80 protein-coding genes, 1 tRNA gene and 30 pseudogenes (2 of these 111 cut by a window edge) are annotated in these 112,398 nt (G+C 68.8%); 51 read left to right on the top strand and 60 right to left on the bottom strand.

What is annotated here, in order from left to right:
- The 8 genes from AV541_RS04635 to AV541_RS04600 form a co-directional block, all read left to right on the top strand.
- Window positions 1–28, top strand: the 3' end of a protein-coding gene (locus AV541_RS04635) for a prepilin-type N-terminal cleavage/methylation domain-containing protein (RefSeq protein WP_008631303.1). 683 nt of this gene lie to the left of the window's left edge; only the last 28 of its 711 coding nucleotides appear in the window; the start codon falls outside the window, past its left edge; its stop codon occupies window positions 26–28.
- 13 nt (window positions 29–41) lie between these two features.
- Window positions 42–1,532 (top strand): pilus assembly PilX family protein, encoded by a 1,491-nt coding sequence (locus AV541_RS04630; protein ID WP_008631305.1) that lies wholly within the window; start codon window positions 42–44, stop codon window positions 1,530–1,532.
- 271 nt (window positions 1,533–1,803) lie between these two features.
- Window positions 1,804–2,178, top strand: coding sequence for a prepilin-type N-terminal cleavage/methylation domain-containing protein (locus AV541_RS04625; protein WP_008631307.1), 375 nt, complete (start codon window positions 1,804–1,806; stop codon window positions 2,176–2,178).
- Between the two features lie 63 nt (window positions 2,179–2,241).
- Window positions 2,242–3,591, top strand: coding sequence for an O-antigen ligase family protein (locus tag AV541_RS04620; RefSeq protein WP_008631309.1), 1,350 nt, complete (start codon window positions 2,242–2,244; stop codon window positions 3,589–3,591).
- A gap of 208 nt (window positions 3,592–3,799) precedes the next feature.
- Complete coding sequence (locus AV541_RS04615) at window positions 3,800–4,180, top strand: DUF1640 domain-containing protein (protein WP_018461702.1); 381 nt, start codon at window positions 3,800–3,802, stop codon at window positions 4,178–4,180.
- Between the two features lie 76 nt (window positions 4,181–4,256).
- On the top strand, window positions 4,257–4,799 hold the full coding sequence (locus AV541_RS04610) for a Uma2 family endonuclease (RefSeq protein WP_026234201.1): 543 nt from the start codon (window positions 4,257–4,259) through the stop codon (window positions 4,797–4,799).
- A gap of 22 nt (window positions 4,800–4,821) precedes the next feature.
- Window positions 4,822–5,121, top strand: a complete 300-nt coding sequence (locus AV541_RS04605) for a nucleotidyltransferase family protein (RefSeq protein WP_060384346.1) — start codon at window positions 4,822–4,824, stop codon at window positions 5,119–5,121.
- Window positions 5,108–5,470 carry a HepT-like ribonuclease domain-containing protein gene (locus AV541_RS04600; protein ID WP_060384345.1) on the top strand — a complete coding sequence of 121 codons (363 nt, stop codon included), beginning with the start codon at window positions 5,108–5,110 and terminating at the stop codon, window positions 5,468–5,470. Before AV541_RS04605 ends, AV541_RS04600 begins: the two co-directional genes overlap by 14 nt.
- A 33-nt stretch (window positions 5,471–5,503) precedes the next feature.
- Here AV541_RS04600 and AV541_RS04595 read toward each other — a convergent pair.
- The 5 genes and pseudogenes from AV541_RS04595 to AV541_RS04580 all read right to left on the bottom strand — a co-directional run bounded on the left by AV541_RS04595 (window position 5,504) and on the right by AV541_RS04580 (window position 7,876).
- A pseudogene (locus AV541_RS04595) lies at window positions 5,504–6,060 on the bottom strand (Uma2 family endonuclease).
- Window positions 6,061–6,079: 19 nt separating this feature from the next.
- Window positions 6,080–6,736, bottom strand: coding sequence for a chromosome segregation protein ScpA (locus AV541_RS04590; RefSeq protein ID WP_008631320.1), 657 nt, complete (start codon window positions 6,734–6,736; stop codon window positions 6,080–6,082).
- Entirely contained in the window at window positions 6,733–6,912 is a 180-nt protein-coding gene (locus tag AV541_RS12210; protein ID WP_244880603.1) for a hypothetical protein, read from the bottom strand. Before AV541_RS12210 ends, AV541_RS04590 begins: the two co-directional genes overlap by 4 nt.
- A 23-nt stretch (window positions 6,913–6,935) precedes the next feature.
- Window positions 6,936–7,744, bottom strand: a pseudogene (gene trpS / locus AV541_RS04585) (tryptophan--tRNA ligase).
- A gap of 45 nt (window positions 7,745–7,789) precedes the next feature.
- Window positions 7,790–7,876 (bottom strand) — tRNA-Leu (locus AV541_RS04580).
- A 193-nt stretch (window positions 7,877–8,069) separates the two neighbouring features.
- Between AV541_RS04580 and leuC the strand changes: the two are divergent.
- The 7 genes and pseudogenes from leuC to ilvD all read left to right on the top strand — a co-directional run bounded on the left by leuC (window position 8,070) and on the right by ilvD (window position 14,596).
- Window positions 8,070–9,481: pseudogene (leuC, locus tag AV541_RS04575) on the top strand (3-isopropylmalate dehydratase large subunit).
- Between the two features lie 3 nt (window positions 9,482–9,484).
- Window positions 9,485–10,090 (top strand): 3-isopropylmalate dehydratase small subunit, encoded by a 606-nt coding sequence (leuD, locus tag AV541_RS04570; RefSeq protein WP_060384344.1) that lies wholly within the window; start codon window positions 9,485–9,487, stop codon window positions 10,088–10,090.
- Window positions 10,087–11,123 (top strand): annotated as a pseudogene (leuB, locus tag AV541_RS04565) (3-isopropylmalate dehydrogenase). The gene leuD and the pseudogene leuB overlap by 4 nt, the downstream one beginning before the upstream one ends.
- 9 nt (window positions 11,124–11,132) lie before the next feature.
- On the top strand, window positions 11,133–11,672 hold the full coding sequence (locus AV541_RS04560) for a Uma2 family endonuclease (protein ID WP_060384343.1): 540 nt from the start codon (window positions 11,133–11,135) through the stop codon (window positions 11,670–11,672).
- A complete protein-coding gene (locus AV541_RS04555; protein WP_060384342.1) occupies window positions 11,669–12,202 on the top strand; it encodes a Uma2 family endonuclease in 534 nt (177 codons plus the stop codon). The genes AV541_RS04560 and AV541_RS04555 overlap by 4 nt, the downstream gene beginning before the upstream one ends.
- Window positions 12,199–12,933: an SDR family NAD(P)-dependent oxidoreductase gene (locus AV541_RS04550; RefSeq protein WP_008631329.1), complete on the top strand. Its 735-nt coding sequence runs from the start codon at window positions 12,199–12,201 to the stop codon at window positions 12,931–12,933. The genes AV541_RS04555 and AV541_RS04550 overlap by 4 nt, the downstream gene beginning before the upstream one ends.
- Window positions 12,930–14,596 (top strand): annotated as a pseudogene (ilvD, locus tag AV541_RS04545) (dihydroxy-acid dehydratase). Before AV541_RS04550 ends, ilvD begins: the two are co-directional and overlap by 4 nt.
- On the opposite strand, the pseudogene AV541_RS04540 reads toward ilvD, so the two are convergent.
- The 9 genes and pseudogenes from AV541_RS04540 to AV541_RS04500 form a co-directional block, all read right to left on the bottom strand.
- Window positions 14,593–14,978 (bottom strand): annotated as a pseudogene (locus AV541_RS04540) (c-type cytochrome). The pseudogenes ilvD and AV541_RS04540 overlap by 4 nt on opposite strands.
- Before the next feature lie 35 nt (window positions 14,979–15,013).
- Window positions 15,014–16,066, bottom strand: a complete 1,053-nt coding sequence (locus tag AV541_RS04535) for an ABC transporter substrate-binding protein (RefSeq protein WP_060384341.1) — start codon at window positions 16,064–16,066, stop codon at window positions 15,014–15,016.
- Window positions 16,063–16,842 (bottom strand): ABC transporter permease, encoded by a 780-nt coding sequence (locus AV541_RS04530; protein WP_008631333.1) that lies wholly within the window; start codon window positions 16,840–16,842, stop codon window positions 16,063–16,065. The genes AV541_RS04535 and AV541_RS04530 overlap by 4 nt, the downstream gene beginning before the upstream one ends.
- Window positions 16,839–17,699 (bottom strand): ABC transporter permease, encoded by an 861-nt coding sequence (locus AV541_RS04525; RefSeq protein ID WP_060384340.1) that lies wholly within the window; start codon window positions 17,697–17,699, stop codon window positions 16,839–16,841. Before AV541_RS04525 ends, AV541_RS04530 begins: the two co-directional genes overlap by 4 nt.
- The gene (locus AV541_RS04520) at window positions 17,692–18,759 is read right to left on the bottom strand and encodes an ABC transporter ATP-binding protein (RefSeq protein ID WP_060384339.1); all 1,068 of its coding nucleotides are present in this window, start codon (window positions 18,757–18,759) and stop codon (window positions 17,692–17,694) included. The genes AV541_RS04525 and AV541_RS04520 overlap by 8 nt, the downstream gene beginning before the upstream one ends.
- Window positions 18,760–18,821: 62 nt before the next feature.
- Window positions 18,822–19,899, bottom strand: a pseudogene (rodA, locus tag AV541_RS04515) (rod shape-determining protein RodA).
- A gap of 11 nt (window positions 19,900–19,910) precedes the next feature.
- Window positions 19,911–20,132, bottom strand: coding sequence for a cell division topological specificity factor MinE (gene minE, locus AV541_RS04510; RefSeq protein WP_008631340.1), 222 nt, complete (start codon window positions 20,130–20,132; stop codon window positions 19,911–19,913).
- Window positions 20,132–20,935, bottom strand: a complete 804-nt coding sequence (gene minD, locus AV541_RS04505; protein ID WP_011173307.1) for a septum site-determining protein MinD — start codon at window positions 20,933–20,935, stop codon at window positions 20,132–20,134. The genes minE and minD overlap by 1 nt, the downstream gene beginning before the upstream one ends.
- On the bottom strand, window positions 20,932–21,237 hold the full coding sequence (locus AV541_RS04500) for a winged helix-turn-helix transcriptional regulator (RefSeq protein WP_008631344.1): 306 nt from the start codon (window positions 21,235–21,237) through the stop codon (window positions 20,932–20,934). The genes minD and AV541_RS04500 overlap by 4 nt, the downstream gene beginning before the upstream one ends.
- A gap of 81 nt (window positions 21,238–21,318) precedes the next feature.
- Here AV541_RS04500 and AV541_RS04495 point away from each other — a divergent pair, with 81 nt between their 5' ends.
- The 5 genes and pseudogenes from AV541_RS04495 to AV541_RS04475 all read left to right on the top strand — a co-directional run bounded on the left by AV541_RS04495 (window position 21,319) and on the right by AV541_RS04475 (window position 25,096).
- Window positions 21,319–21,456, top strand: a complete 138-nt coding sequence (locus tag AV541_RS04495) for a hypothetical protein (RefSeq protein ID WP_008631345.1) — start codon at window positions 21,319–21,321, stop codon at window positions 21,454–21,456.
- Window positions 21,457–21,465: 9 nt separating this feature from the next.
- Window positions 21,466–23,010, top strand: coding sequence for an acyl-CoA mutase large subunit family protein (locus AV541_RS04490; protein WP_060384338.1), 1,545 nt, complete (start codon window positions 21,466–21,468; stop codon window positions 23,008–23,010).
- A 3-nt stretch (window positions 23,011–23,013) separates the two neighbouring features.
- A pseudogene (locus tag AV541_RS04485) lies at window positions 23,014–23,402 on the top strand (nuclear transport factor 2 family protein).
- 77 nt (window positions 23,403–23,479) lie between these two features.
- The gene (locus tag AV541_RS04480) at window positions 23,480–24,751 is read left to right on the top strand and encodes an IS256 family transposase (RefSeq protein WP_060384337.1); all 1,272 of its coding nucleotides are present in this window, start codon (window positions 23,480–23,482) and stop codon (window positions 24,749–24,751) included.
- Window positions 24,752–24,796: 45 nt separating this feature from the next.
- Window positions 24,797–25,096 carry a hypothetical protein gene (locus AV541_RS04475; protein WP_008631348.1) on the top strand — a complete coding sequence of 100 codons (300 nt, stop codon included), beginning with the start codon at window positions 24,797–24,799 and terminating at the stop codon, window positions 25,094–25,096.
- 257 nt (window positions 25,097–25,353) lie between these two features.
- On the opposite strand, the pseudogene acs reads toward AV541_RS04475, so the two are convergent.
- Window positions 25,354–27,299 (bottom strand): annotated as a pseudogene (gene acs, locus AV541_RS04470) (acetate--CoA ligase).
- A gap of 132 nt (window positions 27,300–27,431) precedes the next feature.
- Between acs and AV541_RS04465 the strand changes: the two are divergent.
- A pseudogene (locus AV541_RS04465) lies at window positions 27,432–29,968 on the top strand (AMP-binding protein).
- A pseudogene (locus AV541_RS04460) lies at window positions 29,946–31,827 on the top strand (acetate--CoA ligase). The pseudogenes AV541_RS04465 and AV541_RS04460 overlap by 23 nt, the downstream one beginning before the upstream one ends.
- Window positions 31,828–31,890: 63 nt before the next feature.
- Here the strand turns inward: AV541_RS04460 and secA are convergent.
- Together secA and tsaD are read right to left on the bottom strand one after the other, a co-directional pair.
- A pseudogene (gene secA, locus AV541_RS04455) lies at window positions 31,891–34,883 on the bottom strand (preprotein translocase subunit SecA).
- Window positions 34,884–35,024: 141 nt separating this feature from the next.
- A pseudogene (gene tsaD / locus AV541_RS04450) lies at window positions 35,025–35,995 on the bottom strand (tRNA (adenosine(37)-N6)-threonylcarbamoyltransferase complex transferase subunit TsaD).
- A gap of 35 nt (window positions 35,996–36,030) precedes the next feature.
- On the opposite strand from tsaD, the pseudogene AV541_RS13350 reads away from it, so the two are divergent.
- The 3 genes and pseudogenes from AV541_RS13350 to AV541_RS04435 all read left to right on the top strand — a co-directional run bounded on the left by AV541_RS13350 (window position 36,031) and on the right by AV541_RS04435 (window position 37,994).
- Window positions 36,031–37,344: pseudogene (locus tag AV541_RS13350) on the top strand (vWA domain-containing protein).
- A gap of 7 nt (window positions 37,345–37,351) precedes the next feature.
- On the top strand, window positions 37,352–37,777 hold the full coding sequence (locus AV541_RS04440; protein WP_060384336.1) for a DUF1999 family protein: 426 nt from the start codon (window positions 37,352–37,354) through the stop codon (window positions 37,775–37,777).
- A 7-nt stretch (window positions 37,778–37,784) separates the two neighbouring features.
- Window positions 37,785–37,994: a heavy-metal-associated domain-containing protein gene (locus AV541_RS04435; protein ID WP_008632685.1), complete on the top strand. Its 210-nt coding sequence runs from the start codon at window positions 37,785–37,787 to the stop codon at window positions 37,992–37,994.
- On the opposite strand, the gene AV541_RS04430 is transcribed toward AV541_RS04435, so the two are convergent.
- Window positions 37,991–38,314 carry a heavy metal-binding domain-containing protein gene (locus tag AV541_RS04430; RefSeq protein WP_014629394.1) on the bottom strand — a complete coding sequence of 108 codons (324 nt, stop codon included), beginning with the start codon at window positions 38,312–38,314 and terminating at the stop codon, window positions 37,991–37,993. The two genes, AV541_RS04435 and AV541_RS04430, sit on opposite strands and share 4 nt — an antisense overlap.
- Window positions 38,315–38,331: 17 nt before the next feature.
- On the opposite strand from AV541_RS04430, the gene AV541_RS04425 reads away from it, so the two are divergent.
- Genes AV541_RS04425 through dnaG form a run of 4 tightly spaced genes read left to right on the top strand, consistent with a single transcriptional unit; the run spans window position 38,332 to window position 45,282 of the window.
- A complete protein-coding gene (locus AV541_RS04425; protein WP_060384335.1) occupies window positions 38,332–40,518 on the top strand; it encodes a DEAD/DEAH box helicase in 2,187 nt (728 codons plus the stop codon).
- A gap of 5 nt (window positions 40,519–40,523) precedes the next feature.
- Window positions 40,524–40,925, top strand: a complete 402-nt coding sequence (locus AV541_RS04420; RefSeq protein WP_060384334.1) for a hypothetical protein — start codon at window positions 40,524–40,526, stop codon at window positions 40,923–40,925.
- Window positions 40,922–43,537, top strand: coding sequence for an AAA family ATPase (locus tag AV541_RS04415; RefSeq protein WP_060384333.1), 2,616 nt, complete (start codon window positions 40,922–40,924; stop codon window positions 43,535–43,537). Before AV541_RS04420 ends, AV541_RS04415 begins: the two co-directional genes overlap by 4 nt.
- Complete coding sequence (gene dnaG / locus AV541_RS04410) at window positions 43,510–45,282, top strand: DNA primase (RefSeq protein WP_060384332.1); 1,773 nt, start codon at window positions 43,510–43,512, stop codon at window positions 45,280–45,282. Before AV541_RS04415 ends, dnaG begins: the two co-directional genes overlap by 28 nt.
- 50 nt (window positions 45,283–45,332) lie before the next feature.
- On the opposite strand, the gene malQ is transcribed toward dnaG, so the two are convergent.
- From malQ to AV541_RS04385, 5 genes and pseudogenes are all read right to left on the bottom strand, one after another.
- A complete protein-coding gene (malQ, locus tag AV541_RS04405) occupies window positions 45,333–46,835 on the bottom strand; it encodes a 4-alpha-glucanotransferase (protein ID WP_060384331.1) in 1,503 nt (500 codons plus the stop codon).
- Between the two features lie 87 nt (window positions 46,836–46,922).
- Complete coding sequence (locus tag AV541_RS04400) at window positions 46,923–47,795, bottom strand: 3-hydroxyacyl-CoA dehydrogenase family protein (RefSeq protein WP_060384826.1); 873 nt, start codon at window positions 47,793–47,795, stop codon at window positions 46,923–46,925.
- Between the two features lie 20 nt (window positions 47,796–47,815).
- Window positions 47,816–48,669: pseudogene (locus tag AV541_RS04395) on the bottom strand (DMT family transporter).
- Entirely contained in the window at window positions 48,659–49,879 is a 1,221-nt protein-coding gene (locus AV541_RS04390) for a M16 family metallopeptidase (protein WP_060384330.1), read from the bottom strand. Before AV541_RS04390 ends, AV541_RS04395 begins: the two are co-directional and overlap by 11 nt.
- Window positions 49,872–51,083: a M16 family metallopeptidase gene (locus tag AV541_RS04385; protein ID WP_060384329.1), complete on the bottom strand. Its 1,212-nt coding sequence runs from the start codon at window positions 51,081–51,083 to the stop codon at window positions 49,872–49,874. Before AV541_RS04385 ends, AV541_RS04390 begins: the two co-directional genes overlap by 8 nt.
- A gap of 15 nt (window positions 51,084–51,098) precedes the next feature.
- Here AV541_RS04385 and recG point away from each other — a divergent pair.
- Together recG and AV541_RS04375 are read left to right on the top strand one after the other, a co-directional pair.
- Window positions 51,099–53,400: pseudogene (recG, locus tag AV541_RS04380) on the top strand (ATP-dependent DNA helicase RecG).
- Window positions 53,400–54,170, top strand: coding sequence for a hypothetical protein (locus AV541_RS04375; protein WP_008632706.1), 771 nt, complete (start codon window positions 53,400–53,402; stop codon window positions 54,168–54,170). Before recG ends, AV541_RS04375 begins: the two are co-directional and overlap by 1 nt.
- On the opposite strand, the gene AV541_RS04370 is transcribed toward AV541_RS04375, so the two are convergent.
- The 10 genes from AV541_RS04370 to AV541_RS04325 all read right to left on the bottom strand — a co-directional run bounded on the left by AV541_RS04370 (window position 54,124) and on the right by AV541_RS04325 (window position 63,581).
- Complete coding sequence (locus tag AV541_RS04370; protein ID WP_060384328.1) at window positions 54,124–55,113, bottom strand: pectin acetylesterase-family hydrolase; 990 nt, start codon at window positions 55,111–55,113, stop codon at window positions 54,124–54,126. The genes AV541_RS04375 and AV541_RS04370 overlap by 47 nt on opposite strands.
- Before the next feature lie 89 nt (window positions 55,114–55,202).
- Window positions 55,203–55,874, bottom strand: coding sequence for a V-type ATP synthase subunit D (gene atpD / locus AV541_RS04365; RefSeq protein WP_008632712.1), 672 nt, complete (start codon window positions 55,872–55,874; stop codon window positions 55,203–55,205).
- 9 nt (window positions 55,875–55,883) lie between these two features.
- A complete protein-coding gene (locus AV541_RS04360; protein WP_060384327.1) occupies window positions 55,884–57,320 on the bottom strand; it encodes a V-type ATP synthase subunit B in 1,437 nt (478 codons plus the stop codon).
- Window positions 57,321–57,330: 10 nt separating this feature from the next.
- Entirely contained in the window at window positions 57,331–59,067 is a 1,737-nt protein-coding gene (locus AV541_RS04355) for a V-type ATP synthase subunit A (protein WP_060384326.1), read from the bottom strand.
- A 12-nt stretch (window positions 59,068–59,079) separates the two neighbouring features.
- Window positions 59,080–59,394 carry a V-type ATP synthase subunit F gene (atpF, locus tag AV541_RS04350; RefSeq protein WP_082709634.1) on the bottom strand — a complete coding sequence of 105 codons (315 nt, stop codon included), beginning with the start codon at window positions 59,392–59,394 and terminating at the stop codon, window positions 59,080–59,082.
- 2 nt (window positions 59,395–59,396) lie between these two features.
- Complete coding sequence (locus AV541_RS04345) at window positions 59,397–60,368, bottom strand: V-type ATPase subunit (RefSeq protein WP_060384325.1); 972 nt, start codon at window positions 60,366–60,368, stop codon at window positions 59,397–59,399.
- Between the two features lie 3 nt (window positions 60,369–60,371).
- The gene (locus tag AV541_RS04340) at window positions 60,372–60,938 is read right to left on the bottom strand and encodes a V-type ATP synthase subunit E (RefSeq protein ID WP_008632722.1); all 567 of its coding nucleotides are present in this window, start codon (window positions 60,936–60,938) and stop codon (window positions 60,372–60,374) included.
- Between the two features lie 59 nt (window positions 60,939–60,997).
- Window positions 60,998–61,297, bottom strand: coding sequence for a F0F1 ATP synthase subunit C (locus AV541_RS04335; RefSeq protein WP_008632723.1), 300 nt, complete (start codon window positions 61,295–61,297; stop codon window positions 60,998–61,000).
- Window positions 61,298–61,311: 14 nt separating this feature from the next.
- Window positions 61,312–63,270 carry a V-type ATP synthase subunit I gene (locus tag AV541_RS04330; protein WP_060384324.1) on the bottom strand — a complete coding sequence of 653 codons (1,959 nt, stop codon included), beginning with the start codon at window positions 63,268–63,270 and terminating at the stop codon, window positions 61,312–61,314.
- Entirely contained in the window at window positions 63,267–63,581 is a 315-nt protein-coding gene (locus AV541_RS04325; protein WP_060384323.1) for a V-type ATPase subunit subunit G family protein, read from the bottom strand. Before AV541_RS04325 ends, AV541_RS04330 begins: the two co-directional genes overlap by 4 nt.
- 102 nt (window positions 63,582–63,683) lie before the next feature.
- Here AV541_RS04325 and AV541_RS04320 point away from each other — a divergent pair, with 102 nt between their 5' ends.
- The 6 genes and pseudogenes from AV541_RS04320 (at window position 63,684) to AV541_RS04295 (ending at window position 68,773) form a co-directional block, all read left to right on the top strand.
- Window positions 63,684–64,832, top strand: coding sequence for a 23S rRNA (cytosine(1962)-C(5))-methyltransferase (locus tag AV541_RS04320; protein WP_060384322.1), 1,149 nt, complete (start codon window positions 63,684–63,686; stop codon window positions 64,830–64,832).
- Window positions 64,833–64,841: 9 nt separating this feature from the next.
- Complete coding sequence (locus tag AV541_RS04315; RefSeq protein WP_008632729.1) at window positions 64,842–65,051, top strand: DUF3248 domain-containing protein; 210 nt, start codon at window positions 64,842–64,844, stop codon at window positions 65,049–65,051.
- Window positions 65,048–65,401 (top strand): DUF3809 family protein, encoded by a 354-nt coding sequence (locus AV541_RS04310; RefSeq protein ID WP_008632731.1) that lies wholly within the window; start codon window positions 65,048–65,050, stop codon window positions 65,399–65,401. Before AV541_RS04315 ends, AV541_RS04310 begins: the two co-directional genes overlap by 4 nt.
- A gap of 27 nt (window positions 65,402–65,428) precedes the next feature.
- Window positions 65,429–66,103, top strand: coding sequence for a metal-dependent hydrolase (locus AV541_RS04305; protein WP_060384321.1), 675 nt, complete (start codon window positions 65,429–65,431; stop codon window positions 66,101–66,103).
- On the top strand, window positions 66,096–66,878 hold the full coding sequence (locus AV541_RS04300) for a serine/threonine-protein kinase (protein ID WP_156423364.1): 783 nt from the start codon (window positions 66,096–66,098) through the stop codon (window positions 66,876–66,878). Before AV541_RS04305 ends, AV541_RS04300 begins: the two co-directional genes overlap by 8 nt.
- A 3-nt stretch (window positions 66,879–66,881) precedes the next feature.
- Window positions 66,882–68,773, top strand: a pseudogene (locus AV541_RS04295) (AMP-binding protein).
- A 76-nt stretch (window positions 68,774–68,849) separates the two neighbouring features.
- On the opposite strand, the pseudogene murJ reads toward AV541_RS04295, so the two are convergent.
- The 5 pseudogenes from murJ to AV541_RS04270 all read right to left on the bottom strand — a co-directional run bounded on the left by murJ (window position 68,850) and on the right by AV541_RS04270 (window position 76,369).
- A pseudogene (gene murJ, locus AV541_RS04290) lies at window positions 68,850–70,312 on the bottom strand (murein biosynthesis integral membrane protein MurJ).
- Window positions 70,305–71,332 (bottom strand): annotated as a pseudogene (locus tag AV541_RS04285) (hypothetical protein). The pseudogenes murJ and AV541_RS04285 overlap by 8 nt, the downstream one beginning before the upstream one ends.
- Window positions 71,333–71,347: 15 nt before the next feature.
- Window positions 71,348–74,244: pseudogene (locus AV541_RS13345) on the bottom strand (AAA family ATPase).
- Window positions 74,225–75,340: pseudogene (locus AV541_RS04275) on the bottom strand (metallophosphoesterase family protein). The pseudogenes AV541_RS13345 and AV541_RS04275 overlap by 20 nt, the downstream one beginning before the upstream one ends.
- A 19-nt stretch (window positions 75,341–75,359) precedes the next feature.
- Window positions 75,360–76,369 (bottom strand): annotated as a pseudogene (locus tag AV541_RS04270) (YibE/F family protein).
- A 58-nt stretch (window positions 76,370–76,427) separates the two neighbouring features.
- On the opposite strand from AV541_RS04270, the pseudogene AV541_RS04265 reads away from it, so the two are divergent.
- Window positions 76,428–76,795, top strand: a pseudogene (locus AV541_RS04265) (zinc uptake transcriptional regulator).
- A gap of 16 nt (window positions 76,796–76,811) precedes the next feature.
- On the opposite strand, the gene AV541_RS04260 reads toward AV541_RS04265, so the two are convergent.
- The 3 genes and pseudogenes from AV541_RS04260 to ftsE all read right to left on the bottom strand — a co-directional run bounded on the left by AV541_RS04260 (window position 76,812) and on the right by ftsE (window position 78,553).
- A complete protein-coding gene (locus tag AV541_RS04260; RefSeq protein ID WP_008632741.1) occupies window positions 76,812–77,210 on the bottom strand; it encodes a DUF4258 domain-containing protein in 399 nt (132 codons plus the stop codon).
- Window positions 77,211–77,268: 58 nt separating this feature from the next.
- On the bottom strand, window positions 77,269–77,829 hold the full coding sequence (gene hpf, locus AV541_RS04255; RefSeq protein WP_008632742.1) for a ribosome hibernation-promoting factor, HPF/YfiA family: 561 nt from the start codon (window positions 77,827–77,829) through the stop codon (window positions 77,269–77,271).
- Window positions 77,826–78,553: pseudogene (gene ftsE / locus AV541_RS04250) on the bottom strand (cell division ATP-binding protein FtsE). Before ftsE ends, hpf begins: the two are co-directional and overlap by 4 nt.
- Before the next feature lie 65 nt (window positions 78,554–78,618).
- Between ftsE and AV541_RS04245 the strand changes: the two are divergent.
- Window positions 78,619–79,938 (top strand): S41 family peptidase, encoded by a 1,320-nt coding sequence (locus AV541_RS04245; protein WP_060384823.1) that lies wholly within the window; start codon window positions 78,619–78,621, stop codon window positions 79,936–79,938.
- A gap of 67 nt (window positions 79,939–80,005) precedes the next feature.
- Here the strand turns inward: AV541_RS04245 and metG are convergent, their stop codons facing one another.
- From metG to miaB, 11 genes and pseudogenes are all read right to left on the bottom strand, one after another.
- Window positions 80,006–81,862 (bottom strand): methionine--tRNA ligase, encoded by a 1,857-nt coding sequence (metG, locus tag AV541_RS04240; protein WP_060384319.1) that lies wholly within the window; start codon window positions 81,860–81,862, stop codon window positions 80,006–80,008.
- Window positions 81,863–81,953: 91 nt separating this feature from the next.
- Window positions 81,954–82,636 (bottom strand): annotated as a pseudogene (gene rpiA, locus AV541_RS04235) (ribose-5-phosphate isomerase RpiA).
- Window positions 82,636–83,112 (bottom strand): thioredoxin-dependent thiol peroxidase, encoded by a 477-nt coding sequence (bcp, locus tag AV541_RS04230; RefSeq protein WP_008632748.1) that lies wholly within the window; start codon window positions 83,110–83,112, stop codon window positions 82,636–82,638. The pseudogene rpiA and the gene bcp overlap by 1 nt, the downstream one beginning before the upstream one ends.
- Before the next feature lie 39 nt (window positions 83,113–83,151).
- Window positions 83,152–84,291 carry a BMP family ABC transporter substrate-binding protein gene (locus tag AV541_RS04225; RefSeq protein ID WP_060384318.1) on the bottom strand — a complete coding sequence of 380 codons (1,140 nt, stop codon included), beginning with the start codon at window positions 84,289–84,291 and terminating at the stop codon, window positions 83,152–83,154.
- 2 nt (window positions 84,292–84,293) lie between these two features.
- Entirely contained in the window at window positions 84,294–85,127 is an 834-nt protein-coding gene (locus AV541_RS04220; RefSeq protein WP_060384317.1) for an ABC transporter permease, read from the bottom strand.
- A pseudogene (locus tag AV541_RS04215) lies at window positions 85,127–86,174 on the bottom strand (ABC transporter permease). Before AV541_RS04215 ends, AV541_RS04220 begins: the two are co-directional and overlap by 1 nt.
- Window positions 86,171–87,640, bottom strand: a complete 1,470-nt coding sequence (locus AV541_RS04210; protein WP_060384316.1) for an ABC transporter ATP-binding protein — start codon at window positions 87,638–87,640, stop codon at window positions 86,171–86,173. The pseudogene AV541_RS04215 and the gene AV541_RS04210 overlap by 4 nt, the downstream one beginning before the upstream one ends.
- Window positions 87,641–87,665: 25 nt before the next feature.
- Entirely contained in the window at window positions 87,666–88,223 is a 558-nt protein-coding gene (locus AV541_RS04205) for a molybdenum cofactor guanylyltransferase (RefSeq protein WP_060384315.1), read from the bottom strand.
- Between the two features lie 9 nt (window positions 88,224–88,232).
- Window positions 88,233–89,102 carry an FAD-dependent oxidoreductase gene (locus AV541_RS04200; RefSeq protein WP_060384314.1) on the bottom strand — a complete coding sequence of 290 codons (870 nt, stop codon included), beginning with the start codon at window positions 89,100–89,102 and terminating at the stop codon, window positions 88,233–88,235.
- Between the two features lie 3 nt (window positions 89,103–89,105).
- On the bottom strand, window positions 89,106–89,438 hold the full coding sequence (locus AV541_RS04195; RefSeq protein WP_008632759.1) for a hypothetical protein: 333 nt from the start codon (window positions 89,436–89,438) through the stop codon (window positions 89,106–89,108).
- A gap of 3 nt (window positions 89,439–89,441) precedes the next feature.
- Window positions 89,442–90,770, bottom strand: coding sequence for a tRNA (N6-isopentenyl adenosine(37)-C2)-methylthiotransferase MiaB (gene miaB / locus AV541_RS04190; protein ID WP_060384313.1), 1,329 nt, complete (start codon window positions 90,768–90,770; stop codon window positions 89,442–89,444).
- A gap of 73 nt (window positions 90,771–90,843) precedes the next feature.
- Between miaB and AV541_RS04185 the strand changes: the two genes are divergently transcribed.
- On the top strand, window positions 90,844–91,050 hold the full coding sequence (locus tag AV541_RS04185; protein WP_008632762.1) for a CDGSH iron-sulfur domain-containing protein: 207 nt from the start codon (window positions 90,844–90,846) through the stop codon (window positions 91,048–91,050).
- On the opposite strand, the gene AV541_RS04180 is transcribed toward AV541_RS04185, so the two are convergent.
- On the bottom strand, window positions 91,044–92,117 hold the full coding sequence (locus AV541_RS04180; RefSeq protein ID WP_008632764.1) for a radical SAM protein: 1,074 nt from the start codon (window positions 92,115–92,117) through the stop codon (window positions 91,044–91,046). The two genes, AV541_RS04185 and AV541_RS04180, sit on opposite strands and share 7 nt — an antisense overlap.
- Before the next feature lie 18 nt (window positions 92,118–92,135).
- Here AV541_RS04180 and AV541_RS04175 point away from each other — a divergent pair.
- The 4 genes and pseudogenes from AV541_RS04175 (at window position 92,136) to wecB (ending at window position 95,813) form a co-directional block, all read left to right on the top strand.
- Window positions 92,136–92,974 (top strand): annotated as a pseudogene (locus AV541_RS04175) (phosphotransferase).
- Window positions 92,975–92,984: 10 nt separating this feature from the next.
- A complete protein-coding gene (upp, locus tag AV541_RS04170; protein WP_011173367.1) occupies window positions 92,985–93,611 on the top strand; it encodes a uracil phosphoribosyltransferase in 627 nt (208 codons plus the stop codon).
- Window positions 93,598–94,698 (top strand): MraY family glycosyltransferase, encoded by a 1,101-nt coding sequence (locus AV541_RS04165; protein WP_060384312.1) that lies wholly within the window; start codon window positions 93,598–93,600, stop codon window positions 94,696–94,698. The genes upp and AV541_RS04165 overlap by 14 nt, the downstream gene beginning before the upstream one ends.
- On the top strand, window positions 94,695–95,813 hold the full coding sequence (gene wecB / locus AV541_RS04160; RefSeq protein ID WP_060384311.1) for a non-hydrolyzing UDP-N-acetylglucosamine 2-epimerase: 1,119 nt from the start codon (window positions 94,695–94,697) through the stop codon (window positions 95,811–95,813). The genes AV541_RS04165 and wecB overlap by 4 nt, the downstream gene beginning before the upstream one ends.
- On the opposite strand, the pseudogene AV541_RS04155 reads toward wecB, so the two are convergent.
- Window positions 95,788–96,986: pseudogene (locus tag AV541_RS04155) on the bottom strand (MFS transporter). The gene wecB and the pseudogene AV541_RS04155 overlap by 26 nt on opposite strands.
- A 67-nt stretch (window positions 96,987–97,053) precedes the next feature.
- On the opposite strand from AV541_RS04155, the pseudogene AV541_RS04150 reads away from it, so the two are divergent.
- From AV541_RS04150 to AV541_RS04130, 5 genes and pseudogenes are all read left to right on the top strand, one after another.
- A pseudogene (locus tag AV541_RS04150) lies at window positions 97,054–98,165 on the top strand (site-2 protease family protein).
- 32 nt (window positions 98,166–98,197) lie between these two features.
- Window positions 98,198–99,187, top strand: coding sequence for a TAXI family TRAP transporter solute-binding subunit (locus AV541_RS04145; RefSeq protein ID WP_060384310.1), 990 nt, complete (start codon window positions 98,198–98,200; stop codon window positions 99,185–99,187).
- Window positions 99,188–99,248: 61 nt separating this feature from the next.
- Window positions 99,249–101,387, top strand: a complete 2,139-nt coding sequence (locus tag AV541_RS04140; protein ID WP_060384309.1) for a TRAP transporter permease — start codon at window positions 99,249–99,251, stop codon at window positions 101,385–101,387.
- A 25-nt stretch (window positions 101,388–101,412) separates the two neighbouring features.
- Complete coding sequence (locus tag AV541_RS04135; RefSeq protein WP_060384308.1) at window positions 101,413–102,390, top strand: TAXI family TRAP transporter solute-binding subunit; 978 nt, start codon at window positions 101,413–101,415, stop codon at window positions 102,388–102,390.
- Window positions 102,387–102,779 (top strand): hypothetical protein, encoded by a 393-nt coding sequence (locus AV541_RS04130; protein ID WP_008632775.1) that lies wholly within the window; start codon window positions 102,387–102,389, stop codon window positions 102,777–102,779. The genes AV541_RS04135 and AV541_RS04130 overlap by 4 nt, the downstream gene beginning before the upstream one ends.
- On the opposite strand, the gene AV541_RS04125 is transcribed toward AV541_RS04130, so the two are convergent.
- Genes AV541_RS04125 through purU form a run of 3 tightly spaced genes read right to left on the bottom strand, consistent with a single transcriptional unit; the run spans window position 102,751 to window position 105,451 of the window.
- Window positions 102,751–103,326 carry a GNAT family N-acetyltransferase gene (locus tag AV541_RS04125; protein WP_060384307.1) on the bottom strand — a complete coding sequence of 192 codons (576 nt, stop codon included), beginning with the start codon at window positions 103,324–103,326 and terminating at the stop codon, window positions 102,751–102,753. The two genes, AV541_RS04130 and AV541_RS04125, sit on opposite strands and share 29 nt — an antisense overlap.
- Complete coding sequence (locus AV541_RS04120) at window positions 103,327–104,547, bottom strand: S1C family serine protease (RefSeq protein ID WP_060384306.1); 1,221 nt, start codon at window positions 104,545–104,547, stop codon at window positions 103,327–103,329.
- 46 nt (window positions 104,548–104,593) lie between these two features.
- Window positions 104,594–105,451, bottom strand: a complete 858-nt coding sequence (gene purU / locus AV541_RS04115) for a formyltetrahydrofolate deformylase (protein WP_060384305.1) — start codon at window positions 105,449–105,451, stop codon at window positions 104,594–104,596.
- Between the two features lie 18 nt (window positions 105,452–105,469).
- Here purU and rraA point away from each other — a divergent pair, with 18 nt between their 5' ends.
- A complete protein-coding gene (gene rraA / locus AV541_RS04110; protein WP_060384304.1) occupies window positions 105,470–105,964 on the top strand; it encodes a ribonuclease E activity regulator RraA in 495 nt (164 codons plus the stop codon).
- Here rraA and mutL read toward each other — a convergent pair.
- From mutL to AV541_RS04095, 3 genes and pseudogenes are all read right to left on the bottom strand, one after another.
- Complete coding sequence (mutL, locus tag AV541_RS04105; protein ID WP_060384303.1) at window positions 105,858–107,495, bottom strand: DNA mismatch repair endonuclease MutL; 1,638 nt, start codon at window positions 107,493–107,495, stop codon at window positions 105,858–105,860. The two genes, rraA and mutL, sit on opposite strands and share 107 nt — an antisense overlap.
- Window positions 107,492–109,926, bottom strand: a pseudogene (gene mutS, locus AV541_RS04100) (DNA mismatch repair protein MutS). Before mutS ends, mutL begins: the two are co-directional and overlap by 4 nt.
- Before the next feature lie 143 nt (window positions 109,927–110,069).
- The gene (locus AV541_RS04095) at window positions 110,070–111,728 is read right to left on the bottom strand and encodes a bifunctional metallophosphatase/5'-nucleotidase (protein ID WP_060384302.1); all 1,659 of its coding nucleotides are present in this window, start codon (window positions 111,726–111,728) and stop codon (window positions 110,070–110,072) included.
- A gap of 179 nt (window positions 111,729–111,907) precedes the next feature.
- On the opposite strand from AV541_RS04095, the gene glnA reads away from it, so the two are divergent.
- A protein-coding gene (gene glnA, locus AV541_RS04090; RefSeq protein ID WP_060384301.1) for a type I glutamate--ammonia ligase crosses the window boundary here: on the top strand, window positions 111,908–112,398 show its 5' portion. The gene runs 850 nt beyond the window's last position; only the first 491 of its 1,341 coding nucleotides appear in the window; its start codon is at window positions 111,908–111,910; its stop codon lies beyond the right edge, outside the window.

Raw genomic sequence — 112,398 nt, 5'->3', positions numbered from 1 at the left:
CGTGCAGACGCCGAACCTGGCGCACTGAAAGGAGGTGTGGGATGAACGCAAAAGGCATAGCGCTGGTGGTGGCTCTCGTGGGAATGATGGCGGTCCTCGCCTTCTCCCTGGCCATGGTGCAAAGCGCCCTAGGCAACCTTAAGACCGGGGGTGACCTCCTAAACCGGGCCCAGGCCCGCCAGCGGGCGGAAGCGGGCGTGGACCACGCCCTGGCCTACCTCCACGGCAAAACGGCCTTAAGCGCACCCCAAACCCTCCCCGGCCAAGGCTACCAGGTTTCCCTGACCCCCCAGGGGGCCCAGGGGAACGAGATCCGGGTGGAAAGCCAGGGGCAGATGGGCCTCGCCCGGCACACCGCCGTGGCCGTGGTGCGCCTCCAGAGCGTTCCCACTCAGGCGCAAAACCCCCTGTTTGGCCAGGGATGGATTAGCGGCGGGCGCATCACTATCAACGGGGGGGTGGACCTCTGGGGAAGCCGGCTCCACGCCGACCAAGGCTACGCCAACCTCTCGGGCCAGATCCGGGTGTGCGACGAGGACGGAAGTAACTGCCGCGGGATTAACCAGGTCAACCCGCCGCCCATCACGGGGGGACAAGGGGTAACGGGCACCCAGTGCAATGCGAGCGGGAACAACAGGGTGGTCTGCAACGGCTCCACGCCCAGGTACCAGGTCTGCCCGGTGTACCAGACCCCCTCCGACCCCAACCTTACGTGCCTGGACGCCGTCACGGGCAGAGCCGTGCGCTGGGACCAGGCGACCCGCATCCAAAGACCCGACGTGGACGCGATCAGCCAAGGGAGCCTAGGGGTCCGCGTTACAAGCCCCTTTCAGGACGCCCAAACCAAAGGCTTTTGCCAGTACACCCTCACCTCTTTGGACCCCGGTCAGGCGGGCGAGCTGTTGGCCTTCCTCACCAGCAAGGGGATCACGCCCAACACCAGCAACGTCAACGCCCTTCTGGCCCAAGCCCTTCCCCTCTTCTCCGGAAGCAGGGTCTGCGTCCAGGGGAACGTCACCCTTCCCAACAACACCACGCTCCGCGACGTGACCTTCTACGTGGGGGGCACCTTCCAGGTGAACGGCGCCGCCACCCTGGAAAGGGTCAAGGTGGCGGCCCAGGGTGGGCTGAACCTGGGAAACGTGCAGGCCACGGACAGCAAGTTCTTCGCGAACGGCACCGTCAACCTCAACAACGACGCCACCTTCAAGGGGGACTCCACCCTCGCCTCCCGGCAGTCCCTCAACTTTAACGGCGGGGCCGACCTGCTGAACAACCGCGCCCTCCTAGTGGTGAGCGAGGGGGACATCACCTTCAACGGCCGGGCGGACACCCACGCCTTCATGTGGGCGGGGGGGACCATCACCTTCAACGGTACCGGAGCCTTTATCGGCGGAGCGGTGAGCCTCGGGGGCACCATCCGAAACGGCGGGGGGCAGTTCTACATCCAAAACTCCAACGCCCTCAACAGCGACCTGCCCAACACAGAGACTGGCACCCGGCCCCGGCCCGTGGTCCTGAGCCGGAGGTAATCCTTAGCCCAAGCCCGCTCCAGGCAGCGGGGTGGGTCCGGCTTTCACACCGCTTTCACACCCCTCCCCCATCCTGAAGTTGGCTCCCCCAAAAGGGGGAGTTGACAGCAGGGGGGCGAAGGGAAAGAATAGCCCTCGGAAGGAGGTGAGAAAGGGATAAGAAAGGCGCGGGAAGGCGGATAAGGCTAGGCGGAAAGAAGGCAAGTCGGCTTCAGGCACTCATGGCCGCGCGATACATATAGGCGCGGGAAACCTTAGGAGGAAAAGAAGTATGCGGAACGCGAAAGGCTTCACCCTGATTGAGCTTCTGATCGTCATCGTCATCATCGCCATCCTTGCGGCTGTGCTGATCCCCAACCTTCTTAACGCTAGGAAGCGGGCGAACGACACGGCTGCGGTGGCCTACACGCGCAACGTGGCTACTGAAATTGAGGCCACTCGGGACCCCGCTACGGGGCAAGTTACGGCCACAACGTGCCCTACCTCGGTTACCAAGCCTGCCGTAGTGCAAAACTGCACCGTAACGACTACTGACAACAACAACAATTTCCGAGTCACAGTCACCTACTCGGGTGGGTCAAAAACTACGGTGACTTACGACAGCTCCACCGGGCAACTAACCTTCGGCAGCGGCAGCGGCAGCTAGGCTAACCTCCTACGTGAAGGATTAGAAGGCCCCCGTCAAGCGGGGGCCTGAATTTCTCAGAGCATGTTGGGGTTCCTGGCTTTTCTCAGCTTGGCCCTCATCAACCCCCTCGGCACCCCCCGCGCGGGGATCTGGACCGAGCCTAAGACCTGGGCCCTGGTTCTCTGGACCGCCGCCACCTGGGTCTACCTCCTTCCTCTCCTCCCCCGGGCGCGCCCCCGCGTGCGCCCCCTTTGGCCCTTCCTTTTGGGGTTTGCGGTCTTCCTCGCCGCCGGGGCCCACGCCGCCCTCCGAAGCCCCTTCCCCTTTCGGGCCTGGTTCGGGCAGAGCACCATGGGGGACGGCTTCGCCTACTGGGTCACGGTGGGGGCCCTCGCCCTGGGCACGGCCCTCCTCCTCCACTTCCGCCCCGGCCTCTACCGTTCTCAGCTCTACGCAGTCCTCGCCGCCGGGGCCGTGCAGGCCCTCTCCGTGCTGCCCCAGGCCCTTTGGGACTGGCGCCTGGACTACACGGCCACCCTCGGCCAGACCTACCCCGGCGGCGACCCTCTCCTCTCCACCATCTGGCGCGGGCAGATGCCCATCGGCCTCACCTCGCACCGCGGGCACGTGGCGGCGGTCCTGGCCATGGCCGGGGTCCTCGCCGCGGCCACTTACCTCAGGCGAAGGTCAAAAGCCTTCCTCGGGCTCTTCGCCTTCCTCAGCTTCGCCCTCTGGTTCACCTACACCCGTGGCGCCTACTTGGCCCTCCTCGGCGGCCTCGCCGCCCTCTATCCCTGGCACCGGGACGGCCGGGCCTGGCTCGGGGTCTTCGCCGCCCTCTTGGCCAGCTACGGGGCCTTCCTCGGAGCGCGGACCCTGGACCTCGCCGCCGTGGACCGGGCCATGCCCGCCCTCACCCTGGAGGACCCGGACGCCTTCTCCTCGGGCCGCCTCCGCTTCTGGACCCTGAGCCTGGAGGCCATCGCCCGAAACCCCTGGGGCTACGGCTTTGACGGCTTCGGCCTCGCCTTTCCCTTCGTGGCCGATTTCTCCGGGAAAGAGAGGCGCTACCTTCAGGCGGACGCCCCTCCGCCCGTGGAGGTGGTGGAGGTCGGCGACTACGGCTTCCGCTACCGGGACCAGGAGGGGAAGGAGCACTGGGGCGCCCTCGCCAGCAACAAAGCCCACAACCTCCTCCTGGACCTCCTCCTCTCCGTGGGCCCCTTCGGGGCGCTCGGCTACCTCGCCGCCTTCCTCTCCCTCCTCTGGCTCGCCACAAAGGGGAGTGAACCCGGGCTCGCCGCCCTAGGGGTAGCGTACCTGGTCTACGGCCTCACCTGGTTTGAGTGCGCCCAGTTCAGCCACCTGGCCTGGTGGGCCCTGGCCGCAGGGGCGGGACTCTATCTACGCAAGGCGGCGGACGACCGCTGACCAAACCGGGGCCATGGCCCAGACGGAGTAGCCCCCGGGTCCGGCAGAACACCCGGCCCAGAAGCGGGAAGCCCAGGTAGAGCGCAGGCCGTGTGGGGGCCCCGGCCAGGGCGGGCGACCGGGCGGCGCTGAGCCTGGCCCCTCCGGGCCTCGGTGGGGTGCCCCCCTTCCCCACCCCCCGCCTCCAACCTGTGCTACCTTGAGGGCAATGACCACGGAGGAGCGCCTCTACAAGCTGGAGGGGATCGTGGAGGGGGTCATGGCCACCCTCCCGGGCCAGGTCACCTCCCTGGAGGGGCGGGTGGACCTCCTCCGCCAGGAGGTGAAGGCGGAGATTGGGGGCCTGCGCCGGGAGGTGGAGGAAAAGTTCAACGGCCTCCGCCAGGAAATCAAGGCAGAGATCCAAAGCCTGCGGCAGGAGATGAAGGCGGAGACCACCGAGCTGCGCGGGGAAATCCAAAGCCTGCGGCAGGAGATGGCGAGCCTCCGCCAGGAGGTGAAGGCGGAGATCAACACCGCCTTCAACAAGCTCATGCTCTACTTCACCGCCCTGGCGGCGGCCCTGGCCGTCCTCACCTTTCTCCGCTAAGCCACCGGGCGGCCCAGGGGGTGGCCGTCCCGCCATGAGGCGGCGTAGGCTTTCCGGCCTGCGCTACACTCTAGCCATGGGCGCGGCCAAACAGGTGCGGCCCCTGACCTTGGAAGAGTACCTCGCCTTGGAGCGGGAAGCCCCGGTGAAGCACGAGCTGGTGGAAGGCTTCCCCCACGCCATGGCCGGGGCCAGCGATCGGCACAACCGGGTGGTGGTGAACCTGGTCCTGGCCCTTGGCCCCCTGGCTCGGAAGCGGGGCTGCCGCCTCTATGCCAGCGGCATGCGGCTCAAGGTGGACGCGGCCACGGTCTACTACCCGGACCTCATGGTGGTCTGCCAGGAAGACCCCGGGGAATACTACAAGGAGAAGCCCTGCCTGGTGATAGAGGTGCTCTCGGACTCCACGGAGGCCACGGACCGGAGGGAAAAGCTCCGCAAGTACCTGAGCCTGCCCACCCTCCAAGCCTACCTCCTCCTGGACTCCCGTACCCCCCGGGCCTTCGGCTACTACCGAGAAGGAGAGGGCTGGGTGTACCGGGAGGCAGAGGCAGGCACGCTTCCCCTCCCCTGCCTAGGGGGGCACCTGGACCTCGCCGAGGTGTACCAGGGCCTCTAAGCCAGGCTAAAATGAAGGGGTCATGGCCTTGCCTACCCCCGTCTCCCCCCAAGCCCTGGCGGAGCTATGCCAGCGGTACGGGGTCCGGCGCCTCCTTCTCTTTGGTTCCTTCGCCCGGGGCGAGGCCGACGAGAAAAGCGACGTGGACCTCCTGGTGGAGTTCTTTCCCGGTCGCACCCCGGGCCTGGGCTTCGCCAGGCTTCAGGAGGAGCTGACCCGCCTCTTCGGGCGCAGGGTGGACCTCCATACCCTGGGGAGCCTGAGCCCTTACCTCCGGGAAGAGGTCCTAAGGGAGGCCCGCCCCATACATGAGGCGGCGTAGCCTTTCCGACCGCATCCGGCTCCTTCACATGCGGGACGCCTGTAGGCGCGCCCTAGAAATCGCGCGGGGCAAAGACCTAAGAAGTCTCGCCCCAGAAGAAGAAACGTCCCTCGCCCTCGTCCGCCTCTTGGAAATCCTCGGCGAAGCGGCCAGGGGCATTTCTGAGGACTTCAGGCGCCTTCACCCCGAAATCCCCTGGCGGGAAATCGTGGCCACCCGCAACCTCCTTATCCACGAGTACTTCGGTGTGGACATGGAGGTGGTGGCGACCATCCTGGAACAAGACCTCCCCCCACTGCTAGAGCGGTTAGAAGCCCTCTTGGCAACCCTGGACCAACCCGGGCGCTAGGCGGCACGCCCTTTGGGACCGGATATGTGTCCCTCAAATTCCCACCCCTTCGTAGATGGCCTCTAGAGGGAAACGGGCCTCCAGGCAAGGCACCTCCACCTCTCCCTCTCCCTCCCAAAGGCGGTAGAGCCAGCCCTCCCCTGGCGGAAGTAGCCCTCCACCCGCCTCTCCCGGGAGTCCACCAGGAGGTAAGCCTGTAGGCTCGGGATCTCCCGGTAGCGCCAGAACTTCTCCCTTCGGTCTATGGCCTCGGTGGCCTCGGACACCACCTCCACCACTAGGCAGGGGGCTTCCTCGTAGTGGGTGTGGGGCGGAACCCCCTGGCAGACCACCATGAGGTCGGGGTAGTAGAAGGTCCTGGCGGAGACCCGGAGCTTCACCGTCTCGGTGTAGATGCGGCACCCCTTGGCCAGGGCCTCGGGCCTGAGGAGGGCGTAGAGGTTGCCCACGATGCGGTTGTGGGCAAGGCTTGCCCCCGCCATGGCGTAGGGCACGCCCTCAAAGAGCTCGTGGCGCACGGGGGACTTCTCCTCCAGGGCCAAGTAGGCCTCGGCGTCCAGAAGCTCCAGAGGCCTCGCCGCTTCGCCCATATAAGGCATTGTACCCTCCCTAGGCGGTGCGCTCCAGGTCCCCCTCCAGGAGCCCTACAGGCTCCACGTAAAGGGGCGCGAAGGGGGCTTCCTGGAAGAGGCGCACCCGGCCCAGGCGGGCGGCCTCGAGGAGGGCGGCGAAGCCCACCGCCTTCTCGCCCCAGGTGGCAAGCGGCAGGCTCTGGAAGGCCACCCGGCCCCGGATCGCCCCCTTGAGCCGCTCCCAAGCCTCCCGCACCCCGAAGGCCTCCCGGGGAAGCCGGAGAACGGCCCTGCGGAACCCCTTCGCCGCCTCGGCCAAAGACTTTGGGGAAAGCCTCAGGGCGGGCCTGGGCAGGGGGGGCGGGGCCACGGGGAGAAGCCGCGCCCGCCGCTCCAAGCGGGCCTCGAGGAAGGCCACGGTCTCGGAGAGGTCCAAAAGGGCCTGGACCAAGGGCACCTCCTCCCCTTCCTCCTTTGGGGTAAGGGCCTTTTCCGGGGAAAGCTTCAGCACCAGAAGCTCGGCGAGAAGGGGGAGGAGCTCGCTTTTCGCCTGCAGGTCCTCGGGCACCTGGGCCAAGGCCTGCTCCACGATGAGGAGGACGGGAAGGGCCCTCGGGGAAAGCCTCCCCCGGCGCAAAGCCTCCCTAAGGGCCTCCGGCGGGCCGGAAAAACCGGGAAACTCTAGATGGATCACGAGAGCACCGGCCGCTTCTTGGGCAGGAGGAGGCCCACCTTCTCCCGCACCTCCTCCATGGTGGCCTGGGCCACGGCCCTGGCCCGCTTGGCACCCTCCAAAAGGGCGTCCATCACGTAGTCCGGGTCCTTCTTCAGGGCCTCGGCCCTTTCCCGGATGGGCCTAAGGGTCTCCATAAGGTAATCAAAGAGGATCCGCTTTACCACATACGTCCCCACCCCCGCCTTCCGGTACTCCTCCTTAAGGGCCTCCACCAGCTCCTTGGGGCGAAGTAGGAGAGGTAGGTGAAAACCACGGTGCGCTCGGGGTCCCCAGGGTCGGAGAGGCGGATCCTTTGGGGGTCGTCGGGGAGGTGCTGGATCTTCTGCCAGATGCGCTCCTCGGGCTCCAGGAGGCCAATGGTGTTCCCCAAGGACTTGCTCATCTTGGCCTTGCCGTCAATGCCGGGCACCCGGGGGGCCTCGGGGTTTAAGAGGGCCTGGGGTTCGGGGAAGGTCTCCCCGAAGAGGTGGTTGAAGCGGCGGGCGATCTCCCGGGTGAGCTCAATGTGCTGCACCTGGTCCTCCCCCACGGGGACGGTGTCCGCCTTGTAGATGAGGATGTCCGCCGCCTGGAGCACCGGGTACACGAGGAGGCCAGACCAGACGGTCTCCTGCTTGCTGGCCTTGTCCTTGAACTGGGTCATGCGGGTGAGGTCCCCCAGGGGGTTAAGGTGGTGAAGACCCAGGAGAGCTCGGTGTGCTCGGGCACGTGGGACTGGACGAAGAGGGTGACCTTCTCCGGGTCAAGCCCCGCGGCGATGTTGACCAGGGCGGCCTCAAAGGTGCGCTGGGCGAGGGTAGAGGGGTCGTAGGCGAGGGGGTTGGTGAGGGCGTGGTAGTCCACGATGCAGAAGAAGGCGTCCCGCCCCAGCTTCTCCCCGATGGCCACCCACTGCTTGATGGCCCCGAGGTAGTTGCCGATGTGGATCTCCCCCGAGGGCTGGATGCCGGAAAGCACCCGCTTCATGGCCTAAGTGTAGCAAAAGCTTAGGCCCCCTCTAGGGGGGCCTTCTGGTGCCGGGGGCGGGACTTGAACCCGCACGCCCTTGCGGGCACATGACCCTGAATCATGCGCGTCTACCAATTCCGCCACCCCGGCAGACGCAAGGGTCATTGTAGGGGAGGCGGCTTCGCTCGTCAAGCTTGACCCCGCAGGCCTCGAGGGCTTACCCTTAGGGGCAATGCGGCGGGCGGTGATCCTAGTCCTAGACCGGGCGGGCCCGGTCTAGGGATGGCCGTCGCGTATCCCCCGGGCCCCAAAGGACCCGGGGGTTTTGCGTAAGGGGGGTTTCATGGGAAAGACGCTCTACGAGAAGGTTTGGGAAGCCCACGAGGTGAGGAAGCTCCGAAACGGCCAGAGCCAGCTCTTCATAGACCTCCACCTCCTCCACGAGGTCACGAGCCCCCAGGCCTTCGGGATGCTCAAGGACCTTGGCCTTCGGGTACGCTACCCCCACCGCACCTTTGCCACCGTGGACCACATCGTCCCCACTCACGACCGCACGGAGCCCTTCCAGGACCCTCTGGCCCAGAGCATGCTGGAGGCCCTCAGGGCGAACACAAGGGAGCACGGGATCACCTTCTTTGACCTGGGAAGCGGCAACCAAGGCATCGTCCACGTCATCGGGCCCCAGCTCGGCCTCACCCAACCCGGGATGACCATCGCCTGCGGGGACTCCCACACCTCCACCCACGGGGCCTTCGGGGCCGTGGCCTTCGGCATCGGCACCAGCCAGGTGCGGGACGTCCTGGCCACCCAGACCCTGGCGGCCCAGAAGCTCAAGGTGCGGCGCATCAACATCCAAGGGAAGCTTGCCCCGGGGTCTACGCCAAGGACGTGATCCTGCACATCATCCGCCACCTGGGGGTGAAAGGGGGCTTGGGCTACGCCTACGAGTATGGCGGCAGCACGGTGGAGGCCATGGACATGGAAAGCCGCATGACCCTCTGCAACATGTCCATTGAGGGCGGGGCCCGCATCGGCTATGTGAACCCCGACGAGACCACCTTCGCCTACCTGGAGGGCCGCCCCTACGCCCCCAAGGGCGCCGAGTGGGAGGCGGCCAAGAAGAGGTGGCTCGCTTGGCGCTCCGACCCCGACGCCCATTACGACGACGTGGTCACCTTCCGCGCCGAGGAGATCGCCCCCACGGTCACCTGGGGCATCACCCCGGGGCAGGCCATCCCCATAGACGGCCGTATTCCCCTTCTGGAGGAGCTTCCCCCCGAGGAGCGCCCCGTGGCCGAGGAGGCCTTGGCCTACATGGGCTTCAGGCCGGGGCAGCCCATCAAGGGGGTGCCCATCCAGGTGGCCTTCATCGGAAGCTGCACCAACGCCAGGCTTTCCGACCTGCGGGAGGTGGCCCGCTACCTCCGGGGCCACCGGGTGAAGCGGGGGGTGAGGGCCCTGGTGGTGCCGGGCTCGGAGTGGGTGGCGAGGAAGGCCGAGGAGGAGGGGATCGCCGAGGTCTTCCGGGAGGCGGGGTTTGAGTGGCGGATGCCCGGCTGCTCCATGTGCCTCGCCATGAACCCGGACCGGCTGGAAGGGGACGAACTTTGCGCCAGCAGCTCCAACCGGAACTACAAGGGACGCATGGGAAGCCCCAGGGGGCGCACCGTCCTCATGAGCCCCCTCATGGTGGCGGCAGCGGCGGTGACGGGCGAGATCGCCGACGCCCGGGAAGTGTTTGGCATCGGGAGGTAAAGCATGCTGGAGAAGTTCACGGTAATCCGCGGCCGGGCAGTACCTTTGAGGGGCGAGGACATTGACACGGACCGGATCCTCCCCGCCCGCTTCATGAAGGTCCTCACCTTTGAGGGCCTGGGGCAGTACCTCTTCTACGACGAGCGCTTTGACGAGAAGGGGAACCCCAAGCCCCACCCCCTGAACGATCCCCGCTACCGGGGGGCCACGATCCTCTTGGTGGAGTCGGGCTTCGGCTCCGGCTCTAGCCGCGAGCACGCCCCCCAGGCCATCAAGCGGGCGGGGTTTAAGGCCATCATCGGGGAGAGCTTCGCCGAGATCTTCTTCGGGAACGCCACCGCCATCGGCCTCCCCTGCGTAAGCCTAGCCCCTGAGGACCTGGGCGTCCTCTTCCGCAGCGTGGAGGAGAACCCGGAGCTGGAGGTGGAGATTGACCTGGTGAACAAAGAGGTGCGCTTCGGGGACCGCACCGCCCCCCTCTCCATCCGGGAAGAAGCCCGGGAGGCCCTGGTGGAGGGGCTTTGGGACCCCATCGGAGAGCTTCTGGAGGCCGGGGCGCTTTTGGACGAGTTTGACCGGAAGCTCCCCTACCCCAGGAGGGCGGAATGAGGGTGGCGGTCCTCCCCGGGGACGGGATCGGCCCGGAGGTGACCGAGGCCGCCTTGAGGGTCCTCAAAGCCCTGGACGAGGCCCACGGCCTGGGCCTTGCCTACGAGGTCTACCCCTTCGGCGGGGCGGCCATAGACCAGTGGGGCGAGCCCTTTCCCGAAGTTACCCGCCAGGGGGTGGAGGCGGCAGAGGCCGTCCTCCTGGGCAGCGTGGGGGGCCCAAGTGGGACAACCTCCCCCGCAGGCTCCGCCCGGAAACCGGGCTTCTGGAACTCCGCAAGAGCCAGGACCTCTTCGCCAACCTCCGCCCGGCCAAGGTCTTCCCTGGGCTGGAAAGGCTTTCCCCCCTGAAGGAGGAGATCGCCCGGGGGGTGGACGTCCTCATCGTCCGGGAGCTCACCGGGGGGATCTACTTCGGGGAGCCCCGGGGGATGTCCGAGGCCGAGGCCTGGAACACGGAGCGCTACAGCAAGCCCGAGGTGGAGCGGGTGGCCCGGGTGGCCTTTGAGGCGGCAAGGAAGCGCAGGAAGCACGTGGTGAGCGTGGACAAGGCGAACGTCCTCGAGGTGGGGGAGTTCTGGCGCAAGACCGTGGAGGAGGTGGGGCGGGACTACCCCGACATCGCCCTGGAGCACCAGTACGTGGACGCCATGGCCATGCACCTGGTCCGCTCCCCCGCCCGCTTTGACGTGGTGGTCACGGGGAACATCTTCGGGGACATCCTCTCGGACCTGGCGAGCGTCCTCCCGGGCTCTCTAGGCCTCCTCCCCTCCGCCTCCTTGGGGCGGGGCACCCCGGTCTTTGAGCCGGTGCACGGCTCCGCCCCGGACATCGCCGGGAAGGGCGTGGCCAACCCCACGGCCGCCATCCTCTCCGCGGCCATGATGCTGGAGCACGCCTTCGGCCTGGTGGAGCTGGCGCGGAAGGTGGAAGACGCGGTGGCCAAGGCCCTCCTGGAGACCCCGCCCCCGGACCTCGGAGGAAGCGCGGGCACGGAGGCCTTCACGGCCACGGTCCTCCGCCACCTCGCCTAAGATGGGGATATGATCCGGCACCGCTTCAGCGCCGAGGACTTCCACCGCATGGCCGAGGCGGGGATCCTCGGGGAGGACGACCGGGTGGAGCTCATCCGGGGGGAGGTGGTGGAGCTGAGCCCCGTGGGCAAGCGGCATATGGCCGCTTTAAAGCGGCTTATGAACGCGCTTTTTCCCCTACAACAGGCGAAGAAGGCCCTCCTTCAGGTCCAGGACCCCTTGCGCCTTTTTCCCGACACCGAACCCCAACCGGACCTGGCCCTGCTGGCCTACCGGGACGACTTTTACCGGGAAAGGGTGCCCGAGGCCAAGGACGCCCTCTTGGTGGTGGAGGTGGCCGAAACCAGCCTGGACCACGACCTCCAGGTGAAGCTCCCCCTCTACGCCCAAGCCGGGATACCGGAGGTCTGGGTGGTGGACCTGGTGCGGGAGAAGGTGCACGTCTTCCGCAAGCCCCAAGGGGAGGGCTACGGGGAGGCCCAGGCCCTCGAGGACGGGGAGGTTTCGGTCCTCGGGCTAAAGGTGCCGGTCAAGGAGGTCCTGCCGTGACCCGCCACAAGATCTCCCTGGAGGAGTTCCACCGCATGGTGGAGGCCGGGGTCTTCCCGGAGGACTTGAGGCTGGAGCTCGTGGAAGGAGACCTGGTGGAGATGAGCCCCATCGGGAAGCGCCACGCCGCCAAGGTGGCCAAGCTCACCGCCCTCTTCGGCCCCCTTGTGCCCCAAAAGGCCATCCTCTTTGTGCAAAGCCCCCTGGTGGTAGGGGAGTCAGAGCTTTACCCCGACCTCGCCCTCCTTAAGCCACGGCCCGACTTTTACGAGGAGGAGCTGCCCCAGGGACGGGACGCCCTTTTGGTGGTGGAGGTGGCCGAGAGTTCCCTCCGCTACGACCTCCAGGTGAAGCTCCCCCTCTACGCCCAAGCCGGGGTGCCCGAGGTCTGGGTGGTGGACCTGGAGGGGAAGAGGGTCCTCGTCCACCGGAAGCCCGAAGGCGGGGGCTACCGGGAGGCGGAGGCCCTGGGCCCCGGGGCCAGGCTCTCCTTCCACGGCGTGGAGATCCCCGCGGAGGAACTCCTATGAGGAAGACCCTGATCCTCACCGGGGCGAGCCGGGGCATCGGGAAGGCCCTCGCCCTGGAGCTCGCCAAGGAAGGCTTTGACCTGGTGCTCAACGCCCGCAAGGAGGCCTCCTTGCGGGCGGTGGCCGAGGAGGTCCAGGCCCTGGGGGCGAGGGCGGTCTACGTGGCGGGGAGCGCGGGGAAGGCGGAGGTGGCCCACGCCCTGGTGGAAAGGGCCGAGGCCTTGGGGAACTTCGCGGGCTACATCCACAACGCCGGGGTCCTCCACCCGGGGCCCCTCCTCTTTGAACTCGCGGAGGAGCTCTTCCTGGAGGTCCTCGAGGCCAACCTCATCGCCGGCTACCAGCTCGCCCGCTTCGCCTACCCCGTCCTCAGGCGCAAAGGGGAAGGCCTCGCCGTGTACGTGGGCTCGGGGGCGGCGGAGAGCAACCTGCCGGGCATCGGGGCCTACGCCGTGGCCAAGGCGGCGGAGGAGCACCTGGCGAGGCAGCTCGCCGCCGAGGCCCCGGAGGTCGCCTGCTTCGTCTACCGCCCCGGGGTGGTGGAGACGGAGATGCAGCGCCAGGCCCGGGAGGCCCAGGGAAGCGCCGCGGCCGTGCTCCACCGGGTCTTCAGGAGCTACAAGGAGGAAGGCCTCCTCCTCACCCCGGAGGAGGCCGCGAGGGCCCTGGTGCGGCTTCTCCCCAAGGCCAGGGCCTTCCACGGAAAGATCGCCACCTGGAGGGACGCATGAGGTCGGACCAGATCAAGAAGGGACTCAAGCAGGCCCCCGCCCGCGCCATGCTCCGGGCGGTGGGGGTAGGGGACGAGGACTTCGGAAGGCCCTTCGTGGGGGTGGTGAACACCTTCACCGACGGGATGCCCTGCAACTTCCACCTGCGGGAGCTGGCCCAGCACCTCAAGGCCGGGCTCAGGGAGGCGGGGCTTTTCCCCTTTGAGTTCGGGGCTCCCGCCATCTCCGACGGGATCAGCATGGGCACCCCGGGCATGCGGGCGAGCCTCGTAAGCCGGGAGGTTATCGCCGACAGCGTGGAGCTCGTGGCCCAAGGCTACCTCTACGACGGCATGGTGGGGCTTTCCGCCTGCGACAAGACCATCCCCGGGACGGCCATGGGGGTGATCCGGAGCGGGGTCCCCGGCATGGTCCTCTACGGGGGAACGATCGCCCCCGGGGAGTGGCAAGGGCGGAAGCTCACCATCGTGGAGGTCTTTGAGGCGGTGGGGCAAAGGGCGGCGGGGAAGATCGGCGAGGAGGAGCTTTTGGAGATTGAGCGCCGCGCCATCCCCGGCCCCGGGGCCTGCGGCGGCCAGTACACCGCCAACACCATGGCCATGGCCCTCGAGGCCCTGGGCCTCTCCCCCGTGGGCTACAACGCCATCCCCGCCGTCCACCCCGAAAAGGAGCGGGCCACCAAGGAGGCGGGGAAAATCCTCGCCTGGGCCATAGCCCACGACTGGAAGCCCAAGGACTTCCTCACCCGGAAAAGCTTCCTCAACGCCGTCGCCGCCGTGGCCGCCACGGGGGGGAGCACCAACGCCGTCCTCCACCTCCTCGCCCTGGCCAAGGAAGCGGGGGTGGAGCTCAGCCTGGACGACTTTGACCAGATCTCCCGCAAGACCCCGGTGATCGCGGACCTCCGCCCTTGGGGCACCTACACCGCCTGGGAGCTGTATGAAGCCGGGGGACGGCCCTCGTCTTCAAGCGGCTTCTGGAGGCGGGGCTCCTCTACGGGGAGGAGAAGACCCTCACGGGCCGCACCCTGGCGGAGGAGGTGGAAAGGGCCTACCGGGAACAAGAGGGGCAGAAGGTGGTCTTCCCCGTGGAGAAGGCCCTCAAGCCCCACGGGGGGCTCGTGGTGCTCAAGGGGAACCTCGCCCCTAAAGGCGCCGTCCTCAAGCTCGCGGGGACGGAGCGCACCTACTTTGAGGGCCCGGCCCGGGTCTTTGACTCCGAGGAGGCGGCCATGGAGAAGGTCCTGAAGGGGGAGATCCGGCCCGGGGACGTGGTGGTCATCCGCTACGTGGGCCCCAAGGGGGCGCCAGGGATGCCCGAGATGCTCTCGGTGACGAGCGCCATCGTGGGGGAAGGCCTAGGGCCGGAGGTAGCCCTCCTCACCGACGGCCGCTTCTCCGGGGGCACCCGCGGCCTCATGATCGGCCACATCGCCCCCGAGGCCTTCGTGGGCGGGCCCATCGCCCTCCTGGAGGAGGGGGACCGCATCCGGATTGACGTGGAAGGCCGCCGCCTCGAGGTCCTCCTCCCCGAGGAGGAGCTGGAAAGGCGGAGGGCCCGCTGGCGGCCCCGACCCCCCGCCTTCACCCACGGCCTCTTCGCCCGCTACGCCGCCCTGGTGCGCCAGGCGGACGAGGGGGCGGTGCTGGAAGACCCGCTCTAGGGCCTCTGGATCCGGTCCGGGGCCAGGTTCTGGCCCCGCTCCCTTTTGATGTCCTCGGGATTGAAGGGCTCGGCCCGCACCTTGAGGAGGGCCATGAGGTGGTTGAGCAGGGCGGCGAGCTCCTCGTCGCCAAGCTGGGGGAAGCCCGGCATGAGGCCCGCCTCCCCCCGCTTTCCATAGAGGAGCACGAGGACGAGGTAGCGCCGGCCCTCAGGGGTCCTAAAGAGGGGGCCGCCGCCTCGAGGCCCGGGTAGGGCCGCGCCCCCTGGGCCCGCCCCCCGTGGCACTGGGCGCAGAGGCGCTTCCAAAGGGCTTCCCCTTGGACCGCCTGCCCCTGGGCGAAAAGGCCCAGGAGGAGGGCCAGGACCAGGGCCTTCTTCATGGGCCCAGTATACGCCCGGCCCCCCGGCCCCGGGTTTAGTGGGCCTTAACCTCGGTCCAAATCTGGTCGTAGAGGACGATGTCAGGGCCGAGGTCCTTGAGGTACTCAAGCCTAGAGCGCACCTCCTCCGGCGGGAAGACCACGGGGTCGTTCCGCATCTCCTCGGGCAGGAGGGGGATGGCCTTGGCCACGGGGGTGGCGTAGTGGGTGTACTCCGCCAAGGCCGCAGCGTTTTCCGGCTCCAGGAGGAAGTCCATGAAGCGGTAGGCCAGCTCCTGGGCCGGGCCCCGCTTCAGCACCACCATGGCGTCCGTCCAGAGCGTCCCCCCCTCCTTGGCCAGGGTGTAGCGGAGGCGCTGGTCCTCCTCCCGGGCCTGGAGGACGTCCCCCGAGTAGGCGAGGCTTAAGGCGGCGTCCCCCGCCAGGATGCGGTTCAGGGCCTCCACCCCCCCGGCGAAGCCCACGGAGCGCCTCTTGGCGGCGATGAGGAGCTCCTTGGCCTTCGCCAGGGCCTCGGGGTCGGTGGTGTTCACGGAGTAGCCCAGGTACTTCAAGGCGGCCCCGATGGTCTCCCGCATCTCGTCCAGAAGGAGGAAGGGGCCCACCTGTGCCTCGGGGTCAAAGAGCACGGCGTAGGAGTCCACGGGGCCCGTCACCAGGTCCTCCCGGTAAGCGATCCCCGTAGTGCCCCAGAGGTAGGGGATGGAGTACTGCAGACCGGGGTCGTAGGGCGGGTCCAGGAAGAAGGGGTCCAGGTTGCTGAGGTTCTTCAGCTTCCCCTTGTCCAGGGGAGCAATGAGGTCATCCCGGGCCATCTGCAGGACGTAGTAGTCGGGGGCCACCACCAGGGAGAACTCCTGGTCCGCCCCCGCCTTGAGTTTGGCCAACATGGCCTCGGGGGACTCAAAGGTGTCCAGGACCACCTTGGCCCCGGTCTCCGCCTCAAACTTCTGGATCAGCTCCTCGGGGATGAAGTCGGCCCAGTTGAGGAAGTAAAGGGTATCCGCCCCTTGGCCTTTGGGCCGGAAGAGGAACACGCCTAGAAGCACAAGCGCCACCAGAATGAAAAGGATCCCGATCCGCCTCATACCTTCCTCCGGGTAAGAGCATACCCCAAGGCCAGGAAGAAGGCGCTAAGCCCGATGATGAGGGTGGAGAGGGCATGAACCTTGGGGCTAACCCCGAGCTTCACGCTGGAGTAGATGTAAAGGGGCAGGGTGGTGGCCCCAGGCCCCGCGGTGAAGAAGGTGACCACGAAGTCGTCCAGGGAAAGGGTGAGGGCGAGGAGGGCCCCCGCCGCCACCCCGGGCCAGGCCAGGGGGAGGGTCACGTGGAAAAAGGTCTGGAACCCTCTCGCCCCCAGGTCCCGGGCGGCCTCCTCTAGGGCGGGGTCCAGAAGGAGAAGCCGGGAGCGCACCACCAGGGTCACGAAGGCCACCTGGAAGGTGATGTGCCCGAGGATCACCGTGAGGAGGGAAAGCCGGGGGAAGCCCAAAAGCTCACGGGAGAAGGCGAAAAGGAGCAAAAGGGAGATCCCCATGACCACGTCGGGCATCACCACGGGGACGTAGAGGAGGTAGCGCAAAAACCCCTTACCGGGGAAGCGGTAGCGCACAAGGCCCAGGGCGAGGAGGGTCCCGAGGACCGTGGAGACCAGGGTGGAGACCAGGGCCACCGTGAGGGTGTTCAGGAAGTACTCCAGGACCCTTGGGTCTTGGAAGAGGCCCTGGTACCACTTCAGGGTGAAGCCGGTGAAGTGGACTCCCCTCCGGCTCTCGTTGAAGGAGAGGGCCACGATAACGAGGATGGGCAGGTAGAGGAAGAGGTAGACCAAAAGGGCGTGGAAGGAGAGGAGCCGCCTCATACCAGGTCCTCAAGCCCCCTTTCCCCCTGGAGGCGGGCGTAGAGGTAAAGGCTGAGGAGAACAAACCCCATCAGGAACACGCTCAAAGCCGCCCCGAAGGCCCAGTCCCGACTGACGCCGAACTGCTGCTGGATGAGGTTGCCGATGAGGACCACCCGCCCCGCCCCCAGGAGGTCCGCCACCACGAAGGTGCCCATGGCGGGGATGAAGACGAGGACGCTCCCCGCGAAAAGCCCGGGGTAGGTCTGGGGAAGGACGGCGTGGAGAAAGGCCCTAAAGGGCCTCGCCCCAAGGTCGTAGGCCGCCTCCAGAAGCTGCCAGTCAATCCGCTCCACGCTGGCGTAGACGGGGAGGACGAAGAAGGGCAAGAAGGTGTAGACCGTGGCGAGGAGCACCGCGAGGAAAGAGGGGTAGAGGCTTAGGGGCCCGAGGCCAAAGGCCTGCAGGAAGGCGTTCACCAGGCCCTCCTTCTGCAAGAGGACGAGCCAGGCGTAGACCCGGATGAGGAAGTTGGTGAGGAAGGGGAGGAGGAGCAGGAAGAGGAGGAGGTCCCGCCGGGGGTGGCGGGCGATGTAAAAGGCCAAGGGGTAGCCCAGGAGGGCGGAGAGGAGGGTGGCCAGGGACCCCACCCAGAGGCTTTGGGCGAAGGCCTCGAGGTAAGGGGGCTCCAGGAGCCGCAGGTAGTTCTTCAGGGTGAGGGGCCCCTGGAGCTCCCCGTAAGGCCCCCGGCTCATGAAGGAGGCCAGGAGCACGAGGAGCGTGGGCAAGAGGACGAAGAGGAAGAGCCAAAGCGCCCCCGGGCCCACGGTGACCAGGACCCGGAAGAGGCGCTGCAGGGGGGTAGCCGCCTCATTCATGGAGCACCACCAGGTTCTCCGGGGGAAGGTAGCAGAGGACCTCCTCCCCGTACCCGAACTCCTCGGCCCCCGGCTCCTGCAGGTCCTGGTTCAGGGTGTAGGCCAGAAGCCGCACCTCCCCAGAGCGAAGGTAGTACTGGTTCTCCGCCCCCGTGTAGACGATCTCCTCCACCACCGCCCGCACCAGGTTTTCCCGGGCGGGAAGCCCGTTCCCCAGGGGGTAGAGGCGGATCTTCTCCGGGCGGATCGCCAAAAGGGCCTCCCGTGCCAAAGGGGCCCTGAGGCGCAAAGGCCCCAAAGGGGTCTCGGCCCCCAAGGGGTGGGGCCTTGCGGGGAGGAAGTTGGAGCGGCCGAGAAAGGCCGCCACGAAGCGGGTCTTGGGGCGCTCGTAGACCTCGTCGGGAAGCCCCACCTGCTCAATGCGGCCCGAGCGCATCACGGCGATGCGGTCGGACATGACCAAGGCCTCCTCCTGGTCGTGGGTGACGAAGATGAAGGTGGTGCCAAGCCGCCTCTGGAGCTGCATGAGCTCCACCCTGAGGTCCTGGCGGAGCCTCGCGTCCAGGGCGGAGAGGGGCTCGTCCAGGAGGAGGACCTGGGGCTCCAGGACCAAAGCCCGGGCCAGGGCCACCCGCTGCTTCTGCCCCCCGGAAAGCTCCCGGGGGTAGCGCTTCTCCAGGCCCAGGAGGTCCACGAGCTCCAACGCCCAGGCCACCTTCGCCCGGATGGCCTCCTGGGGAAGGCCTTTCATGCGGAGGCCGAAGGCGATGTTCGCCTCCACGGTCATGTGGGGGAAGAGGGCGTAGTTCTGGAAGACGGTGTTCACCGGGCGCTCGTAGGGGGGGACCCCGGCCATGTCCCGCCCGGCGATCTCTATGCGGCCCGCATCGGGGGTGTCAAACCCCGCCAGGAGGCGGAGCAACGTGGTCTTGCCGCAGCCCGAGGGCCCAAGGAGGCTGAAGAACTCGCCCCTATGGACCTCGAGGTCCACCCCATCCAGGGCCACGGTGGTTCCGTAGCGCTTCCGCACCCCCTGGAGACGCACCAGCACCTCGACCACGACGCCCAGTTTAGGTCGCGCCGCCCCGGGGGGCAACCCCAGGCCCGGCACCCCGAGAAAGCTCAGTCCTGGTAACGGTCCCGGTGCACGAGGAGGACGAGGCCCAAGCCCGCCAGGGTGGCGATGAGGCTGGAGCCGCCGTAGGAAAAGAGGGGGAGGGTGAGGCCGGTGACGGGCATCACCCCCAGGGCCACCCCCAGGTTCACCACCACCTGGAAGCCCAGCATCCCCGCGAACCCCGAGAGGAAAAGCCGGTCGGAAAGCCTCGGGCAGGCGAGGGCCAGGGCGAAGAGGCGGGCGAGAAGGAGGCCGTAAAGCCCCAGAAGCCCCACGACGCCCACGAACCCCCACTCCTCGGCCCACACGGAGAAGACGAAGTCCGTGTGCCGGAAGGGGATGAAGCCGAGCTGGGCCTGGGTGCCCTGGCCGTAGCCCTTGCCAAAAAGCCCCCCGAGCCGATGGCGACGGTGGACTGGATGACCTGGAAGCCCTGGCCCAAAGGGTCCCGGTAAGGGTCCAGGACGATGAGGACGCGCTCCCTCTGGTAGGGCTTGAGGTTGGGCCACACCGCCGTGGGCACGAGGAGGACGAGGGCAAGAAGGCCCACGAGGAGGTGGCGCCAGGGAAGCCCGCGGACGAAGACCACCACGAAGGCGCCGAAGAGCACCACCAGCGCCCCGCCCAGGTCCGGCTGGAGGAGGAGGAGGCCCACCACGGGGAGGATGAGGAGGGCGGGGAGGGCGTAGTCCCAGACCCGGGCGATGGGCCTGCCCTCGAGGGCCTTGGCCAGGGCGAGGAGGAGGCCGAGCTTGGCGAGCTCCAAGGGCTGGAACTGCAAGGGCCCCAGCACGAACCAGGCCCTGGCCCCGTTGATCTCCCGGCCCACCACGAGGACCAAGGCCAGGAGAAGGAGGGAGGCCCCGTAAAGGGGATAGGCCAGGCCGAAGAGGCGGCGGCGGGAGAGGAACTGCAAGAGGAAGGCGAGGAGAAGCCCAAGCCCCAGGGCCACGCTCTGGCGGTAGAGGAGGACCGGGTCGGGGCGGCGCTCCCCAGGTTGACGAAGCCCAAAGCGACGATGGCCGCGACCAGGAAGACGAGGCCCCAGTCGTAGGCCAGCCAGTTGGGCCGCGCGGGCGCCACGGCCTACCCCGCTAGCGCAAGGGGATGTCCGCCACCAGGACCATCTTCTCCCCCCGCTCCTCCAGGGCCACGGAAAGCCCCTCCTCCTGGGCGGGGAAGTAGCGGCGGAGGACCTCCAAGAGGTCCCGCTTGAGGCTTTCCACCATCCCCGGGGAAAGCCGCGCCCGGTCGTAGGCCAGCACGAGCTTGAGCCTTTCCTTGGCCTTCTCCTTGCTCCTCCTGCGCCACCACATCACCGACCCCCAAAGAGGCGCTTCAGCACCCCGAGAAGGCCCTGGGCGTCCTCGAGGGCGCGGAAGGGCACCTCCTCGCCCCGGAGGCGCCGCGCCGTGTCCATGTAGGCCTGGGCGGCGGGGCCCGTCCCCTTCAGGACCAAGGGCTCCCCCTGGTTGGTGGAGACGATCACCTGCTCGTCCTCTGGGATGATGCCGATGGGCTTCAGGCCCAGGATCTCCACCACGTCCTCCACGGAGAGCATGTCCCCCCGGGCCACCATCCTGGGGCGGAGGCGGTTGATGACGAGGAAGTTCTCCCGCACCTCCCGGGCCTCCAAAAGGCCGATGATCCGGTCGGCGTCGCGGACACTGGAAACCTCGGGGTTCACCACCACCAAGGCCCCTTCCGCCGGGGCGGCCGCCGTCTGGAAGCCCTTCTCGATGCCGGCCGGGGAGTCGATGAGCACCCGGTCAAACCCCTCCTCCTCCAAAAGGGCCCGCACCACCTCCTTGAAGCGCTCGGGGTCCAGGGCCTCCTTGTCCTTCGTCTGGGAGGCGGGAAGGAGGAAGAGGTTCTCCACCCGCTTGTCCCGGATGAGGGCCTGCCGGAGCCTGGCCCGGCCCTCGAGGACGTCCACCAGGTCAAAGACCACCCGGCCCTCGAGGCCCATGACCACGTCCAGGTTGCGGAGGCCCACGTCCACGTCCACCACGGCCACCTTTTCCCCGAGCTTGGCCAAGGCAGCGCCGAGGTTGGCGGTGGTGGTGGTCTTCCCCACCCCGCCCTTGCCGGAAGTCACCACGATGGCTCGCGCCTTCACCGTACCTCCTCCAGGGTTTCCACCACGCGGTCCAGCTCCATCAAAAACTCCAAGACCCGCTTTCCCCTAGGCGTGAGGCTATATTCTACCCGGGGCGGCACCTCCGCGTAGGCCCGTCGGTCCACGAACCCCATGAGGTGGAGCTCCCTGAGCCTCTCGGCCAGGGTCCGGGGGGAGAGGCGGAGGACGGCCTCGAGGTCGGAGAACCGCGCCGACCCCTTGCCCAGGGCCCAGAGCACCTCCGAGGCCCCCCTCCGGGCCAGGACCTTCAGCACCTTGCGCGCGCCCTTGGAAAGGCCCATGCCCCGATGGTACCAAAACGCTTCCCTCCCTGAAAGCCACGCCCTTGTCCCCCAAGGCCCTCCCGGTATAGCCTTGGGGGGATGCGGGGCGAACCCAAGCCCGACTGGAAGGACTTCCTGGCCCTGGTGCTGGCCGCCTACAGCCTCCTCCTCCCTCCCCTCCTCGCCGTCCTCGGGGCCCTCCTCCTCTTCACCCTCCTCCTCGGCCTCCTGCGGTAAAACTAAGGCATGGAAGGCCTCTTTGAGTCCCTCCCCGAGGGGTACCGGGAGAAGCTCGGCCGGCCCGGGGAGTACCCCTTCACCCGGGGGATCTACCCCCGGATGTACCTGGAAAGGCTCTGGACCATGCGCCAGTACGCGGGCTTCTCCACCGCCGAGGAGTCCAACGCCCGCTACCGCTACCTCCTCTCCCAGGGCCAGACGGGGCTATCCGTGGCCTTTGACCTCCCCACCCAGCTCGGCCTGGACCCCGACCACCCCATGAGCGTGGGGGAGGTGGGGCGGGTGGGGGTGTCCATCGCCACCCTGGAGGACATGCAGAAGCTCTTTGACGGCATCCCCCTGGACCAGGTCTCCACCAGCATGACCATCAACGCCCCCGCCATGATGCTCCTCGCCCTTTACCTCCTGGTGGCGGAGGCGCAAGGGGTCCCCTGGGACAAGGTCTCGGGCACGGTGCAAAACGACATCCTCAAGGAGTACTTCGCCCGCGGCACCTACATCTACCCGCCCGGCCCCTCCATGCGCCTCGTGACCGACATCTTTGAGTTCTGCGCCCAGCACGTGCCCAAGTGGAACACCATCAGCATCTCCGGCTACCACATCCGCGAGGCGGGGGCCACCGCCGCCCAGGAGATCGCCTTCACCTTGGCCGACGGCAAGGCCTACGTGCGGGCGGCCCTGGAGCGGGGCCTGGACGTGGACGCCTTCGCCCCCAGGCTTTCCTTCTTCTTTGCCGCCCACGGGGACATCCTGGAGGAAGCGGCCAAGTTCCGCGCCGCCCGGAGGCTTTGGGCCCGCATCATGCGGGAGGAGTTCGGGGCCAAGGACCCCAGGAGCTGGGCCCTGCGCTTCCACACCCAAACCGGGGGCTCCACCCTCACCGCCCAGGAGCCCCTGAACAACGTGGTGCGCACCGCCTACCAGGCCCTGGCGGCGGTGCTGGGGGGAACGCAGAGCCTCCACACCAACGCCTACGACGAGGCGCTGGGCCTGCCCACGGAGAAAAGCGCCCTCCTGGCCCTCCGCACCCAGCAGATCCTGGCCTACGAGAGCGGGGTCACCCGGGCCATAGACCCCCTAGGGGGGAGCTTCTACGTGGAGCACCTCACGGACACCCTGGAGAAGGAGGCGGAAAGGCTCATCGCCGAGATAGACGCCTTGGGCGGCGCGGTGGCCGCGGTGGAGGCGGGCTACTTCAGCCGGGCCATAGAGGAGTCCGCCTGGCAGTTCCAGAAGGAGGTGGAGGAGGGGAAGCGGGTCATCGTGGGCGTGAACCGCTTCTATGACCCCCATAGCCCCCTGAACGAGCCGGTGCCGGTGCAGCGCATTGACCCCGAGCTCCACGAGAGGCGCAAGCGGGAGCTGGCCGAGTTCAAGGCCAAGCGGGACGGCCAGAGCGTCCGGGTGGGCCTGGAAGCCCTACGCCAGGCGGCTAAGGGGAGCGAAAACCTCTTCCCCCACGTGCTGGAGGCTTTCCGCCGCCGGGCCACCCTGGGGGAGGTGGCCGGGGTGCTCCGGGAGGAGTGGGGGGAGTACCAGCCCGGGAGGTGAAGGATGGAGGGCGAAGCCGAGCTCTGGGATTTTCTGGAAAAGCACCTAAAGAGCATCTACGACGGGGACCCGGAGGGCTACCGGGCCACCACCCACGAGGAGCTCTCCCTCTACGAGTGGTTCGTCACCCCCCACCGCCTGGACGGCCTTCCCTTCCACCTCTACATGACCGAGCGGCGCTGGGCCACGGGGGAAGGCCCTACCGCCTGGACCTCCTGGAAAGGCGCCTCCAGCGCTACGGGGACGTGGCCATCTTCAGCTACACCCTCCTCCTCACGGTGGAGGCGGAGGAAGGGCTTAGGCACCGGGCGGTGAACGAAAGCCGGGTGGCGGTGCGTTTTCCCGAGGGCTGGAAGGTGGTCCACGTCCACAAAAGCCCGGCCGGAGGCTGAGCCCTCCCGCCGGGGGACCGCCTAGCCCCTCCCCGGGGCGGGCGATCGGTCGTGTAAGGATTTATGTGTAAGGGTCCGTGTTTAATAGGGGGGCACACCTTAGCACGAGGAGGTGCCCCGTGGACCAGGATACCTTGCGGATCTTGCTGAGGGAAGCGGTGCGGGAGACAGTAGCCGAGGTTCTGCAGACGGTTCTGGAGCTGGACCGGACGGCCTTCTTGCAGGTACACGGGGGGCGCAGGAACGGCTACTACCCCCGCAAGCTGGAGACCACCTTCGGCCAGGTGGACCTGAAGGTCCCTAGGGATCGGGAATCTCGGTATTACCCGGCTTTCCTTAAGCCCTACGCCCGCCGCCTGGTGGACGTGGGGGAAGTAGCTGTGGCCTTGTACGCCGCCGGGGTCAGTCAGCGCAAGGCGGCCGAGATACTGAGCCTGCTCTTAGGCCACCGCTACTCCCACGAGACCCTGAGCGCCCTGACGGACGAGGTCCTGGAGGCGGCAGGAGCCTTCCGCACCCGGCCTTTGCCCGAGGAGATGGCCTTCGTCTACCTGGACGGGCTTTCCCTAAAGGTCTTCAGGGAAGGAGAAGGGATCGTGCGGGAAAGCGTGTATGTGGCCCTGGGCATCGCCCCTGATGGGGAGAGACGGGTCCTGGGGTTCTGGCTTTTGCCCACGGAGAGCGCCCTGGGATGGGAGGGGGTCCTGGGGGAGCTTTGGCAGCGGGGCCTGCGGCGGGTATTGCTCTTCATCACCGACGGGCTGCCCGGGCTTCCCGCTGCTTCGCCGTCAGGCGAACACCGAAAGGCGATCCGCAGGGTCTACCCTCAGGCGGAGTGGCAGCGGTGCGTGGTGCACGGGGTGCGGTGGAGCCTGTCCCAGGTGCGGGCGCGGGACCGGGGCCTGCTGGCGGAGGACCTGAGGCGGGTGTACGGGGCGGAGAGCCGGGAAGAAGCTCTTGGGGCCTTGGAGGAGGTGAAGGCCGCCTGGGGTTCGCGGTACCCGGGGGTGGTGGGGCTTTGGGTGGAGGAGTCTGGAGCCTTCCTGCGCTTCTACGGGTACCCCAAGGTGCTTTGGCCGTACTTGCGGAGCACCAACCTGATGGAGCGGTTTATCCGGGAGCTACGGCGGGGGACGAAGGTGCGGGACCACAAGTTTCCTAAGGAAGAGGCGGTGTACAAGCTTCTTTACCTGGAGTCAGAGAGGCAGGCTGCTTCGCGAAGCGAACATCTTGCAGGGAGGTGGGCAGAACGGAAACTAAAGGGGTTCTCGGAGGTGAAGGAGGTGCTGGAGAAGATGCTTCAGGAGCGGTATGCCCCCCGTACACAGACTCTTACACATAACTCTTGACCCGACCGGGCGATCCCTTACAATGAGGCCAAGGAGGTGGGATTTATGGCCGAAGCGGAGTTCGGCAAGGAGTTGGACAGCCTGAAACGGGATCTGGCGAGCCTCAAGGAGGACCTGGCCAAGCTGGCGGACAGCCTCAAGGCGGAGCTCATGGAGCGCAAGGAGGGGGTAAAGGGGCGGATCAAGGCCGGGGCGGAGGCGGCGGAGGCCGAGGCCAAGGAGCTCTTGGGCCAGCTCCAGGAGAGCCTGAAGCGCCTCGAGGGCGGGCTCAAGGAGAGGCCCCTCCTCACCGGGGCCCTCCTCTTCGCGGCGGGCCTGCTCCTGGGCCGGCTGCTCAAGCGCTAGTGGCCCTTCTCCGCGCCCTTCTCGGCCTTCTCCTGGGCGGGGAGTTCCGCAAGAACCTCCTCGCCCTCCTGGAGGGGGTCCTCTTCCTCCTCCTGTCCTTCAGCCTGGCCCTCGGAGGGGTGGGGTTCCTCTTCGCCGCCTTTTACCTCCTCCTCGCCGCCTACCTCCCCCCTTGGGCGGCGAGCGCCCTCACGGGGCTCGCCGCCTTGGGTCTCGGGGGGTCCTCTTCGCCCTGGGGCGCCGGCGGTAGGGTCCGATCAGGCCTCCTGCTTCAGCCGCTCCACCACGGAGAGGTCCTCGAGGGTGGAGGTATCCCCCTTGATCTCCTTCTCCCCGGCGGCCACCTGGCGCAGGAGGCGGCGCATGATCTTGCCGGAGCGGGTCTTGGGCAGGGCCTCGGTGAAGCGGATCTCGTCCGGGCGGGCGATGGGGCCGATGACCTTGGCCACATGGGCCCTGAGCTCCTCCTTGAGGGCGTCCGAGGGGGTGTGCCCCTCCTTTAGGGTCACGAAGGCCACGATGGCCTCCCCCTTCACGGGATCGGGCCTGCCCACCACCGCCGCCTCGGCCACGGCGGGGTGGGAGACCAGGGCGGACTCGATCTCCATGGTGCCCAGGCGGTGCCCGGCCACGTTCAGAACGTCGTCCACCCGGCCCAGGATCATGTAGTACCCGTCCTTGTCCCGCTTGGCCCCGTCGCCGCTGAAGTAGACCCCGGGGTGCTGGCTGAAGTACTGCTGCAGGAAGCGCTCCGGGTCGCCCCAGACGGTGCGGAGCATGCTGGGCCAGGGACGGGTGATGCAGAGGTGGCCCCCCTCGTCGGGGTTCTCCACGGGGCGGTGCTCGCTGTCCAAAATCTCGGGCACCACGCCGAAGAAGGGCTTCCCCGCGTGCCCCGGCTTCATGGCGTGGGCCCCGGGGAGGGTGGTGATCATGATGCCGCCCGTCTCCGTCTGCCACCAGGTGTCCACGATGGGGCAGCGGCCCTTGCCGATCACGTGGTAGTACCAGAGCCAGGCCTCGGGGTTGATGGGCTCACCCACGGTGCCGAGGAGCCTCAAGGAGTCCAGGCGGTGCTTGCCCGGCCAGCCCTCGCCCCACTTCATGAAGCTGCGGATGGCGGTGGGGGCGGTGTAGAAGACGGTCACCCCGTACTTGTCCACGATCTGCCAGAAGCGGTCGGGCTCGGGCCAGTTGGGGGCCCCCTCGTACATCACCGTGGTGGCCCCGTTGAGGAGGGGCCCGTAGACCACATAGGAGTGCCCCGTGATCCAGCCCACGTCGGCGGTGCACCAGTAAACGTCCTCGTCCTTGAGGTCAAAGACCAGCTTGGTGGTGTAGTAGACGTAGGTCATGTAGCCGCCCGTGGTGTGCAACACCCCCTTGGGCTTCCCGGTGGAGCCGGAGGTGTAGAGGATGAAGAGGGGCTCCTCCGCCTCCACGGGTTCGGGATCGCACCGGTCGGGGGCGGCCTCCATGAGCTCGTGCCACCAGTGGTCCCGGCCCGGGGTCCAGGGCACCTCCTCCCCGGTGCGGCGCACCACCACCACGTGCTCCACGCTCGTGGCGTCCTTTAGGGCCTCGTCGGCGTTCTGCTTGAGGGGGACGATCCCGCCCCGGCGGAAGCCCCCGTCGGCGGTGATGAGGACCTTGGCCTCGGCGTCCTTGATCCGGTCCGCCAGCGCCCCGGCGGAGAAGCCGCCGAAGACCACGGAGTGGACGGCCCCGATCCGGGTGCAGGCGAGCATGGCGATGGCCGCCTCGGGGATCATGGGGAGGTAGATGGTGACCCTGTCGCCCTTCTTCACCCCCAGGCGCTTAAGGACGTTGGCGAACCTCTGCACCTCGCGCCAGAGGTCGTGGTAGGTGAGGACCCTCTCCTCCCCCGGCTCCCCCTCCCAAACGATGGCCGCCTTGTTGCGCCGCCAGGTCTTCACGTGCCGGTCCAGGGCGTTGTAGGAGAGGTTGGTCTTCCCCCCACGAACCACTTGGGGTGGGGCAGGTCCCCTTCCAGGACCTTCCGCCAGGGTTCAAACCAGTGGAGCTCCGAGGCCACCCGTCCCCAGAACCCCTCGGGGTCGCGGACGCTCTCCTCGTAGAGGCGCTGGTACTCCTCCTCGCTCTTGATGTGGGCCTGCTTGCGGAACTCCTCGCTGGGGTAAAAGACCCGCTCCTCCTTGAGCACCGACTCCAGCCTGTCCATGCCTCCCTCCTTTACCTTGAAGGGTAGGCGCAGGACGAGGCGCGGGTCAAGAAAGCGGGGTTTTCGCGCCATGCCCCAAAGAGGGCGTTTCTTGACCCAGCGTCCGAAGGGGTGGGAGGATAAGCTCAACCCATGGCGCGCAAGCGAGGGCTTTCCACCGTGCAGCAGGCCCTGCGCCTTCTGGCCTACCTGGCCGACCACCCGGAAGGGGTGGGGGCGAAGGAGGTGGCCCGCCTCCTGGGGAAGAGCCTCTCCTCCGCCTACGCCCTCCTCCACAGCCTGATGGAGGAGGGCTTCGTGGTGAAGGAGGAAGGGGGCTTCCGGCTCGCGCGGCAAAAGCCCGTCCCCTTGGAGCCCACGCCCTTGGAGGAGGCCTTGGAGGAACTCTACCTCCGCACCCGGGAGCGGTGCTACCTCGCCCTCCTCACCCCAGAGGGGGTGCGGCTCAAGACCCGGGGGCGGCAGGGCCAGCTCCACCCCCTGGGGGAGGCCCTGCCCCCGGAGTGGCACGCCCTCGCCCTGGGCAAGGTGCTCCTCGCCTTCGGGGACTTCCCCCTGCCCTCCCTCACCCCCAAGACCCCCTACACCCTCACCGACCCCCTGGCCCTCGAGGAGGAGCTGAAGCGCGTCCGGGCCTCGGGGCTTGCGGTGGAGATGGAAGAGTACGCCCTCGGGATCTCCGGGGTGGCCGTCCCCCTCCTGAGCCCGGAGGGGCGCCTCCTTGGGGCCTTAGGGGTCAAGGTGCCCTCGCGCCGCTTCCCCTTCGCCTTTGGCCGCCTGGCCCGGGCCCTGGCCGAGGTGGCCCGGGTCTCCGCCCAGGTCCTGCCCGAGGAAGAGGCCCCCACCCCCCCGCCCGCCCTCCCCGAGCCGGGAAGGGTGGAGCGGATAGACCCCCCCGAGGCCCTCCGCCGCGCCGCCAACCTCCCCGACCCCCGGGCCGCCCACCGGGCAAGCCTCGAGGACCCCGAAGCCTTCTGGGAAGGCTTCGCCCGGGGTTTCGCCTGGGAGAGGCCCTGGAAGGCGGTCTTCCGCCGGGAGGACCGGACCTGGTTCGCGGGCGGCCTCACCAACGTGGCCCTAAACGCCCTGGACCGGCACCTCCCCGAAAAGGCCCAGCAGGTCGCCCTCCTCACCCTGGACGGAGAAGGGCGGCTCGGCAAGTGGACCTACAAGGAGGTCCGGGAGCTTGCAAGCAGGCTCGCCGGGCTCTTCCGGGCCCTCGGGGTGGGGCGGGGGACAGGGTGGCCCTCTACCTGCCCACGGGTCTCGAGGCCGCCCTCGCCGCCCTGGCCTGCGCCCGGATCGGGGCGGTGCACGCGGCCCTGCCCCTGGGCCTGGGCCCGGAGGCCCTGAGGCGGCGCCTCGAGGACCTGAGGCCCCGGCTCCTCGTGGCGGCGGACGCCTACTTCTACCGGGGCCAGCCGGTGCGGGTGCGGGAGGTGGTGGAGGCTGCGGTCCAGGGCCTGGACCTTAAGGTCCTCTGGCACGTCCGGGGAAGCCACGAGTTTCTGGAGCGGCTTTACGAGGCCCGGCCCGCCGAGCCCGAGCCCGTGCCCGCGGCCCACCCCCTCTTCCTCCTTCCCACCTCGGGCTCCACGGGGAAGCCCAAGGGCGTGGTCCACGGCCACGGGGGGTACATGGTGGGGGTCGCCTGGGCCCTCCGACACGTCTTTGACCTGAAGCCGGGAGAGGTGTTCCACACCACCGCCGACCTCTTCTGGATCGTGGGCCACTCCTTCGGCCTCTACGCCCCCTTGCTCCTCGGCGGCACCTCCCTCCTCGTGGAGGACCGGCCCGACCACCCGAGCCCCGGGGCCTTCTACGAGCGCCTGGCCCACCTCGGGGTGGACGTCCTCCTCACCTCCCCCGCGGTGCTCCGGACCCTGAGGCGCCACGGGGAAGCCCGGCCCACAGGCCTCCGTCTGGCAGCGAGCGTGGGCGAGGTGCTGAGCCCCGAGATCTGGCGCTGGACCCGGGAGCACCTGGCCTGGCCCGTGGACAACTGGTGGCAGACGGAGCTCGGGGCCCCCGCCCTGGCCACGCCCCCCGCCCTCCCGGCCAAGCCCGGCCACGTGGGCCTCCCCCTCCCCGGGGTGGAGGCGAAGGTGGTGGACGAGGAGGGCAGGCCCCTTCCCCCTGGGGCAAAGGGGCATCTGGTCCTTTGCGCCACGGGGCCCGCCCACATGGTGGACCTCCAGGGGGGGCGCTCCCCCTGGCGGGGAGGCCTCTACTGGACGGGGGACCTCGCGGAGATGGACGAGGAAGGGTACTTCCGCATCCTGGGCCGCACCGAGGAGGTCATCAAGGTGGGCGAGGCCCGGATCGGCCCCGCGGAGGTGGAGGCCGTCCTCCTCACCCACCCCCAGGTGGCGGAGGCGGCCGCGGTGGGGGTGCCGGGGGAGGCGGGGGAAGAGATCGCCGTCTTCGTGGTACCGCAGGCCCGGGAGTTCCCCGAGGAGCTCAAGCCCCTCCTGGCGGAAAAGCTCCAGGCCCACGTCCTGCGGCACCTGGGCCCCGTCCCGCCGCCTAAGGTCTTCTTCCGGGAACGCCTTCCCCGGACCCGCTCGGGGAAGGTCCTGAGGCGGCTCCTCAAGGCGGAGCTTCTCGGCCTAGACCCGGGGGACACCTCGGGACTGGAGGAGGACTATGGCGCTGGAAAAGCTCTTTAAGGTTCAGGAAAGGCTTTGGGCACCAGAGGACTTGAGGAAGAAGGCCAACCTCCAGGACTACGCGGCGGAGTACCGGAAAAGCCTCGAGGACCCCGAGGGCTTCTGGGGCGCTTGGGCAGGGCGCTTCTACTGGGAAAAGCCCTTCACCAAGGTTCTTGAGTGGAACCTCCCGGAGCACCGCTGGTTCTTGGGGGCACCACCAACGCCGTCTACAACGCCCTGGAGCGGAATGTGGAAAGGGGCTTGAGGAACAAGGTGGCCCTCCTCTACCTTGCCGAGGACGGCCGGGAGGAGAAGCTCACCTACGGGGAGCTTCTGGACCGGGTGCGCCGCCTGGCCACGGGGCTTAGGCGCCTCGGGGTGGGAAAGGGGGACCGGGTGGTGATCTACATGCCCCTCACCCTGGAGGGCGTCATGGCCATGCTGGCCACGGCCTACCTCGGCGCCATCCACAGCGTGGTCTACGCCGGGCTTGGGGTCTCGGCCCTGAGGGAGCGCATCCTGGACGCCCAGGCCAAGCTCCTCATCGCCGGGGACGTAAGCTTCCGGCGGGGAAAAGGGGTGGACCTCAGGAGCATCGCCGAGGAGGCCATCCGGGACCTTCCCCTAAAAGTGGTCTGGTTCCAGCGGGCCTACAAGGCGGAGCTTCCCGAGGGGCATTACGACTTCCACGAGCTCCTTTGGGGTAACCCCCCGAGGCCCGGGCGGAGATGGTGGACGCCGAGCATCCCCTCTTCATCCTCTACACCTCGGGCTCCACGGGAAAGCCCAAGGGCGTGGTCCACGTCCACGGGGGGTACATGGTGGGCACCACCTACCACCTGCGCACCTTCTTTGACGTGAAGGACGACGACGTCTTCTGGGCCACGAGCGACATCGGTTGGATCGTGGGCCACTCCTACATCGTCTACGCCCCTCTTCTTGAGGGGATCACCTCCGTCCTCCGGGAAGGGGCCCCCGACCACCCCGACCCCGGGGCCCTCTGGCAGGCGGTGGAGCGGTACCGGGTGAACGTGATGTTCACCGCCCCCACGGCGGTGCGCATGTTCATGAGGTACGGCCCCGAGTGGCCCAGGAAGTACGACCTCAGCTCCTTGCGCCTTTTGGCCGTGGCCGGGGAGCCCTTGAACCCCGAGGCCATGAGGTGGGCCTACGAGCACCTGGTGGACGGGGGCAGGCGGGGCTTCGTGGCGGACAACTGGTGGCAGACGGAGCTCGGCGGTCCCACCCTGGGCACCCTCCTGGTCCTCCCCGCCAAGCCCGGCTTCGCCGGGGTGGCCCTCCCCGGGGTGGAGGCGGCGGTGGTGGACGAGGAGGGGAGGCCCGTGCCCCCGGGGCAGGGCGGCCTCCTCGTCCTCAAGCGGCCCTTCCCCCACATGATGCGCACCGTCTGGGGGAACCACGAGCGCTACCTCCGGTACTGGCGGGAGATCCCAGGCGGCGTCTACGCCAGCGGGGACGTGGCGAGCAAGGACGAGGAGGGGTACTTCAGCGTCTTGGGCCGGGCGGACGACGTGCTGAACGTCGCGGGGCACCGCATCGGTACCGCCGACGTGGAAAGCGCCCTGGTCTCCCACCCCGCCGTGGCCGAGGCCGCGGTCATCGGCGTCCCCGACCCCTTGAAGGGGGAGGCCATCAAGGCCTTCGTGGTCCTTAGGCTTGGGCAAACCCCCTCCGAGGAGCTGAAGGAGGCCCTCGTCCAGCACGTGCGCCGGGAGCTCGGCCCCATCGCCACGCCGAGCGAGGTGGTCTTCCTGGATAAGCTCCCCAAGACCCGCTCGGGGAAGATCCTGAGGCGGCTCCTCAAGGCCCAGGCCCTGGGCAAGGACCCCGGGGACCTCTCCACCCTCGAGGAGTAGGCTTCGCCCTGTTGGGCTGCCTTTCCGGGGCCCCAGGCTGGCCTGGGCCAGCCTGGGGTGGCCTCACTTCTTCCGCTTCTTCTCCTGGCGCATAAGCCGCCTCCGCTCCGCCCGGGAGAGGCCCGGCTGGGGCGGAGGGGTGGCGCGCTTCCTTTCCACCCCGAAGACCTCGGAAGGCTCCGGCTTGGCCTCGGGCACGGGCACGTAAGGCGCCTCCCGCACGGGCCGCACGGGCTCCGCCTCCACCTTGAGGCGGAAGAGGAACTTGGCCACCTCGCTCTTGATGAAGGCCACCATCTCGTTGAAGAGGCGGGTGGCCTCAATCTTGTACTCCTGGAAGGGGTCCTTCTGGCCGTAGCCCCGCAGGAAGATCCCCTGCCTGAGGACGTCCAGGTTGTGCAGGTGCTCCTTCCAGGCGTTGTCCACCACGTTGAGGATGACGAAGCGCTCCACGGCCCGCATCAGGGGCGGGGAAAGCTCGGCCTCGCGGGCCTGGTAGGCCTTGAGAGCGGCCTCCACGAGCCTCTCCACCGCCTCCTCGGCCTTCAAGGCCCTAAGCTCCGCAAAGGGGAAGTCCTGAAGCTGGGGCGCGGTGTCCAGGAGGGTGGCCTTGAGGCCCTCGAGGTCCCAGTCCTCGGGGTGGACCTCGGGGTTCAGGAAGTTCTCCGCCAAAGAAGCCACCGTCTCCTCCACCATGCCGATGGCGGCCTCCTTCACCTCCTCGTCCTTGCCGAGGAGGATCAGGCGGCGCTGGGCGTAGATGACCTCCCGCTGGCGGCTTAAGACGTCGTCAAACTGGAGAAGCTGCTTGCGGATGGCGAAGTTCCGGTCCTCCACCCGCTTCTGGGCCCGCTCGATGGACCGGGTCACCATGGGGTGCTCAATGGGCTCGGAGTCGTCAAAGCCCATCCGGTCCAGCATGGCGATGACCCGGTCGGAGGCGAAAAGGCGCATGAGATCGTCGTCAAAGCTCACGTAGAAGCGGCTTCCCCCGGGGTCCCCCTGGCGCCCGGCGCGGCCGCGGAGCTGGTTGTCTATGCGGCGGGACTCGTGCCGCTCGGTGCCGATGATGAAAAGCCCTCCCAGGGCCCGGACCCGCTCCTCGTCCTGCTTGCACTCCTCCCGGATCTCGCGGATCCTTTCCAGAAGCTCCTCCCGGATCCCGAGCTCCTGGGCGAGGGCCCTGGCCTCCTCCTCCTTCCCCGCCACCATCTTCTTGATGAAGAGCTCCACCTTCCACTCGTACCGGTCAAAGCCCTCCTTCTCCAAAAGGGCCGCCGCCAGGTACTCGGGGTTCCCCCGAGCTTGATGTCCGTGCCCCGCCCCGCCATGTTGGTGGCGATGGTGACCGTCTTGCTCCGCCCCGCCTGGGCCACGATCTCCGCTTCCCTGGCGTGGTGCTTGGCGTTTAGGACCTGGTGGGGGATCCCCTGGCGGAGGACGGCGAGGGTGTGCACCGCCCGCTTCAGGCCCTCCCAGGCCGTCCTCAGGTTCCCCTTCGGCGGGATGAGCCCCTCAAAGGGGGCGAGGTCCTCGTCCTTGAGCTGGGCGGGCCTTTCCAAAAGCTTCCTGAGCCTCTCCCACTCCGGGCCCTGCTGCTTCTGGCTCGCCTTCTTGAAGAGCTCCAGGCGCATCTCCAGCCGGGGGAGGTAAAGCCTGGGCTCCTTGAGCATCTGGGAAAGCCTTTCGGATTTCTCAATGCTGATGGTGCCCACCAAAACGGGCTGGCCCCGCTCGTACTTCTCGGCGATCTCCTCCACCACGGCGTAGAACTTCCCCTTCTCCGTGCGGTAGACCACGTCGGGGAAGTCCTTGCGGATCATGGGGCGGTTGGTGGGCACCACCACCACGTCCATCCCGTAGATCTCCTGGAACTCCTTCTCCTCGGTCTTGGCGGTGCCGGTCATGCCCGCCCGCTTCTCGTAAAGGCGGAAGAAGTTCTGGTAGGTGATGGTGGCCAGGGTCTGGTTTTCCCGCTCGATCTTGACCCCCTCCTTGGCCTCAATGGCCTGGTGGAGGCCCTCCCCGTAGCGGCGGCCCGGCATAAGGCGGCCCGTGAACTCGTCCACGATGATGACCTGGCCGTCTTGGACGATGTAGTCCCGGTCCCGGTGGTAGAGCTCCTTCGCCCGGATGGCCTGGATGAGCATGTGGGCGAGCTCCATGTTCTCCGGGCTGAAGAGGCCCTCAATGCCGAGGAGCTTCTCCGCCTTGGCGATGCCCTGGAGGGTGAGGTGGACGGAGCGGTTCTTCTCCTCAATGGTGTAGTCCCCCGTGGGCTCCTTCCGCACCCCGGGCTCGGCGGGAAGGCCCCTCTCCAGCTTCTTGGCGATCTCCGCCATCTTGTAGTAGAGGTCGGTGGCCTTCTCGGCGGGGCCGGAGATGATGAGGGGGGTGCGGGCCTCGTCAATGAGGATGGAGTCCACCTCGTCGATGATGGCGTAGTGCAAGGGGGTATCGTGGCGGAGGACCAGCTGGTCGGGGCTTATGGCCATGTTGTCCCGCAGGTAGTCAAAGCCGAGCTCGGCGTTGGTCACGTAGGTGACGTCGCAAAGGTAGGCCTTGCGGCGCTCCGCCGGGGTGGAGGCGTGCTGGATCACCCCCACGGAGAGGCCCAGGCCCCGGTAGACGGGCCCCATCCACTCGGCGTCGCGCCGGGCCAGGTAGTCGTTCACCGTGACCACGTGGACGCCCTTGCCCGTGAGGGCGTTCAGGGCCACGGCCAGGGTGGCCACCAGGGTCTTGCCCTCCCCCGTCTTCATCTCGGCGATCTTGCCCTCGTGGAGGACGGCCCCGCCGATGAGCTGGACGTCAAAGTGGCGCATGCCCAGGTAGCGCTTGGCGGACTCCCGGGTGAGGGCGAAGGCCATGGGGAGAAGCTCGTCCAGGGAGGCCCCCTTCTCGTACTTCTCCTTGAGCTCCCGGTAGGCGGCGGCGAGGTCGGGGAGCTTCTCCACTTCGGCCTCGAGGCGGTTCACCGGCTCCACCACCTGCTTGTAGTAGCGGGCGATCTCCCGCTCGTTGTTGTCAAAGAGCCTGCGCAAAAGACCTAGCATCCTAAAAGGGATTGTACCCCTTCGGGATGAGAAACCCCTTTATACCACCCCATGCTGGCTTGCGCCAGCATGGGGGCCCCGGTAAAGGGACCTCGTGCCCCAATCTCGGACCCTTCAGGGGGAAAACGGGGAGAAAGAGCCTCAGGCCTCCTCCAAGGGCCAGTAGGCCGTGGCCCCCAAGGAGAGGGGGCTTGGGGGAAAGCCTCCCTTGTAGCAGCGCCAGGCGGCGAGGGCGATCATGGCCCCGTTGTCCTGGGAAAGGCCCCGGGGAGGAAAATGCACCTCCAGGCCCGCCTCCTTGAAGCGCTCCTGGAGCGCCCGGTTCGCCGCCACCCCCCCGGCCACGAGGAGGACCCGGTGGCCCGTGTCCTTCGCCGCCTTCAGGACCACCTCGGCGAGGTGAGCGATGGCCGCCTCCTGAAAGCCCTTGGCGAGGGCGGCCTTGGGAAGGCCCTTCTCCACCAGGTGGAGGGCCTTGGTCTTGAGCCCGGAGAAGCTGAAGTCGTACCCCTCCTGTCCCCTTAAGGGCACGGGGAAGGGAATGGCTTCCTCCGCCTCCTCGGCCAGGCGCTCCACCTCGGGCCCCCCGGGAAAGCCGAGGCCGAGAAGCCTCGCCACCTTGTCAAAGGCCTCCCCGGCGGCGTCGTCCCGGGTGGCCCCGAGGAGGCGGTAGCGGCCGAGGTCTAAGACCTCGTAGAGGTGGGTGTGCCCCCCGAGGCCACCAGGGCGAGGAAGGGAGGGGTTAGCCCTTCGGGCCAGGCGGCGGCGATGTGGCCCTCCAGATGGTGGACGGCGTAAAAGGGCCGGTCCAGGGCGAAGGCCATCCCCTTGGCGAAGGTGTACCCCACGAGGAGGGCCCCGATGAGCCCGGGGCCCCGGGTGGCGGCCACGAGGTCTAAGTCCTTAGGCCTAAGGCCCGCCTCGGCCAGGGCCCTCTCCACGAGGAGGGGGAGGGCCTTTAAGTGCTCGCGGCTTGCGAGCTCCGGCACCACGCCGCCAAAGGCCTCGTGCAGGCGCACCTGGCTTGCCACCAGGTTCACCACCACCTTTCCGTCCCGCACGAGGCCCACCCCGGTGTCGTCGCAGGAGGTGTCAATCCCCAAGACCCACACCGCCCTCACTCTAGCAGGGGTAGCCTTAGGGCAGGGTGCTCTGGCTCCTCCTCCCGGTCCTCCTTTGGGTCTACCTCCTCTACCGGGCCCGAAGGCCCAAGGCCCGCCCCTGGGCCGGGGTGTGGCTTTGGAAGAGGGGGCGGGCGAGGCGCTTCCGGCCCCGGCTTGACCTAAGGCTTCTTTTCCTCCTCCTGGGGGCGGCCCTCATGGTCCTCGCCCTCGAGGACCCCCCCTCGCCCCAAGCCCTTTGGTCCTGGTGGTGGACGCCTCGGCCAGCATGGCCGCAAGGGAAGGAAAGGGAACCCGGCTGGACCTCGCCAAGGAGAGGGTCCTCCCCCTTTTGGAAAGGGCTCCGGAAGCGGTCTTGGTTCGGGCCGGGGAGAGGCCCGAGGCCTTCGGCCCCGCCCCCGGAATCGCCCTAAAGGAGAAGCTCCTCGCCCTGGAGGCCAAGGACCGGAAAGGGGACCTGGAGGCGGCCATCGCCTTGGGGAGGAGGCTCCTTAAGGCCCCGGTGGTGGTGGCCACGGACGGCCCCCCGCCCCCCGGGGTGGAGGGGTACGTGGGCGTGGGAAGCCCCCGGGAGAACCTGGGGATCGTGGCGGTGGCGGCGGGGTTCCTGGCCCTGGGGAACGGCGCAGGCCGCCCCCTTCCGGCCCAGGTGGAGGTGGGGGGGAAGACCTTCCGGGTAGAGGTCCCCCCCGGGGCTACGCCCGCCTTCAGGGCCTCCCCAAAGCCTTCTCTGCCCGGCTCCTAGGGGAAGACGCCCTTCCCCTGGACGACGAGGCCGCCTTCGGCCTAAGGCGCCTCGGGGTGGACTACCCGAGGCTTCCCGCTCTGGAGAGGCTTTTCCGCCTCCTGGACGCCCTCCCTGGAAGCGAGGTCCGGGTGCGCCTCGCCACCCCCCAAGGCACCCCCGAAGGCCCCACCCTCTACCTCGCCCCGAAGGGGGGAGCCCCCTCCCCGTCCTCCTCACCGCCCCCCACCCCCTCCTGGAGGGGGTGGCCCTCCTTGGGGAGAGGCTCCCCCCGCCCCCGCCCCCCAAAGGCCCCTGGCGGCCCCTGGCCGAGGGGGAAGGAGGGGTGGGGCTCCTCTACGCCGCCGAGGGGGGCCTCTACCTTCCGCCTCTCGTGGCCATCCAGGACCGCCCCTTCTTCCCCCTCCTCGTCTACAACTTCCTCAAGCCCTACCGGGAGGCGCGCACCGGCCTCCTCGCCCCCGAGGAGACCCTCCTCCCCACCCCCGAGGCGGGCTTCCTCCCCCGGGAACGGGGGGGCGGGGGACGGCTTTTCGCCCTCCTCGCCGCCCTGGTCCTCCTCCTCGAGGCCTTGCGCTTCGGCAGGAGGGCATAATGGGGCCATGCGCTTCCGCCCCTTCACCGAGGAAGACCTGGACCGGCTTAACCAGCTAGCGGGAAAAAGGCCCGTAAGCCTCGGCGCCCTCCGCTTCTTCGCCCGCACGGGCCACTCCTTTCTCGCCGAGGAGGGGGAGGAGCCCATGGGCTTCGCCCTGGCCCAGGCGGTGTGGCAAGGGGAGGCCACCACGGTCCTCGTCACCCGGATTGAGGGGAGGAGCGTGGAGGCCCTAAGGGGCCTCCTCCGGGCGGTGGTGAAGAGCGCCTACGACGCCGGGGTCTACGAGGTGGCCCTCCACCTGGACCCGGAGCGCAAGGAGCTGGAGGAGGCCCTGAAGGCGGAGGGCTTCGCCCTCGGCCCCCTGGTCCTCGCGGTCCGGGTCCTGGGAAGCCGAGGAGCGCGGGGCGAGACCCGGGGCGTCCTAGAATAGGAGGGGTATGAACCGAGTGCTCATCGGTATCCGGGGGGAGCCCACCCCCGAGGGGATGGAGCGGATCCTAAAGGCCCTGAAGCGCCTGGAGGGGGTGGCCGAGGTCCAGGCCACGGGGCCCGCCCAGGTCCTCGTGGCCTACGACCCCCAAAGCCTCACCGTCATGGACCTGATCCGCACCATCCGGGAAGAGGGCTTCCTGGCGGGGATGCTCTAGGGGGCGAGCTTCACGGCGGTGCCGCTCGCCGTCACCATGAGCATGGAGTTCCCCGAACCCAGGACCTCGTAGTCCAGGTCCACGCCCACCACCGCGTCCGCCCCCAGGCGGCGGGCGGCCTCGGCCATCTCGGCGAGGGCGGTCTCCCGCGCCCGGCGGAGCTCCGCCTCGTACGCCCCGCTGCGCCCTCCCACGATGTCCCGGATCTGGGCCAGGAGGTCCCTCAGGACGTTGGCCCCCACGATGGCCTCCCCAAAGACGATGCCCAGGTACCGCTCTATCCGCCTTCCCTGCACCTCGGGGGTCGTGGTGAGGATCATGCCCCCATAATAAGGGGGTGCTGCCCGAGCCGCTTCGGGGCTATTCCAGCTACCGGGAGTGGCTGGAGGCGGAGGAGGAGTTCAAGGGAAGGGTGGTCTTCGCCCGCCTCCTCCCCAAGGCCCCCCCAAGGCCCGCCCCCTACGAGGGGGCCTTCGCCGGGGTCCTCCGGGCCCTCGGCCTCACGCCCTACCTCCACCAGCAAAGGGCCCTAAAGCGGGTGGAAGCGGGGGCCAACGTGGTCCTCGCCTACCCCACCGCCGCCGGGAAAAGCCTGGTCTACCAGGCCCCGGTGCTCCAGGCCGCCCTCGAGGGGGCCACGAGCCTCCTCCTCTTCCCCACCAAGGCCTTGGCCCACGACCAGCTCCGCCGCCTCCGGGCCATGGCCCAGGTCCTGGGGGTGGAGGGCGTCTTCCCCTACGACGGGGACACCCCTTCCGCCACGCGGCGGCAGGCCCGGGAGCAGGGCCTCGTCCTCCTCTCCAACCCCGACATGCTCCACTACGGCCTCCTGCCCCGCCACCCGGACTGGGCCCCCTTCCTCGCCCGGCTCCGCTACGTGGTACTGGACGAGCTCCACGCCTACCGGGGGGTGTTCGGCACCCACGTGGCCCTGATCCTGAGGCGCCTCCTCCGCCTGGCCCGGCACTACGGGGCCTCCCCCCAGGTCCTCGCCGCAAGCGCCACCATCGCCAACGCCCGGGAGCACGCGGAAGCCCTCACGGGCCTCCCCTTTGAGGAGCTCAAAGCCCAGGTGGCCCGGACGGAGCGGGAGCTCCTCGTCCTTCTCCCCAAGCCCTTGGACCGGAGGGGGGAGCGCAGGCGGAGCCCCCTCCTCGAGGCGGCCTACCTGGCCCGGCGCCTGGCGGAAGCGGGGCTCAAGGGGCTCGTCTTCGCCGGGGCCCGCAGGTCGGCGGAGCTCATCGCCCGCTACGCCGCCCACCCCCTGGTGCGGCCTTACCGGGCGGGGTACACGGCCCGGGAGCGCCGCCGCCTGGAGGCGGACCTCAAGGAGGGGCGGGTGCGGGTCCTGGTCTCCACCAGCGCCCTGGAGCTCGGGGTGGACATCGGGGAGCTGGACGCCGTGGTCCTGGTGGGCTACCCGGGCTCCACCGCCGCTTTCTGGCAGCGGGCAGGCCGGGCGGGCCGGGGGGAGCGGCGGGCCCTCTTGGTCTATATCCCCCGGGAGGACCCTATGGACGAGTACTTCCTCCACCGCCCCGCCCTCCTCCTGGAAAGCCCCCCCGAGGAGGCGGTGGCGGACCCGCAAAACCCCGTCCTCTGCCCCCTGCACCTCCACGCAGCGGCCCGGGAGAAGCCCCTGTTGGCGGAGGAGCTCCTCTGCCCCGAGGCCCGGGCCACCTTAAAGGAGCGGAACGGGCGGTTCTTCACCCCAAAGCGAAACCCCCACCGGGAGATCACCCTGAGGGGCCTCGGGGCCACCTTCACCCTGCGGGGCCTGGACGGGGAGGTGCTGGGCTACCTGGACGAGCGGCAGGCCTACTGGGAGGCCCACCCCGGGGCCATCTACCTGCACCAGGGGGAGAGCTACCTGGTGCGGAACGTGGACCTGGCCCGGCGCGAGGTCTGGCTCCTTCCCGCCTTAGAGGACTACTACACCGAGCCCCGGGCGGAGACGGACCTCGAGGTCCTCTCCGGGGAGGAGGTGGGCCCCGGGGTGTGGGTGGGCCGGGTGGTCCTGAGGGAAAGGGTGGTGGGGTACGTGAAGAAGCGCTTCTACACGGGGAGCGTCCTGGAGGAGGTGCCCCTGGAGATGCCGGAGGTCTCCTTTCCCACGGAGGCGCTCTGGTTCCACCCCCCCGAGGCCGTCCCCGCCTTCCAGATCCCCGGCGGAATCCACGCCCTGGAGCACGCCATGATCGGCCTCTTGCCCCTCTTCGTCCTGGCGGAGCGGCAGGACGTGGGCGGGATCTCCTACCCCTTCTACCCCAGGCCCCTTCCCTCCCCGGGCGGGCCCACGGTCTTCATCTACGACGGCTACCCCGGGGGGGTGGGGTACGTCCGCCGGGCGGCCCGGCGCTTCCCCGAGTGGCTCAAGGCCACCCTGGACCTCCTCCGCTCCTGCCCATGCGAGGAAGGGTGTCCCCGGTGCGTCCTCTCCCCCAAGTGCGGCAACGGCAACCAGTACCTGGACAAAAAGGCGGCCCTGGCCCTCGCCCTGGCCTTGGCCCACCCCTTAGACTGAGAAGCATGAGCCCCGTGGAGGAAAGCCCGGAGGAGTTCCTGGCCCGCTTCGCCGCCTATCGGGTGGAGGTGCGGCTCTACCCCGAGCCCTGGGGGAGCCCGCTCCTCGAGGTCCAGACCCCGGCGGGGTTCGTCTACGCCATGGACCGGGGCGCACCCCCGGCCCCGGTGGGGGAAGCGCGGGTCCTCTTCCACGGCCTCGCCCGAAAGGTCGCCCGGGCCCAGGGGAAGGAGGGCGTCTTCCGGGAGGGGGCGGCCTACCGCCTCGTGGGCACGGCGCGCCCTCTGGAAGAGGGGTTTTACCTCCTTTTGGCCCGGGGGCTTCCCGTGGTGGTCCACTGGGAAGGCCCCATGCCCGAGGAGGCCGAGGTCCTCCTCTGGCCCCCCCTGATGCTCTTCCGGGAGTGAGCGTGCGCTGCGCCTGCGGCCAGAAGAACCCCCCCGAGGCCCGGTACTGCCTGGCCTGCGGCCAGCTCCTCGGGGCGAAGCTTCCCCGGGAGACCCGGTTCGTGAGCGTGGTCTTCTTTGACCTGGCGAACTCCACCGAGGCCTTCCGCCAGGGGCTTTCCCCGGCCTACCGGCGCCTAAGGGAGGCCCTCGAGGAGGCCGCAGGCCGGGCCCGGGCCCGGGGGGGGTTCGTCCACCGCTTCCTGGGGGACGGGGTCCTGGTCTTCTTCGGGGCCCCGAGGAGCCAGGGCCTCGAGCCCTGGCGGGCCCTGGCCGCCGCCTGGGACATGGTCCGGCACTCCCCCTTCCCCGCCCGGGCCGGGGTGGCGAGCGGGGAGGCCCTCTGGGGGCCCTTGGGCAGCGGGTACGCCGGGGAGCCCACCCTCCTCGGCCCCCCGGTGAACCTGGCCGAGCGCCTCTCCAAGCTCGCCGCCCCCGGGGAGGTCCTCACCGAGGCCACCACCCTGCGCCTCGCCCCCGGGGCGGAGGGGGCGCTTCTGGGAAGCCGGGAGGTCAAGGGGATGGGCCAGGTGCCCGTCTACCGCCTGGTCCGGCTCGCCCTGGACCTCCCGCCCCACCGCAGGCCCCTCCTCCAGACCCTGGAGGCGCGCCTTCTTACGGAAAGGCGCCTGGTGGTCCACGGGCCCGCGGGAAGCGGGAAGAGCTTCCTCCTCGAGGTCTTCCGCGAGAGGCGGGCCCGGGGCCTTCCCTTCCCCACGGTGCGGCTTCAGCGCATGGGGCCCGAGATGCCCCTCCGGGCCACCCTCTACCGGGCGGTGACCGAGGCCTTCGGCGCCCCGGAGGCCCTCCTCCGGAACCTCCCCGGGGGCCTGGCCCAGGCTTTGGCCTACAGCCTCGGCCTCGCCCCCAGGCCCCCGTGGGAGAAGCGCGCGCTGGACGAGGCCATCCTCGCCGCCTGGCGGGAGGCCCTATTGGGGCTCCAAACGCCCCTCCTCCTCATTCTCCAGGACCTCCACTATCCCGACCGCACCCTGGAGCGCTTCCTGGAAAGAATGCCGGAAAACCTCCTGGTGCTCGCGGAAAGCCGCAGGCCCCTCTTCCCCGCCCGCCTCGGGCTGGAGGGCCTCGAGGCCCCGCCCCTCCTCGCCCTCCAGCCCGCCTTAGATGCCCTCCCCGTCCCCGAGCGCACCGCCCTCCTCGCCATGGGGGTTTTGGGGGAGGTGCCCCCCGAGGTGGTGGAGGCCATCGCTGGGCCCTTCTCCCGGGAACGGCTCGTGGCGGAGGAACTTCTGGTCCACGGGCGCGTCCCGCCCCCCCTCGCCGAGGCCGCGCGGCGCCTCGTCCCCGAGGAGGAGCGAACCCGGTGGCACCGGCTCGCCGCCAGGCTCCTCGCCGCCCAAGGGCACCTGGAGGAGGCCGCCCACCACCTGGCCGAGGCGGGCGAGTCGCGGGAGGCCGCCCACCTCCTCCGGGTCCAGGCCCAGGCCCTGTGGCGGGAGGGCCACCCCGACCGGGCCCTCCCCCTCTACCAAAAGGCAGAGGGGCTCGCCCCGCCCGGCTGGCGGGCCTCCTTGGTGGCGGAGGCCCAGGACGCCCTCGCCTCCCTGGGCCGGGCAGAAGAAGCGGCCTCGGGGCCGAGGCGGGAGGATGCTGCGCTTGCCCGCTACCGCGACCTCCGCGCCCGCCCCGAGGCGGAGACCCTCCTCGCCCTCCTCCCCGCCCTCAGGCCTTACCCCCTGGAGCAGGCCGAGGCCCGGCTTCTCCTCGCAGGCCTCCTCTGGCGGGCCTTCCGGCCCCAGGAGGCCTTGGCGGTCCTCGCCGAGCCCCCTCACCCCGGGCTCCCCCCGGACCCCGTCCTGGAGCACCAAAGCCTTAAGGCGGGCCTCCTCATGGACCTGGGGCGGCACGCGGAGGCCGAGCCCCTCCTCGAGGGCCCCCTCCCCGAGGGCCTCGAGGCCCGGGCCCGCTTCGGCGCCACCCGCCTCCGCCTCCTCCTGGAGACGGGCAGGCTGGCCCAGGCCCTGGAGGAAGGGGAAAACCTCTACGCCAAGACCCCCCATCCCTGGATGGCCGCCGCCCTCCTCAGCGCCTGGACCCTAAAGAACCGCTTCCCCGAGGCCCTCTTCCGGGAGGCCCTGGCCCACCCGGACGGCCGGGGCCTCGCCCTCCTGGCCCTGGCCCACCGCCGCTGGCGGCGGGGGGAGGACCCGGTGCCCCTCTTCAAGGAGGTCCTTAAGGAGGCCCGGCGCCTGCCCAACCCTTACCTCCACCACCTCGCCCTCTCCTCCCTGGCCCTCTACCTCTGGCCCAAGGCGCCGCGGAAGGCCCAGGCCCTCTCCCAGCACCTCCTCTACCACACCCACAAAACGGGCTTCCTCGTCCACCTGGAGGTGGCCCGCCTCCTCCGGGCCCAGCTCCTTTTGGAGACGGGGGAACGGGTGGACCACCTTTTGGGCTTCACCCCCTCCCTCCCCCTCACCCGCGCCTGGAAGGCCGCCCTCCAGGGAGAGGAAGCGGCCGAGGGCCTGGAAGGGTACGGTATCCTGGGAAGGTGGGTCAGGAGGCTTTGGCGTAGGGGGGCGGCATGGATGCGGGCCAGGCAGTGGAGCTGATCAAGTCCCGCCTCTCCTTGCGGGAGGTGGTCTCCCGCTACGTGGCCCTAAAGCCGGCGGGCAGGGGCCGCTGGAAAGGCCTCTGCCCCTTCCACCAGGAGAAGACCCCCTCCTTCTACGTGGATGAGGAGAAAGGCCTCTTCTACTGCTTCGGCTGCAAGGCCGGGGGCGACCTCTTCGCCTTCGTCCAAAGGGCGGAGGGGCTGGACTTCCCCGAGGCCTTGGAACGGCTTGCGGAGGAGGCAGGGGTAGAGCTCCCCCGAAGGAAGGCCCCGGAAAGGCGCCGGGAACTCCTCGAGGTCCTGGCCCTGGCCCAGAGCTACTTCCTGGAAAACCTCCACGCCCACCCCGAGGCCCTGGACTACCTGAGGAAACGGGGCCTCACGGAGGAGAGCGTAGCCCGCTTCGGCCTGGGCTACGCCCCGCCCAAGGGGGACGGGCTTGTGGCCTTCCTCGCCCGGCATGGGGTGGCGCCGGAGGAGGGCGTGCGGGCCGGAGTGCTGGCGGAACGGCAGGGGCGCATCTTTGACCGCTTCCGCCACCGCATCACCTTCCCCATTAAGGACGCCTTCGGGCGCGTCGTGGCCTTTACCGGGAGGGCCCTGGGGGAGGAGGGGCCCAAGTACCTGAACACCCCCGAGACCCCCCTTTTCCGCAAGCAGGAGGTCCTCTTCGCCTACCCCGAGGCCCGGCCCGCTTTGAGGGAGGGCCGGGCCATCGTGGTGGAGGGGCTCTTTGACGCCATCGCCCTTCACCAGCTGGGCTTCCCGGAGACGGTGGCCGTGCTGGGCTCGGGCCTCTCCGAGGGGCAGGCCCTCCTCCTCAAGAAGGCGGGGGTCTTGGAAGTCTACCTGGCCTTTGACGCCGACGAGGCCGGGCAGAAGGCGACCTTGCAGAGCCTGAACCTGGCGCTTGCCCCCAGGTTCCTCTTCTACGCCGTCCGCCTCCCCGCCAAGGACCCGGGGGAGCTCCTCCTCCACCCCGAGGGAAGGGCTCTTTTCCAGAAGGCCCTGGAGGAAGCCCTCACCGAGGTGGCCTTCCGCTTTGAGGAGGCGAGCCGGGGCCTGGACCTTTCCCGGCCCGAGCACAAGCGGAAGGTCCTCGAGGCCCTCACCCCCAGGATGCTCACCCCGGAGCCTTTTGACCCCGTGGCCGAGCGGCTCAAGGCCCTGGTGGTGGAGCGCCTGGGCCTTTCCCCCAAGAGCCTGGAGGACTACCTGGCGAGCCTTAGGACCCGGGGGCGGCCCGCCCCTCCCCCACCGCCCCCACCCCCCACCCCTGGCAACAAGACCCTCCTTCTGGAGCTGGACGCCATCGCCCTCCTCCTCTCCGCCCCAGAAGAGCGCTTCCTGGAGCTTGTGGATCACGTGGAGACCCAGGTCTGGCCCCCGGAGGGCTCCTTCCTCGGGGAGTTCCTCGCCCTGGCCCGGAAGGAACCCCGGCGGGACTACCTCCGCCGCACCCTGAGCCAGCGGGAGGAAGGAGGAAGGCTCTTTGAGCGCCTGCTCCTCGCGCCCCAGGGGGAGGACCCCAGGCTCCAGGAGAAACTGGACCACACCCTGGCCCGCCTGCGGGAGGCCTATCTCCAGGAACGGCTTGCCAAGGTCAAGGCGGCCCTCGCCCAAAACCCCGACCCCCCCACCCTGGAGCGCCTTCTTAAGGAGTATCAGGAGATCCGCGCGGCCATAGAGGCGGAGCGCCGCCTCTACAAGCGGCGCCCCCCTCCTTCGGGCTGGTCCGCATAAGGAGAAGCGGGATGTTGGGGCCCCCACTGCGGCTTTCGCCGCAGTGGGGTTTAAAGCCGCCCCGTGGCCTCGGCCATGGCCCGAAGCCTCTTTCCGTGCTCGGCCCGCAGCTCCCCAGGCCGAAGCCGCCAGGTCCAGTTCCCGGAGGGCCTTCCCGGGTAGTTCATGCGGGCCTCGGAGCCCAGGGCCAAAACGTCCTGCACCGGGTAGACGGCAAGCCGGGCCACGGACTTCATCCCCAGGTGCATGAGGGCCCAGGGCACCTCCTCCTCTTCCCGGAAGGTGATGCCCCAGTCCGCCAGGTATCGGGCCATGAAGGCCTTCTCGTGGGGCGTGGCGGTGCGGTACCAGCCCAAGGTGGTGTCGTTGTCGTGGGTGCCGGTGTAGACCACCACCCGGCCGTGGGCGGGGTAGTTGTGGGGGAGGAAGGGGTTTTCCATTCCGTTGTCAAAGGCGAACTGCAGAACCTTCATCCCGGGAAGGCCGAACCGGTCCCGCAAGGCCTCCACCTCGGGGGTGATCACCCCCAGGTCCTCGGCAAGGACGGGGACCTCGCCAAAAACCTCCTGGATCTTTTGGAAGAGCTTCTCCCCGGGGGCCTTGACCCAGCGCCCCTCCACCGCCGTGGGGCAGCTTGCAGGGATCTCCCAGTAGGACTCAAAGCCGCGGAAGTGGTCTATGCGCACCAGGTGGAAGAGCTCCAGGGCCTTCTCCAGACGGCGGATCCAGAAGGAAAAGCCCTCCCGCTCCAAAACGTCCCAGCGGTAGAGGGGGTTCCCCCAGCGCTGGCCCGTCTCCGAGAAGTAGTCGGGGGGCACCCCCGCCACCACCGTGGGGCGGCCCTCCTCGTCCAGGTGAAACCACTCGGGGTGGGCCCAGACCTCGGCGGAGTCCTCGGCCACGAAGATGGGCATGTCCCCGATGATCCGGATGCCCAACGCCTCGGCCTCCGCCTTCAAGGCCCCCCACTGGCGGAAGAAGAGCCACTGGGTGAAGGCGTGGAAGGCCACCTCCTCGGCCAAGGCGCTTTTCGCCTCCCTAAGGGCCTTCTCTTCCCGCTTCCGCAGGGAAAGGGGCCACCGGTTCCAGGGAAGCCCCCCGTGGTGGGCCTTCAGGGCCATGAAGAGGGCGTAGTCCTCGAGCCACCAGGCCTCCCTCTCCCGGAAGGCGGCGAAGGCCTCCCGCTCCTCCGGGGAGGCCTTTTCCTTGAAGCCCCGGAAGGCCTCCTTCAGGGCGGGCCACTTCCAGGCGTAGAGGAGGCCGTAGTCCACCCGGCCTTGGGGGAAGCCGGGGTCCTCCAGGCGCAGGTAGCCCCGCTCCGCGAGGGGCCTCAGGTCTATGAGGTAGGGGTTTCCGGCGAAGGCGCTGAAGGACTGGTAGGGGGAGTCGCCATAGCCCGTGGGGCCCAAGGGGAGGACCTGCCAGTACCGCCCCCCCGCCTCCTTGAGGAAGCGGAGGAAGTCCCGGGCCTCCTGGCCCAGGACGCCGACGCCGTAGGGGCCGGGGAGACTCGTGGGGTGGAGAAGCAGACCGAAAGCGCGGGGAAGCTCCATGGCCCCAGTATACCCCGGGGCTTGGAAGAGTTTCCAGGGCGAAGCGGTTTCGGGGCCCCCGCGCGGGCTTGGGCCAGCGCGGGGCGCTCAGCCCACCTTGTTCCCCTTCTCGTCGTAAATGTAAAAGCCCCGGCCCACCTTGCGGCCCAAAAGCCCCGCTTGGACCATGCGGCGAAGGAGGGGCGAGGGCCGGTACTTGTCGTCCCCAAAGCCCCGGTGGAGGACCTCCATGATGGCGAGGCAGGTGTCCAAACCGATGAAGTCGGCAAGCTCCAGAGGCCCCATGGGGTGGTTCATCCCCAGGCGCATGATCCCGTCAATGGCCTCCTTGCTGGCCACCCCCTCCCGGAGGGCCTCAATGGCCTCGTTGATCATGGGCATGAGGAGGCGGTTGGAGATGAAGCCGGGGTAGTCCTGGACCTCGAGGGGGGTCTTCCCCATGCGCCTCGCCACCTCCACCACCACGTCCCGGGTTGCCTCGGAGGTGAGCTCCCCCCGGATCACCTCCACGAGCTGCATGAGGGGCACGGGGTTGAAGAAGTGCATGCCGATGAAGCGCTCCGGCCGCCCCGAGTAGCGGGCGAGGGCGGTGATGGGGATGGAGCTGGTGTTGCTCGCGAGGATGGCCTCGGGCTTGGCCAGGGCCCCCAGGCGCTCAAAGAGCCTTCGCTTCTCCCCCTCGTCCTCCACGATGGCCTCCACGATGAGGTCGGCGTCTTTGAGGTCCTCGAGGCTTAGGCTCGTCCGGATCCGCCCCAGGGCCTCATCGTGAGCCTCCTGGGTGATCTTTCCCTTCTCCAGGAACTTGCCCAAAGAGCGCCTTATGGCGGCGAGGCCCCTTTCCAGGAAGCTTTCCGCCACGTCCACGAGGACCACCTCGTAGCCTGCGCTTGCCGCCACCTGGGCGATGCCGCTTCCCATCTGCCCCGCGCCCACCACGCCGATCCGCTTGACCTCCATGGCGTTCACCCCGGCCCATTCTACGCCCTGAGGTTCACCAGGAGGACCCCGAGGAAGGCGAGTCCCCCGCCCAGGAGGGAGAGGGGGGAGGGCACCTCCCCCAGCCACAGGTAGGCGATGAGGACGGCCAAGGGGGGCGAGAGGTAGAGGAAGGAGGAGAGGCGGGAAGCCGGGGTACGGGAGAGGGCGTAGGTCCAGGTGAGGTAGGCCAAAGCCCCGGGGAAGATCCCGAGGTAAAACGCGGAGAGGAGGGCGGGCCTCGGCGCCGTCCTAATGGCCTCGGGAAGCCCCGGGAGGAAGACGAAAAGGGGCAGGGTGCCGAGAAGCAGGGTGTAGACGGTCATCTCCTCGCTTCCATAACGGCCGAAGAGGGGCTTTTGCAGGACGAAGTAGAAGGAGGTGGAGAGGGCGGAAAGGAGGATCAAAAAGGCCCCGGGGCTGAGGCGCACCCCCCCACCCTCCCCCAGGGCCAGAACCAAAGCCCCAAAGAAGGCCAGGGCGAAGCCAAAAACCCCAAGAGGCCTCAGCCTCTCCCCCAGGAGGAAGTAGGAAAGAAGGGCGGTGAATACGGGCCCCGTGGCGATGAGGAGGCTCGCCGCCCCCGCGCTCACCGTGAGCTCCCCGTAGACCAGGGCGGTGTGGTAGACGGTGATGCCCAAGAACCCGAGGAGGAAAAGGCGGGGAAGGTCCTCCCGCCTAGGGGGCCGGAGCCCCCGGAGGCGGGCGTAGAGGAGGAGAACGCCCCCCGCCACCAAAAAGCGGAGGAGGACCAAATGCCCCGGGGAAAGCCCCCAAGCCCCGCCCGGATGGCGGCGAAGGCGCTCGCCCAGAAGAGGATGGTGAGGAGGGCCGCCCCTAAGGCCCTAGGCTCCATGGGGAAGGACCAGGTAGTAAAGCCCCTTCTCCAGGAAGCCCCGCTCCAAAAGGGCGTTCACCTCCCGGGACGTGACCCTTTGGACCCTGGCCTTCACCTCCTCCAAGGAGAGGTAGCGCCCGGTGTAGAGGTACTCCATCCCCAGGTGGAAAAGCCGCTGCATGGGGGTTTCCCCGGCGAAGACGAGGCCCGTGGCGAGGGGGGTCTTGGCCCGTTCCACCTCCTCCTCTCCCACCCCCTCCCGCCCGAGGCGGTCAAGCTCCTCCTGGAGGACGGCCAGGACCTCCCCCTTCCGGGCGGGGTCCGCCTGGACGTAGGCGTGGAAGGTCCCGGCCCGGTCGGCCTCCTCGAGGCCGAAGGAGGCCACCTCGGCGAGGCCTTTGTCCACCAGGGCGAAGTGGAGCCGGCCCGAGCCCTCCTCCCCCAGGAGGTGGGCGAGGACCTGGCCGGGGAAGCGGGCCTCCTCCTGGTAGGCGACCCCCGGGAAGAGGGCCACCAGGTAGAGGGCCCGGGCCTTCTCGTAGGGGCGCTCCTCCACCCCGAAGGCGGGCTCTAAGGGCGGGTAGGCCCTTTCCGCCTCGCCCTCGGGCCAGGCCTCGGTGAGGCGCTCGGCCTCGGCGAGGAGGCGGTCAAAGTCCACCCGCCCTGTGGCGGCGAGGACCATGTTCTTGGGCAGGTAGCGCCTCCGGTGGTAGGCCGCCATCTGGTCCCGGGTGAGGGCGGTGATGCTCTCCCGCGTCCCCAGGACGCTATTCCCCAAGGGGTGCCCCTGGAAGAAGCGGGCGCGGGCCCACTCGTAGGCCATGAAGCCCGGGCGGTCCTGGTAGCGGGCGATCTCCTCCAGGATCACCAGCTTCTCCGTCTGGAAGTCCTCCTCCCGCAGGGCGGGGCGGAGGAGCTTGGCGAAGAGGCCGAGGAGGTCGTAGGCGAACTCGGGGAGGACCGCCCCGTAGTAGACGGTGGCCTCCTCGGAGGTGAAGGCGTTGTACTGGGCCCCCATCCGGTCAAAGGCCCGGTTCACCGCGAGGGCGTCCATGTCCTCGGGGCCCTTGAAGACCATGTGCTCCAGGAAGTGGCTCACCCCGCTCTCCTCCTTGGTCTCGTCCCGGGCCCCCGTTTTCACGAAGTAGCCCAGGGCCACGCTCCGCGCCCCCGGAACCACCTCGGCGATGACCCGAAGGCCGTTCCTCAGCTCGGCTTCCCTAAACATCCTCCACCTCCCCCAAAAGCCCCACCCAGGGATCCCGGTAGGGATGGGCCCTGAGGAAAGCGTTCACCGTCTGAAGGTCCGTCCCCTCAATGGCGGCCTCAATCTCGGAAAGGGGACGCACCCTTCCCAGGTAGAAGAGGTCCCGGGCCATGGAAGCGGCGCGGCTACGGATGGACTCGTCCGCCATCACCAGGGCGGTCTTCAGGCCCACCTTGGCCCGGGAAAGCTCCTCCTCCGTCACCCCTTCCTGCAGGCGCTCCATCTCCCTTAGCATCACCTCCAAGGTCTCCCCCGCCCTTTCCTTGGTGGTGCCGGCGTAGGCCATGAGGAGGCCCTGGCCCTTGACCCCGGCGGGGAAGGCGCTCACGGCGTAGACCAGGCCCCTTTTCTCCCGCACCTCGGTGAAGAGGCGGCTAGACATCCCCCCGGAGAGGACCTCCAGGGCGAGCCTCGCGGCGTAGAAGCCCGGGTTCTCGGGGCCCACGTCGGGGTAGGCGAGGCCGATCTGCACCTGGGCCGTGGGGCGCTTTAGGACGAAGCGGTGGGGCTCGGAAAGCTCCGGCCGTGGGTACAAAGCCTCCTCCCCCTCCCAGGCGAGGAAGGGCTCGAGGGCGGCCCGAAGCCGCTCCCAGGAAACCCCTCCCGCCACGGCGAGGATGGCCCCTTTGGGGGTGTAGCGCCTCCGGTAGTCCGCCTTCAGGGCCTCGGCGCCCGCCCCCTTAAGGCCCTCCTCCCGGCCCAAGGGCTCGCGCCCGTGGGGGGAGCGGAAGACCTGGCGGCGAAGCTCGGAGAAAAGCTTCCTTGCGGGCTGGTCCTCCAGGGAAAGGAGCGCCTGAAGGGCCACGGACCGGACCGCCTCCAGGCCCTCCTCGGGAAGGCGGGGTCTCGTGAGGAGGAGGGCGTAAAGGCGGAAGACCTCCTCCAGAACCTCGGGGAGGAAGGCGGCGGCGAAGGCGGTGTACTCCAGGCCCGCCCCGCTACTCCGCCGCACCCCGAGAGCGTCCAGGGCCTGGGCCAGAGCCTTGGCGTCCAGGTCCCCCGCCCCCTTCCAGAGCCACCCCTCCAAAAGGGTACTCGCCCCCTCCATCCCCTCAGGGTCGTTCACCGCCCCGGCGGGGACCAAAAGCTGGAAGGCCACCCCGGGAAAGTCCCTTTCCTCCAGGGCCACCACCAGGCCGTTGGGTAGGCGCTCCATGCGGCTCACAGGCCTAAGGGTATCATGGAAGGCGTGACGCAAGAGGAGCTCAAGGCCAGGCTCCTCAAGCCCCTTCTCCGGGAGCTCAAGGACGGGGCACAGGACCGGGTGGTGGTGGGGGGCCTCGAGGCCTTGGTGGAAAACCTGGCCCACCCCTTCCCCGAGATCCAAAGGCTCTTCCGGGGCTACGGGGAAAAGCCCCCGGAAGAGCGCAGGCGGGCCCTGGAGGCGGCCATCCGCCTGCTCCAAGGGGAGGAAGCTCCCGATCCCCCACCCCCCAAGCCCGCCTCGCCCCAGAGGACCCCGCCCACCGCCTCGCCCCCCCGCAAAGCCGGAAAAAACTTTCCGAGCTTGGCCTGCACACGGTGCGGGACGTCCTCCACCACTACCCCCGCCGTTACGAGGACCGGAGAACCCTCCCCGGGGTACGCTTCCTGGAGGACGGCAAGAAGGCCACCCTCCAGGTCAAGGTCCTGGCCAAGGAGCTCGTCAAGACCCCCAAGAAGGGGATGCAGCTCGTCCAGGTGAAGGCCCAGGACGCCTGGGGGTGGCGCCTCACCCTGGTCTGGTTCAACCAGCCCTGGGTCCTCTCCCAGATTGAGGAGGGGGCCACCCTCATCGTCACCGGGAGGGTGGGGCGGCGAAACGGCCTCCAGCTCTACGTGGAGCACTTTGAGGACGAGGGCACCGAGTCGCTTTCCACCGGGCGCATCGTCCCCATCTACCCCGCCAAGGAGGGGGTAAGCCAGGCCTTCCTCCGCCGCACCGTCCACAGGGCCCTGGAGCTCGCCCTCCCCCTCCCCGACCCCCTGGAGGCCTACCGGGAGGACCTGGGCCTCATGCCCTACGCCGAGGCCCTGAAGGCCATCCACTTCCCCGAGGACGAGGAGGCCCTGAAGCGGGCCCTCCTCCGCCTCAAGTTTGACGAGTACCTCCTCCTGGAGCTCAAGGCCCTCCTGGAGGCGGGAGGAATGGTCCTCGGCCGGAGCTTCCGGGTGGAGGAGGCCTGGGTGGAGGCCTTCAGGAAGGCCCTCCCCTTCCCCCTCACCCGGGCCCAGCGAAGGGTCATGGAGGAGATCGCCAAGGACATGGCAAGCCCCCGCCAGATGGCCCGCCTCCTCCAAGGGGACGTGGGCTCGGGGAAGACGGTGGTGGCGGCCTTCGCCCTCTTCCTTGCCGCCAAGAACGGGGCCCAGGGGGCCCTCATGGCCCCCACAGAGATCCTGGCCCGGCAGCACTACCAGAACCTCACCCGCTACCTCTTCCCCTTGGGGATCAGGGTGGAGCTCCTCCTGGGCTCCATGACGGCCAAGGAGAAGGAGGCCGCCATGGCCCGGCTCCTCTCGGGGGAGGCCCAGGTGGCCGTGGGCACCCACGCCCTCATCCAGGAGGGGGTGGGCTTTAGGGACCTGGGCCTCGCCGTGGTGGACGAGGAGCACCGCTTCGGGGTCCTGCAGCGCCGGGCCCTCCTCAAGCTGGCCAAGGCGCCGCCGGACGTCCTCGTCATGTCCGCCACCCCCATCCCCCGCTCCCTGGCCTTAACCCTCTACGGGGACCTCGAGGTGAGCGTCCTGGACGAGATGCCCCCAGGACGCGTCCCGGTGAAGACCAAGGTCCTCCCCCACCGCCTCCGCCTCCAGGCCTACGCCTTCGCCCGGGAGGAGGTGAGAAAGGGCCACCAGGTCTATGTGGTGGCCCCGGCCATTGAGGAGAGCGAGGAGCTGGACCTAAAGGCGGCCACCACCCTCTACGAGGAGCTTAAAGGCCTCCTCCCTGGGGTGCGCCTGGCCCTCCTCCACGGGAGGATGCCCGCCCGGGAGAAGGACGAGGTGATGGAGGCCTTCCGGCGCGGGGACTACGACCTTTTGGTCTCCACCACGGTGGTGGAGGTGGGGGTGGACATCCCCAAGGCCACCCTCATCATCGTGGAGAACGCCGAGCGCTTCGGCCTCGCCCAGCTCCACCAGCTAAGGGGCCGGGTGGGTCGGGGGGGCTTCAGGGCTACGCCATCTTCATCGCGGGGGAGGCGGGCCAGAAGACCCTGAAGCGCCTCAAGATCCTGGAGGAGTCCACGGACGGCTTTTACATCGCCGAGATGGACCTGAAGCTCAGGGGCCCTGGGGAGCTTCGCGGCACGCGGCAGTCAGGCTACCCCGAGCTCAAGCTCGGCGACCTCGCCGAGGACACGGGGATCATTGAGAAGGCCCGGGCTTTGGCCAAGGCCATCGTGGACAAGGACCCCACCCTGGACCTCCCCGAGCACCGGGCCCTCAAGGAGGAGCTCAGGGCCCAGGCGGAGCGGGTGGGCTTCCGGGAAGTGATCTGATGCGAGCCCTTCCCCACCCCCATCTCCCCGCCTTCTTCTCCGAGGGCGGGGCCTTTAGGGCCAAGGCCCTCCGGGACTACCTCCTCGCCCTAAGGGAGGTCTACGTCCGCTACGCCCCTCTGCCCCCCGTGGCCCTTTACGTCCTCTCCGAGAAGGACTGGCGGGCCCGCCTCCCCTACCCTTACGGCCTTCCCTTCCAGCACGCGGGGCCCGAGGGCCTCGCCGTTTACGCCCCCCTCACCTACCCGGAAAGGCTCCTTTACCGCCTGAGGGAAGCCCTTCTCCCCCTCGGGCCGCCTCCTGGGGAGATCCCCGCCTTTTTGGACCTAAACCTGGGGCACGAGTACGCCCACGCCGTCCAGGTGGCCTGGCGGCTCCGCACGGGGGCCCGGTGGCTGGACGAGTTCTTCGCCAACTACCTCTTCCTCCTGGCCCTAAAGGAGGCCCGGCCGGACCTGGCCGAGGTCCTCCTAAGCTGGAGCCGGTACCTGGCGGGCCTAAACCCCAGGCGGAAGAGCCTTTCCGCCTACGAGAGGAAGCGGGGCGGCCTCGAGGGGGCCCTCTGGTTCCAGGCCCGCTTCACCCTGAAGGCGGAGGAGATCCAGGCGCAAGGAGGCGATCGGCTCCTAAAGGCCTTTCTGGAGGCAGCCCCCCTGGACCGCAGGAAGGGGCACCGCCTCCTCCTGGCCCTTTACCCGGACCTCAAGGACTGGTTCGCCTCCTTCAGGGCCGCACCCGGGGCGGCGTCTTCCCCTCCGCCAGCGCCCTAAGCCAGTCCAGGAAGGAAACCTCCCCCACCTTCAGGGTGTAGAGCTCGGGCCTCGGCAGGATGCAGTGCTGGCTTCCCGGGGCCAGGTAGAAGGTGTAGTTTTCCGCCTGGGCCGGCCGAAGCACCGCCTCCTGGGCCTTTATGGCCCACTCCTTTGCGGTGGCCTCGGAAGGGGAAGTCTCTCCTTTCATCAAGGCGTAGAAGAAGATCTGGGTCCCGTCTAGGACCGTGGTGTACTGGGCGATGACCGCCTTGGGGTAGGTCTTAGCCAGGGCCAGGTAGATCTCGTGGACCTCGGGGTTTGCGGAAAGCCCGGGAAGCTCGGGAAGCCTCGAGTTCCACCGGTTAAAGCCCGGGAAGCCCTCGGTGCGCACCCCCACGCCGGCGTCCCCGCAAACGGCGATCTGGGCGCTTTTGTAGGTGGAAAGCACCTTATCGGCCCAGAAAACCGCCCCGTAGGCCCCGGCGCTGCACCCGGTGACGAAGATCCGCTCGGGGTTGGTGTAGTTCCTAAAGACGTACTCCAGCACCGCCAGCACGTTCCTCGCCCCCTGGTGGTGGACCTTGAAGCCCCCGTAGTCCACCGTGGCCCGGCCCACGTGGAGGTCCCCGGTGCAGTAGGGGATGAAGACGTGGGTCCAGCCGTAGAAGGGGTTGGCCACGCTGATCCGGTTGTAAATGCCCTGGGCGAGCCCCAGTTCCTGGATGTCCACCCGCTTGCGGTAGGTGCGGCTTTCCGGGCCGCAGGTGGCTTGGTCCCAGCAGGCCCCGCCCCCCTGGAAGTCCAGGAGGAGTTTCTTGGGATCCCCGGGGCTCACGTAGAAGCGGTAAGGGGAGCCGTCCGCGCAGACCCCACCGGGCACCTCCACCGCCTTCCAGAAGGCCTCGAGGCCCTGGGCCAGGGCCAGGGCGAAAAGGAGAACCAGCGCGATAAGCCGCTTCATTTTGCCCTCCGGACCCAATCTACCGCAGGACCTTGCACCGGGTCAAGAAAAACCCGGGGGGCCTGAAGCCCCCGGGCCCCCTGGGGGGCTTAAAGGCCCGCCCCGACCTCCAGCTGAGGGTTGGGTCGGCCTCCTTCCTCCTCGGCCTCCCGGGCCTCAATCTTGCCCTTGATGCGCTTGAGGCGGAAGGTGTCCTCCCGCTCCCTTTGCTCCAGGACCTGCTGGATGAAGCGGATCTGGGCGCGGATCCCCGGGATCACCACCTGCTCCAGGGCGTTCACCCGGCGGGTGGTCTTCTTGATCTCCTCGCCGATCTTCTTGAGGCGGGTCTCGGTGTTGGCCACCCGGATCAGGGCCTCGGCGTAGCGGCGGAAGGCCCGGCTGGCCTCGAGGGTGTAGGCCGGGGTCCCCACCGGGGAAAGGAGGGCCCCGTCGGGGAAGGTAGCCTTGAGCCTCGGCACCTTGCTTCCCCAGACGTTCTCCACCTCCGCCTCCACCCCCTCGAGGGGCGGGACCCCAAGGGCCGCCCCCGCCACCACCTCCGGCCCGTCAAAGGCCTGGGCCAGGAGGAGGGCGGCGTAGGCCTCCTTGGCCGCCTGGTCCAGGGCCTTCCTGGCCTCCATGGCCTCCCGCACCAGGCCGAAGAACTCCGCCACCAGGGCGTCCCGCTTCTTCTTGAGGAGGTCCACCCCCTTCTGCGCCAGGCGGAGCTGCCCCCGCCTTTGCAGAAGGTTCATCCGGGTGGGGCTCACCTGGCTCATCTACCCTCCTTAGTCCAGGGCCTGGGTAGCGCCCCAGATCTCCTCCAGCTTCTGCCCGTAGTACTTGCCGATGTGGTCCTTGGAGATGCGCTTGAGCTCCCCCTGGGGCAGCATGGAAAGGAGCGCCCAGGCGATCTGCAGGCTCTCCTCGATGGAGCGGTTCTGCTGCCCCTGGTTGATGAAGTGCTTTTCGAAGGCGTCGGCGAACTGCAGGTAGCGGCGGTCGTTTTCCGTGAGGGCGTCCTCGCCGATGATGGCCACGAGCTTCCTTATGTCCACCCCGTTGGCGTAGGCGGAGTAGAGCTGGTCGGACACCTGCTTATGGTCCTCCCGGGTTTTGCCCTTGCCCACCCCGTTGTTCATGAGCCGGGAGAGGGAGGGCAGGGGGTCAATGGGCGGGTAGATGCCCTTGCGGTGAAGCTCCCGGGAGAGCTGGATCTGGCCCTCGGTGATGTAGCCCGTGAGGTCGGGGATGGGGTGGGTGCGGTCGTCGTCGGGCATGGAGAGGATGGGGATCTGGGTCACGCTCCCCTTCTTCCCCACCACCACCCCGGCGCGCTCGTAGATGGTGGCCAGGTCGGTGTACATGTAGCCGGGGTAGCCGCGGCGCCCCGGGATCTCCTCGCGGGCGGCCCCGATCTCCCGCAGGGCCTCGCAGTAGTTGGTCATGTCCGTGAGGATGACCAGCACGTGGTAGTCGTGCTCAAAGGCCAGGTACTCGGCCACGGTGAGGGCCATGCGGGGGGTGAGGATGCGCTCAATGGTGGGGTCGTCCGCCTTGTTAAGAAAGAGGACGGAGCGGCTTAGGGCCCCGGTGCGCTCAAACTCCTGGATGAAGTAGGAGAGCTCCCTTTGGGTGATGCCCATGGCGGCGAAGACCACGGCGAAGGGCTCCTCCTTTTCCCCTTCCCCGGAGAGGTCGGGGCGCACCGTGGCCTGGCGGGCGATCTGGGCGGCGATCTCGTTGGCGGGGAGGCCCGAGCCGGAGAAGATGGGAAGCTTCTGCCCCCGCACCAGGGTGTTCATCACGTCAATGGTGGAGATGCCCGTCTGGATGAACTGCTCCGGCTTCCTCCGGGCCACGGGGTTCAAGGGAAGGCCGGTGATGGGAAGCCGCTTCTCCGGGATGATGGGGGGCAGGCCGTCGATGGGCTTGCCGATGCCGTTGAAGCGGCGGCCCAGCATCTCCTTGGAAACCCCAAGCCGGGCCACGTCCTCCACCAGGCTCACGCTGGTGGTGGCCAGGTCCAGCCCCGTGGTCTCTTCGAACACCTGGATGACGGCGTACTCCTCGGAAACCTCGATGACCTGGCCGCCCCGCACCCGGCCCGAGCCGTCCTTGATGTCCACGATGGCCCCGTAGGCCAGGTCCTTGGCGTTCTCCACGAAGAGGAGAGGCCCCGAGATGTAGGTGATGCCCGTGTACTCCTTCTTCAAGAGGTCCATCCTTCCCTCCCTAGGCCAGGGCCTTGAAGGCCCCCTCGATCTCCTCCATGGCCTCCTCAAAGTAGCCGGGGAACGCCTCCTCGCTCACGTAGCGGGCCCGGCCGATGCGCTCGATGACCGGCAGGGCCAGGATCTCGTCGATGGAAACCCCGCGCCGGATGGCGGCCTCGGCCTCCTTGTAGAAGGTGAGGATCATCTTCATGATGCCGTAGGCCTTTTTCATGGAGCAGTAGGCGTCCACCTCGTGGTAGGCGTTCTGCTGCAGGAAGTCCTCGCGGATGATCCGCCCCACCTCAATCACCAAGCGCTCGGCGTCCTGCAGGGCGTCCGGCCCCACCAGCTGCACGATCTCCTGGAGGCCCGCCTCCCGCTGCAAAAGCTCGGAGATGGCGTCGCGGAGCTCGGGGTAGTCCTCGGCCACGTTCTCCCGGTACCAGGGGTCCAGGGCGGAGGTGAAAAGGCTGTAAGAACCGTTCCAGTTGATGGCGGGGAAGTGGCGGCGGAAGGCCAGGGAGGCGTCAAGCCGCCAGAAGGCCCCCACGATGCGCAGGGTGGACTGGGTCACGGGCTCGGACATGTCGCCGCCCGGCGGGGAGACGGCCCCCACGATGGTCACCGCCCCCTCCTCGCCCCCCAGGGTGACCACCTTGCCGGAGCGCTCGTAGAAGGCGGCGAGCCTGGCGGCGAGGTAGGGCGGGTAGCCCTCCTCGGCGGGCATCTCCTCGAGGCGGCTAGAGATCTCGCGCAGCGCCTCCGCCCAGCGGCTCGTGGAGTCGGCCATAAGGGCCACGGAGAAGCCCTGGTCGCGGAAGTACTCGGCGATGGTCACGCCCACGTAGATGCTGGCTTCGCGGGCGGCCACGGGCATGTTGGAGGTGTTGGCGATGAGCACCGTGCGGTGCATGAGGGGCCCCCCGGTCTTAGGGTCGGTGAGCTCGGGGAACTCCACGAGGACGTCCGTCATCTCGTTGCCCCGCTCCCCGCAACCCACGTAGACCACCACGTCGGCGTTGGACCACTTGGCCAGGGACTGCTGGGTCACGGTCTTCCCGCTCCCGAAGGGCCCGGGAATGGCGGCGGTACCCCCCATGGCCACGGGGAAGAGGACATCCAGGATGCGCATCCCCGTGAGGAAGGGGGTATTGGGGTCAAGCTTCCTTTGCACGGGGCGGGCCCGGCGCACGGGCCAGGTGTGGTACATCTTGAGCTCGGTGCCGTCCTCGAGGACCACCACCGGCTCCTCCACGGTGTACTCCCCGGCGGGCTTCACCTCCTTGACCCGGCCCCGCACGTCCGGGGGTACCAGGATCTTGTGGGTGAAGCCGAACTCGGGCACCGTGCCCAGGACCATGCCCCCTTTGACCTCGTCCCCGGGCTTGACCACGGGCGTCCAGGCCCACTTCTTCTCCCGGTCCAGGGCGTGGACCACCACGCCCCGGGTGATGTAGATCCCCGTCTTCTCCCGGATGCGCTCCAGGGGGCGCTGGATGCCGTCGTAGATGCCGTTCAGCATCCCGGGGCCGAGCTCCACCGCCAAGGGAAGCCCCGTGGAGACCACGGGCTCCCCCACCTTTAGGCCCGAGGTGTCCTCGTAGACCTGAACGAAGGCCGTGTCCCCGTCCAGGCGGATGATCTCGCCCACGAGGCCCTCTTCACCCACCTTGCAGATGTCGTACATGCGGGCCCCGAGCATGCCCTTGGCGATCACCGCCGGGCCCGCGATCTTCTGGATCGCCCCTTGGATCATCGTCCCTCCATTCTACAGCTTGATGTCAAAGCCGATGGTCTTCCTCACCAGCTCCCGCATGTAGCCTTCCACGTCGTGCCCTTGGAAGGCCTCCTTCAGCCCCGCGATGGGCAGGAGCACGGGGAGGTCCCTGCCCCGCATGAGGCGTTCCACGGCCCTCTCAGGCTCAGGCAGGAGGCTTTGGTCCACCGCCACCAGGGCGTACCCGCCCCGCTCCACCAGGGTTTCCAGGAGGCTCCGGGCCTCCTCCGGCGAGGAAGCCCCGTAGCCCTCGAGGCCCGCGAGCCGGAACCCCTGGGCGGTCTCGGGATCAGCGATCACCGCCATCCTCACGGACACACCACCTCCTCCTCCACCTGGGCGCGGGGGAGGCCAAAGTAGGCCCTACGGGCCAAGAGCCTAAGGCGCACGGCCTCCCACTCCCGCTCCTTCACGTAGGCGAGGACAAGCCCCACCCCCAAGGGGTCCTGCACCCCCTTCTTCGCCTCCTTGAGGAGGACGCACCGAAGCTCCCGCTCCAGGGCCCTCAGGTCCCGCACCCCGGAAAGCCCGGCAAAGGGCGTGCCGGAAAGCTCGTCCAATACGGCGTAGTCTCCCTCCATGAGCCGGGTGAACCGGACCCGGTCCACGAACCGCCCTCCCTTGAGGAAGAAGGCGTCGGGGGCCAGCCCCGAGCCCTGGAGCTTGAAGGCGGTACGCAGGTTCTCCGCGTCCACCTCCAGGGCCAGGTAGTCGCGCAATGCCGGCTGGTCCAGCCCCTTGGCCGCCTTGGCCACATCCTCAAAGAAGCGCTTGGCGAGAAGCGCCTCCACCCGGGCGAGGTCCTGCGTCTCCCGCAGGACCGCCCTCAAGGCGCGGGCCAGGGGGTGGCCGGGCACCGCGAGCACCTGGGCCATCCCCGCGGGGTCCTGGGCCTCGTAGGCCTGGCGCCAGACCTCCTCCCTCAGGGTCCCGGGGAGGAGGAGGACCTCCTCAAAGGGACGGCCCGTGGCCTTGGCCCGGAGAAGGGCCTGGAGGTTGTGGAGGTCGTTCCGCAGGAGGAGGAGCCGCACCGCCTCCCGCGCCTCCCCGGTGACGAGCCGCGGCAGGTCCCCGACCAGCTTGGCCTGGGTGCGGAGCACGGCCCGGTCCACGTCGGGAAGGCCCTGCCCCGCAAGCTCCCCGCCGTAGACCGTCTCCGAAAGAAGGCGGAGGAAGTCGGCGAAGGGAAGGTCCAGGGCCTCCTGGAAGAAGCTCTCCTTGAGGAGGGACCCCCTCCGCACCCGCACCCGGGCGTTGAGGTAGGCGAAGTCGTCCGCCATCTTCTAGCCCCAAAGCGCCTGGGCCACCTTGGAGGAAAGGGCGTCCCAGGCGCGGTCAAGCCGGGCGAGGAGGCTGTTTTCCACCTGGGTCTTGCCCTCGGCCCCCACGGCCCGGACCCCCAGGCGAAGGGCGGGATCGGGCTTGAGCTCCACCCCCCGCTCCTTGGCCAGGGCCTCGAGGTGGGGAAGGTCCTCCGGATTGGCCACCAGGGCCTTGGCCCCGGGGAGGGCCTCCAGGGCCTCCAGGGCCAGTTTCCTCACCACCTCGGGCCACTCCGGCTTCTTGGGAAGGGCCTCTAGAGCCTCCCGGACCCGGCGCCGGACCTCCTCCAGCACCTCCCCCCGGGCCTGGGTTCGGGCCGTGGCCACGAGGAGCTCCCCGGCGCTCTCCGCCCGGCGGAGGGCGGCCCGGTACTGGGCCTCGAGGGCCCGCTCCCGGGCCTGGAGGAGGGCCTTGGCCTTCTCCTCCGCCTCCCGTTTTATGGCCTCGGCCTTGGCCTCGGCCTCCTGGAGGAGGGCCTGGATCTCAGCCTCCACCTCCTGGCTCAAAATGGCTTCCAATTTGGACATTTCCTCTCCCTATCGGGAAGGGGCCCCACCCCTAAGGAGGGCGGGGCCCCTGGACCGCCTTAGAGCCTGCCGTTGAGGATGATGGCGATGAGGAAGCCGAAGATCACCAGGGTCTCGGGCAGGAGCAGGAAGATGAGGGCGGCACCGAAGTTGCTCCGGTCCTCGGCGATGGCCCCCACGCCCGCCGCCCCAATCCGGGCCTGGGCCACGCCCGAGCCAAGAGCAGCAAGTCCCACGGCCAAGCCCATGCCCACGGCGATGAGGCCGCGGTCCAGGCCGCCGGAGGCCGCCGCCTCCTCCGCCGCCAAAGCCAACGCGCCGAAAACCGCCATAAGAACCGTCACCAGTAGCTTCTTCATCCCACTTCCCTCCTTTACTGCGCCTCACGGACGCTTCTGAACGGCCGGTAGGGCCTGCCGTTCTCCTCGTAAAAACCGAACTTGGTGAAGAACTCCACCCAAAGCAAACGGATGGGCTGGAGCATGTGCCCCAGGGTGGTGAGGAGGAGGATCAAGAGGTGCAAAACCCCCGCCACCAGAAGGCCCAGGAGCACGCCCACAAGCCCAAGCCGCTCGGCGATGGCAAACCCCACGTCGGTGAGGAGGCCGGCGAGGATCCCGCCCGCCGCCCCCACGGCGTAGATACGGATGTGGGAAAGGATGTGCCCCGCCTGGGTGAAGATCTCCGGGATCATAAGCCAGATCCGGCTCATGAGGACCGCAAGCAGGAAGACGCTGAAGCCCAGGTACATAAGCCCCTGGAGCCAGCCCGCCTGGAGGTTGCCGAGGTAGGAGGCGGCGAGGGCTAAGACCCCCACGAGGCCGCCCAGGTACCCCACCCCCTCCCAGAAGTGGGCCATGTGGCGGTGCTTCAGGCCCAGGTAGGCCCGCAAGGCCAGGCCGAAGAACACCAAGACCACCCCAAAGGCCACGGAGAGGAGGATGAGGAGGTTAGCGGTCTTGGCAGTGTCTATGCGGTAGATGAGGATGGGGATAAGCCCCGGATGCTCCGGCGTGCCGAAGACCCCGAGGTGCTCCAGGAAGGTGCCGAAGAACTCCCCATAGATCACGCCCCAGACCACCGTCCAGAAGACCATCCAGTTCAGAATGTAGACCAGCTTGCCGATGACCTGGGGCTTGAGCTTGAGGGCAAAGAGGTCGATGACCAGGGGCTCGTTCCGCTTCACGTACCCGGAAAGCCACCGCCCCACCAGGTAGAAGAGGAGGGCGTAGCCGATGTCCCCCACGATCATCCCGAACCAGAAGGGGAAGAAGATGGGGACCACCGGCGTGGGGTCAAAGGTCCCGTACTTGGGGGTGTTCAGGAAGCTCACGAGTAGCTCAAAGGGCTTGGCCCAAGGAGGGTTGTCCAAGGCCACGGGGATCCGGTCCGCCTCGTGGTGCTCGTCCACGGGCTCAAAGGCGTAGACCACGTTCTCCTTGTGCCGGGCGAGGGCCTCCTCCACCTTGGGCTTGGCCTTCACGGGAACGTAGCCCAGGAGGGCGAAGCCAAAGCGGCCCGAGGCCAGTTCCTCCAGGGCCTTAAGCCGGGCCACCTCGTCTTGAGCCCGGGTCCAGAGGCTCTGGAGGGTGGAGGCGCTCTCCCGGGCAAGCTTGGCCAGGTGCTGGCGCACCTCGGAAAGCTCCCGCGGGGCCGCCTCGGCCCACTCCTTCAGCCTCTTCGCCACCTCGGAGAGGGAAAGCTCGCCCAAGGCCCCGGGAAGCCTCAGCTCCGCCACCCCCGCCCGGGAAAGGGCCGCCTTGGCCTGGTCCACCTCCTTGCGGTGGACCACCACCAAGGCCGCCACCCCGCCCCCATAGGCCTCGTGGACCAGGAGGTAACGGTCTTCTAAGGCCTTCTTCAGGGCCTCCTCCACCAGGGGAAGCTCCTTTTCAGTGAGAAGGAAGGGGATCACGCGGAGGAAGGGGCTTTTGTCCAGGCCGTGGGCCAGGGCGGCGAGCCGCTCCAGGGGCTCGAGGTAGGCCTGGGCCAGGGCGAGCTCCTCCTCCAGCTCCTGCTTTTGGCGGGTGAGGCCCTCGGCGTGGGCCTGGATGGGGGCAAGGGCCTTCTCGGCCGCCTCCAGCCCCTCGGGGAAGGGCCTTGTGGGCTCCGCCTCCAGGCCCAAAAGGCTTAGGGTGTGCTCGGCACCCGCCGAGACCGCCTCCCAACGCCTTAGCTCCGCCCGCTCCTCGGGGGAGAGCTGGTAGGCGGAAAGGGCCTCGGGGCGGAGCGTCTCCAGGTGGACCACCCCCGCCTGCTGGAGGCTTTGGAGAAGCTCCTTGGCCCGACCCTTGGGCCCGGCCAGGACCAGCTTCTCCATGGGGGCGATCACGGCAGAACCTCCTTCAGGACCAGGGCCACGGCCTCGTCCAGCCGGGCCATGGCCTTCTCCCGCACCGCCTTGGCCTCGGCCTCGGCCCGCTCCCGGTACCGGGCGAGGAGGGCCTCGGTCTCCGCCCGCTCCCGCTCCCGGTACTGGGCCTCCAAGGCCTTGGCCTTGGCCTCGGCCTCCTCCAGAAGGGCCTTGGCCTCGGCCTCGGCCCGCTTGACCCGCTCCTCGGCCTCCTTCTTGGCGGCCTCGAGGCGCTCCAGGAGCTGCCTTTCCTTCTCTGCCAGGCGCTTGATAAGTCCCAGGCCTCCCATTGCCCCTCCAGCTCGTGAAATGGCGCTCAAAACCAACCCGCCGGTTATGGTACCGGCTCTCTAGGCCCGCGTCAACCGACCCTGCCTAAGTATACTTAGGCGGTGAGGATTCAGGTCAACGCCAAGGGCGCAGCGCGGCTTCTTTCCCGCCACCTCTGGGTTTTTCGCCGGGACGTGGTCTCGGGACCGGAAATCCCGGGGCTCTACCCCGTCTACTGGGGGCGGCGCTTTCTCGCCCTCGCCCTCTACAACCCCCACACCGACCTCGCGGTGCGGGCTTACCGCTTCGGTCCGGCGGAGGACCCCGTGGCGGCCCTTTTGGAGAACCTGGCCCAGGCCCTCGCCCGGCGTGAGGCGGCCCTTCACCAGGATCCCGAAGGCGGCTACCGCCTGGTCCACGCGGAAGGGGACCTCCTGCCGGGCCTCGTGGTGGACTATTACGCCGGGCACGCCGTGGTCCAGGCCACGGCCCACGCCTGGGAAGGCCTCCTCCCCCAGGTGGCGGAGGCGCTAAGGCCCTACGTCCAGAGCGTCCTGGCCAAGAACGACGCCCGGGCACGGGAGCTGGAGGGCCTCCCCCTTTACGTCCGCCCCCTCCTCGGGGAGGTGCCGGAGCGGGTCCAGGTGCAAGAAGGGCGGGTACGCTACCTGGTGGACCTAAAGGCGGGGCAGAAAACGGGGGCCTACCTGGATCAGCGGGAAAACCGCCTCTACATGGAAAGATTCCGGGGCGAGCGGGCCCTGGACGTCTTCAGCTACGCAGGAGGGTTTGCCCTCCACCTCGCCTTGGGCTTCCGGGAGGTAGTCGCCGTGGACTCCTCGGCGGAGGCCCTGCGCCGGGCCGAGGAGAACGCCCGGCTCAACGGCCTCGGGAACCTCCGGGTCCTCGAGGCCAACGCCTTTGACCTCCTGCGCCGCCTGGAGAGGGAAGGGGAGCGGTTTGACCTCGTGGTCCTAGACCCCCCTGCTTTCGCCAAGGGGAAGAAGGACGTGGAACGGGCCTACCGGGCTTACAAGGAGGTCAACCTTAGGGCCATCAAGCTCCTCAAGGAGGGCGGGATCCTGGCCACGGCGAGCTGCAGCTACCACATGACCGAGCCTCTCTTCTACGCCATGGTGGCCGAGGCCGCCCAGGACGCCCACCGCCTCCTCCGGGTGGTGGAGAAACGGGGCCAGCCCTTTGACCACCCCGTCCTCCTCAACCATCCGGAGACCCACTACCTCAAGTTCGCCGTCTTCCAGGTCCTCTAAACTGGAGGCGTGGAGAAGGACCTTCTGGATAAGCTCGGGCAGCACCTCGTCTGGCGCATGGGCCGGGCCGAGGACGAGGACATTTTGGTGGTTCGGGTAGGGCTGGCCTCGGCCACGCCCAGGTTCCGGGAGCTCCCCAGGCTTCTTAACCTCCCCGAGGCTGAGATGCGCCGCCTGGTACAGGAAGGCCGGGTCCGGGTGGAGTGGGTGGAGGAATGAGGCTCGCCCTGTCCCTCCACCCTGAGGCCCTCGCTGCCCTTCCCTTCAAGCTCCGCCTGGAGGCGGAAAGGCTAGAGGGGACCTTCCGCCACGAGAACCCCGTCCTCGGCCCCCTGGACCTGCCCTTCGCCGCCCGGCTGGAAGGGGAGCGGGTCCGGCCCATCCCCCTGCCTCCCCCCTCCTTGGAGGTGGAAGGGTGGCTCCGGCCCTGGGGGCTGGAGCTGGAGGTCCGCCTCCGCCTCCCTCCAGGGCGGACCTGGGGGGAAAGGGCCTTCGCCAGAATCTTGGAGGCCCTCTTCGCCAAGGCCCTGGAGGGAAGCCTTCCCGCGGGGGCGCGGCTTCCGTTATAGTGGGCCTGAAGGAGCAGGAGGTGGCGTATGGTGGAGGTTCGGTATCTCGGCCACTCGGCGGTTCTCCTCACGGACGGCAAGACGCGGATCGTCATAGACCCCTTCCTCACCGGGAACCCCATGGCCGCCCTCGGGGTGGGGGAGGTCCAAGCGGACCTCATCCTGGTCACCCACGCCCACGGGGACCACTTCGGGGACAGCGTGGCCCTCTCCAAGAAGGGAGGCGTGGTGGTCTCCACCTTTGAGATCGCCACCTACGCCGAAAAGCACGGGGCGAAAAGCGTCCCCATGAACCTGGGTGGCACCTACCGCTTTGAGGGCGGCTGGCTCAAGTGGGTGCCCGCCTGGCACTCCAGTAGCTTCCCCGACGGCACCTACGGCGGCATGCCCATGGGCGTGGTGGTGGAGCTTGGGGGCAAGCGCATCTACCACGCCGGGGACACGGCCCTCTTCTCGGATATGCGCCTCATCGGCGAGTTGGGCCTGGACCTCGCCCTCCTCCCCATCGGCGACCACTTCACCATGGGCCCCGAGGACGCCCTGAAGGCCCTGGAGCTTCTCAAGCCCAAGAAGGTGGTGCCCATCCACTACAACACCTTCCCCCCCATCCGCCAAGACGGGGAGGCCTTCGCCCAGCGGGCCAAGGAGAAGGGCGTGGAGGGACACGCCCTGAAACCGGGAGAAGTGCTCCGCTTTGACTAGGAAAGACTTCCGGCTGGAGATGCTTTTAGGCCTGGGCCAGACGGCCCAGGTCCACCTGGCCCGGGCCCCCGACGGAATGCGGGTGGCCCTAAAGATCCCGAAGAAGGAAGTTCGCCAAGATCCTAAGCTCGCGGAGCGGTTCGCCCAGGAGGTGGCCTTCAGCCTCTCCCTCCGCCACCCCCACCTGGTCCAGGGCCTGGCGGGGATACCCTTCGGGGAGGGGGCCTTCCTCGCCCTGGAGTACTTTCCCGAAGGGACCCTGGAGGACCGCCTCCACCAAGGCCCCCTGCCCTGGGAGGAGGCGGTGAAGGCCCTCCTCCATGTGGGAGAGGCCCTGGGCTTTCTCCACAGCCGTGGGCTTCTCCACCAGGACGTCAAGCCCTCCAACGTCTTCGTAGGCCAAGGGGTTTACAAGCTCGGCGACCTCGGCACCCTGCGCCGGGTGGACGACCCAAGCGGGGAGTACGCCGGAAGCCCCCACTACCTCGCCCCCGAGCTCTTCCTGGGGGCGAAGCCAAGCCCGGCCTCGGACGCCTACGCCTTCGGGGTCTTGGCCTACGAGGTTCTCACCGGCAAGCGGCCCTTCCAGGGGGAGGACCTGGAGGCCCTGAGGATGGCCCACCTCCTCACCCCCCCGCCCCGGACCTCCCTCCCCCCTACCTTGGACCGGGCCCTGAGGCGGCTCCTCGCCAAGCGCCCCGAGGGCCGGCTCGGCCTTGAGGCGTTCCTCAACGTCCTCGCCGAGGCCTCGAGACCGAGCCCTTCACGGAGGTGACCCATGGAACCGGTCTGGTACCCTGACGCGCGCGCCCAAGAGACCTGGCTCGGCCGCTTCATGGCCGAGCTCGGCTTCCAGGACTACGAGGCCTTCTACCGCTACAGCGTGGAGGAGGCCGAAGCCTTCTACCACGCCTTCCTCACCCGGCTCGGCGTGCCCTGGCGGGCCCCGTACACCCGGGTGGTGGAAGGCCACTTCCCCTTTCCCCGCTTCTTCGTGGGGGAAGGCTTAACCTGGTGGAGGCCTGCCTGCGCCACGACCCCACCCGGCCCGCCCTCGTCCACGAGACGGAGGACGGCCATGTCCAAAGCCTCACCTACGGGGAGGTCCGCCGGGAGGTGGAAAAGCTCGCAGGGGGCCTACGGGCCCTGGGGGTGGGGCGGGGAGACCGGGTGGGGCTATGGCTTCCCATGGGCCTCGAGGCGGCCCTGGCCCTCCTCGCCGTGGCCCACCTCGGGGGGATCGCCGTCCCCATCTTCTCGGGCTACGGGGCGGAGGCCGCCGCCCTCCGCCTCAAGGACGCCGAGGCCAAGCTCCTCATCGTCCAAGACGGCTTCCTCCGCCGGGGACGCCGGGTGGAGCTCCTCCCAGAGGCCCGGAAGGCCAGGGCCATGGCGGGGACGGAGAAGATGGCCGTGGTCCGCCGCCTCGGCCTCCCCCTTGAGGAGGAGGTGGACCTCGCCGCCCTTTCCGGCCCCTCCTCGCCGCCGGAGGAGATGGAAAGCATGGACCCCTTCATGCTCATCTACACCTCCGGGACCACGGGCCGCCCCAAGGGCACGGTCCACTACCACGCGGGCTTTTCCTTAAAGGCCGCCCTGGACCTCGCCCTCCTCTTTGACCTAAGGGAGGAGGACCGCCTCTTCTGGTTCACCGACCTCGGCTGGATGATGGGGCCCTGGGCCATCCTGGGAGGCCTCATCCTCGGGGCCACCGTCTTCCTCTACGACGGGGCGCCGGACCATCCGGGCCCGGACCGCCTCTGGCGCATGGTGGCTACCCACCGCCTCACCCACTTAGGCCTTTCCCCCACCCTGGTGCGGGCCCTCATCCCCTTCGAGGAGGCCCCCGTGGAGGCCCACGACCTCTCCTCCCTCCGGGTCCTCGGCTCCACGGGGGAGCCCTGGAACCTCGAGCCCTACCTCTGGCTCTTCCGGGTGGTGGGCAAGGAACGGCTCCCCATCGTGAACTACTCGGGCGGCACCGAGGTCTCGGGGGGCATCCTGGGGAACGTCCTGGTGAGGCCCATCAAGCCCATGGGGTTCAACACCGCCGTGCCCGGCATGAAGGCCGCCGTCTTGGACGAGGAGGGAAGGCCCGTGGTGGGCAAGGTGGGGGAGCTGGCCGTCCTCGCCCCCTGGCCCGGGATGACCAAGGGCTTCTGGCGGGATGAGACCCGGTACCTGGAGACCTACTTCCAGAAGGTGCCCGGGGTCTGGGTCCACGGGGACTTCGCCCTCCTGGACGAAGAGGGGCACTTCTTCCTCCTCGGCCGCTCCGACGACACCCTGAAGGTGGCGGGGAAGAGGGTAGGCCCCGCCGAGGTGGAGACGGCGGCCATGGCCCATCCCGCCCTGCGGGAGTGCGCCGCCATCGGGGTGCCGCACCCGGTGAAGGGGGAGGCCATCGTCCTCTTCGCCGTGCTGAAGCCGGGCTTGGTCCCCTCGGAGGCCCTGGCCGAGGAGGTGGCGGAAAGGGTGGCCGAGGCCTTAGGGAAACCCCTCCGCCCCGAGCGGGTCCTCTTCGTCCCCGACCTACCTAAGACGCGCAACGCCAAGGTGATGCGCCGGGTGGTCCGGGCAGCCTACTTGGACCAGGACCCCGGGGACCTCTCCGCCTTGGAGAATCCGGAGGCGGTGGTGGCCATCCGGGAAGCGGCCCAGGGTGGTTAGGGCGATCCTTCCCGTCCCCTTGTGGTGTTGAGCCTCGCCGAAGTCCTTTCCCTCGCCCCCAGGCTCAAGCCCCTCTTCACCCTTTGGGGAGGAGGACTTTAAGGGGAAGGCCCAGGAGGTGGCCCGCAAGCAGGAAGGCCAAAAGCCCCCCCGCCCCGCCTAAAGCCAGGGGGAGGAGGGCCTCGAGGGGGGTGGCCGCCGGGAAGCGCCCGGCGAGGGCGAGGCCGGGAAGGGCCGCAAGAAGCCCCGCCCCGTAGGCCCGGAGGAGGTAGCCCACAAGGAAAGGAAGCCCCACCCCCTCTCGGGCAAGCCGCGTGCGGTAGAGGCCAAACCCCGCCCACCCCGCCAGGGCGGTGGCCAGGTTGAGGGCGAAAAGCCCGGCGTCCCGAAGGAGCCAGTAGCCCAAGGTGTTCAGGAGAAAGACCAGGGCGCTCGCCAAGACCGCCTCCCGCACCCGCCCCAGGGCGTAAAGCCCCCGGAGGAGGAGGGTGTTCACCCCCCAGGGCAGCACGGCAAGCCCCATGGCCGCCAGAACCTCGGCGCTATAGGCCCGGTTCTCCGGGGTCAAGGGGCCAAAGAGGCCGAAGAGAAGGACCACGAGGTAGGGGGCAAGCCCCAGAAAAAGCCCCCCGAGAAGGGCCAGAAGAAGGGCAAGCCGCCTGAGGGGACCTTCCAAAAAGCGGGCAAGATCCCCTCCCTTCAGGGCGCTCATCCTGGGGAAAAGGGCGATGGCGGGGCTCGTGGCGAAGAGGCCCAGGACCATCTGGAAGACCACCTCGGCGTTGTAGAACCCCGTGACCGCCGCAGGGGGGTAGCGGGTAAGGATGTTGGTGAGTACCAGGTTCAAAAACTGCCGCAAGGAGGTGGTGAAGGCGAAGGGCCCCATGCGGAGGAGGGCGGTTCCGAAGGCCGGGTGGAGGCGCCACTCCAGGCGGAACCCCCGGAGGAAGGGAAGCTGGACCAGGGCCTGGAGGAGCCCCCCAAGGGTCACGGAAAGCCCCAAAAAGGTGGGGTCCCCGGGGAAAAGGGCCATGAGGCTGATGGCCGCCAGGTTGAAGGCGATGGGCCCCAGGGCGTAGGGCAGAAAGCGCTCCTCCGCCTGGAGGAGAGCGGAAAAGAGAGCGGCCATGGAGATGCCGAGGAGGAAAGGGAGGAGGAGCCGGGTTAAGCCCACCACCTGCCGGAAAGCCTCCTCCTCCCGCAGGTGGCTCCCCTCGGCCACCAAGAGGCCCGCCACCTGGGGGGCCAGGAGGTAGCCAAGCCCCAGGACGAGGAGGTTCACCCCCAGGAGGAAGGCGGCGAAGCGGCGGGCGAAGGCCTTGGCCTCGGGCTCGGGGAGGCTTTTCAGGAGGGGGATGAGGGCGTTTTGCACCGCCCCTTCCGCCAGGAGTTCCCGAAGGAGGTTCGGCACCCGGTAAGCCACGTTGAAGGCGTCCTTGAGGGCGTCAGGGTAGAGGGCGTTGAAGACCGCCTGGCGGACGAGGCCCAGGACCCTCGAGACCAGGGTCCCCCCATGACCAGGAGGACCGCCCTAAGCATGGGCGCTCAAAACCTCCTGAAAAGCTTCCAAGAAGTTCGCCTGGTTCACCACGGTGAGGCCGTGAAGGGCGGAAAGCTCCTTGGTCCGGGCCCTGTCCATGCCCAAGAGGACGAGGAAGCTCTCCTTCTGGGAGAGGCCCAGGACCTTCCTCAGCCCGGCGTACTTGGCGATGTGGGCCTGGAACTCCCCGGTCTTGGCCTCAAACCAGTAGAACCGCTCCCCTACCCGCACCAAGACGTCCAGCTCCATGGCCTCCCCCCGGGCAGGGTCACCTGGTAGCCCACGGCCACCTCGTGGGGCAGGTTTTTGGAGCGCAGGTACTTCCTGAGCCGCTCGGCCACGTACCGCTCCAGCCAGCCCCCGGTGAGGAAGTTCTGGACCCAGCCCTCGGTGCTGGCCTTGGCCCGAAGGAGCCGATCCTCGCTCTTGTAGCGATAGCTGGTGAGGAGGGCGTACTGCTTGAGCAGGGTGCAGAACTGGGTGGAGTTGGCGATCTCTTCGGGGGAGGCCTCGGCCAAGGAGAGCTCAAACTGCCGCTTGGTGGAGAGGCTCTGCTTAAGCCTCTCGTAAAGCCTCTCCAGGCTCGGGTACCGGTCCCCGAGGAAGAGGGCGAGCCGGTTTAGGACCCGTTCCCGCTCCTCCTCCCCCTCCTCAGGCCTCCGCACCACTTGGACGCCAAGGCCCTTAAGCCACTCCTCCAGGCTCGGGGCCTTCTTTGGCCTAGGGAGTGGGGCCGGGGCCTCCCGGAGGAGGCGCCACATCTCCTGGGCCAGGGCGAAAAAGCGTTCCCGCAAGGGGTCGGGGGTGGCCTCGAGGCCCGGCGGGAGAAACCCCGAGCGCAAGGTCTCCAAGATGTGGAGCTCCAAAGCCTCCCTGAGGGCTCTTCGGGTGGCCTCCAGGTTCTCCCCTTCCACCCGCAGGCCGAACTCGGCGAGCTCCCCCACGTAGCGGCCCGGGGACACCAGGTCGTACCGGGCCTTGGCCATGGCCTCTTCCAGGTAGCGGGTGAGCACCCCCATGCCTCCAAGTCTACGCTACGCCCACTCCACCCGGCTTCCCCAGGGGTGCTTCCGGACCCTAAGCCGGGCGGGGAAGCGCTCGGCCAAAGCCTCCACGTGGGTCACCACGCCCACGAGCCGCCCCCGGGTGGGGAGGCTTTCCAGGATGCCCGCCACCAGCTCCAGGGCCTCGGGGTCCAGGGTGCCGAAGCCCTCGTCCAGGAAGAGGGCCTCCAGCTTGCCCGGGAAAGCTCTTCCGAGAGGGCAAGGGCCAGGGCGAGGCTCGCGAGAAAGCTCTCCCCGCCCGAGAGGGTCCGGACCTGGCGGGGGGTGGCCTCGGCCCAGAGGTCCACCACCAGGTATTCGTCCCCCTGGGCCGCAAAGCGGTACCGCCCCCGGAGAGGGTGTAGAGAAGCTCGCTCGCCCGCTCCACCAGGCTCCGCTGCTTGAGGCCGAGGAGGTAGGCGGGGAAGTTGTGGGCCTGGAGGTCCAGGGCAAGCTTCTCCCAAAGGGAAAGCTCGGCCACGAGGCGGGCGAGCGCCCCTTCCACCTCCCGGCGGCGGGCGAGGTCCTTCCGGAGCCTTTCCACCCGGTCTTCCAGGGCCCCTTCTTCCTTGCGCTTCTCCTCCAGGCGGCCTTCCAGCTCCGCGAGCGCCTTCCTCAGGGCCTCCACCCGCCCTTGGGCCTCCTCCAAGGTGGGGGCGGGCCCAGAAAGGGGGGGAAGGCTTTTCCAGGCGGCCTCGGCCTCCGCGAGGTCCTTGCGGAAGGCCTCGAGCTCCGCCCGGAGCGCCTTTTGCTCCTCTGGAGAGAGGGCGAGGCCTTGGGCCTCCGCCTCGGGCATGAGGCCCCGGGTGGCCGCCTCCGCCTCGGCCAGGGCCTTGGCCTGCTCCTCCTTGCGGGCCCTCAAGGCGGAAAGCTCCGCCCTGAGGGCCCCTGCCTCCTCCCTGAGGCGGGCGTCCTCGGCAGCAAGCCCCTTGAGCCGCTCCACCTCCTCCTTCAGGCGCCTCAGGTAAGGCCCCACCCCCAGGCCCCCCGTCTTGGCCTCCAGGTGGCGGCGAAGCCCAGCGGCGAGCCTCCCCGCCTCCTCCTTAAGGGCAAGGCGCCGGGCCTCGGCCGCCTCCAGCCTCGAGGCCAGGTCCTCCCGGCTGGCCCCGCCCCGGGCCTCGGCCTCCCGTGCCCGCAAGGCCGCCACCTCCCGCTCCAGGGCCCGGGCCTCCCCCGGAGGGCCTGGTACCGGTCCCGGAGGTCCTGAAGCCGGGCCTCGGCCGCCTCCAAGGCCCCTTTGAGCGCCTCGGGATCCCCGGGCCGGGGCTCCACCTCGAGGGCCCGGAGGCGGGCGGCAAGCTCCCCGGCCTCCGCCTCCAGGCGGGCGAGGCGCCGGGCGAGGGCCTGGGCCTCCTCCTCCAGGGCCCGGCGCGCCCCGGCGAGGTCGGGGACCTCGGGCAAGGGGGGGAGGGCGTGGACCACCCCCCCGCAGAGGGGGCAGGGCTTGCCCGGCTCCAAGAGGTCGTGGTAGGCGAGGAGGCCGAGCCTCCGCTCCTCCCGAAGAAGGGCCTCCCGCCTCCGGTCCAGGTCCTCTTGGACCTTCTCCAGAGCCTTCCGCTCGGCCTCCAGGGCCTTTAGGGCCTGGAAGAGGGCGTGGGCCTCCGCCTCTTTGAGCCTCAGGGCAAGGGCATCCCGGGCCTCCCGCGCCTCCTTTCCCTCCGCCTCCAGGCGGGCAAGGGCCTCCCCCACCTCCGCCAAAGCGGCCTCCTTCGCCCTCAGGGCCTCCCAGGCCTCCGCCCAGGCCCGCAGGCGAAGGACCTCGGCCTCCAAGGCCTCCAGCGCTCCCAGGACCTCCTCTAGGCGCGCCTGGGCCGTGGCGGGGTCGGGCTCCGAGGCGGGGGCCTTTCCCACAGGCGCCCGGGCGAGGAGGGCCTCGAGGGCCTTTAGGTCTAGGGCCAAGGCGTAGGCCGCCTGGGCTCGCTCCAGGGCCTCCGGAGAGAAGCCGAGGGCCTCGCGCCTCGCCTCCAGGGCCCGAAGCCTCCCCTCGGCCTCCTCCAGGGCCTTTTCCGTGGCCTGGAGGGCGGCCCGCTTCTTTTGGTAGTCCCGCCAAAGGGGCAAAACCCGCTCCGCCTCCTCCGCCCGGGAAAGCCGCTCCTCCACCCGGGCCATCTCCTCCGCCCGGGCCCTTAAGGCCTCGAGGCGGGCCGCCAAAGCCTGGCGCCGCCTCAGGTCCTCAAGCAGGGCCTCCGCCTCGGCCAGGGCCTTCCTCACCCCCCTGGCCTCCTCCTCCAGGCGGGCGGCCTCCGCGCGGGAGGCGGCGAGCGCCCGCTCCAGCTCCTCAAGCGCCTCCGGGGTGGCCGCGGAAAGCCCGTTGAGCTCCCCCTCGAGCCTCCCCTTCTCCTCCAGGAGGAGGCCCCGCCTCTCCGCCGCCTTCTGCCTGGCCCGCTCCAGGCGGGAGAGCTCAAAGAGCTCCAGAAGGAGCTGGCGCCTTTCCTTCGGCTCCCCCTTAAGGAAGCGGTCAAACTCCCCCTGGGGGAGGAGGAGGGCCCGGGTGAAGGCCTCGTAGTCCAGGCCCACGAGGTCGGCCAAGGCCCGGTTGACCGCCTCGAGGGTGGGCAGGTCCAGAAGCCGCTCCCCCCCTCCAGCAGGTAGACCCGGGCGTCCCCCCGCTTCTCGCTCCGGGACCGCTCCACCCGGTAGACCCGCTCCCCTACCCGGAAGGTGAGGGTCACCCAGGCCTTGGCCGCGGCGGGGTGCTTGAGGGTGCCCACCTGGCGCCCCACCCGGGGCACCTGGCCGTAGAGGGCAAAGGCGATGGCGTCCAAAAGGGTGCTCTTCCCGCTCCCCGTGGGGCCGGTGATGGCGAAGAGCTCCACGTCGGAGAAGTCCACCGCCTGGCGCTCCCGGTAGGGGCCGAATCCTTCCAGTTCAAGCCGTAAGGGCCTCACCCTCCACCTCCGCCAGCACCTCGGCGAAGCGCTCAAGAAGGGCCTCCTCCTTCTTCCCCCGCTCCTCCAGGTAGCGGGCGTAGCCCTCCACGAAGCCGAGGTCCTGCACCTCCTCCCGCCTCCCCTCTCCGGCCTGGGACGGGGTGCCCTCCACGGCGAGGAGGTGGGGGAGGGCCCGGAAGAGGTTCTCCTTGACCTGGGGGGAAAGCCTCCCCTCCACCACCAGGCGCAGGTAGCCGGGAAAGCGCTCCAGCTCGCCCATCCTTCCGTCCAGCTCCTCGGGCCGCAGGCGGTAGGTCCTTAGGGGCTTCCCCCACCGCCCCGGGATGGGGTGGACCCGGGGCGGCCCCGAGGGGGAAGCTCCACGAGGAGCGCCCCCCGCTCCGCCCCTCCCCCTCGCCGAAGTCCAGCTGCACCAGGCTTCCCGGGTACCAGGCCACGGGGGCCTCGCTCACCTGCTGCTGCCGGTGGACGTGGCCCAGGGCGAGGTAGCGGACCTCCAAAGGCAGGCTCGCCCGGGGGACGGCGTAGCTTCCCACCAGGTGGAAGACGAACTCCCCTCCCCGGGCCTCGCCCCCTCCACGGCGAAGTGGCCCAGGAGAAGAGGGCTTTTGAGGTTGTCCAGCACCCGGCGCATGGCCTCGGCGTAGGTGCGGTGCAGGACCTCGTCCTCCTGGAAGAGGCGCCGGACGAGGAGGCGCTCGGAAACGAAGGGCAGAAGCCCCGCCCGCACCCCGCCCACCTCCACCACCCCTCCCTCCTCGGCGAAGAGGAGGCGGCCCCGGACCCGGGCCCCCGCAAGCCCGAGAAGGGGGGCGAGGGCCTCGAGGCGCTCTTTGGGGTCGTGGTTGCCGGCGATGACCAAGGCCGGCACCCCGAGGGCCTTAAGCTCCATGAAGAACTCCACCGCGCAGGCCTCGGCCTCCGCCGAAACCTGGGGCCGGTCAAACAGGTCCCCGGAGACCACCACCAGGTCCACCCGCTCGGACCGGACCAGGCCCAGAAGGTCCCGGAGGGCGGCGGCGATCTCCGGGGTCCGGTCCACCCCCTTGAGGAGCTTGCCCAGGTGCCAGTCGGCGGTGTGGAGAAGGCGCATGGCCCCATCTTACGCGCCCTTAGTGGGGGTGGGCGTGATCCCCGCCCTCTCCCTTCCCCCCGGCGAGCAGAAAGGCGGCGAAGAGGGTGGAGAGGGGGACCGCGAGCACGAGCCCCAAGGACCCGAGGAGCATGCCCACGAGCTCGGCGGCGAAGGGCTCGGTGTTGAGGAGGAAGCGCAGGGGCGTGGGGTCCCGGGTGAGGAGGAGGAAGAGGGGAAGGCTTCCCGCGGCGTAGGCCAGGACCAGGGTGTTCACCAGGCTCCCCAGGTGGTCGTACCCCACCTCCATGGCCCGCCGGTAAAGGCGCCAGGGGGAGGCCTGGGGGTCGGCGTGGGCCAGGGCCTGGACCACGCTGGCCTGGGTCACGGTCACGTCGGCCAAGGCCCCGAGGGCCCCCACGGCGAGCCCCGCCAGATAGAGCCCCAAAAGGTCCACGCCCCCCCACTGGCGGAGGAGGAGGGCTTCCTCGGAGGCGAGCCCCGTGAAGCCCATGGCTTGGGCGAAGAACCGCCCCAAGAGGAGGACGAGGAGGACCGCGGCCAGGGTGGCCCCCAAGGCGGCGGTGGTCTTGCGGCCGAGGCCGTGGACGAAGTAGACGCTGAGGACGAGGACCCCGAGGCTTCCGAGGAAGGCGTAGAGCAGAGGGTCCCCCCCGGCGGCGATCCGGGGGACGACGACGTAGACCAGGAGGGCCAGGCCAAAGAGGGTCCCAAGCAGCCCCCTAAGCCCCTTGCCCCGGCCGAGCCCCACCGCCCCCAGGGCGAAGAGGAGGGCCAAGGCGGCAAGCCAAGGCATCCGGTCGGGCTCGGTGACGTAGGCCCGCTCCCCCTCCAGGTAGACCACCACCCGGTCCCCTGCCCGGAACCCCCCCCGCCCACCGGCAGGAGGGCCTCCAGGGTCCTGCCCTCCACCCTCACCTCCGCCAGGCCCGCCCCCGGGTCCAGGGCAAGGATCCTGCCCAAGGCGTAGCGGCCTTCCTGGGCCAAGGCGGGCAAGCCCAAAAGGAAAAGGAACAAGAGAAGCCGCACACCCTCACTCTACGGGTAGGAGATGAAAACGCGTTATCGCCTGGGGTAGGCTGAAGGCATGGAGCGGTCCACCCGCCAGCGCCGCGCCATCCGCAGGGTCCTCCTGGAGACCCGGCGCCCCCTCTCCCCCGGGAGATCCTGGAGCTCGCCCGCAGGCAGGTCCCCTCCCTGGGCCTGGCCACGGTCTACCGCAACCTGCGGGCCCTGGTGGAGGAGGGCGCCGTGGTGCCCGTGGCCCTGCCGGGGGAGCCCCTGCGGTACGAGGCGGCAGGCGCCGGGCACCACCACCACTTCCTCTGCCGGGGGTGCGGCCGGGCCTTTGAGCTCCCCGGCTGCCGCCTCGAGGCCGACCTGGACCTTCCCCCCGGGTTCTCGGCTGAGGACCACGAGGTGGTGGTCTACGGGCGCTGCCCCGACTGCGCCTGAGCCCCAAAGCCAACGCTTAGTCCCAGGGGGGGTAGAGGTGCTTGGGCCCGGTCCAGCGCACCTCTTCCAGGGCCCCATCAAAGCGCAGGAGAGCGGCGAGCCGGGCCCGGGAGTAGACTCGGTAGGGCTCCCGGGGGATGAAGGCCGTGACAATGTCCACGTGCCGCGGGGTGCTGTACTCCAGGACCACGTGCAAAGGCAGCCGTAACCGGGGAGGAAAGACCATGTACCCCAGAACGAGCATCCGCTCGTCCTCGGGGTAGATGGCGAGCTCCCGCCCCCAGAGGAGGGCGGAGAGGATATCCTGTTCCCGGAACCCCTCCTGGAGCATGTGCTTGGCGGCGTGGGGGCCCAGGCGGTAGCGCCCCTCCCGGATGTGGGGCAGAAGGTCCTCCAAGCGGCGGAGCCTGGGCATAAGACCTCCCCGGGGCCAGTCTACCGCCACCGGCCCCGGGGCGAAGGTGGCCTGGAGCTCAGGCGGGCTCTATGAGGCCGTAGTTGCCGTCCTTCCTCCGGTAGATGACGTTGATCTCGTCGGTCTTGGCGTTGCGGAAGACGAAAAAGCTGTGGCCCAAGGCCTCCATCTGGAAGGCGGCCTCCTCGGGGTCCATGGGCTTCATCTCAAAGCGCTTGACGCGTACGATCCTGGGGCCTTCCTCTTCCTCGGGCTTGCGCAGGGCCTCGAGGTCCCGCACCTCCGGGGGCGGGGGCCCCTGGTAGGAGTGGCGCTTGCCCACGTAGCGCCGCTCCCGGAAGCGCTTCACCTGGGTCTCCAGGCGGTCCACTGCCCGGTCTATGGCGGCGTAGAGGTCGGCGTCCTCCTCCTCCACGCGCACGAGGCCGCCCGGGAGGTCCACCTGGATCTCCGCCCGGGCCTTCTTCTCCACGTGGGGGCTTCCCGCCAGGGAAAGGACCACCTTGGCCATGAGCTCCCCGTCCTGGTAGCGGTCCAGGCGGGCAAGCTTCTTCTCCACGTAGTCCCGGATGGCGTCCGTGATCTCTAGGTTGCGCCCGATGAGCTTATAGATGTTCATCCTTCCTCCTTTCCGCCCCGGGGAGGGCCTTCCCGTACCCTTATGCTACCACCCTCCGCGGGACGCTCGTCCCGCACCACCTGGCCGGCCTTGAGGACCACCGTTCGGGCGGGGTAGGCCTCCAGAAGCTCCCGGCTGTGGGTGGCCACCACCACCGTGGCCCCCGCTGGTGGGCCTGCTTCAGGATCTCCAGCACGGCGAGGGCGTTGGCCGGGTCCAGGTTGCCCGTGGGCTCGTCGGCGAGGACCACGGGCGGGTCCAGGAGGAGGGCCCGGGCGATGGCCACCCGCTGGGCCTCCCCCACGGAAAGCTCCTCGGGAAAGGCCCGCTTCTTGTGGGAGAGCCCCACCCGGCGAAGGGCGGTGGTGATCCTCTCCGGCCACTCCCTGCGGGGGACCCCCTGGACCTGGAGGACGAAGGCCAGGTTCTCCTCCACGGTCATGTCGGAAAGGAGGCGGTGGTCCTGGAAGACCATGCCGATCCTGCGGCGGTGGTAGGCCACCTGGTCGCCCCGGAGGTGCTTCAGGTTCTGGCCGGCGAAGTAAACGGCCCCCTGAGTGGCCACGAGCCGCCTCAGGATCAGGGCGAGGAGGGTGGACTTCCCCGCCCCTGAGTGGCCCACCACGTAGACGAACTCGCCCTTCTTAATCTCCAGGTTCACGTTGTAGAGGGCCTTGGTCTTGGTGCGGGGGTACTCCAGGCCCACCCGGTGGAAGGCGATCATGCCCCCACTATACGCACCCTCCTCTCAGGAAAAGGCGCTATAGTGGGGCTCAGGTGAGGGAGAAGATGAAGCGACGCGCGTGGTTCATGGTGGGGCTCGGGGCGCTTCTCGCCCTGGTGTACGCCCAGCTTCCCCGGCCTCAGGCGGAGACCTTCCTGCAGAACCCCAACGGCCAGGCCCTCCTGGAGGTCTACCAGAGGATCCAGCAGGACTACCTGGAGCCCCTCTCCAAGGAGAAGCTGGATAAGCTCCTGGAAGGGGCCATCAGCGGGATGGTCCAGGCCCTCGAGGACCCCTTCACCAGCTACTCCCCGCCCCAGCGCTCCACCCTGCGCCAGGAGGACCTAAGGGGCGAGTTCTTCGGCATCGGGGCCACCCTCTCGGCCGCAAACCCCGACGGCACGGGGGCCAAGATTGAAGGGGTCATGAAGGGGCTTCCCGCCCAGCGGGCGGGCCTCAGGGCCGGGGACGTGATTTTGGAGGTGGACGGGGAGGACGTGACCAAGCTCCCCCTCCTGGACATCGTGGCGAAGATCCGGGGGCGGGAGGGAACCAAGGTTACCCTGAAGGTGCGGCGGGAAGGCGTGCCCGCCCCCCTGGTCTTTGAGCTCGTGCGCGAGCGGGTGGAGATCATCTCCGTGTCCACCGCCAAGGTGGGGGACGTGGGCTACGTGGCCCTGGAAACCTTCGCCAACTTCAAGGTGGAGGACCAGCTGAAGCGGGCCATAGAAGAGCTCAAGGCCCAGGGCGTGAAGAAGCTGATCTTTGACCTGAGGGACAACGGCGGAGGGCTCCTGGACCAGGGGTGCGCCGTGGCCAGCGCCTTCCTCAAGGAGGGCCCCATCGTCTACACCCGCACCAAGAACCTCACCCGCGTCTGGTGCGAGGCCACGGGCCGGACCCTTTGGGACGGGCCCATGGTGGTCCTGGTGAACGGCAACTCCGCTTCGGCGAGCGAGATCGTGGCCGGGGCCCTCCAGGACTACGGCCGGGCCAAGGTCATCGGGGAGAAGACCTTCGGCAAGGGCGTGGGCCAGACCCCCTACACCCTGGCGAACGGCGGGGAGCTCACCCTGGTCACCTTTGAGTGGCTCACCCCCAAGCGCCGCTCCATCAACAAGGAGGGGATCACCCCGGACATCGTGGTGAAGGACACCCGCTTTCCCACGCCCTTCTCCCTGCAAGGGGCGGGGGCGCCGCCGGGGGCGGAGATCGCCGTGACCCTGAACGGCAAGACCGTCAAGGTGAAGGCGGACGCGGAAGGCAAGTTCTCCTACGCCGAGCCGCAGCGGCAGAGGCCCCTCCCCGAGGACCGGGGCCAGGCGGTGCTGGACCTGGAGAACGACGCCATCCTCAAGCGGGCCCTGGAGGAGCTGAACCGCTAGGCGCTACACGATCCTGGGGGCCTGATTGTCAGGCCCCCCGGTTTTCCTCAGCCATGCGACCGGAGCCCTACTTTACCACCGCCCCGGGGGGGATCTCCCCCTCCACCGTCACCAGGGCCAAGGCTTCCCCCTCCTGGGCGGCGAGGATCATCCCCTGGCTCTCAATGCCCCGGAGCTTGGCGGGCTTGAGGTTCGCCACCAGGACCACCTTCTTGCCCACGAGCTCCTCGGGCCGGTACCACTTGGCAATCCCCGAGACCACGGTGCGCTCCTCGTTCCCCAGGGAGAGCCTGAGGACCAAAAGCCGGTCGGCGTTCGGGTGCTTCTCCGCCGCCAAAACTTCCGCCACCCTGAGCTCCACCTTGGCGAAGTCCTCTATGCCGATCCAGGCCTCTTCCTTGGGCTTGGCCTCCACCTTGGCCTCCTTTTTGGGGAAAAGGACGGGGGCTTCCTCGGGGATGGGACGGGGCTCGGCCAGGCCCCAGCGCTCGGCCTCCGCCAGGCCCACCTCCTCCTTGAGCCCCAAAGCCTGCCTCAGCTCTGCCATCTTGTCCGGCATGGCGGGGGTGAGGAGGATGGAGGCGATCCTCAGGCCCTCCACCACCCGGTAGAGCACGGCCCGGGCCTCCTCCGGCTCCTTCTTGAAAAGCTCCCAGGGCTTCTTCTCGTTGATGTAGCGGTTCAAGGCCTTGACGTAGGCCATGACCTCCTCGAGGGCCACGTGGAACTTGAGCTCCCGCACCAAAGGCCTGAGCCTCCCGGCAAGCCCCGTCCCCTCGGCAAGCTCCTCCCCCGCCACGGGCTCGGGGATGCGGCCCTCGGCGAAGCGGAAGAGCATGGCCCGGGTCCTTTGCACCAGGTTGCCCAGGTCGTCGGCGAGGTCGGCCTCGTACCGGGTCTTAAGGGCCTCCTCGCTCACGGGGGTGTCCTGGCCGTAGGGGATCTCCCTAAGGAGGTAGTAGCGCAGGGCGTCCCGGCCGTACTTTTCCAGGAGGGCGAAGGGGTCCACCACGTTCCCCAGGGTCTTGGACATCTTGCGCCCGTCCGGCCCCAGCAAAAACCCCCCCACGTTCAGGTGGCGGTACATGGGGATCCCCGCCGCCTTCAGCATGGTAGGCCAGAAGACGGCGTGGGGCTTGAGGATGTCCTTGCCGATGAGGTGCCAGGCGTGGGGCCAGAAGGTCCGGTAGGCCTCCCCCTCGGGGTAGCCCAGGGCGGAGACGTAGTTGAGGAGGGCGTCAAACCAGACGTAGGTCACGTGGTCCTGGTCCCAAGGGAGGGGGATGCCCCAGGGGACGCGGGATTTTGGCCTGGAGATGGAGAGGTCCCCGATGGGCTCGGCGAGCATGGCCAGGACCTCGTTCCGGTAGCCCTCGGGGCGGATGAGGTCGGGATTTTCCTGGATGTACTCCTGGAGCCAGGGGCGGTACTTCTCCATGCGGAAGAAGTAGTTCCCCTCCTTCCGCCTTTCCACGGGCCGCCCGTGGATGGGGCAAAGCCCCTCCACGAGCTCCTTCTCCGTGTAAAAGCGCTCGCAGGAGACGCAGTAAAGCCCCTCGTACTCCCCGTAGTAGATGTCCCCGGCCTCGTAGACCTTCTGCAGGACGAGCTGCACCACCTTCTTGTGCCTCTCCTCCGTGGTGCGGATGAAGTCATCGTAGGCGATGCCCAAAAGCTCCCAGGCCCGCTTGAAGCGCCCGGAAACCCGGTCCACGAAGGCCTTGGGGTCCTCCCCCGCCGCCTGGGCCGCCCGGTAGACCGTCTCCCCGTGCTCGTCGGTGCCGGTGAGGAAGAAGGTGCGGTAGCCGTCCAGGCGGTGCCAGCGGGCCAGGAAGTCGGCCACCACCGTGGTGTAAGCGTGGCCCAGGTGCGGCTCGGCGTTCACGTAGTAGATGGGGGTGGTGATGTAAAAGACCTTCTCCATGCGCCCTCCTCCAAGAAAAAACCGGGGCATGCGCCCCAGGCGGGATGGCCTCCCGCCCTAGGACCGGGGCATGCCCTTCACGGCCTCCATTCTACGGCAGAAGCTCCTCCACCCCAAAAGGCCCCGCCACCAGGGCCCGGGTGGCCATCCCCACGAAGATCCCCGTCTCCACCACCCCGGGGATCTCCAAGAGGGCCCGGTGCAAGCCCAAGGGGTCCCCGATGGGGCCGAAGCGGCAGTCGGCGATGAGGTGGCCGCCGTCGGTGAAGTAGAACTCGTCCCCGTCCATGCGGAGCTCGGGCTCCCCCCGAGGTCGGCGATGGCCTTGAGGGTCGCCCGGTAGCCGAAGGGGACGATCTCCACCGGCACCGGCCCCCGGCCCAGGACGGGCACCTTCTTGGTGTGGTCGGCGATGACGATGAACTCCTTGGCCACGCGCTCCACGATCTTCTCCCGGAGGAGGGCCCCGCCCATGCCCTTGATGAGGGCAAGGCCCGGGGCGATCTCGTCCGCCCCGTCTATGGCCAGGTCCACCCCCTCAGGGGGAAGGTCCACGAGGGGGATCCCCTCCCGCTTGGCGAGCTCCTCGGTGGCCCTCGAGGTGGGCACCCCCACCACGCCCTTCAGCTCCCCCTCCCTAAGGCGCCGGGCAAGCTCCAGGACGGCGTAGCGGGCCGTGGAGCCCGTGCCCAGGCCCACCACCATCCCGTCCTGCACGTAGGCGATGGCGGCGTGGGCCGCCTCCTTCTTGTAGCTCTCCAAGGGGCGCTCCATCAGGCCCCCCTGAGCGCCTTCAGGGCCTCGGCCACCTCGAGGGCGTGCCCCTCGGGGGAGACCTTGCGCCAGACCTTGGCGATGCGGCCCTCGGGGTCTATGAGGAAGGTCTGGCGGAGCACCCCCTCCACCTCCTTGCCGTAAAGGTTCTTCTTCCCCCAGGCCCCGTAGGCCCCGATGACCTTCCGCTCGGGGTCGGCGAGGAGGGGAAAGTTCAGGCCGTACTTCTCGGCGAAGCGCTTGTGGCTTTCCACGTGGTCCGCCGAGACCCCGAGGACCACCGCGTCCAGGGCCTTGAGGCTTCCCATCTGGTCCCGGAAGCCGCAGGCCTCCTTGGTGCACCCGGGGGTGTCGTCCTTGGGGTAGAAGTAAAGGACCACCCACCGCCCCCGGTAGTCGGAGAGGCGGTGGGTGCGGCCCTCCTGGTCAGGCAGGGCGAAGTCCGGCGCGAGCGTGCCCACCTCCATGGCGGGCATTATACCCCTTTCCCCGCGCCTTCCCCGCCCTTAGCGGGCCTACCGGGGCTCCCCCGGCCAGTCGCCCACCACGCCGGGGGCGGCCCACTCCATGGTGAGGAGCTCGTTAAGGGTCGCCTTGCGCCCGGCGGGGATGCGCACCACCCCCTTGCGGTCCTTGATGGGGCCGGTGAAGGGGTCAAAGGTGGGGTTCGGGCGCTTCATCGCCCCAAGAAGGGACATGATCCGGTCGTAGACCGGAACCTTCTTGCCCTCCACGCTCATCTGGGCGGCCTTCAGCAGGGGGACGTGCTTGGGGTTGATGGGGACGCCGTAGTCCGTCCCCATCTCCACAGCCCCGTGCTGGAGGAGCCAGAAATAGTCCACATTCTCCAGGTTCTTGGGGGTATAGACCCCTTCCTTCACCTTCTTGAGGAAGTCAATGTAGATGACCTCCCAGTGGACGATCTGGCCCGAGACCACGTGGTCGGGGGCGAACTTGAGCATGGGGGTGTAGTGGCCGAAGGAATAGGCCCCCTTGCGGGCGGCGGTCTGGATCACCGTGGGGGTGTCCTCGGTGAAGGCGAAGACGTCCGCCCCTTGGGCGAGGAGGGCCTCCGTGGCCTCCCGGGCCTTGGCCGGGTCGTACCAGGCGTTGATCCAGCGCACCAGCACCTGGGCGTCGGGCCGGACGGCCCGCACCCCGAGGGCGAAGGCGTTGATGTGCCGCTTCACCTCGGGGATGGGGAAGGCGGCCACGTACCCCACCTTGCCCGTCTTGGTGAGGGCCCCGGCGGCGAGGCCGTTCAGGTAGTAGACCTGGTAGAAGTCGGCCATGTAGGTGGCGACGTTGGGGGCCCGCTTGATGCCCGTGGCGTGGGCGAAGATGACGTCCGGGTACTTCTTGGCGGCCTCGAGGACCCCGTCCATGTACCCGAAGCTGGTCGCGAAGATGACCCGGCACCCCTCCCGCACGAACCGGTCAATGACCGGCACCACCTGGGCTTCGGGAACGCTCTCCACGTACCGGGTCTCAAGCCACGGGAGGGCCGCCTCCGCCTTCTTCCGGCCCACGTCGTGGGCGTAGGTCCAGCCCGCGTCCCCCACCGGGCCCACGTAGATGAAACAGGCCTTGAGCTTGTCCCCCTGCCCTAGGGCGAGGCCCAGGGCGGCGAGAACCCCGAGAACGAGTCGTCGCATGGCTACCTCCCCCGCTCAAAGGGCTGGCCCAGGGCCTTGGGGGCCCGGGACCGGCCCGAGAGCGCCAGGACCAGGATAACCAGAAGGTAGGGCATAGCGGCAAAGGCTTCGCTCGGTATAGGTACACTGCCCTGGAGGCGGAACTGCAGGAAGAAGAGAAGGCCGAAGAAATAGGCCCCAAGGAGGGCCCGAAGAGGATGCCAGGCGGCGAGGATCACCAAGGCGATGGCCACCCAGCCGAGCCCGGCGGTCATCCCGTCCGTCCAGCTCGGCCGGTAGGCCAAGGAGAGGTAGGCCCCCGCGAGGCCGATGAGCCCCCCTCCCAGGCCCAGGGCCAGGTACCGCACCCCGTCCACGCTTACCCCGAAGAGGTCCACCGCCTTGGGGTTCTCCCCGGCGCTTCTCAGGAAAAGCCCCGTCCGGGTGCGGGTGAGGAAGAGGTGGACGAGGAGGGCGAGGACCGCCCCTAAGAGGGCAAACCCCCCCTCGGGCAAGGGGTGGGCGAGGGGCAGCCCCTCGTAGCGCTTGCCCAGAAGCCCCGAGGCCCCAAGCCCCAAGGCGGCCACCGCGAGCCCCGCCACGAACTGGTTGGCCCGCAAGGTGACGGTGAAGAGGCCCAGGAAAAGCCCCGAGAGCGCCCCCACCCCGAAAGCGGCGAGGACCCCGGGCAGGGGGCCGTAGGCCTGGGCGGCGGCGAAGGCGGTGAGGGCGGCCAGGGCCATCATCCCCTCCACCCCGAGGTTCACCACCCCGCTCCGTTCAGCGAGAAGCGCCCCAAGCCCCGCAAGCAGGATAGGCGTTCCGAAAAGGACGGCACGCAACAAGGCCTCTTCCATCAGCGCCTCCAGACCAGGCGGTGGCGGCTTGCGGCCTCAGCCCCGATGAAGGCCAAAAGCAGGAGGCCGCTCGTCACGTCCACCACGCGAAAGGGCATGGAGAAGGCGAGCTTCAAGGCGTCCCCCCCGGCGAGGACCACCCCCAGGAGGGGCGCGGTGAGGAGGACGTAACCCGGCCCCCCCGGGCAAGCCAGGCCACGAGGATGGCCGTGAAGCCGTAGCCCAGGGAAACTTGGGCGGGCTCCAGGAGCTTGTGGTGGATCCCCGCCACCTCCCCCACGCCGGCAAACCCCGCCAAAGCACCCGAGATCAGGCCCACCCGGAGGAGGAGGCGGCCCGCGTCCAGGCCCAGGTACCAGGCGGCGAGGGGGTTCTCCCCCAGAACCCGCCACTCAAAGCCCCAGGGGGTCCGGAAGAGGAGGACGTGGAGGACCAGGGCGGCCACCGCCCCGAGGAGGAGGGTGGGCCAGTGGACCAGGGTGCCGGGAAGCACGGGAAGCCGCGCCGCCTCGGGAAAGGGGTCGGTGTAGAGGAAGCCGAAGGCCGTCCGCCCCTTCCAGGGACCCGCCACCAAATAGACCACCAGGTAGTAGGCGAGGTAGTTCTGCATGAGGGTGACGAGGATCTCGCTCGCCCCGAAGCGCGCCCGAAGCCAGGCGGCAAGGCCCGCCCACACCCCCCCCAAGGCCCCCCGAGGAGGAACATCAAAGGCAGGGTCCAGGGCCCGGGAGGGAGGAAGAGGGCGGCGTAGGTGGCCCCCACGGCCCCAAGGAGGAGCTGCCCCTCGGCCCCGATGTTGAAGAAGCCCACCCGGAAGGCCAAAGCCAACCCCGAGCCGATGAGGAGGAGGGGGATGGCCCTCCGGGCCACCTCGGCGAGGCCCAGGGGGTCCCCCAGGACCGAGAGGAAGACCCGGTAGGCCTCCAGGGGCGCCACCCCGTAGGCCCGGAAGAGGAACCCCAGGGCCACGAGGGCGAGCCCCACAAAGAGGGCATAGGCCCCCACGACCTTGAGGGGCCGGGGCGCGGGGTCCACCTCCACCCTCACGCCCGACCCCCCGTCATCATGGCCCCCAGGCGCTCCAGCCCCACCTCCTCCCGCGGCAAGGGCCCCACCATCCGCCCCTGGTAGAGGGCCGCCACCCGGTGGGAGAGGGCCAGGATCTCGTCCAGGTCCTCGCTCACAAGGAGGACGGCCGCCCCGCCCTTGGCCAGGTCCAGGAGGAGGCGGTGGACCTCCTCCGCCGCCCCCACGTCCACGCCGTAGGTGGGGTGCATGGCCAAAACCAGCCTGGCCCCCTCGCCGAGCTCCCGGGCCAGGATCACTTTCTGCACGTTCCCCCCGGAGAGGAAGCGGACGGGGGTTCTGGGGGAAGGCGCCCGGATCCCGAAGCGGCGGATGAGCTCCGAGGCCTTTTCCTCCATGGTCCTACGGGAGAGAAAACCCCGCCGGGCGAAGCGGGCGTAGCGGCGCAGGGCCAGGTTCTCCGCCACGCTCATCGTCCCCACCACCCCCATGGCCCGGTCCTCGGGGATGTGGGCCACCCCCAAGGCGTGGAGGCGGGCGGGGTCCCGGGGCAAGGGGGCGCCCAGGAACCGCACCTCCCCCCGGTAGGGCCTAAGCCCCGCCAAGGCCTCCACGAGCTCCTTCTGCCCGCTTCCCGCCACCCCGGCCACGCCGAGGATCTCCCCTTCCCAGAGCACGAAGCTCACCCCCTGGACCGGGATCCCCCGGCGGGGCACGAAGAGGTCCCGCACCTCCAGAAGGGGCCTCTTCCCCGGAGGGAAGCCGAGGCGGGGAGGCTCCACCTCCCGCCCCACCATGAGGCGCACGAGGAGGTCCCGGTCCGCCTCCTCCCTCGGCACCTCCCCCACCTTTCTCCCCCCCCGGAGGACGGCGATGCGGTCCGCCACCCGGAGCACCTCGTCCAGCTTGTGGCTGATGAAGATCACCGCGAGGCCCATGGCCTTGTAGCGGGCGATCTCCTGGAAAAGGCCCTCCGCTTCCTGGGGGGTGAGGACGCTGGTGGGCTCGTCCAGGATCAGGACCTTGGGCTTGGCGAGAAGGGCCCTGAGGATCTCCACCCGCTGCTTCTCCCCGGCGGAGAGGAGGTGGACGGGCGCCTCCAGGTCCACCCCCAGAGGGTGCCCCGCCAGCAGGGCCTTGAGCCTGCGGACGAGGGCCCTTCGGGGAAGCAGGAAGGGCAGGTCCAGCCCCAGGGCGAGGTTCTCGGCCACGGTGTGGGCCTCAATGAGCTCGGGGTGCTGGGGCACGAGGGCGATGCCCAGGGCCTGGGCCGCCTTGGGGGAAGGGATCTGAACGGGACGCCCCTCCAGGAGGATCCGCCCCTCGTCCGGCGCGTAAAGGCCGTAGAGGAGGCTCACCAGGGTGGTCTTCCCTGCCCCATTCTCCCCCAGGAGGGCGAGGACCTCCCCGGCCCGCACCTCGAGGCTGATGCGGTCGTTGGCCACAATGGGGCCAAAGCGTTTCGTGATGTTCTCCAGCCGCAGCATCCGCCCCCGGAGGAGGATACCACGCCTAGGGGAGGTCGGCCCTGCGGTTGGCGTTGAGGTAGACCTGCTCCCCAAACCGGGCCACCACCTCCTTAGCGGCCATATACGTGGCCCCAAGAACCTCCACCACCCGCCCCAGACGGAAGTCCCCCTCCCGGATCTGCTGCTCCACCTGGGGCAGGCAGTCCTTGTGGTAAAGGGCCATGAGGGGCTCGAGGTGGCCCTCGGGGTTGTAAACCGCCACCACGGGGTAGGGGGAGGCGCGGGCCTGCTCGTAGAGGAAGTCCCAAAAGCCCCGGGTGAGGAAGGGGAGGTCCGTGGCCGCCACGGCCACCCAGGGGAAGCGGGCGTGGGCGAGGGCGGAGTGGAGGCCGGAGAGGCTATCCGCCCCCGGGAGGAGGTCGGGGTAGACGGGGACACCGAAGCCCACGTAGGGGCGGTTCGCCACGATGAAGCGCTCCCCCGCCCCCCTAAGGCTCTCCAGGACCCAGAGGAGGAGGGGCTTTCCCCGGTAGACGAAAAGGGCCTTGTCCTCCCCGAAGCGCCTCGAGGCCCCTCCCGCGAGGACCGCTCCCGAGTACACGCCCTCAGTCTAAAGCCTTTCGGCAAGCCTCTCCGCGAGGAGAGGTACGTAGAGAAAGCCCGTGGAGCCGAATCCCGTGAGGGCGAACCCCCCCTCCACGGGGAAGAGAAAGGAGGAAAGCCTAAAGCGCACCCCCCGCCAAAGGGAGGCCACCCGGGGGCGGTAGCCCACAAGGGCCTCGGCCCCTTGGAGAAGCCACTCCACCTCCCCTTCCGTGGGCGGCGGGAGGCGGTAGCCCTCCTCCCCCGGGAGGTAGCTTCCCCCTAAGGCCGCCCCCGCCAGGTAGACCCGATAGCTTATGGCCCGGGGAAAGTAGTCCAAAAGGGTGAGGACGAGCCCGGGGATGTACCGCCCTTCAAGGGCCAAAAGGTGCGCCCCCCGCCCCCCTCCGGCGTAGACCAGCACCTCCCCCCTGACCCGCCCGCCACCCTGAAGGCGGAAGTACGGTGGCTCCCAGGCCAAAACCCGCCCCCGAACAAGGGGAAGACCCTCGGTAAGGCGCTCCAAAAGGGGCCTCGGCTCCAGCCAGAAGGCCTCCTCCAGAAGCACCCCCTCCTTCTCCCAGCGGTGCTTGAGCCGGGAAAGCCTCCCCGCCACCTTGGGCCGGTCCTTCTCGGGCACGGGGCGGAAGACCCCGAGGTGGAGGGGGACGAAGCGGCTATAGAAGTTAAGGGCTGCCTCCAAAGCCCTTTCCCCCTCCTCCGCCAGGGTGAAGCGCCTCCCCCTAAGGGGGTTCACCAGGGCCACGGGAGGGCGGCTCGCCTCCCCCAGGGCCTCGGCCACCACCAGGACCTTCCGGCCCCTTTCCCAAAGGAGGCGGGCCAGGGCAAGCCCCGCCACCCCGGCCCCCAGGACCACCACCTCGGCTTCCCGGAGCATGCCCTAAAACCGGTACCCCTCCCCCTCCTTCCGGCAAAGCCCCCGGGCAGCAAGCCCTTCCAAAAGCCTTTCCGCCTCCTCCTCAGGCAAAAAGGCCGAGAGGTCCCCCGGGCGCAAAACCCCGCCCCGCCGCCAGGCCTCCCGCATGGCCAGGCGCTCCAACGCCGCCAAGGAAGGCCCCCGGGAAAGAAGCCCCTCCTGCCAGCGGGCAAGGCCCAAGTAGCCCAGGGCCCCACCCCCCAGGGCCAGGAAGAACCCAAGCCCCGTGAAGCGGAAGGTGGCGAAGAGGAGGAGGAAGAGGGCCAAGGCCACGCCCAAAGGGAGGATGGACCGCATCCCTCACCCCCTAGGCCACGGGCAGGGGATGGGGGCCGGGGCCTTCGCCCCCACCACCTCCCCGAAGAGGAGGTGGGGCGTGGCCTGCTTGATCTCCACCTGGTAGAGGCCCGGCACCGGGGCCTGGGAAGCGGGGACGAGCACGGGGTGGTTCCCCCGGTCGTGCCCCTGGACGAAGCCCTCCTCCTTGGCCTCGCCCCGGACCAACACCTCCACCGTCTTCCCCACCCACTCCAGGTTCCTGCGGTAGCTCCACTCCTTCTGCTTCTCAATGAGGCGCATCAGGCGCTCCACCTTCACCTCCCGGGGCAGGTCCTGGAAGTGCTTGTAGGCGGGGGTGCCGGGGCGGGGCGAGTAGATGAACATGTAGGCCTGGTCGTACCCCACCTCGTCGTAGAGGGAAAGGGTCTCCTGGAAGTCCTCCTCCGTCTCCCCGGGGAAGCCCACGATGATGTCGGTGGAAAGCACGGCATCGGGGAGGGCCTCGCGGATCTTCCGGATTCTCTCCAAATAATGTGCCCGGCGGTACTCCCGGGCCATGCGGCGGAGCACCCGGTCGGAGCCCGACTGCACGGGCAGGTGGATGTAGCGGCAGATGGCGGGGGTTTCGGCGATGGCCTCAATGATGTCGTCGGTGAAGTTCACCGGGTGGCTGGTGAGGAAGCGCACCCGGGGGATGCCCATCCCGCCCACCATGCGGAGGAGCTCGGCGAAGGAGGGGAAGCCCGGCTGGTCCTTGCCGTAGGAGTTGACGTTCTGGCCGAGGAGGGTGACCTCCACCACCCCCGCCTGCTTCAGGAGCTCAATCTCCTTAAGGATGAGGTCGGGGTGGCGGGAAACCTCGGGGCCGCGGGTGGTGGGGACGATGCAGTAGGTGCAGTGGTGGTTGCACCCCCGGATGATGGTCACGTGGGCGGAAAGCGCCCCCTTGGGAGGCGGGGGAATGTAGTCCAGGACGTCCTCCCGGAAGGTGAGGTCCCAGAACCTCTCGTTCGCCTTCAGGGCCTCGGGCAAGGAGGTGAGGGCCCCGGGGCCCAAGAGGACGTCCACCCCGAACTTCTTCGCCATCTGCTGGCCCTCGTCCAGCTGGGCCAGGCACCCCATCATCCCGATGAGGAGGCCCCGACGCTCCTTCTCCTTGCGGAGCTGGCCCAGGAGGGAGCGCACCTTCTCCACGGGCTTGCCCCGCACGGCGCAGGTGTTCACCAGGACGAAGTCCGCCTCCTCCACCGAGTCCACGAGCTCCCACCCGAGGCTCACGAGCTCGCTCGCCACCAGGTGGGAGTCGTACTCGTTCATCTGGCAGCCGTAGGTGATGATGTGCGCACGCATAGCACCTCCCGGGCGACCGGGGGGATCCCGGGCCCATCCTTCCCAGGATAGCAGGAAGGGGTAGCATGGAGGCATGCGCCTCCGCTTTCGGGAGAACGGGCCCTACGTCCTGGACCTTCCGGAGGGGACCCCCTTCCGGTGGAACGGGGAGGAAAGGCGCCTAGAGCGGGCCAAGCTCGCCCTCTGCCGCTGCGGCCGGTCCCGGGAGAAACCCTTCTGCGACGGGAGCCACAAGGAGGCGGGCTTCCTTGCGGAGAAGGGGGAGTTGGAGGTTCAGTAGAGGAACTCCCGGATCTCGTACCGGGAGGCCCTGAGGCCGAGGCGGCGCACCGCCTGGGCCCACCTTTGGAGTTCCCCCTCGAGGTCTTCCAAGGGAGCAAGGCCGAGGGCGGCGTACGGGGTGCCGGGGTCCTCCCGGAAGGGGGAGAGGTAGACCACGTCCCCTCTCCCCAAGGGAAGCTCCGCGAGGAGGGCGAGGCTTTCCCGGAAGTGGGCCTCGGCGAAGGCCTTTCCCCCCGCCCCCACCATGAGGATCACCCCCACGGAAAGCCCCGCCGCCTTCAACGCCTGGACCAGGGGCAGGACCTCCTTGGGGTGGCCGGGCTTCCGGAGGAGGGCGAGGAGGGGGGCGTGCCCCGTCTCCAGGCCGATGTAGACCCGCCGGAGGCCCATACCCCCAAGCCTTTCCCACCAGGAGGGGGCTTTCTTCAGGCCGGTGAAGAGGTCCAGAAACCCCATCACGGGCTCCCCGGGGAAGTGGGCCCGCACGAGCTCCAGGAGGGGAAGAAGGGGCTCGGAGAGGGCGAGGGCGTTCCCGTCCGCGAGGAAGACCCCGCGCCTAAGAAGCCTGCCCCGCCCGAGCAGGGCCAAGACGGCCTGGATGTGCTCCCGGAAAGCCTCGGGGGTTCGCTTCTGGAAGGGGCGGTCCTGGTAGAAGCTGCAGAAGGCGCAGCGGTTCCAGGTGCATCCCGTGGTGGCCTGTAGGACCACGGAGAGGTAGGCGTCGGGGGGAAGGATGCTCACGGGCCAGGCGTAGGCCCTGCGGTAGGGCGTGGGGTCCAGGAGGCCCTCGGGGGTCCAGCGGAGCACCTCCTCCCGCCTCCTTTCGTCCCGCAGGTGGGCCTCGGCCAGGTCCAGGACCTCCTGGTAGACCCCAAGGGCCTCCTCGGGGGCAAGCCTTCTCCGCCTCCTCTCCCCTTCCCGGTAGCGGAGGTGGAGGCTCCCGTCCAGGGCGCGCTTGTAGGTCTTCCCCTCGCGGAAGTAGTGGTAGGGCCTTCCCTCCCGGTCAAAGGAAAGGACCCGCCTCCCCAGGGAAAGGACCGTGGCCTCGGGCCGGAGGAGCTCCATAGGGCTAGAATAAGCCCCGTGGCCGTCGCCGCCCTCAAGGCCCTCCTTCCCCCCGAACGCCTAAGGCGCCTCACCCCCCTGGGCGGGTTTGAGGCCCGGGTCTACACGGACGGCGAACGGGTTTACAAGGTCTACCGCAAGGAGGAGGCCCACCTGGCGGGCCTCGAGGCCCGCCGCATGGCCCGGGCGGGCTTCGGGAGCCTGGTCCTCGCCGTGATCCAGGGAGCGGAGGGGGGCGTCCTCGTCACCCGCCGCTTCCCCGGAAGGCCCTTCGCCCCCGAGGCCTTCACCTCCAAAACCCTCGCCGCCCTCTCCCACCTCTTCCTCGCCCTCCACCGCCTGCCCGAGCCGGGGAAGGTCACCCAAGAGGAACTCCTTTCCCGCCTGGAACGCTTCGCCGAGAGCCTCCACGACCAGCCGGAAGCCCTCTCCCTGGTCCAGGCCCTGAAGCGGGAGGTGGGCCTCGCCGCCGGGGTGGAACGCCGCTTCTGCCACCGGGACGCCTGGGCAGGAAACCTCCTCCTCAAAGCGCCGGAGGCGGAAGGCCCCGAGGTCTTCCTGGTGGACTGGGCCCGCGCCGGGGGGGACGACCCGGCGCGGGACCTCGCCCTCCTGAAGACGGGAAGCCTAGACCTCCTGGGGGAGGAGGCCGCCCGGGCCGCCCTCTTCCGCATGGCCCGCCTCTACCCCAAGGAGGTCCGGGAGCGCCTCGCCTTCTACGTCCCCCTCACTTACCTCCACGACCTCCACTGGTTCCGCACCAAGGAGCCCCAAGGCTTCCCGCAGGCCCTGGAGGAAAAGCTCCCCAAGGCCCTCGCCTTCTTCCGGGACTTCTTCCCCGAAGGGGGGCGTGGTAGGCTCTTGCCGATGAGGATCACCCTGGTGGACCACCCCCTGGTCCAGCACAAGCTGGCCCACCTCAGGGACAAGCGCACGGGCCCCAAGGACTTCCGCGAGCTCGCCGAAGAGGTCGCCATGCTCATGGCCTACGAGGCCATGCGGGACCTGGAGCTGGAGGAGACCACGGTGGAGACCCCCATCGCCCCCGCCCGGGTCAAGGTGCTCTCCGGGAAAAAGCTCGCCCTGGTAGCCATCCTGCGGGCGGGGCTCGTGATGGTGGAGGGGATTTTGAAGCTCGTCCCCCACGCCCGGGTGGGGCACATCGGCCTCTACCGGGACCCCGAGTCCTTAAACCCCGTGCAGTACTACATCAAGCTCCCCCCGGACATCGCCGAGCGCCGGGCCTTCCTCCTGGACCCCATGCTGGCCACGGGAGGAAGCGCAAGCCTCGCCCTCTCCCTCCTCAAGGAACGGGGGGCCACCGGGGTCAAGCTCATGGCCATCCTCGCCGCCCCCGAGGGCCTGGAGCGCATCGCCAAGGACCACCCCGACACCGAGGTGGTGGTGGCGGCCATAGACGAGCGCCTCAACGACCACGGCTACATCGTCCCCGGCCTCGGCGACGCCGGGGACCGGATCTATGGCACCAAGTGACCTGCTGGAGTTCCTCCACCGCCTGGGCGTGGCCAACCCCTACGGGCGGGGCTGGCTCACCGTCCTCCTCGTCTTTTTCCTGGCCCTCCTCTTCACCTGGCGCTTCCTGCCCCACGTGCGCCGCTTCGCCCTGAAGGTGGGCTGGGCCGACCTGCCCAACGAGCGCCGGCTCAACCGGGAACCCCTGCCCAACGCCGGGGGCCTGGCGGTCTACGCCGGGGTGGTGCTCGCCTTGGTGGTGGCGGCCTTCTTAAGGCCCATCCTGGTGGAAAGCGTCCTCATCCAGGTCCTCGCCATCCTCCTGGGCGGGGCCTGGCTTGTGCTGGTGGGCTTCATTGACGACCAGTTTGGCCTTCCTCCCCTCTTCCGCCTCTTCGTCCAGACCCTCGCCGCCCTCCTCCTCGTGGCCGTGGGGGTGCGGTTTGAGGCCGCCTTCGGCACCCCCTTGGACCCTCTCTTGGGGCTTTTCCTCACCTGGCTTTGGGTGGTGGGGATCACCAACGCCCTAAACCTCATGGATGGGCTGGACGGCCTCGCCGGGGGTATCGCCTACATCAGCGCCATAAGCCTCCTCTTCGTCTCCGCCCAGTTCCCCTACTGGGCGGCAGGGACGCTGGTGCTTTCCGCCCTGGCGGGGGCCTCCTTGGGCTTCCTCCGGCACAACCTCCACCCAAGCCGCATCATCCTGGGGGACGCGGGGGCCTACTTCCTGGGCTACACCTTGGCCGCCACCGCCCTCCTCGGCAACCTCAAGCTCACCACCTTCCTGGGCCTCCTCCCCCCGGCGCTCTTCCTCCTCCTCCCCATCCTGGACACCACCCAGGTGGTGGTGCGGAGGCTCCTCAGGGGGCAGAACCCCCTCTCCACCCCCGGCAAGGACCACATCCACCACCGCCTCCTGGCTCGGGGGCTTTCCCAAAGGCGGGTGGCCTTCCTCCTCTGGGGGGCGGCCCTCCTCTTCAACCTCCTCGCCATGGTCTACCTGGGAATGCCCTGGGAGGCCATCCTGACGAGCCTTCTCGCCACCTCCCTGGGCCTCGCCTGGGTCACCTACCGGAGGCTTAGGGCGCTATGGAGGGGGGAATGAAACGCGTGGTCCTCGCCTTCGGCACGCGGCCCGAGGCCACCAAGATGGCCCCCGTGTACCTGGCCCTCAGGGGGATCCCGGGCCTGAAGCCCCTCGTCCTCCTCACGGGCCAGCACCGGGAGCAACTGCGGCAGGCCTTAAGCCTCTTCGGGATCCAAGAGGACCGCAACCTGGACGTGATGCAGGAGCGCCAGGCCCTCCCCGACCTCGCGGCCCGCATCCTCCCCCAGGCGGCCCGGGCCCTCAAGGAGATGGGGGCGGACTACGTCCTCGTCCACGGGGACACCCTCACCACCTTCGCCGTGGCCTGGGCGGCCTTTCTGGAGGGAATCCCCGTGGGCCACGTGGAGGCGGGCCTAAGGAGCGGCAACCTCAAAGAGCCCTTCCCCGAGGAGGCGAACCGCCGCCTCACCGACGTCCTCACCGATCTGGACTTCGCCCCCACCCCCCTCGCCAAGGCGAACCTCCTTAAGGAGGGGAAGCGGGAGGAGGGGATCCTGGTCACGGGCCAGACCGGGGTGGACGCGGTGCTCCTCGCCGCGAAGCTCGGGCGGCTTCCCGAGGGGCTGCCCGAAGGGCCCTACGTGACCGTGACCATGCACCGCCGGGAGAACTGGCCCATCCTTTCCGACCTCGCCCAGGCCCTCAAAAGGGTGGCCGAGGCCTTCCCCCACCTCACCTTCGTCTACCCGGTGCACCTGAACCCCGTGGTGCGGGAGGCGGTCTTCCCGGTGCTCAAAGGGGTGAGGAACTTCGTGCTCCTGGACCCCCTGGAGTACGGCTCCATGGCCGCCCTCATGAGGGCGAGCCTCCTCCTCGTCACCGACTCCGGGGGGCTTCAGGAGGAGGGGGCGGCCCTGGGGGTGCCCGTGGTGGTCCTGAGGAACGTCACGGAGAGGCCCGAGGGGCTCGAGGCCGGAATCCTCAAGCTCGCGGGCACCGACCCCGAAGGGGTCTACCGCGTGGTGAAGGAGCTTTTGGAAAACCCGGAGGAGCTTTCCCGCATGCGGAAGGCCAAGAACCCCTACGGGGACGGGAAGGCGGGGCTCAGGGTGGCGCGAGGGGTGGCCTGGCGGCTCGGCCTCGGGCCTAGGCCTGAGGACTGGCGTCCCTAGGCCAGGGGCGGAGGAGCTGGAAGACCCCCACGGCGAGAAGGGCCAGCCCCAGGACGAGCGCCGCCCTCCGCCCCCCCAGGGCCTCAAAGAGGAAGCCCGTGAGGTAGGCGCCCAAGGGTCCCGTGCCCAGCATCACCAGGCTGTAGACCGCCATGACCCGGCCCCGAAGCCGGTCGGGCACGGAAAGCTGGACCAGGGTGTTGGCGTTGATGAGGACAGAGATCATCCCGAAGCCCCCCACGGCGAGGAAGAAGGGCACGAGTCCGGGAAGCTTCAGGGCGAGGCCCAGGTGGGCCAGGGCCAGGGCGAAGAGGCCGAGGACGAGGCGCCAGGGCCTGGGCCTGCCGGTGAAGGCCATGATCAAGGCAGCGAGGATCGCCCCCACGCCCACGCTGGAAAGGAGGAAGCCGTACCCCGTGGCGGAAAGGCCGAGGACGAGGCGGGCGTAGGCCGGCACCAGGGTCTGGAAGTTCATGCCCAAAAGGGTGGCGAAGAGGATCAAGCCCACCACCCGTCGCACCACGGGGTGCCCCAGGACGAACCGGATCCCCTCCAGGGCCTCGGTCCACCAGCGTCCCTGGACGACCCCGTTCCCCTCGCCTTTAGGCAGGCGGGAGAGCACCCAGAGGATGGGCAGGAAGGACAGGGCGTTGGCGAGGTAAGCGGCCCCCACGCCGTAGAAGGCGATGAGAAAGCCCGCGACGGCGGGCCCCACGAGGCGGCTCGTGTTGAAGCCGAAGGAGTTCAAAGCGATGGCCCCGGGGTAGCGCTCCTTCCCCGCGAGCTCCACGGTGAAGCTCTGGCGCACGGGCTGGTCCATGGCGTTCAGGGCCCCGTAGAGGAAGGCGAAGAGGAGGACGTGCCCGTACCGCACCCAGCCCGTGTAGACCAAGAAGGCCATGGCCAGAGCGAGGAGGGTCATCCCCCCTGGGTGAAGCGGAGGAGGTCCCGCTTGGGGTAGCGGTCCGCCAGGACCCCGGCGGGCAGGGAGAAGAGGAGGGAAGGCAGAAACTGGAAGGCTACCACGAGGCCGAGCCGCTCGGCGCTTCCCGTGAGGAGCAGGACGAGCCAGCCCTGGGCTGCGGCCTGCATCCAGGTGCCCATCTGGGAGGCGAAGAGGGAAAGCCAGTAGCTCCGGTACAGGGGGTCTTTGAGGAGGGCGAGCGCCAGCACCCTCCCATGCTAACCCTGACTGACCGGTCATGACACCCCGCCGGGCCCCGGGCGCCTATACTGAGACGTGTTCCAGCACGGGATCTACCTCCTGCGCCTAGCGGGCATCCCCCTTTACCTGGACCTCTCCTTCCTCCTCATCCTCCCCTTCTGGGCCTGGTTCATCGGGCAGAACCTGCCCCAGTACCTTCGGCTGTTCGGGCTCCCCCAGGACCCCGGCCTCTTGGAAGGGCCCTGGCCCTGGGTGCTCGGGCTTCTCGCAGCCCTAGGCCTCTTTCTCTCGGTCCTCCTCCACGAGCTGGGGCACGCCCTCGTCGCCCGGCGCTACGGCGTGAAGACCCGGCGCATCATCCTGTGGCTCCTGGGCGGGGTAGCCCAGCTGGAAAGAATCCCGCGGGAGCCCGCCAAGGAACTGGCCATCGCCTTGGCGGGGCCTGCGGTGAGCTTCGCCCTGGCCCTGGGGTTCCACCTGCTGAAGACCCCGCAAGGGGCCTGGGGGTTTTTGAGCCACTACCTCTTCCTGGTCAACCTGAGCCTGGGGCTTTTCAACCTCCTCCCCGCCTTGCCCCTGGACGGCGGGAGGGTGTACCGGGCCCTCCTCGCCTTAAGGAAGCCCTACCTCCAGGCCACCCGGCAGGCGGTGGCCCTGAGCGGGGCCTTGGCCTGGGCCCTGGGGCTTTTCGGGCTTTTGGTCCTCAACCCCCTTTTGGTCCTTATCGCCTTCTTCGTGTACATGGCCTCCCGCACGGAGGCGGAGGCCACCCTTCTCCTTCAGGTCCTGGAAGGGCTTAAGGTGCGGGACCTCATGACCCAAGACCCCATCACCCTTCCCCCCGAGACCCCCGTGGCGGAAGCCCTGCGTCTGGCCCTTCTCTACAAGGTCTCCGGCTTCCCAGTGGTCCAGGAGGGGAAGGTTTTAGGGGTGGTGGGCCTCGAGGGCCTGGAGGGGGCAAGCTCCCTTGACCCCGTGGCCCGCCACCTCCTTCCCCCTCTCCTCCTCTCCCCGAGGAGGATGCCCTTACCGCCTGGGAGCGGATGGCGGAACGGGGGTACACCCGGGCGCTGGTGGTGGAGGGGGACCGACTTATCGGCGTCCTCAGCAAGACCGACCTCCTCCGCGCCTTCCAGGTACGGCTTCTCGGACTTTCCAACCTTGACAGGCCCCAGGAGCCGGAATAACCTGGGGGCGCAAAACTATGCGGAGGTGAAGGATGAAGCGAGCCCTAGCCCTATTCGCCCTCCTGGCTTTAGGCGTGAGCGTGGCGCAGAAGCCCAAGGTGGCCATCGGCACCGGGAGCACCGGCGGGGTCTTCTTCTACTACGGCACCGCCCTGGCCGACATCCTCAACAAGGCGGGCGTGGTGGAGGCTCAGCCGGTGCAGACCGGCGGCTCCTACGACAACCTCCTCCTCCTCCGGGACCGGACCAACCCGCGGGCGAACATCTACTACTGCGCCCTCTCCACCTCGGACTCCGCCTACGTGGCCTACACCGGGGAGGAGCCCCGCTTCAGGCAAAAGCCCGCCAAGAGCGCCCGCGTCCTCTTCTACATGTATCCCTCCTTCATCCACATCGTGGCCACGGAGAAGACGGGGATCAAGGTGGTGCAGGACCTTAGGGGCAAGCGGGTCTCCACCGGCCAGCCTGGCTCCAGCACCGAGAACCTGGCCCTCCTCGTCCTCCAGGCGGCGGGGGTAAGCCCGGACAGCTTCAGCAAGCGGGAGCGCCTCCCCGTGGCGGAAAGCGCCAAGGCCCTGGCCGAGGGCACCCTGGACGCCTTCTTCTGGGTGGGGGGCGTGCCCACCAGCTCCATTGTGGAGCTATCCCAGACCCTGGCCCGCAAGGGGGACCGGGTGTACCTCGTCCCCGTGGACCCCAAGAGCACCACCGCCCAGGTGGCCATGAAGAAGTTCCCGGGCCTGGTGGACCCCTACACCGTGCCCAAGAGCGTGTACAACACCCGCACGGATGTGCCGGGTCTGGCCACGGGCAACATCGTGGTCTGCCCCGAAAGCCTCCCGGCGGAAGCGGGCTACGCCATGATGAAGGCGGTGTTTGAAAACCTGGGCACCCTGCGCACCGCCGTGGCCGCGGCCAAGGACACCAGCCTCGAGGCCACCGCTAAGCTCTACGGTAAGCTCCCCATCCCCTTCCACCCCGGGGCCGAGCGCTACCTGAAGGAGAAGGGCCTCATCAAGTAATCCTGAGCCGCGCCCGGGTGCCCTGGGCTTTCCCAGGCCCCAGGCGTTTTGGGAGGAAAGGATGGAAGTGGAACGCCCCGTAACCCCCCAAAGCCCCCTGGCCCAGGCCACCCGCTGGGTCCTGATCCTGGGGGCCCTTTACAGCCTGTACCTGGTCCTCCACCCCTTCACCCCCTTGGCCAGGGCGGAGATTCCCATCCTAGACATCGTCCAGCTACAAAGGAGCACCCACGTGCTCTTCCTGCTCCTAGGGGGCTACCTGGTTTCCTTCTACCTGCCCAGGAAGCGCACCCTGGGGGCCTGGGTCTATGCGCTTTTCACCCTGGTCCCCCTCTACAACTTCCTCTTCCCCAACGTCCCCGGGGTCAGCCTGCCCTGGGAGGCCAAGGCGGTGGGCCTCCTCTACTGGGCGGTGGCGGTCCTGCCCGCCCTTTTGCCCGGCCTCAAGCGCCCAGCGGACCTGCTGGCGGCCCTCCTGGCCCTCTTCCCCACCCTGTACCAGCTCCGCTACTTTGAGGAGCTGGTCTACCGGGCGGTGCTGCCCCAGCCCTGGGACATGGCCATGTCCTTCGGCCTCATCATGCTGGTCCTGGGGCTGGTGTACCGGTTTCTGGGCCCGGTGATGCCGGTCCTGGTCCTCTTCTTCTTCAGCTATAACCTCTACGCCAACCTCTTCCCCGGGGCCTTAAAGGGCACCCCCCAGGGGATTGACCTCCTCCTGGGCAAGACCTTCAACGAAACCGAGGCCGGCATCTACGGGCTCATCACCGGGGTTTCCGCCAAGTACCTGGTCTACTTCACCCTGCTTTCCGGGATGATCGGGGCCCTGGGCCTGGGCAAGGTGGTGGCCAACTACGCCCTGGCCCTGGTGGGCAAGCACCCCGCCACCCCGGGGCGGGTCACCGGGGTGGCCAGCGTCTTCATGGGCATGTTCTCGGGCAGCGGGGCGGCGGACACCCAGTTCGTCGCTGCCCTCACCAAACCCCTTTACGAGCGGGCGGGGTACGACCGCCTCATCGCCGCCGGCCTGGTGGCCACCGCCGGCACCATCGCCCTCATCACCCCTCCGGTGCTGGGTTCCATCGCCTTCATCATGGTGGAGATCCTCCAGATCCCCCTGCTGAAGGTGATGGTGATGACCATCGGCCCGGCCCTCCTCTACCTCACCACCGTCTTAGCCTTCAACGAGTTTTACGCCAGGAAGGCGGGGCTAAAGGCCGTGGCCTCAGAGCTCGGCATGAGCCGGAGGCGCTACCTCCTGCGCTACAGCTTCATCTTCCTCCCCATCCTCCTCATCGTGGTCATGCTCTACCTGGGGTACGAGGTGCGCACCGCCGCCAGCCTGGCCCTGGTCCTCTTCGTGGCCCTGGCCTACCTGGACCCCACCTTGAGGCCTAAAGGGATTGGGCCCATCCTCGAGGGCCTCGCCGAAGGCTTCCGCACCCTCCTTCCCATCGGCACCGCCGTCACCGCCGCCAACCTCATCTTCGCCAACATGGTCATCTCCGGCCTTCCCTCCAAGTTCAGCCAGCTTCTCCAGCAGGTCTCGGGGGAAAGCCTTCTCCTCGCCACCCTGATCACCGCGGTCTTCAGCCTGGTGCTGGGGATGGGCGTTCCCCCCACGGCCACCTACGTCCTCACCTCCGCCCTGACGGCGCCAGCCATCATCGGCCTGGCCGCCAAAAACTTCGCCGCCGAGGGGCTAGGCCAGGAAGCCGCCCAGCAGGCCGCCCTTCTCGCCACCCACATGTTCCTCTTCTACTACGCCGTCCTCGCCGACGTGACCCCGCCCGTGGCCCTCTCCGCCTACGCCGCCGCCAGCGTCTTCGGCACCAACCCCCTCCAGACCGGCATCTACGCCGCCCGGGTAGCCCTTTCCAAATACCTGGTGGGCTTCTTCTTCCTCCTCTCCTACTCCGGGACCGCCCTGCTCATCATCCCCGTCCTGGAGAACTCCCCACCGGCGGAAGCCTGGCGGATGATCCTGGAGCGCTTCCTCTTTGTGGCCGCAGGCATCGTCTACCTATCGGCCTCCGGAGTCGGGTACACCCGCAGGCCCCTAAGGCGGTGGGAGGCCTGGGTCCTGGGCCTGCTAGCGGTGATGCTCTTCGTCCCGTATGCGCCCTTGAACCTCCTCGCTTTCCTCCTCGGTCTCCCCTTCTTCCTCAAGGGCTTGACGCCGGCGGGAAAGGGGGCTTAGGGTAGGGGCGAAAGGAGGAAAGGCTATGAGAGGCGTGTTGCTTGCCCTTTTGGCCCTGTTGGGTATGGCTGCGGCCCAGAAGCCCCGGGTGGTCATCGCCACCGGGGGGGTAGGGGGGGTGTACTTCTACTACGGCACCGCCCTGGCGGAGATCTGGAACAAGGCCGGGGTGGCCGAGGCCCAGGCCATCCAGACCGCGGCCTCCATTGACAACCTCCTCCTCCTGGAAACCCGCACCGGCGGCGGGACCTTCTACTGCGGCACCGTGCTCCCTGACTCCGCCTACCTGGCCTTCACCGGGCAACACGAGCGCTTCCGGGAAAGGCCTGCCAAGAGCGCCCGCATCCTCTTCGCCATGTACCCCAACTTCCTGCACATCGTGGCCCGGGAGGGGTCGGGGATCCGGGTGATCCAGGACCTCAAGGGGAAGCGGGTCTCCACCGGGGCCCCGGGCTCGGGCACCGAGGTGGAGACCCTTCTGGTGCTCCAGGCGGCGGGGCTTTCCCCCAAGGACTTCGCCAAGCAGGAGCGCCTGGGGGTCCAGGAGAGCGCCAACGCCCTGGCGGAGGGCAACATTGACGCCTTCTTCTGGTCCGGGGGGCTACCCACCGGGGCCATCACCGAGCTCTCCGCCGCCCTGGCCCGCAAAGGGCAGCGCATCTACCTGGTACCCCTGGACCCCAAGAGCACCGTGGTCCAGACCTTCCAACGGCGCTTCCCCGGCCTGGCCGGGCCCGGGGTAATCCCCAAGGCTACCTACGGGGCCCGCACCGACACCCCCACCCTGGCCTTCTGGAACCTCTTCGTCTGCCCGGAAAGCCTGCCCGCTCAGGCCGCCTACGCCCTCACCAAGGCCACCTTTGAAAACCTGGCCACCCTGCGCCAGGCCGTGGCCGCCGCCCGGGACACCACCCTGGAGAACGCCGTCCGCTTCGTGGGGGGCACCATCCCCTACCACGAGGGGGCGTTGCGCTACTTCCGGGAGGCGGGCGCCCTCAAGTGAAGCGGGCCCTTTTCCCCTGGGGCCTTCTGGCCCTGGGGGTTTTGCTTCTTGTGCGGCTGGTCCTGGTGGAGACGGACCAGGGCCGGCGGCTTCTTCTCCTCCTTCCCTGGAGCCGAGGCGAGGTGGCCTTCGTCAACTCGGTCACGGGAAGGCCCGTGCGCCTCTCCTTCTACCCCCTTTGGGACTTCCGGGGCTTCCGCGCCCTCACGGACCCGGAGACCGAGGCCTACTACACCGGGGGAGAGTACCCCTGGAACGAGGCCCTGGCCCGGGAAAGGCGAAGGGACCTCCTTTACTGCTCGGAGGTAGGGCTTTCCCTCGCCTTGGGCCCGTGGCGCTTTCGGGCGGAGGGCGGCTGCCTTAGGGTGCGCCTCCTCTTTCCGCCTTGAAGCGGGCGAAGCGCCACCAGCGCACCTTAGGCACCCCCAGGATAAGGACCTGAAGCCATCCCACGGGGCGGAAGCCCAGGCCCTCGAGGCTCCGCCGGGCCGGGAGGTTTCCTGGCCGGACCTCGGCGTAGACCTCCTCCCACCCCCTCCCCAGGGCCACCAAAGCGCACCGGATGAGGCCCTGGCCCCGGTACTCCGGGCGCACGAAGGCCCCGTAGGCCCAGGGCAGGGGCTCCGGGAGGAAGCCCCAGGGGAGATGGGGCGGGGGCGGGGTGCCCGGAGGGCGGAGGAAGAGGTGGCCCGCGTACCGCCCCTCCACCCGGAGGACCACCCCGGGGTGGCCGAGGGCCAGGTAGCCCTCGAGGGTCCGGGCCACGGGGTAGACCCGGCCGTCGGCCGGGACCTCCTCGGGAAGCCCGGGGGGTAGGCCCTTTTCCAGCCACTCCACCGTTACGGAGGGACTCAAGACGAGGGGAGGCCACCCACCTTGGCGGCGGTAGACGAGGTAGCGCCTAAGCCTTAGCGGCGCCTTCTCCCAAACCCCCATCTACCGCAGGACCTGAGGCACCACCCGCACGGTGAGGGTACGCCCCTGACGCCAGACCTTGAGGGTCACCGCCTCCCCGGGCTTTTTGGCGTAGAGCACCTGGCGGAGCTGGGCGATGGAGGTGAGGGGGGTGCCGTCCGCCTCGAGGAGCACGTCCCCATCCACCCCCACCTGAAGCACCTCGCCCGTGGGCAGCTGGATGTAGGCAAAGCGGCTCGGCGCCCTGAGGCCCGCCTTCTGGGCGGGGCTATTCCGCTCCACCTCCTGGACCATGAGGCCGGTGTCGGGGAGGCCATACTGCTGGCGGAGCCTCTCCGGGTAGAAGGAGAGGGGGATGAGGGAAACCCCAAGCCGGGGCCGGCTCCGCACGATTTCCTCGGCGGTGAGGGTCTTCCCCGCCCGCATCTCGGGGAGGTACTGCTTCACCAGGTTGATGGGCAGGGCGAACCCCACCCCGGCGAACTGGGCCGCCCCGAACTGGCCCGTGGGGGTGAAGATGGCGGTGTTGATGCCGATGGCCTCGCCCCGGGAGTTGAGGAGGGGCCCCCCGGAGTTTCCGGGGTTGATGGCGGCGTCGGTCTGGATCACCTGGGGAACGAGGCCCGACTCGTCCCCGATGGCCCCAGGGTTCTCGCGGATGGCGGAGACGATCCCCTGGGTCACGGTGAACTCCAGGCCGAAGGGGTTCCCCATGGCGATGGCCTTCTGCCCCACGCGGATGCGGTCCGAGTCCCCCAGGACCAGGGGCACCAGGCGCTCCTTGGGGGCGTCCACCTTGAGGAGGGCCACGTCCAAAGGCGGGGCCGCCCCCACCAGGCGGGCTTGGTACTCCTTGGGGTCGTTGTGGAACTTCACCGTGATCTGGCTGGCCCCCTCTACCACGTGAAAGTTGGTGAGGATGTACCCCTCCTTGTCGATCACGAACCCTGAGCCCGTGCCCTCCTGGGGGGGCATCTGCAGGAAGGGGGCGAAGAACTCAAAGCCCGGGGGAAGCTGGACGTTCTGGGGACGGGTCACCACCCCCACGTAGACCACCCCGTCCCCATACTTCTCCACGATCTCCACCGTGTTGCGCTCGTACTCCAGGAGCCCGGCCTCGGCAGGGGCCGCCTGGGAAGCCTGGGAACGCTGGGTCTGCCCGTTGCTAAGCCCCCACCAAAGCACCGCTCCCGCCATCAGGGAAAGGACCAGAAAACCGAGGAAAGAACGCCCGAGGTTCATGCGCCACCTCCTGGCCTTACCCTAAGCCCCGGGGGTTAGGGGGCGATTAGACGAAGACCACGGTCTTGTTGCCGTGGACGATCACCCGGTCCTCCAGGTGCCAGCGCACCGCCCGGGCCAAAACGGTGCGCTCCAGCTCCCGCCCGAGGCGCTTCATCTCCCGCACCGAGTGGCGGTGGGAAACCCGCACCACGTCCTGCTCTATGATGGGCCCGGCGTCCAGCTCCTCGGTGACGTAGTGGGCCGTGGCCCCGATGAGCTTCACCCCCCGCTCGTAAGCCTGGCGGTAGGGGTCGGCCCCGGCGAAGGCGGGGAGGAAGGAGTGGTGGATGTTGATGATCCGCATGGGGTAGCGCGCCACGAAGCGAGGGGAGAGGATCTGCATGTAGCGGGCGAGGATCACGAGCTCCACCCCCTCCTCCTCCAAAAGGGCGAGGATTCTCTCCTCCGCCTCCTCCTTGCGGTCCTTCTCCACGGGCACGTGGTGGTAGGGAATGCCGAAGCGCTCCACCTCCTCCCGGTGGTCGGGGTGGTTGGAGATGACCAGGCGGAGCTCCATGGGAAGCTCCCCCATCCGGTAGCGCCAGAGGAGCTCCAAAAGGGCGTGGGCGGGCTTGGAGACGAGGATGGCCGTCCGCTTCCTCTCGGAGGCGTAGGCCAGGCGCCAGGCCATGGCGAAGCGCTCCGCCACCACCTCCTGGAAGGCCCTTTCCAGGGCGGGGCGGGCCAGGTCCAGGTGGGAGGCGGTGAAGGCCACCCGCATGAAGAAGGTCCCTCCCTCGGGGTCGGTGGAGTGCTGCTGCAAATCGGTGATGTTGGCCCCGTGGGCGTAGAGGAAACCGCTCACAGCGGCGACGATGCCGGGCCGGTCCGGACAGGTGACGAGAAGCCTCGCCTCCTCCATGCCCGCTACTATATCCCCATGGAGGCGCGCACCCCAGACCTTTCGGACCTTCACCCGGAGGGGGAAACCCTCCCCATGGTCTTCAAAAGCTTCGGCGGCAAAACCCGCTTTGCGGGCCGGGTCAGGACGCTAAAAGTCTTTGAGGACAACGCCCTGGTGCGCCGGGTGCTGGAGGAAGGGGGCGAGGGCCAGGTCCTCTTCGTGGACGGGGGCGGCTCTTTGCGCACCGCCCTCCTCGGGGGCAACCTGGCCCGCCTGGCCTGGGAAAGGGGGTGGGCCGGGGTGGTGGTCCATGGGGCGGTGCGGGACACGGAGGAGCTTAGGGGGGTGCCCATCGGCCTCCTCGCCCTCGCCGCCACCCCCAAAAAGAGCGCCAAGGAGGGCAAGGGGGAGGTGGACGTGCCCCTTAAGGTTCTCGGGGTAGAGGTGCTTCCGGGAAATTTTCTTCTTGCCGACGAAAACGGGCTTCTCCTCCTCCCCGAGCCCCCGAGCGGCGTCCAAAGCGGCGGATGAGGTCCTCCTCCTTGAGGGCGAGGAGGACGGGCCTTCCGTGGGGGCAGGCCCAGGGGGTCTCGCAGGCGAGGAGGGCGTCCAGGAGGGCCTGGCCTTGGGCCTCTCCCAGGGGGTGGCCCGCTTTGACGGCGGGGAGGCAGGCGAGGCGGGCGAGGAGGGCCTTGAGGCTTCTCCCCTCCCCGCGCAAGGCCTCCTTGAAGACCTCGGGGAGGAGCAGAGGATAGGGGTGGAGGAAGGAAGGGGCGGAAAGGAGCCGCACCCTCCCGGGGCCGAAGGGCTCCCAGCGGAAAAGCTCCGCCAAAGCCTCCTGCTCTGCCTCCAAAAGGACCTCCTCCTCGGGGGCCAAGAGGACGAGGAGGGGCCGGGGGAGGGGCCTCGGCCCCTCGGCAACCCGCTTGAGGAGGTCTTCATAGAGGATGCGCTCGTGGGCGGCGTGCTGGTCCACCACGTAGAGGGTGTCTCCTGCCTCGGCGAGGAGGTAGCTCTCCCGGAACTGGGCGAGGAAGCGGAGGCGGGGCAGGCCCGAGGCCGTGGGGGGGCTTAAGGGCTGGAGAGGCTTGGGCTCGGGGAGGGCCCGGGCCAGGTTCTCCCGCCGGAAGAGGGCGTGGAGGGCCTCCTCCACCAGGGCCTCCGCCTCCTCGGAAAGGACCACCTCCTCCTTCCTCGCGTCCAGGCGCAGGCGAAAGGCCTCCTGGGGGAGGAAAAGGTTCAGGACGCCCACGGGGTAGTGCCCCTCCGGCAGAAGCTCCCGGTAGGCGCGGCGCACCCGCCGGAGGAGCCCCTCGGGGAAGGCCACCGGCCTCCCGTTCACCGCGAGGAAGAGCCGGTCCGGCCGGGTGCGGCTCACCTCCGGCCGGGAAACGAGGCCCTGGACCTCGAGGCCCCCCGCCTCGTAGGCCAGGGGAAGAAGCCGCTTGGCCAGGAGGCGGCCGAAGGCGAGGCGGGCCGCCTCCTCAAGCCCCGCCCCCGGGAAGAGGAGCCGGGCCTCCCCTTCCGCGAAAAGGGCCAGGGCGAGGCGGGGGTGGTGGAGGAGGTAGCGCTTTAGGAGGTCCAAGACCCCCCGGACCTCCCCCTTCGGGTCCCGCCCCTCCCCGAGGAAAAGGCCCTCCACCTCCACCCGGGTCCCCGGAGGAGCGGGGACGGGGCGCACCTCCACCCACTCCCCTTCCGCGAGGAGGAGTCCGCCGCCGAGCTGCCCTCGAGGCCGGGAGCGGATCCTGAGCCTGGCCGCCTGCCTCAGGGCGTAGAGGGCCTGGCCGCGGAAGCCCAGGGTGCGGATGCCCTTAAGGTCCTGGAGCTTGCTCGTGGCGTAGGGCTCCACGGCGAGGGGGAGGTCTTCCAGGGGGATCCCCTCCCCGTCGTCCTCCACCACAAGCCTTTTCAGCCCCCCGCCCCAAAGCTCCACCCGCACCCTTCTGGCCCCAGCGTCCAGGGCGTTTTCCAGAAGCTCCCGCACGGCGTCCTTCACCGCAAGGAGCACCTCGCCCCGGGCGAGGAGGCCCCTAAGCTCCGGAGGGAGGGGGCGGATCACCCCTTCATGCTACCTAGGGGGAGGCCCAGGGCCAAGGCCTTGAGCTCGTGGAGGAACCTCAGGGCCTCGAGGGGGGTGAGGCGGTCGGGGTCTAAGGCGAGGAGGCGCTCCAAGACCTCCTCCAAGACCCCCTCCCGCCTTGCGGCCATGGCCCTGAGGAGCGCCTTGGCCCGCTCCACCACCTCCTTGGGCAGGCCCGCCATCTCCGCCACCTCCACCCCGTAGCTCTTGGAGGCGGGCCCGGGGAGGACCTGGTGGTAGAAGACGAGCCCCCCCTCCTCCTCCTTGGCGGCCACGTGCAGGTTCTTGAGCCGGGGAAGGGCGAGGGCGGTGAGCTCAAAGTAGTGGGTGGCGAAGAGGGTGTAGGCGCGCCTTTCGTGCAGGGCCTCGGCGAGGGCGGTGGCGATGGCCACCCCGTCCAGGCTGCTCGTGCCCCGGCCCACCTCGTCCAGGAGGACGAGGCTACGTTCGGTGGCCTCCTTGAGCACCAGGGCCACCTCCTCCATCTCCACCATGAAGGTGCTCTTCCCCCAGCGAGGTCGTCGGAGGCCCCGATCCGGGTGTAGATCCCGTCAAAGAGGGGAAGCTCCGCCTCCTCGGCGGGCACGAAGCTCCCGATCTGGGCGAGGAGGGCGATGAGGGCGGTCTGGCGGAGAAAGGTGGACTTCCCCGCCATGTTGGGCCCGGTGACGAGGACAAGCTCGTGGGCCATCTCCAGGTCGTTGGGGACGAAGGCGGTGCGGCGCTCCACCACCGGGTGGCGCCCGGCCCTGATCCGAAGCCTCTCCCCGAAGCGGGGCCTGGTGTAGCCATAGCGTACCGCCACCTCGGCGAGGGCGGCGTAGACGTCAAGCTCGGCGAGGACCCGCGCCGCTTCCCTTAGGGCCTCCGCCTCCTTCTTGGCGCTTTCCTTTAGGGAAAGAAAGACCTCCTCCTCGCGCCTTTTGATGAGGGCCTCGAGGCGGTAAAGCTCCCTTTCCCGCTCCTTCATCTCCGGCAGGGTGTAGCGCTGCCGGTCCTTGAGGGTCTGGACGGGGCGGTACTCCTGGGGCACCTTCTCGTAGTAGGGCCGGGTCACCTCCAGGTAGTAGCCGAAGACGGCGTTGTACCCCACCTTGAGGGTGGGGATGCCCGTCCTCTCCTTCTCCCGGGCCTCGAGGTCCAGGAAGTAGGCCACCCCCTCGGCGTGGGCCCGCCTCAAGGCGTCCAGGTCCGGGTCGTACCCCTCCCGGATGAGCCCCCCCTCGGAGACCTTGAGGGGCGGGTCCTCCACCAAAGCCGCCCTAAGCTCCTCCAAAAGGCCGGAGAGGTCGGGAAGCCCTACCTCCTCCCCCAGAAGGCCCTTAAGCTCGGGGAGGATCTCCAGGCTCCGCCTTAGGGCGGCAAGGTCTTTCGGGCTTGCCCGGGAAAGCTCCAGCCTCGTGGCCAGGCGCTCCAGGTCGGCGAGGCGGAAGAGAAGGCGCCTCACCCCCTCGCGTAGGGCCCCCTCCCGCACGAAGCGCTCCACCCGGTCAAGCCTCGCCTCCAAGGGCCCCCTTTCCAGAAGGGGGTGGCGGAGCCAGGCCTGGAGGAGCCTTCTTCCGGGGGCGGTCCGGGTCTCGTCCAGAACGCCGAAGAGGGTGTCCTGGCCCCTCAGGGGCTCAAAGACCTCGAGGGCCTTCAGGCTCGCCTCCGGCAGGCGCACGAAGGCCCCGGGGTCGTAGAGGCGGAAAGGGCGCACGCTCAAGGCCCCCCCCTGGGTGGCCCGGGCGTAGGCGAGGAGCGCCCCCTGGGCCCGCCTCAGGGCCAAAGGACCCTCCCCCTGGGGCTCAAAGGGGGCCTCGGAGAGCATCACGGGAAAGCGCTTCCGGAACTCGGCCACGAAGGCCTCGTTCTCCCGTAGCTCCGGGGCCAAAAGGACCTCGGCGGGCCTATGGCGGAAAAGCTCGTCGTACAGGGCGCTTTTGCTCTTGAGGAGGGTCCCCTTGAACTCTCCGGTGGAGACGTCCAAAAAGGCCAGGCCCCACCCGTCCCCGGTGGCGACGGCGGCCAGGTAGTTGGCCTCCCGGGGGAGGAGGGCCTCCTGGGTGAGGGTCCCCGGGGTGAGGAGCTGGGTCACCTCCCGACGCACCAGGCCTTCCGCCTCCTCGGCAGGCTCCACCTGGTCGGCCACCGCCAGGCGGAAGCCCATCTTGAGAAGCCTTTCGGCGTAGGCGTCAAAGGCCCTTATGGGGATCCCCGCCATGGGGGTGGTGAAGTCCTTGCTGGTCTTGTGGGTGAGGACGAGGCCAAGCGCGCGGGCGAGCCTCTCGGCATCCTCCCCGAAGCACTCGTAGAAGTCCCCCACCTGGAAGAGGAGGAGGTAGTCCGGGTAGCGGTCCCGGAGCTCCACGTACTGCTGCAGAAGGGGCGGGAGGGGACCTGGGCCTTCGCCCTTGAGCATGCCCTTCATCTTATACCCTACCCTTCGCCCCCGGAACCCGGGGAGGAGCCTCGCATACCCCCTAGGTTCCTTTCCCATTACCCCTTTCCGGAAGGGACTAAGGGCACGGGAAGGCCCCCCGGGGCTAGCCCCGGGGGGTTTAGCCTTGGGACCTAGGCCCCCACCAGGCCCGGCACTCGGTAGGCCCAGTAGGCGGGGCGCTCCCCCTTGGGCTCGTTCAGGATCTCGATCCGCCCCTCGAGGCCCGCCTCTACTACCTTAAGTTCCTTCAGGTAGTCCATGAAGCTTTCGGCGTCGCTGAAGCCCGTATCCACCCGGTAGCCCTGGGCTTCCTTGAGCACGGTGAAGCCGTCCCCGCCGGCGGCGATAAAGTTGTTCACCACCACCCGGTAGGTGGCCTCGAGGTCCAAGGGCTGGTAGCCCTTCTCCGTCTTCACCTCCACCCGCACCACCCGGCTTCCCGCGGGGCGGGAGAGGTCAAAGGCGTAGCGGAGGCCCGAAACCTGCAGGAAGCGCCCCGCGGTGTTTTCCCACTGGGAGACCCCGTTCTCCAGGGCGGCCAGGATCTCCTTGCCCTTCAGGTCCATGACCACCAGGGTGTTGCCGAAGGGCAGGACCTCGTAGACCTTACCCACGGTGATGGGCCCCTTGGGGATGGAGGCGCGGATGCCCCCGCCGTTTTGCAGGGCGATTCTTACCCCGGCGTTTCTCGTCTTCCAGAGCATCCCATCCGTGATGAGGTTTCCCAGGTTGCTCTCCCGCCTGCGCACCACAGCCCTTTCCCCCACCAGGTCCACCTTGGCCTCGGCGATCACCTGGCTCATGAGGGCCATCACCGGCTGGGCGTAGGCGAGGAGGGCCTCCTTGGCAAAGAAATCCTCGGAGGCAGCCTCGGGGGTCATGAGGAGGGCCTCCCCCTTGTAGGCCAAAAGCTCCCCCTTGGCGTCAAAGGTGACCTCCAAGAGGCCCACCACCTTCCCCCACTCCCAGGCCTGGACCACCAGGACGTCCTTCCCTTCGGGGTTCTTGACCACCGTGGGGTAGGGCCCCGCAGGGCTTAGCTCCTTGTGGGGGAAGCTCCCTAGGAGGGTATGGGAGTGCCCCCCCACAATCACCTGGGCCCCCACGAGCCTCCGGGCGAGCTTCAAGTCCTCACCGTAGCCCAGGTGGGAGAGGACCACGATCTTGTTGACCCCCTTGGCGAGGAGCTCGTACACCGCCTTCTGGGCGGCCTCGTAGGGGTCCAGGAAGGCCACGGTAGGCCCGGGGTTGGAGATCTCCCGGGTTTCGGGAGTGGTGAGGCCGATGATCCCCACCCGCTCCCCGCCCACCACGACCACGGCGTAGGGAGCGAAAAGCCCCTTAAGCCGGGGCTCTTGGCTTACGTCCACGTTGGCGGAGACCACCTTAAACCTCGCCCCCTTGAGGAAGTCCGCCAGGGGCCCAGGCCCCAGGTCAAACTCGTGGTTCCCCAGGGCCATGACCCGGTAGCGGAGCCGGTGCATGAAGTAGCGGTCCGCCAGGCCCCGGTACTGGTTGAAGTAGAGGGTGCCCTGGAAAACGTCCCCGGCGTCCAGGAAGAGGGGGTTTTTCGCCCGGGCCCAGACGCGGTCAAAAAGGGCCACGCGCCGGGCCACGCCCCCCACGGGGGTCTTCTTGCCGGAGAGGGTGAGCTCCACGGGCTCGAGGTGGGCGTGGGTGTCGTTGGTGTGGACCAGGGTCAGGGTGAACCCCCCCTGGGCCAGGGCCCGCCCGAGCCCCGCAAGCCCCCCTAGGGCCATACCCGCCTGCAACACTTCCCGCCGTTTCATGGCTTCACCTCCCGCTCCAGTCTACCGTCCCCCTCGTGTCCGTATAAACGGAGCGTAAAAGGTTTTTGGCGTTTTGACCTACCTAAGCTTGACATTTGACCGCATTTCCCAGTACACTCCGCAACAAGGTCCGGGCAAAACGGCGAAAGCCCGGGACCCAAACGGAAAGGGAGGCGAAGATGGGTTACACCAAGGCTGAGATTTTAAAAGCGCTTAAAGAGGAAAACGTCAAATTCTTGCGCCTGCAGATCACGGACATCCTGGGCGTGGTCAAGAACGTGGAGGTGCCGGCCTCCCAGTTTGAAAAGGCCCTGGACGGGGAGATCATGTTTGACGGCTCCTCCATTGAGGGCTTCACCCGGATTGAGGAGTCGGACATGCTCCTCAAGCCCGACTACAACACCTTCGTCATCCTGCCCGACCTGGTGGAGGACCCCACGCGGGGGCGGGTGGCCCGGCTCATCTGCGACGTCACCTACCCCGATGGCCGTCCCTTTGAGGGGGACCCCCGGTACGTGCTGAAGCGCCAGGTGGAGCGCCTGCAGAAGCTGGGGTTTGACAACATGTACGCCGGCCCCGAGCCCGAGTTCTTCCTCTTCCTGCGCACCCCCGAGGGCCTGCCCACGGTGGAGACCCACGACAAGGCGGGCTACTTTGACCTGGCTCCCAT

The sequence above is a fragment of the Thermus parvatiensis genome (assembly GCF_001535545.1).
GTDB lineage: Bacteria > Deinococcota > Deinococci > Deinococcales > Thermaceae > Thermus > Thermus parvatiensis.
Note: the sequence above shows the minus strand (reverse complement) of the source record. Positions and strands in the feature narration are given on the sequence as shown.

Coding starts and splice junctions, on each gene's coding strand:
- AV541_RS04630 (WP_008631305.1), top strand. CDS start 42: ATGAACGCAAAAGGCATAGCGCTGGTGGTGGCTCTCGTGGGAATGATG.
- AV541_RS04625 (WP_008631307.1), top strand. CDS start 1,804: ATGCGGAACGCGAAAGGCTTCACCCTGATTGAGCTTCTGATCGTCATC.
- AV541_RS04620 (WP_008631309.1), top strand. CDS start 2,242: ATGTTGGGGTTCCTGGCTTTTCTCAGCTTGGCCCTCATCAACCCCCTC.
- AV541_RS04615 (WP_018461702.1), top strand. CDS start 3,800: ATGACCACGGAGGAGCGCCTCTACAAGCTGGAGGGGATCGTGGAGGGG.
- AV541_RS04610 (WP_026234201.1), top strand. CDS start 4,257: ATGGGCGCGGCCAAACAGGTGCGGCCCCTGACCTTGGAAGAGTACCTC.
- AV541_RS04605 (WP_060384346.1), top strand. CDS start 4,822: ATGGCCTTGCCTACCCCCGTCTCCCCCCAAGCCCTGGCGGAGCTATGC.
- AV541_RS04600 (WP_060384345.1), top strand. CDS start 5,108: ATGAGGCGGCGTAGCCTTTCCGACCGCATCCGGCTCCTTCACATGCGG.
- AV541_RS12210 (WP_244880603.1), bottom strand. CDS start 6,912: ATGGAGACCCTTAGGCCCATCCGGGAAAGGGCCGAGGCCCTGAAGAAG.
- leuD (WP_060384344.1), top strand. CDS start 9,485: ATGCTGGAGAAGTTCACGGTAATCCGCGGCCGGGCAGTACCTTTGAGG.
- AV541_RS04560 (WP_060384343.1), top strand. CDS start 11,133: ATGATCCGGCACCGCTTCAGCGCCGAGGACTTCCACCGCATGGCCGAG.
- AV541_RS04550 (WP_008631329.1), top strand. CDS start 12,199: ATGAGGAAGACCCTGATCCTCACCGGGGCGAGCCGGGGCATCGGGAAG.
- AV541_RS04535 (WP_060384341.1), bottom strand. CDS start 16,066: ATGAGGCGGATCGGGATCCTTTTCATTCTGGTGGCGCTTGTGCTTCTA.
- AV541_RS04530 (WP_008631333.1), bottom strand. CDS start 16,842: ATGAGGCGGCTCCTCTCCTTCCACGCCCTTTTGGTCTACCTCTTCCTC.
- AV541_RS04525 (WP_060384340.1), bottom strand. CDS start 17,699: ATGAATGAGGCGGCTACCCCCCTGCAGCGCCTCTTCCGGGTCCTGGTC.
- minE (WP_008631340.1), bottom strand. CDS start 20,132: ATGTGGTGGCGCAGGAGGAGCAAGGAGAAGGCCAAGGAAAGGCTCAAG.
- AV541_RS04500 (WP_008631344.1), bottom strand. CDS start 21,237: ATGGGCCTTTCCAAGGGCGCGCGCAAGGTGCTGAAGGTCCTGGCCCGG.
- AV541_RS04495 (WP_008631345.1), top strand. CDS start 21,319: ATGCGGGGCGAACCCAAGCCCGACTGGAAGGACTTCCTGGCCCTGGTG.
- AV541_RS04490 (WP_060384338.1), top strand. CDS start 21,466: ATGGAAGGCCTCTTTGAGTCCCTCCCCGAGGGGTACCGGGAGAAGCTC.
- AV541_RS04475 (WP_008631348.1), top strand. CDS start 24,797: ATGGCCGAAGCGGAGTTCGGCAAGGAGTTGGACAGCCTGAAACGGGAT.
- AV541_RS04440 (WP_060384336.1), top strand. CDS start 37,352: ATGCGCTTCCGCCCCTTCACCGAGGAAGACCTGGACCGGCTTAACCAG.
- AV541_RS04435 (WP_008632685.1), top strand. CDS start 37,785: ATGAACCGAGTGCTCATCGGTATCCGGGGGGAGCCCACCCCCGAGGGG.
- AV541_RS04430 (WP_014629394.1), bottom strand. CDS start 38,314: ATGATCCTCACCACGACCCCCGAGGTGCAGGGAAGGCGGATAGAGCGG.
- AV541_RS04420 (WP_060384334.1), top strand. CDS start 40,524: ATGAGCCCCGTGGAGGAAAGCCCGGAGGAGTTCCTGGCCCGCTTCGCC.
- dnaG (WP_060384332.1), top strand. CDS start 43,510: ATGGATGCGGGCCAGGCAGTGGAGCTGATCAAGTCCCGCCTCTCCTTG.
- malQ (WP_060384331.1), bottom strand. CDS start 46,835: ATGGAGCTTCCCCGCGCTTTCGGTCTGCTTCTCCACCCCACGAGTCTC.
- AV541_RS04400 (WP_060384826.1), bottom strand. CDS start 47,795: ATGGAGGTCAAGCGGATCGGCGTGGTGGGCGCGGGGCAGATGGGAAGC.
- AV541_RS04390 (WP_060384330.1), bottom strand. CDS start 49,879: ATGTTTAGGGAAGCCGAGCTGAGGAACGGCCTTCGGGTCATCGCCGAG.
- AV541_RS04375 (WP_008632706.1), top strand. CDS start 53,400: ATGCGAGCCCTTCCCCACCCCCATCTCCCCGCCTTCTTCTCCGAGGGC.
- AV541_RS04370 (WP_060384328.1), bottom strand. CDS start 55,113: ATGAAGCGGCTTATCGCGCTGGTTCTCCTTTTCGCCCTGGCCCTGGCC.
- atpD (WP_008632712.1), bottom strand. CDS start 55,874: ATGAGCCAGGTGAGCCCCACCCGGATGAACCTTCTGCAAAGGCGGGGG.
- AV541_RS04360 (WP_060384327.1), bottom strand. CDS start 57,320: ATGGACCTCTTGAAGAAGGAGTACACGGGCATCACCTACATCTCGGGG.
- AV541_RS04355 (WP_060384326.1), bottom strand. CDS start 59,067: ATGATCCAAGGGGCGATCCAGAAGATCGCGGGCCCGGCGGTGATCGCC.
- atpF (WP_082709634.1), bottom strand. CDS start 59,394: ATGGCGGTGATCGCTGATCCCGAGACCGCCCAGGGGTTCCGGCTCGCG.
- AV541_RS04345 (WP_060384325.1), bottom strand. CDS start 60,368: ATGGCGGACGACTTCGCCTACCTCAACGCCCGGGTGCGGGTGCGGAGG.
- AV541_RS04340 (WP_008632722.1), bottom strand. CDS start 60,938: ATGTCCAAATTGGAAGCCATTTTGAGCCAGGAGGTGGAGGCTGAGATC.
- AV541_RS04335 (WP_008632723.1), bottom strand. CDS start 61,297: ATGAAGAAGCTACTGGTGACGGTTCTTATGGCGGTTTTCGGCGCGTTG.
- AV541_RS04325 (WP_060384323.1), bottom strand. CDS start 63,581: ATGGGAGGCCTGGGACTTATCAAGCGCCTGGCAGAGAAGGAAAGGCAG.
- AV541_RS04310 (WP_008632731.1), top strand. CDS start 65,048: ATGAGGCTCGCCCTGTCCCTCCACCCTGAGGCCCTCGCTGCCCTTCCC.
- AV541_RS04305 (WP_060384321.1), top strand. CDS start 65,429: ATGGTGGAGGTTCGGTATCTCGGCCACTCGGCGGTTCTCCTCACGGAC.
- AV541_RS04260 (WP_008632741.1), bottom strand. CDS start 77,210: ATGCCCAGGCTCCGCCGCTTGGAGGACCTTCTGCCCCACATCCGGGAG.
- hpf (WP_008632742.1), bottom strand. CDS start 77,829: ATGAACATCTATAAGCTCATCGGGCGCAACCTAGAGATCACGGACGCC.
- AV541_RS04245 (WP_060384823.1), top strand. CDS start 78,619: ATGAAGCGACGCGCGTGGTTCATGGTGGGGCTCGGGGCGCTTCTCGCC.
- metG (WP_060384319.1), bottom strand. CDS start 81,862: ATGGAGAAGGTCTTTTACATCACCACCCCCATCTACTACGTGAACGCC.
- bcp (WP_008632748.1), bottom strand. CDS start 83,112: ATGCCCGCCATGGAGGTGGGCACGCTCGCGCCGGACTTCGCCCTGCCT.
- AV541_RS04225 (WP_060384318.1), bottom strand. CDS start 84,291: ATGCGACGACTCGTTCTCGGGGTTCTCGCCGCCCTGGGCCTCGCCCTA.
- AV541_RS04220 (WP_060384317.1), bottom strand. CDS start 85,127: ATGGAAGAGGCCTTGTTGCGTGCCGTCCTTTTCGGAACGCCTATCCTG.
- AV541_RS04210 (WP_060384316.1), bottom strand. CDS start 87,640: ATGCTGCGGCTGGAGAACATCACGAAACGCTTTGGCCCCATTGTGGCC.
- AV541_RS04200 (WP_060384314.1), bottom strand. CDS start 89,102: ATGCTCCGGGAAGCCGAGGTGGTGGTCCTGGGGGCCGGGGTGGCGGGG.
- AV541_RS04195 (WP_008632759.1), bottom strand. CDS start 89,438: ATGCGGTCCATCCTCCCTTTGGGCGTGGCCTTGGCCCTCTTCCTCCTC.
- miaB (WP_060384313.1), bottom strand. CDS start 90,770: ATGCGTGCGCACATCATCACCTACGGCTGCCAGATGAACGAGTACGAC.
- AV541_RS04185 (WP_008632762.1), top strand. CDS start 90,844: ATGCGCCTCCGCTTTCGGGAGAACGGGCCCTACGTCCTGGACCTTCCG.
- AV541_RS04180 (WP_008632764.1), bottom strand. CDS start 92,117: ATGGAGCTCCTCCGGCCCGAGGCCACGGTCCTTTCCCTGGGGAGGCGG.
- upp (WP_011173367.1), top strand. CDS start 92,985: ATGAGGATCACCCTGGTGGACCACCCCCTGGTCCAGCACAAGCTGGCC.
- AV541_RS04165 (WP_060384312.1), top strand. CDS start 93,598: ATGGCACCAAGTGACCTGCTGGAGTTCCTCCACCGCCTGGGCGTGGCC.
- wecB (WP_060384311.1), top strand. CDS start 94,695: ATGAAACGCGTGGTCCTCGCCTTCGGCACGCGGCCCGAGGCCACCAAG.
- AV541_RS04145 (WP_060384310.1), top strand. CDS start 98,198: ATGAAGCGAGCCCTAGCCCTATTCGCCCTCCTGGCTTTAGGCGTGAGC.
- AV541_RS04140 (WP_060384309.1), top strand. CDS start 99,249: ATGGAAGTGGAACGCCCCGTAACCCCCCAAAGCCCCCTGGCCCAGGCC.
- AV541_RS04135 (WP_060384308.1), top strand. CDS start 101,413: ATGAGAGGCGTGTTGCTTGCCCTTTTGGCCCTGTTGGGTATGGCTGCG.
- AV541_RS04125 (WP_060384307.1), bottom strand. CDS start 103,326: ATGGGGGTTTGGGAGAAGGCGCCGCTAAGGCTTAGGCGCTACCTCGTC.
- AV541_RS04120 (WP_060384306.1), bottom strand. CDS start 104,547: ATGAACCTCGGGCGTTCTTTCCTCGGTTTTCTGGTCCTTTCCCTGATG.
- purU (WP_060384305.1), bottom strand. CDS start 105,451: ATGGAGGAGGCGAGGCTTCTCGTCACCTGTCCGGACCGGCCCGGCATC.
- rraA (WP_060384304.1), top strand. CDS start 105,470: ATGGAGGCGCGCACCCCAGACCTTTCGGACCTTCACCCGGAGGGGGAA.
- AV541_RS04095 (WP_060384302.1), bottom strand. CDS start 111,728: ATGAAACGGCGGGAAGTGTTGCAGGCGGGTATGGCCCTAGGGGGGCTT.